The sequence below is a fragment of the Pectobacterium wasabiae CFBP 3304 genome (assembly GCF_001742185.1).
In the GTDB taxonomy this organism is placed as follows: domain Bacteria; phylum Pseudomonadota; class Gammaproteobacteria; order Enterobacterales; family Enterobacteriaceae; genus Pectobacterium; species Pectobacterium wasabiae.
The window spans coordinates 2,880,855-2,996,197 of the sequence record NZ_CP015750.1; the positions used below are offsets into that span (position 1 = coordinate 2,880,855).

Genomic DNA, 115,343 nt, shown 5'->3' on the forward strand with positions numbered 1-115,343 from the left:
AAAGCGTCACTCACGGGAACGCAGAATATTAAGGCTTCTTTAGAGCAAGCGAAAATTGTGCTGGAACAGGCTCGACGCCAGGGAGACTTGGGGAGAATGTCTGAACTGCAATACGGCAAAATCCCTGAGCTGGAAAAACAGTTAGCTGCAGCAACACAACAAGAAGGAAAAACGGTTCATTTGCTGCGTAATCGCGTTACTGATGCTGAAATCGCTGATGTGCTGGCGCGTTGGACTGGAATTCCCGTTTCCCGCATGTTGGAAAGCGAGAAAGAAAAATTATTGCGAATGGAAGATGAACTGCATCGGCGGGTGATTGGGCAGAACGAAGCCGTAGAAGCCGTTGCGAATTCTATCCGTCGTAGTCGGGCGGGGTTATCTGACCCTAACCGTCCGATTGGGTCGTTCCTGTTCCTCGGACCGACAGGCGTTGGGAAAACGGAACTTTGCAAAACGTTGGCGACTTTCCTCTTCGACAGTGATGATGCGATGGTCCGTATCGATATGTCTGAGTTTATGGAGAAACACTCGGTTTCACGTTTGGTCGGTGCGCCTCCTGGATATGTCGGTTACGAAGAAGGTGGATATCTGACAGAAGCGGTACGTCGTCGTCCTTATTCGGTCATCTTGCTGGATGAGATCGAAAAGGCACACCCTGATGTATTCAATATCTTGCTTCAAGTATTGGATGATGGTCGTCTTACTGATGGTCAGGGGCGAACGGTCGATTTTCGTAATACTGTCGTTATCATGACGTCAAACCTGGGATCTGACCTTATTCAGGAACGTTTCGGTGAGCGCAGCTATACCGAAATGAGAGATATGGTTCTTGACGTCGTTAGCCATAGCTTCCGTCCTGAGTTTATTAACCGTATCGATGAAGTCGTCGTATTCCATCCACTGGGAAGGGCGCATATTACGTCGATCGCACAAATTCAGCTCCAGAGACTGTACAAGCGTCTTGAAGAGCGTGGATATAGCGTCACGATCGCGGATTCTGCTTTAGATATGCTCGGAGAGGTCGGGTTTGATCCTGTTTATGGTGCGCGTCCGCTTAAAAGAGCGATACAGCAACTGATAGAGAATCCACTCGCTCAGCAGATACTGGGGGGAAATTGATACCCGGTAAACCGATCACATTAGATGTTGAAGGCGAACAGATAGTCGCACGACAGAAATAATGTGAAATGGTAAGTCATTAACGGGGGGCATTTGCGAATGAATGTCCCCCGTCTTTATATCTCAAGCTCATATTATATTCATATTTTGTATGGGGAATGTTCTAAATGCTCTTTCCTGTCTTGTTTTTGAACGCTTGGGAAATAATTTGCATTTAGCGCTTGTCAGCAGCAGATAAGTCCCTATAATGCGCCTCCATCGACACGGCGCTGTGACTCACAACCGGGTCGATAAAGAAAGAGAAAACGCTTTAAAATAAACGTTGACTCTGAAGGTGATAAGCGTAACATACGCCACCTCGCGAAGCAGATAACACCGCAACGCACTGCTCTTTAACAATATAATCAGACAATCTGTGTGGGCACTCACAAGACCGTATCTTAACGATATAAAAAGTCTTGAAGAGTGAACAACAGTAAATTCATTACGAATGAACAGTAACTAATTCTTTGAGCATCGCTGACGAGTTCAGCAAATCAAACAAATCTTAAATTGAAGAGTTTGATCATGGCTCAGATTGAACGCTGGCGGCAGGCCTAACACATGCAAGTCGAGCGGTAGCACAGGAGAGCTTGCTCTCTGGGTGACGAGCGGCGGACGGGTGAGTAATGTCTGGGAAACTGCCTGATGGAGGGGGATAACTACTGGAAACGGTAGCTAATACCGCATAACGTCTTCGGACCAAAGAGGGGGACCTTCGGGCCTCTTGCCATCGGATGTGCCCAGATGGGATTAGCTAGTAGGTGAGGTAATGGCTCACCTAGGCGACGATCCCTAGCTGGTCTGAGAGGATGACCAGCCACACTGGAACTGAGACACGGTCCAGACTCCTACGGGAGGCAGCAGTGGGGAATATTGCACAATGGGCGCAAGCCTGATGCAGCCATGCCGCGTGTGTGAAGAAGGCCTTCGGGTTGTAAAGCACTTTCAGCGGGGAGGAAGGCAGTAAGGTTAATAACCTTATTGATTGACGTTACCCGCAGAAGAAGCACCGGCTAACTCCGTGCCAGCAGCCGCGGTAATACGGAGGGTGCAAGCGTTAATCGGAATGACTGGGCGTAAAGCGCACGCAGGCGGTCTGTTAAGTTGGATGTGAAATCCCCGGGCTTAACCTGGGAACTGCATTCAAAACTGACAGGCTAGAGTCTTGTAGAGGGGGGTAGAATTCCAGGTGTAGCGGTGAAATGCGTAGAGATCTGGAGGAATACCGGTGGCGAAGGCGGCCCCCTGGACAAAGACTGACGCTCAGGTGCGAAAGCGTGGGGAGCAAACAGGATTAGATACCCTGGTAGTCCACGCTGTAAACGATGTCGACTTGGAGGTTGTGCCCTTGAGGCGTGGCTTCCGGAGCTAACGCGTTAAGTCGACCGCCTGGGGAGTACGGCCGCAAGGTTAAAACTCAAATGAATTGACGGGGGCCCGCACAAGCGGTGGAGCATGTGGTTTAATTCGATGCAACGCGAAGAACCTTACCTACTCTTGACATCCACAGAATTCGGTAGAGATACCTTAGTGCCTTCGGGAACTGTGAGACAGGTGCTGCATGGCTGTCGTCAGCTCGTGTTGTGAAATGTTGGGTTAAGTCCCGCAACGAGCGCAACCCTTATCCTTTGTTGCCAGCGAGTAATGTCGGGAACTCAAAGGAGACTGCCGGTGATAAACCGGAGGAAGGTGGGGATGACGTCAAGTCATCATGGCCCTTACGAGTAGGGCTACACACGTGCTACAATGGCGTATACAAAGAGAAGCGACCTCGCGAGAGCAAGCGGACCTCATAAAGTACGTCGTAGTCCGGATTGGAGTCTGCAACTCGACTCCATGAAGTCGGAATCGCTAGTAATCGTAGATCAGAATGCTACGGTGAATACGTTCCCGGGCCTTGTACACACCGCCCGTCACACCATGGGAGTGGGTTGCAAAAGAAGTAGGTAGCTTAACCTTCGGGAGGGCGCTTACCACTTTGTGATTCATGACTGGGGTGAAGTCGTAACAAGGTAACCGTAGGGGAACCTGCGGTTGGATCACCTCCTTACCAAAAAGATGTGTGTTGAGTGAAGTGCTCACACAGATTGTCTGATGAAAATACTGAGCAAGCGCACCTGTTGATGTCATGAGTGTAGACTCATGCTGACGCGATAGTACCGGATTTCTGATTCGGTACGGATTTATCGTGTCCCCATCGTCTAGAGGCCTAGGACACTGCCCTTTCACGGCTGTAACAGGGGTTCGAATCCCCTTGGGGACGCCAATCCGATAATGAGTGAAAGACATTATCACCGAATATCTTAAAGATGATTCTTCGGAGTCATGTTTACGATATTGCTCTTTAACAATCTGGAACAAGCTGAAAATTGAAACATGACAGCTGAACATACAGGACTGCCTTCGGGTAGGTCGTGATGCATCAGTCTGTCAATGAGTCTCTCAAATAATCGCAGCGCGATGGTGAATCGAAAGAAACATCTTCGGGTTGTGAGGTTAAGCGACTAAGCGTACACGGTGGATGCCTAGGCAGTCAGAGGCGATGAAGGGCGTGCTAATCTGCGATAAGCGTCGGTAAGCTGATATGAAGCGTTATACCCGACGATACCCGAATGGGGAAACCCAATGTGTTTCGACACATTATCATGACATGAATACATAGTGTCATGAGGCGAACCGGGGGAACTGAAACATCTCAGTACCCCGAGGAAAAGAAATCAACCGAGATTCCCCTAGTAGCGGCGAGCGAACGGGGAGGAGCCCAGAACCTGAATCAGTTTGTGTGTTAGTGGAAGCGTCTGGAAAGTCGCACAGTAAAGGGTGATAGTCCCGTACACAAAAATGCACAAGTTGTGAGTTCGATGAGTAGGGCGGGACACGTGACATCCTGTCTGAATATGGGGGGACCATCCTCCAAGGCTAAATACTCCTGACTGACCGATAGTGAACCAGTACCGTGAGGGAAAGGCGAAAAGAACCCCGGCGAGGGGAGTGAAATAGAACCTGAAACCGTGTACGTACAAGCAGTGGGAGCCTACTTGTTAGGTGACTGCGTACCTTTTGTATAATGGGTCAGCGACTTATATTCTGTAGCAAGGTTAACCGTATAGGGGAGCCGCAGGGAAACCGAGTCTTAACTGGGCGTTAAGTTGCAGGGTATAGACCCGAAACCCGGTGATCTAGCCATGGGCAGGTTGAAGGTTGGGTAACACTAACTGGAGGACCGAACCGACTAATGTTGAAAAATTAGCGGATGACTTGTGGCTGGGGGTGAAAGGCCAATCAAACCGGGAGATAGCTGGTTCTCCCCGAAAGCTATTTAGGTAGCGCCTCGTGAACTCATCTTCGGGGGTAGAGCACTGTTTCGGCTAGGGGGTCATCCCGACTTACCAACCCGATGCAAACTACGAATACCGAAGAATGTTATCACGGGAGACACACGGCGGGTGCTAACGTTCGTCGTGAAGAGGGAAACAACCCAGACCGCCAGCTAAGGTCCCAAAGTCATGGTTAAGTGGGAAACGATGTGGGAAGGCACAGACAGCCAGGATGTTGGCTTAGAAGCAGCCATCATTTAAAGAAAGCGTAATAGCTCACTGGTCGAGTCGGCCTGCGCGGAAGATGTAACGGGGCTAAACCATGCACCGAAGCTGCGGCAGCGACACTTAGGTGTTGTTGGGTAGGGGAGCGTTCTGTAAGCCGTCGAAGGTGGCCTGTGAGGGCTGCTGGAGGTATCAGAAGTGCGAATGCTGACATAAGTAACGATAATGCGGGTGAAAAACCCGCACGCCGGAAGACCAAGGGTTCCTGTCCAACGTTAATCGGGGCAGGGTGAGTCGACCCCTAAGGCGAGGCTGAAAAGCGTAGTCGATGGGAAACAGGTTAATATTCCTGTACTCGGTGTTACTGCGAAGGGGGGACGGAGAAAGCTAGGTTATCCGGGCGACGGTTGTCCCGGTTTAAGCGTGAAGGTGGGTGACTTAGGTAAATCCGGGTCATCGTTAACACTGAGGCGTGATGACGAGTCACTACGGTGATGAAGTAACCAATGCTACGCTTCCAGGAAAAGCCTCTAAGCTCCAGGTAACATCAAATCGTACCCCAAACCGACACAGGTGGTCAGGTAGAGAATACTCAGGCGCTTGAGAGAACTCGGGTGAAGGAACTAGGCAAAATGGTGCCGTAACTTCGGGAGAAGGCACGCTGGCGCGTAGGTGAAGTCCCTTGCGGATGGAGCTGAAGCCAGTCGCAGATACCAGCTGGCTGCAACTGTTTAATAAAAACACAGCACTGTGCAAACACGAAAGTGGACGTATACGGTGTGACGCCTGCCCGGTGCCGGAAGGTTAATTGATGGGGTCAGCCGCAAGGCGAAGCTCTTGATCGAAGCCCCGGTAAACGGCGGCCGTAACTATAACGGTCCTAAGGTAGCGAAATTCCTTGTCGGGTAAGTTCCGACCTGCACGAATGGCGTAATGATGGCCAGGCTGTCTCCACCCGAGACTCAGTGAAATTGAACTCGCTGTGAAGATGCAGTGTACCCGCGGCAAGACGGAAAGACCCCGTGAACCTTTACTATAGCTTGACACTGAACCTTGAGCCTTGATGTGTAGGATAGGTGGGAGGCTTTGAAGTGTGGACGCCAGTCTGCATGGAGCCAACCTTGAAATACCACCCTTTAATGTTTGATGTTCTAACGTAGGCCCGTAATCCGGGTTGCGGACAGTGTCTGGTGGGTAGTTTGACTGGGGCGGTCTCCTCCCAAAGCGTAACGGAGGAGCACGAAGGTTAGCTAATCCTGGTCGGACATCAGGAGGTTAGTGCAAAGGCATAAGCTAGCTTGACTGCGAGAGTGACAGCTCGAGCAGGTGCGAAAGCAGGTCTTAGTGATCCGGTGGTTCTGAATGGAAGGGCCATCGCTCAACGGATAAAAGGTACTCCGGGGATAACAGGCTGATACCGCCCAAGAGTTCATATCGACGGCGGTGTTTGGCACCTCGATGTCGGCTCATCACATCCTGGGGCTGAAGTAGGTCCCAAGGGTATGGCTGTTCGCCATTTAAAGTGGTACGCGAGCTGGGTTTAGAACGTCGTGAGACAGTTCGGTCCCTATCTGCCGTGGGCGTTGGAAGATTGAGAGGGGTTGCTCCTAGTACGAGAGGACCGGAGTGAACGCACCACTGGTGTACGGGTTGTGATGCCAATTGCATTGCCCGGTAGCTAAGTGCGGAAGAGATAACCGCTGAAAGCATCTAAGCGGGAAACTTGCCTCGAGATGAGTCTTCCCTGGGCACTAGATGCCCCTGAAGGGCCGTTGAAGACGACGACGTAGATAGGCTGGGTGTGTAAGCGTAGCGATACGTTGAGCTAACCAGTACTAATGACCCGAGAGGCTTAACCTTACAACACCGAAGGTGTTTTGGTGTGATGAAAGACTCATATAAAACGATATTCAGCTTGTTCAAAGATTGGTTCTGATGGTTGTGCGATACAAAAGAGTAAAGCATAACGGTTGGGATGAAACAGAATCTGCCTGGCGGCGATAGCGCGGTGGTCCCACCTGACCCCATGCCGAACTCAGAAGTGAAACGCCGTAGCGCCGATGGTAGTGTGGGGCTTCCCCATGTGAGAGTAGGGAACTGCCAGGCATCAAATTATACAGGTGCGCTGATATGGCTCAGTTGGTAGAGCGCACCCTTGGTAAGGGTGAGGTCCCCAGTTCGACTCTGGGTATCAGCACCAGTGTTTTGGGTTAATGTTCGGTTTAAAAAGAATTTACCTGGCGGCGATAGCGCGGTGGTCCCACCTGACCCCATGCCGAACTCAGAAGTGAAACGCCGTAGCGCCGATGGTAGTGTGGGGCTTCCCCATGTGAGAGTAGGGAACTGCCAGGTTTCAATTAAGAAAAAGGCCATCCTATTAGGGATGGCCTTTTTTGTTTCTATTTTAGCGTACTAGCTCCTTCTTTATTACCTAAATAAAACCTCTGTTTATCTTCTTCGCTGTCCAATAAATAATTAACGTATTGTTTATTAACGATTCATTTATCCATATTCCAGCTAAATACAATAATGTCGTGGAGTTATGTCGCTGCATTAATAAATTATTACAATCAGGAACTTTTTGCCTCAGGGTTTAAGTACTGCTTTACTATAGCGGGCATCGTTTTATGCCCAGAAAAATAGGAGAATAAAATAAGATGACCGATCTAACAGAAAATGCGAAAGATACGCGCCAGCGTATCCGAGCTATCGTTGGCGCTTCATCGGGTAATTTAGTTGAGTGGTTTGATTTTTATGTTTATTCCTTTTGCTCAATCTATTTCGCCCACATCTTTTTCCCTTCGGGAAATACCACAACTCAATTACTACAAACCGCAGGGGTTTTTGCAGCAGGCTTTTTAATGAGACCGATAGGCGGTTGGCTTTTCGGTTATATTGCTGACAAGCATGGTCGTAAAAATTCAATGCTAATTTCGGTTTGCATGATGTGCTTTGGATCTCTGGTTATTGCCTGTCTACCGGGGTATGAAAGTATTGGCACCTGGGCACCGTTTTTACTGTTATTAGCCCGTTTATTTCAGGGGCTTTCTGTCGGTGGGGAATATGGCACCAGCGCAACGTATATGAGTGAAGTTGCTGTTGAGGGAAGAAAAGGATTCTATGCTTCTTTCCAGTATGTCACGCTGATTGGCGGTCAATTGTTGGCGCTGTTAGTGGTTGTAATATTGCAGCAGATTCTGAGCGATGAAGATTTACGTGCGTGGGGATGGCGTATTCCTTTTGCTCTCGGTGCTGTTTTGGCGATCGTGGCGCTTTATTTACGCCGTTCGCTGAATGAAACATCGGATAAAACGACTCGCGCGCATAAAGATGCGGGTTCGCTGGCAGGTTTGTGGAAACATCGTCGCGCTTTTATTACCGTACTGGGGTTTACGGCCGGTGGTTCTTTAGCTTTTTATACGTTCACCACTTATATGCAAAAGTATCTGGTGAATACGGCAGGGATGCATGCGAAAACGGCTAGCGGCCTAATGACCCTTGCACTATTTATCTTTATGCTGCTGCAACCCTTCTTTGGTGCAATGTCGGATAAAATTGGCCGTCGTAGTTCAATGCTCTGCTTCGGCGGGTTTGCGGCACTACTGACGGTTCCCATTTTAACGGTTCTACAGAGTGTAACGAGTCCTGTCCTTGCTTTCTCGTTAGTGATGTTATCTCTGGTTATTGTCAGCTTCTACACGTCGATTAGCGGTATTTTAAAAGCAGAAATGTTCCCGCCCGAAGTCCGTGCCTTAGGCGTAGGTTTATCTTATGCGGTGGCTAATGCGTTGTTCGGCGGATCTGCTGAGTATGTTGCGCTTTCGCTGAAATCTTTTGGTATGGAAACGGCTTTCTTCTGGTACGTATCAGTGATGGGAGCGGTTGCGTTTATTGTGTCGTTAACGCTGCATCGTAGAGGCAAAGGGATGAAGCTCTAGTTTTCAGATAATTGCCATAACGCATAGCCGGTGGTTGCACCGGCTATATCCCAAACAAGATCTTGCCAGCTCCATCCCGTTCCACCTTCCCGACTGTCATAAAGCTCTTTTGCCATGCCTACGCTGATTGCTAACATAATACCGAATCCTCCGCTACGGTCTGCACTCCAGCGCTGATGAGTGCCATATTCATACCCGGCTGCGCTGATGGCGGCTGAGGCGAGAAAGTGTTGAGCTTTATCCTGCCCTGTCCAGCGATCTTGCGCGATATGGCTACATCCAGAACAGCAAATGATTGCGGCGATACACAGTATGCGCATAGCTTTCCCCATGATAATAAAAAACCTCGGAAGCCGAGGTTTTTCAAAGTATAGCGCGAGTTTTAGAGAATACGACTGATGAGCCGGTCTATCCGAATACGGCGCAGACGCCGTATCAGCTTGCGGACTTTCACGGGATATTGCGCGATGCTCTCCAGCTCCATATAGCTGCTTACAACGTGGGTGTGTGTTCTTATCGTGTCCAGCTCACCCAGACGTTGTTGCAACAGCACTTGCTGAGGATCGTGAATCAGAATGGCATTTTCCAGATCCAAGCGCCATGCGCGGGGGTTAAGGTTGTTCCCTGTCAGTAGCTGCCACTTATCATCCACCCACATGCCTTTCAGGTGGAAGCTGTTATCACCGTCTTTCCATAGCCGTACAACAAGCTGCTGATTCTCAATGTAACGTTCCAGACGACTCAGGAAACGGCGCAGGTTTATCTCGTAGAGATATGGCAATGCACCGATGATTTTGAAAGGCTGGTCTGCTGGAATATAGAAATCGTTAGCGGTTTTATCGCCGATAATAATTTCTACTTTTTTGCCGTCCCGCAATAGTCGGATGATATTTCTGACCAGCAGCGCGGGCAGGTTGAAATACGGGGTACAGATAACCAAATTTTCATCGGCGCAGTACATCAGGTGATGTATGGTCTTATTCAGTGGGCTTTGCTTTCCTAGCCCGACCAATGGTGTGACGGTTAACTCGCTTGCATCTGCGCGATGTTCCGGTGCCAGATAATTGGCGGTACGTAACGCCTGACGGAATTGCTTGATATCATTTTTGATCTCCAGACTCTTCGGGCGATCGGTATGATCTAATCGCTGTACTGCCGGGGCCGACAGCATGGTCTGGATATATTGCACCATCGTCTCAGCCAATACTGAGTTATGAATTAGCTGATAGCGGTCATAACGGTATTTTTGATGCTGATGCAGGTAAACATCATTCAAGCTGGCACCGCTGTAGATGACAGTATCATCGACAATAAACCCTTTCAGGTGCAGCACGCCCAGTGCTTCGCGTGTGTTGACAGGAATGCCATAGATAGGGAAATGCGTATCTGGGTGTTTTTTCGCCATATCGCAATACCAATCGGCATTGGTATTTTCCGCCACCGCGCCGATCCTGCCACGCTGAGCACGATGCCAGTCTACCAGAACGCGGACGTCCAGTTCTGGGCACTGCCGTTTGGCTTCATAAATTGCGGATAGAATGCCGATACCGCCATCATCACGCTCAAGATATAACGCCACGATATAGACGCGCTTTTTCGCACTTAAAATGGCGTTGATTAGCGTCGTGCGGAAAAGTTCAGGCGAATGCAACGTCTGAACATCATCTGCGTTCTGAGGAATTCTGGGCAGTTGTGCAAGGTGCTGTTGGTATTTATTGCGTTTAAAATTTGACAGCATCACAGTGCGTTTCTTCTCTCATCAGTTTATACCCATCATACTTAGAGCTGCGCTAGGGTATATGACCTTCTGGTCATTATCAAAAGTTAAGGAGTAGCCGAATGGGCGATAATACCATTACTTTTCGGCTGTAGTGAGTCTGTTTTGCCGTTGGCTGGGATCACCGTTCGCCATACTACCTCTTGAGATCAGTCTTTCAGCGGCAATTCCAGTGTCACAATACCCTCTTCTAATTGTACGTCGATGTGAAAACCGAGCTTTTTGGAAAGCTGAACCATGCCTTGATTATGCGGCATGGTAATGCCGGTCAAGCGGGAGAGTCCATGCGCTCGGGCGTAATCAATCAGCTTTTCCAACAACCGTCTGCCGAGGCCGAGTCCTTTCAGATCGGAACGCACCAGCACGGCAAATTCCGCATCCGTATTATCCGGATCGGAAATCGCACGCGTCACGCCAATAATCTCAGTCTCCTCTCCGAACTGGCGCACGGCTACGAATGCCATCTCACGATCGTAGTCAATTTGTGTCATATTGGCTAAGTCTTCGTGAGTAAATTCATTAATTTCGCTGAAATAACGGTAATACAGATCTTCCTTTGTCACTCTGGCAATGAATGCGCTGAGCAGCGGTTCGTCTTCCGGCAAGATGGGTCGGAACAGGCAAATATCACTGTTTTTGAGGATGACCGTTTCTTCCAACTCGTGTGGATAGGGGCGGATTGCCAGCCTCGACTGTGGATCGCCACTGAACGACGTCAGATGCAGCGTGACATCCAGCAGCGTAAAGGTATCCCCTGACGCCAGTAGAGGATGGATGTCTAGTCGGGAAATTTCAGGGCAGTTGAGGATAAGGTTGGAAACCTGAACCAGCAAGCGGCTGAGTGCGGGAATATCGAGCGGGCGTAACGCGCTGTATTCCCGAATCTTGCCTCCTTTCACTGCCTGTAGCACCAAATAGCGGGCCAGCGTCATATTCAGCGGGGGCAGCGCGACGGCGGCCTGCTTTTCTCGCCACTCAACGCCGCCTTCTCCTAACATAATCAACGGGCCGAAAACGGGATCCTGTTCGACGGCAACCCTGAGTTCCTGTGCGCCTGCTCGGTTTGCCATGCTTTGTACCAGCAGGCCGTAAATGCGCGCCTGCGGATAGGTGCGCTTCACCCGGTCAAGAATTGCATCTGCTGCCTGTTGGACTTCTCTGGCGGTTTGCAGGTATAGCATGACGCCCTGTACTTCCGATTTATGCGGAATATCTGGCGATCTCAGCTTAATCGCGACCGGGTAGCCAATTTGCTCGGCGATATGGACGGCTTCTACACTATCCCCAGCAATCCAGGTGGGTAACGTATTCAAACCATAGGCTTGCAGGATCGGTTGAACTTCATGTGTATCTAACTGAGTGACGCCATCTGATAGCGCCTGCTGAATCAGCGCGTGTGCCTGGCTAGCGTTGATACCCAAATTTAGCGGCAGCGCAGGGGTTTCCTTTAGCTGTTTCTGATTACGCCGATACTCGACGATATGCATAAATGCCGTTACCGCACCTTCTGGTGTGCGATAAGTAGGAATACCCGCGTCGTTAAACAGGCGTCGTGCTTCCTGCGAGGAGAATTCACCACACCAGTTGGTCAACAGCGTGATTCTTTTCCCACGCGGATGTTGTTGGAAGAGTGTAATCAACTGTGCGGCGCTATCGGTGCCGGGAGCGGCGGCGCTAGGTGCATGAATAATTAAGAGTGCGTCGACGTCATTGCTGTCCAGTAACACAGCGACGGCTGCCAGATAGCGAGCCGCTGTCGCGTCATCGCGTAGATCGAGCGGATTGCTGATAGCGATGGGTTGCTGCAAGGCTTCCTCTAGAGCTTGTCGCGTCTCCTCGCTGAGCTGTGCGAGCTTACCTTGCCGGCTGAGGAGTTGATCCAGCGCTTGTGCGGCTGGTGACGCGCCGTTGCTAACTAACATTAAACGTTCACCGCGTAGCGGTCGCAGGTGACTTAACGTTTCCACCGCGGAAAAAAGCTCATGGGTGTCCCGTACCCGCAGTAAACCAGCACGTTGAATGGCGGCGTCATAGGCGGCATCCAATCCGTGGCGTTGGTCATTCAGCAACTGCTGCGCCTGCTGGCTACGACCGCTTTTTATCACCAGTATCGGTTTATTTCGGGAAGCACTGCGGGAAGCGGAAAGAAAGCGACGTGCATCGCTGATGTGTTCCAGATGCAGCAAAATTGCGCTGGTTTTGCCATCGCGAGCCAAAAAATCTAACAGATCGTCGACATCGATATCCAGGCTGTCGCCCAAAGCGATGAAATAGGAAAAGCCGATGCCGCGCTGCTGCGCCCAGTCCAGTATCGTGTTGGAAACGGCGGCCGACTGAGAAATAAATGCCAGCTTGCCTTTCATGATAGGAACGGGAGAAAAGCTGGCATTCAGACCTTGCCAGGGGGCGAGCAGCCCAAGGCTGTTTGGGCCAAGCAGACGCATGTGGTAGCGCGCGGCACAGGCCTTTAATTCGCTGAACTGGGTCGGCGGTGCGGAGAGGATGATGACGGTTTTACAGCCCTTCTGCCCCAGCTCTTCTAACAGCGTTAGGTTACGGCTGGCGTTGGTACAAATTACGGCAAGGTCGGGCGTCATGGGCAGGCTGGCGACAGTCGGATAGGCCAGCACGCCGCAAACGGCACGATATTTTGGCGTAACTGGCAGCACAGGTCCGCTGAAATGGCCGTCCAGCAGGTTTTTCATCATCAGAAAACCGGCCCGTCCCGGTTTTTCTGACGCGCCGAGAACGGCGATAGACTTAGGGCGTAACAGTGCTTCCAATCCGCGCTGGCTCATACGTCACTCCTTCACATCAATCCCCTTTGATACTAAACGCTTTCTGCCGGTTGTGCTGTGACGATGGGTAAACTTTCCCGCAAACTGTGGTGTGATTTCCCTGCCAGATAGTGTCGGCGGAAACGATCAAAATGCTGTGATAGCGCGTCGGCCGCGACGATATCCCCCGCCTGTGCGAGCAGGGCGATGGCAATCTCGGCGGTGCAGTGCTGCCCGGCGCTGCTGGCCTCGCGCAGTTGATAGCGGGACAGCGCCTCTACATTCAGCGATAAGATCGGCAAGTTATCCAGATAGGGGCTTTTGCGGAACATTTTACGCGCTTCCGGCCAGGTGCCGTCGAGCAAGACAAACAGGGCGGGTTTTTCCGTTGGGGGAAGCTGTTGAAACACCTGACGTCCTTCCTCCGCCGCATCGGCAAGGAAGACCAGATAGGGCTGAACGTTCGGGTCTTTCAGCGTGGCAAGTAACTGGGGATCTGGCTCGGTGCGTGACCAGCGAAACGCCTGCGTATCGGGCAGAATGTCGGCGATGAGACGTCCGGTATTGCTTGGTTTTAACGGTTCGGTATCAAACATCACCAGGCAGACGCGGCTGCGGGATTGCTGCGCCTGAATGGTGTGGCACAGGCAGTTGGCCGCGGGTAATAAACACTGCTGGCAGCGTACTACGCGGCAGCCGCGGGCGCGAAATGGTTTGGTTGACTGCTCAAGACGTTGCTGACGCAGGCGGAGTACGGCATTGTTGTTCACAAAAGGGCGGTTGAGCATGAAATAGATGACGCCATGAGATTCTGCAACGAACCGGCTTCATTTTAATTATTGGGAAGCCGGTTCAGAAAGACGACATTCTAATCGACAGACGGGTTGACCAAAAGAGGTGGGGCAATAATGCCCCAGAGTTTTCTACAGTGATTCATCCAACCACTCCTCAAACTGCGCTTTCGGCAGCGCACCGTTGAGAATGTCAACCATCTGGCCCTGTTTGAAGATCATTAGCGTTGGAATACTGCGGATGCGAAAACGGGCACTGAGTGCCGGTTCGGCTTCGGTATTGACCTTAATGAAGCGGATTTTTCCGCTCCGCTCCTGTGCGACGTTTTCAAACACGGGGGCAAAGTTGACGCAGGGGCCGCACCAGGGAGCCCAGAAATCGACCACGATGGGAAGATCGTCCTGTAACAGCTTGTCGAGCGTTGCTTCTGTGGCATTGATGACGTCACCGCTGAATAAGGTTTCTCCGCAACGGCCACATTTTGCATGGTCATCAATACGCGCTTCAGGCAGGCGATTGGTTGTTTGGCAAGATCCACATACCGTATTCATAACAGGGCCTCAGATAAAAGGACTAAAATAAAGATGTCGCTGATAAAATGCACGTAATACGGCATTGGAACGTCAACGGCATGTTGCATAAGAGTGAATAAATTATGGTGGGGAGAGATTATGGCAACAACGTGGTTTGCCCAATAGCTACAATAGCTTCTGACTGTTAGCGCTCTTTTACCACAAGCGTGTGGCTAAGCGGGTGTACATAAGGTAATCTTCGCGCCCAGCGCGTAGGTGGAGAGAACAATGAGCGATTCATTCAATAGTAAAAGCGGCAAAGTCCGTGTGATGTACGTCCGTAGTGATGATGAGGGCGATAAAGAGAATAAAAACAAGCGCCCTGCTGAAAAAGATCGCCGTGGCGATCGGCGTGATGGCGGTGGCTCTCGCGATCAACGTGAAAAGCCGAAACATCCGCGTGATGTTAACCCGCGTTATGCGCGGGAAAATCCGTCCCGTGACGGCGATAGCAGTGCGAAAACGCCGTGGGGCAATAAAGATCGTAACGAACGCAGCGGCGACAAGCCTCGTCGCCCACGTGGTGAAGACACTGGTGGTTATGAATCACCGTGGAAAACCGTGTCTCGTGCACCAAGCGAAAGTGATACGCCAGACCATGGCGGTATTACGGGCAAGAGCCAGATCGATCCTGAGCAACTGCGTCGCCAGCGTCAGGAAGAAACACGGGTCTACGGTGAAAACGCCTGTCAGGCGCTGTTTAAAAACCGTTCTGAGGTGATAGTTCGGGCCTGGTTCCTGCAAGAAGTGACGCCGCGTTTCCGCGATGCACTGCGCTGGATGGCGGCGAACCGTAAGGCTTACCACGTTGTGGAAGAGGAAGAGCTGATTAAGGCTTCCGGCACTGAACACCACGGTGGCGTCTGCTTCCTGATTAAAAAGCGTCAGGGAATGGATGTACGCGAGTACCTGAAAACGGCTGGCGAGAATGATTGTGTACTGGCGCTGGAAGATGTGGGTAACCCGCACAACCTCGGCGGCATTATGCGTAGCTGTGCGCATTTCGGCGTGAAAGGCGTGCTGGTGCAGGATGCGGCGCTGCTGGAGTCTGGTGCGGCGGTACGCACGGCAGAAGGTGGTGCGGAACACGTTAAAGCGATCAACGCTGACGATTTCCTGTCCGTGCTGGCGGAATTCCGTAACGCAGGCTACACCATCGTGACTACCTCCAGCCATAAAGGTACAGCATTGTCGCAAGCAACGCTTCCGGCGAAAACTGTGATCGTGTTGGGTCAGGAAGGTGATGGCCTGTCGGATAGCGCCTGGCAACAAGGGGACGTAAAAGTCTCTATCGGCGGTACTGGTAAGGTTGAAAGTCTGAACATTTCAGTCGCAACGGGCATTTTGCTGTCCGAGTGGTGGCGACAGAACCAAGCTTGATATCACGCGTCGATTCTCAGAGGGAGAATTCGCCCTCTGAGAAGGCATCGCCACGGATGAGAGAACGATTGATGAAGCAGAAAAAGCAGAAAGTTATTGCGGTATCGTTACTGTTGGGCGCATTGCTGGCAGGCGGTTGCAGTTCGCTGCCGCGCTCATCCACTGCTATTGCCGCTGTACCAACCGCTGATACGTGCCAGATTGGCGACAAGCAGGTACAGACTACGCTGTATTTTGGTTTGAATCGTCCTGCTGGCCCGGCGATTTCTGATGCTGAGTGGAATGCGTTTTTGGACGGTGAGGTTACGCCACGCTTTAAAGAAGGGCTGACGGTGTTTGATGCCAAAGGACAGTGGCTGGGCAACAATGGACGGATTGCCAGAGAGAACAGCAAGGCGCTGATGCTGATTCATGGCGCTGATAAAGAGCGTGATATTGAAGCGTTGCGTACTACCTACAAATCACGTTTCGCGCAGGAATCCGTCATGCGGATTGATGCCCCCGTCTGCGTCGCGTTCTGATGATCTTGTTGAAAATCATGGCTGTGAGATCGAGATACTCGGGGCTACCACGGGGTAAGGCATCCCTGCGGGAACCTTATCCCCGCGTTTCCCCTAATATGTGATTTCGTCATTACCTGGTTATTAACTTTTTGATTTATAATTTAAAATTAAAACACCAGTTCCGCCACTGCCGCAGACAGCAAACTCACTAGCGTAGAACCGTAAACCAGCTTCAGACCAAAGCGTGATACCACGTTGCCCTGTGCTTCATTCAGCCTTTTGATTGCGCCTGCGATAATGCCAATTGACGCGAAGTTGGCAAGAGGATCCCCTTCAGCCAATGGGATGGCCGAGGGGGAGGGCAATTTCGGCAGTTAGTGTGCGCCACCGCCTCCACCGCCGGTGGTAAAGGGCGGTTTAGCAAACCAGACCAGCACCAGCAATACCAGAAATACGGCTGCGGCGGCCCAGAAGATCTCGTTAGCAGAAATAATCAGCCCCTGCGCCGTAATCTGCTCTGCGATATAGGCCGATGCCTGTGTTTGACTCATCCCCATAGCCTGAAGCTGCTGGTACGTTTCCTGCGCTATCGGATTATATGGCGTGATAGATTCCGTCAGGTGTGCATGGTGCAGCGACTCTCGCTGCGTCCAGAGCGTGGTGGTCAGCGATGTCCCGATCGACCCCGCCAACGTTCGGGCAAAGTTCGACAGACTCGATGCCGCCGCCAAACGTTCAGGCGGAAGACCCGACAGCGTGATGGTCGTCAGCGGCATGAAGAAGCAGGCGACGGCAAACCCCTGTACGAACTGCGGCCAGGCCGACGCGCCGAAATCCATGCCCGGCTCGAAGGTGTACGCACGCCAGTAAAAACAAACTGCGTACATAATAAAGCTGAACGTTACCAGCTTGCGCATATCCAGACGCGGCGCGAACCGACCGATGATCGGCGACAGCACCACCGGCATTAGCCCAACGGGGGCGGATGCCAGCCCTGCCCAGGTGGCGGTATAGCCATACACCTCCTGCAATAGTTGCGGCAAGAGCACGATCGCCCCGAAGTAAAACATATAGGCGAGGCTGATACACAGACAGCCGATGGTGAAGTTTCGCGACTTAAATAGGGACAAATCCACCACCGGGTGGTCGTCCGTCAGTTCCCAGACAATCAGGAACGTTATCGCAATTACCGCCACCACGGTGAGGGTGATGATTTCCGTCGAGTTAAACCAGTCCAGCTCTTTGCCCCGGTCTAGCATCATCTGAAGGCTGCCGATGCCAACGACCAACAACGCCAGCCCGATGGTATCGATGGGCTTGATTTCCGTTTTGGTTTCTCGCCCGCGCAGCGTTTGCAACGCAATAAATACCACGGCGATACCGAGTGGGACGTTGATGAAGAATATCCAGCCCCAGTGGTAGTTATCGCTAATCCAGCCGCCCAAAATCGGGCCGCAGATCGGTGCGACGACCACGGTCATTGACCACAGCGCCAGAGCGATGCTGCGTTTCGCGGGAGGATAATTGCTTAACAACAGGCTCTGTGAGAGCGGAATGAGCGGCCCGGCGACGATCCCCTGCAACACGCGGGCGAAAATCAGCATTTCCAGGCTGGTGGACATACCACATAGCCAGGACGTCAGGGCGAAGAGCGCCGTTGACCATAGAAAAAGACGGACTTCACCGAACCGTTTAGCCAGCCAGCCGGTGATAGGAATAGAGATAGCATTAGCGACCCCGAACGAGGTGATGACCCACGTTCCCTGCGAGTTGGACGCACCCAGATTACCGGCGATGGTCGGAATAGCGACGTTGGCGATGGTGGAGTCCAGCACCTGCATGAACGTTGCCAGCGATAGCGCAACGGTCATCCAGGCCAGACTCGCGCCTTTAAGCGGTTTTCTCTGCACGTTTCTCTCCTGGTCGATTAACCGGCATTGGCCTGAATAATGGCGCTAATGTCTTGGTTAACGGGGGCGAGATCCAGCGTCAGTGCATCACTTTGGTAAGCTGGCGTGGTGCGTGATGTTTCTGCTAATGCGCTGCCTTCTGTATTGGCGGTATCGACATTCACTAACGCTGACAGGCCGATGCGCAACGGATGTTCGGCAACCTGCTTCGGATCGATCTCAATACGCACAGGCAGGCGCTGGACGACTTTAATCCAGTTTCCTGTCGCGTTCTGGGCAGGCAGCAGAGAAAACGCGCTACCGGTTCCCATATCGAGGCCGACCACTTTTCCCTGATACACGACATCGTCACCGTAGATATCTGCGATCACGGTAGCGGGCTGGCCGATGCGCATATTGGCTAACTGCGTCTCTTTGAAGTTAGCATCGACCCACAGGTGATTGGCGGGAACCACCGCCATCAGCGCTGAGGTTGAGGAGATGCGAGCGCCAATCTGCACGCTGCGGCGTGAGATGTAGCCGTCAATCGGGCTGACGATTTTAGTGCGTTGTAGCGCCAACCAGGCATCGCGCATTTCTACAGAGGCTTGCTGTATGGCGGGTTGCTTCTCCAGCGGCGTATCCAGAATCATCGCCTGATTCGCTTGATATTGTTGTCTGGCAACTTCCAGCGCCGCTTTGGCGGTCGCGACGGCATCGCGAGCATGCTGTACTTCTTCACGCCCGATAGCATTCGCGCTGCCCAGGGCTTCACGGCGGCTTAAGTCACTTTGCGCCTTGTTCAGTTCAGTCTGACGCAGCTCGATGTTGGCCTGATATTGTTTGCTGTTGATAATCAACTGATGCGTTTGGCGCACGCTGTTAGCCAATGCGGTTTTCGCGCGCTCGAATGCCTGCTGGGCATCGGTAGGATCCAACTCCACCAACACCTGTCCCTGCTTAACAAAGTCGGTATTGTCGACGTTCACATGCGTCACGCTGCCTGTAACCTGTGCCATTATCTGAATCTGGTTGCCTGCGATGTAGGCATCGTCAGTGCTTTGGTGATGTCTGAGCACCAGAAACCAGTAAACTAGCCAAGCACAGCCCAGCGCGACGAAAATAAATGTCAGCAGCGATAACACTCGCTTCCGCTGCTGTTTCTTGTTTCTTTGCGGCGTCTGCGGCACCTGATTTTCCACACTTTCACTCATGCTATTCTCTCTTTTTATTTTCTTTGTATCGGCCAGTGCGCCAGACGGAGCCGCCTGGCGATAGTCGCAATGAATTCATATTGCTGTGCAGCCTGGGGGCGTTTTCAGATTGCCCGCCCAGAGCGTGAGATTGCCGTTGTGCTAAGCCGCAGGTTGCTGCTGCGGAAAGATCATGTGTATTTTTCGCAGCAAAATTCACCTGCCCGATACATCAGCATCGGGTCGTTTCGGGTGAAAGAAAAAGGCGCTGGTTATGATTTTTGTTGTTGTTTTTCTGCTATACGTTGTCGAAATCGTCCATTTCATCCAGCCGAACCAAGAGCTTTCTCATCAGCGTTTCAAGCTGTTTTTTCTCGCCGGATTCAAGTGCTGAACAAAGAACGTGGAGGCTGCTGTGCTGTGGTGGAATCAATTGACCAAGAAAGGCTTTGCCTTCTTCTGTTAGATGCAGATGCAGGCAGCGTCTGTCACTGCTGCTTTCGCGCCGCTCTATCCAGCCTCTTTTCTCCAGATCGTCAGCGATGCGTGTTGCATTGGTACGTGACGACCCCAGTGCGGCACTGAGTTCGGACGGCTGAATACTGTAAGACTCTTGAGATTCCAGCGTCAGCAATGCCATGAAAAGGGTTTCATTGATGCCCTGATCTTTCAGCATTCTGTTTCTATTTTCCAGGATTTTGCCTTGAACATGCATGAATAGACGCAGTAGCAAGACTTCCTGACGTGGGAAACCGGGTTTGCGTGAAGCACGCAGATCGAGCATTTGTTCTATAGGAGTGAATGAACTGTCCATTTTTTATATAAACCTCATTAATCACGGCATGCATAGTAACTAATGTTACTAAATGGGTAAACGGCATTCGGGTGGGAAATTGTGCTTATTTATGTGACAGAAAGTAAGCGGAGAATGACCGAAGGTAAGGATTATTCGCCATTTACTTTATTTAAATCAAAATCTTATTTGATAATTTTCGCTGCGGATTCAGAGCAATTTGAAAGCAATGCCGTAGCAGAGTGCTCCCAGTAACGTCGACAAAACGATACTACGGGTTTTATAAAAGCAGGCTGTCAGCGTAATAAAACCCGCCAGTGTTGGCAGTAGCTTTTCGTGATGCACGAGAATATCCGGCACGCTGGAAACGATCAGCAGCGCACAGATGGAAGCAATGCCGATGCTATCAAGCAACAGGGCTTTTTTGCCGCGTTGCAGCGAACCGGAGGCGCGTGAGGCGCTGAGTCTCAGAGGTAGATAGCGAAAGAGATAGTTCACCAGCCCCACAATCAGCCCAATAAGAACGACTTCTGTACTCATGTGTTCACCTGCGGTGTGGCGGTGTTAACCAGCGACGCCAAACAGCCGCTGAGAATACCGAGCAGTATGGCGGCCGGGATGGAGGAAAGCAGCAGTCCAAGCAGCGCTCCGCCCAGTGCGCAGGCGACAACCAGACTCTGTTTTCGCTTGAAAGAGGCGAGCAAAAAGCTCAGGAAAAGCGCGGGTAGCATGAACGATAGCGCGGCTTCGACGGCAGGGTAGTCATCCAATGGGCCGTTACCAAACACGGCACCGATCACCGTGCCGAGCACCCAGGAGAGCCAGGCTAAAAGCGATACGCCCATCATCCACTCTTCTGACCAACGTCGGTTATCTTTCGCCAATCGAGTAGCTGCTGCCGCAAACACTTCGTCCGTCAAGCCGAACGCCCACAGTGCGGTTTTCCGGGTCGGCAGCCGCTGTGTAATGCGATGCCGCAGTGCGGGCCCATATAGCACATGGCGAACATCCATCGCCATGACGGTCAACGCTGCTACCCAGATGGACATACCTGCGCTGAGCAACGCGGTGATGACGAACTGGCTGGCACCCGCGTAAATGATGCACGAAAGAAAAATGCCTTCCAGCGGAGTAAACCCTAATTTGACGGCATTCATGCCAAATGCGAATGCTACAGGCATATAGCCGATAACAATTGGCACACTATCAAATACGCCTTCGCTAAAAGACGCCGGCTTTTTCGGTGTAGCGGTGGTTAATGTATTCACTGGCCTGATATTTTTTTGCACTTAAAGGAAACTAACCGGTAACACTAGCAAAGCATTACCGGAATTTCACGTTATTGCTGAACGGGCGTGATGGTTTTGGACGCAATTTTCTCAGGAGAAACTATCTCAAATGAGATGATCTCAATCGAGATAGTTTCAAACAAGCGCGGCTACGGCGCCGCCATTGCTTCCTGCGTCTCGTGATGATGGCTGCGCCACCACACCAGCAGGTTCAACAGGCTGATAATGCCGCCAGCGGCACATACGCCCAGCCAGCCCCACTGCTGATAGGCCGATGCGGAGAGAAGCGATCCCAATGCGCCGCCGATGAAATAGCTGGTCATGTAGCCTGCCGTCAGGCGATTACGCGCTTCCGGCATCATACGGTAGATCACACTCTGGTTGGTGACGTGCACGCCCTGAACCGCCAGGTCCAGCACGATGATGCCAATGAGCAGCGCCGCCACGGAATGAATACCGAGCGCAATAAAGCCCCACGACAGCAAAAGCAGGATAATCCCAACGCTGGTGGTCGGCTTGGCTTTGCCCTGATCGACCAGACGCCCCGCGCGCGATGCTGCTAATGCGCCCGCTGCGCCAACCAACCCGAACAGGCCGATAACACCTTCGGAATAACCGTAGGGCGGCGAGGCCAGCAGGAATGCCATCGAGGTCCATAGAATGCTGAAGTTGGCAAAGGACAAACAGCCCAAAATGGCGCGTGTACGCAACATCGGCGTGGTGGAAAACAGACGAAATATGGAAGTAAGCAGTTGCGGGTAGTTCAGCGTGTTTTGCTGAGGAATACGCGGCAACGCCCGCCACAGAATCAGCGCCATGATGACCATCAGCGTGCTGGCAACCCAGTAAACGGTGCGCCAGTCACCGAGTGAAGCCAGCGCACCCGCGACGGTACGCGCCAGCAGAATCCCCAGCAGCAGGCCGCTCATAATCGTGCCGACGACCTTACCGCGCGTTTCTGGCGTTGCCAGCGTGGCGGCAAGAGGAACCAGCAACTGCGCGACAACGGAGAACAAGCCAGTTAACGCGGTGCCAGCAATCATGATCCAAAGTGTGGGCGCGGAAGCGGTGATCAGCATCCCGCCTGCGGCGAGCAGCGTCATGCCGACAATCAGCGTTCGGCGTTCAAACATGTCCCCCAGCGGCACTAAAAACAGCAGGCCAACGGCATAACCCAACTGTGCGGCGGTGACAATGAATCCCGCCTGATTAACGGAAAGCGCAAAGACTCTGGCAATCGTCTCCAGCAGCGGTTGGGCATAATAGTTACTGGCGACGGCAAGGCCAGTCGCAATAGACATAATCAGGGTCAAAGACAGGCTAAGCCCTGGTTGTTGTGTAGAGGATGCAGATTGTTGCTGAAGAGGCATAGTGTTTGAACGTTAATATGATGTTAAAAGCAGAAGCGATAGTATCCGGCAGAGCCTAATGAGATGCCAGAATATCTTTGTGCTTATTAAGTTTGTTTTGTTTTTAATGAGATTGATTTAGCTTATTGCCAGCGTCATAACACTATCGACAGGGGACAGTATGTTTAAGCATTATCAGGTGTTTAAGAAAAACAGCATTGCAATGCTAATGGGATGTGCACTGCTGCCAGCAGCGGCACTGTGGTCGATGGGCGCGCAGGCAGTCACGGCGGTTTACGTCTCTGCTGCCACTGACGGCGCGATCGATGCCTACACACTCAATACGCAAAGCGGCGAATTGACCGCTACCGGGAAAGTTGCTGCTGGTGCAAAAGTGATGCCGATGGTCATTAGCCCAGATAAATCATTCCTCTATGCTGCCACGCGCGGTATCCCCTACTCGGCAGTCAGCTATAAAATCGACGCCAAGAGCGGTGTACTGAGCCCGTTAGGTAAAGCGGAATTACCGGACAGCATGGCTTACATCTCTACGGATCTCACGGGAAAATGGCTGTTCAGTGCGTCGTATGGCGGCAATAAAATCGCGGTTAATGGCATTGATAAAGACGGCAAGGTCAACGCGAGTGCGGTCACTGTGGTGCCGACAGGCGAGAAAGCGCACAGCATTATTGCCGATCGCAAAAATAAGTTCGTCTTTGCCAGCAATCTCGGCAGCGACCAAATTGTACAGTTCCGGTTTGATGCGAAAACGGGCACGCTGACGCCGAATGAGCCAGCCGAAATTAAACTGCCTGAGGGGAACGGGCCGCGCCATTTGGTGTTCTCACCTGATAATAAAACGCTCTACGTGAGCAACGAATTGTCCGGCAAAGTTGCGCGTTTGGCGCTGAATGAAAAGACAGGACAGCTTACGCTGTTGGATTACACCGAGACCGTTCCGGCCGACGCAGGAATGCGAGCGGGAACAATCGCGCCGGATAAAAAGAACGCCGATAGCCGACCGCAGATCTGGAGCGCCGATTTACGCCTGACGCCAAATGGAAAATTCCTGTACGTATCGGAACGTACCAAAAGCACGATTACGCTGCTGCGGGTTGAGCCGAAAACGGGTCAGTTGAAATACATTACGCGCTATCCAACAGAAACGCAGCCACGCGGTATTCAGATCGATCCAAGCGGGAAATTCCTGATCGCCAGCGGCGAAAAATCGACATCGCTGTCGGTGTATCGCATCAATCAGGATAACGGGGATTTAGTGCGAGTCGGACAATACCCGACCGGAAAAGGCGCGAACTGGGTCGAAATCGTCAAACTGCCATAATTGCCCTTTAGCAATAAAAAGCGCCTCTTTCGCGAGAAAGGGGCGCTCATCGACAGGAGATTATTTCGCTGCGTCAGCGGCGGTTTTCACCCAGCCGTCAAACAATTGCTGGTGGGCTTTGATCCAGCCATCAACATGACGTTCGATATCTTTCTGTGAACCCTGACCTTCATGCATACGCAGATTCTGCGCATTCACATCGGCAATCGGCAACTTCATGATGGCGAACAGCTTCGCCGCTGCGGGGTTTTTCTCGGCCCACGCTTTATTCGCGGCAATCTTCATCGTATTAACGGGGAAGCCATAGTCGGCACCGTTTGGCAGCTTGGTGCTGACATCCTTCATTTCACCCGGTTGAGAAGAGAAAGGTACCTGCAACCAGACTACGTCACGTCCCGGCACCAGCACATCACTGACCCAGTACGGCGTCCACGTGTAGTACAGAATCGGCTTGCCTTCTTTGTAACGGGTAATGGTATCGGCGATCATCGCCGCATAGTTACCCTGATTATGCTCGACCGTGTTGGTTAAGCCATAGGCGGGAAGATGGTGGTTGATGGCTGCTTCACATCCCCAGCCTGGCGTACAGCCCGTCAGATCGGCTTTGCCGTCGCCGTTGGTATCAAACAGCTTGGCAATTTTCGGATCTTTTAGCTGCGCGATATTGGTGATTTTGTATTTTTCAGCCGTTTTCTTGTCGATCAGATAGCCCTGAGCGGCACCGGAGACATATTCACCCTGACGGTAGAATTTCGCGTCCCCACCGGCAGCTTTATATTGGTCGGCGTGTAGCGGATCCCAGTTAACCGCGATAAACGTCGCATCGCCAGAGGCGATTGAGGTGTAGGCGACGTTGTAATCTACTTCACGAGGAGATTGCACGTCATAGCCGAGCTTTTCCAACGCGCGGCTGACCAGCAGCGTCTGGAACGTTTCCTCGGAGATGGTACTTTGCACCGGAATAACCGAAATACCTTTACCCGGTTGCGCGGTGTCAGCGGCGTAAACCTGCGTACTCAACAGTGCGGTAGTCAGGGCGGCGGCCCAAAGTTTGGTGTTACGCATCATGATTCCCTCTGTTTTTATACCCGTCATACTTCAAGTTGCATGTGCGTTGGCCGTGCTCAGTCACCCGAATCACTTACCTATGTAAGCTCATCGGGATGCCTTCCCTTGCCGCCTGCCTGAAACTCGAATTATTTAGGGCAAATTGTAAGTGTGGCTAATAAAATTAATGTGTGGATAAACCGAATAGTGAATGTCGCCGCCTGTCTGACGTATGCCAGACAGGCGGGACGAGCGTTACTGCTTGATGAAGGGACGGGTCAGCAGGCCAATCGGGCCGCTGGCGTACCAGCTTTTGTTGCCCTTGCTGCGACGATCGCGCCCCAGAGACTGGGTAAGACGGTCAAGAATAATGGCCAGAATAACAATCCCGACCCCGCCGACGGCAGCCAGACCCATATCCAGACGGCCAATACCGCGCAGTACCATCTGACCCAGACCACCCACGGCGATCATCGAGGCGATCACCACCATCGACAGCGCCAGCATCAGCGTCTGGTTTACACCAGCCATGATGGTTGGCATGGCCAGCGGCAGTTGAACCTTAAACAGCATCTGGCGTGGGCTGGCTCCGAATGACTCAGCGGCCTCAACCAGATCGGCTGGCACCTGGCGAATACCCAGAATCGTTAAGCGAATAATCGGCGGCAGGGCAAAGATAATGGTCACCACCACCCCCGGCACGTTACCGATACCGAACAGCATGACGATAGGCACCAGATAGACGAACGCGGGCGTGGTCTGCATGGCATCGAGCAGTGGACGGATAATCTTGGCCGCTCGTTCGCTACGCGCCAGCCAGATCCCCATGGGGAGCCCGATGAGTACGCAGAAGAACAGCGCGGTCAGTACCAACGCTAACGTGATCATCGCCTGTGACCAGGCACCAATTGCGCCAATCGCAATCAGTGACAGCAGGGTAGCCACGCCCATGCCGAGGCTGGACATCTGCCAGGCAATCAATGAAAACACCAGAATGGCAATCGGCGCAGGCATTCCCAGCAGAAACTGCTGGAAGCCGCCCAGAATAAAATCGACCGGCACGCGAATGCCCTGGAAGATCGGCCTGAAGTGCAGCACAACCCAATCGATACCGTGGGTGACCCAACTGTCCAGCGGGATCAGCGTGTCCTTAAACGGATCGAGCAGATTGAAATGCTCAGGCGTTGCGGGGGCGGTGCTGTTTAGCCAGTCACTGCCGGATTGCGCAGCTTGATGGGCCGCATCGGTAACACCATCGGGAGCCGGAGCGCTGCTCCAGGCATCGCTGCCGTTAGCCGGTGTATCCTGAGCGGAGGCACCAGTAGACCACGGATCGCTCTGCGGCATGCTGTCAGGCGTCGAGCTATCAGCAGGCGCGCTCTGCGTGCTGGTTGCCCACGGATCGCTTTGTGCGGCGCTATTAGCCTGCTCAGGAGCTGCATTTTGATCGGCAGGCTGATTTTGTGCCGTGGTGTCCCACGGATTTGAGGTCGATTTACTCATTGGTCACTCCTTCCTTATCCAGTGCCTGTAGCAGCATTCCTTTGGAAATGATGCCAATGTACTCATGGTTTTCGCCGACAACAGGAACGGCACAGGGAGCCTGTGCGACCTGAGAAATCAGCTCGTTGAGTGACATATCTGCGGGCACGGGAGCAGGTTCGGGCAGTAACGCCTGTTCCAGCGGCTGCTGTTCTTTCAGCGCCTGCTTCAGTGAATCAATAGACACAATGCCAATGAAGCGTTTTCCGCCTTCCAGTACGTAGCCGTAATCACGGTCTTCGTCCTGAAGGATTTTTAGTGCAGAACGTGGCCCCACGCCGGGAGTTTTACGGATTAAGGTGACCGGGCGACGACGGGCGATATCCTTAGCGCTAAACACATGGCTGATATCGACACCGCGGAAAAAGGTGCGCACATAGTCATTGGCTGGGTTATTCAGGATCTCATCGGGCGTACCGACCTGAATCACTTCACCGCCGTGCATGATGGCAATCCGGTCACCGATGCGCATCGCTTCATCCAGATCGTGTGAGATAAAGACGATAGTGCGTTGATGACGGGACTGGAGTTTGACTAGCTCATCCTGCATTTCTGTACGGATCAGCGGATCGAGCGCGGAGAATGCCTCATCCATCAATAGGATATCGGGGTCATTCGCTAACGCACGCGCCAGACCGACGCGTTGCCGCATCCCGCCGGACAGTTCATCCGGGTAAGAAGCCGCGTAGGCTTCGAGCCCAACCTGTTGTAACGCATCCAGCGCTTTTTGCTCACGTTCCGCTTTCGGTACACCAGCCAGTTCCATACCAAATGCGGTATTGTTGAGGATGTTCAGATGTGGCATGAGCGCAAAGGATTGGAACACCATACTGATCTTCTTGCGGCGCACGTCGCGCAGCGCGGCATCAGATATCCTGGAGATATCCTCACCGTCGATCAGCACCTGACCCCGAGTGGGTTCGATCAGACGATTGAGAAGGCGTACCATGGTTGATTTGCCGGAACCGGATAATCCCATGATGACAAATATCTCGCCTTCTTCAATGGCCAGACTGGCATCTTTTACCCCGACAGTAAGCCCTGTTTTTTCAAATACCTGATCTTTACTCAGGCCTTTATCAATCAGTTTAAATGCTCTGTCTGGGTGCTCGCCAAATATCTTATAAAGGTTCTTTACTTCAAGTTTAATTGCCATGAAATTATTGTTTTCCTGTGTCGTTTATAATTCTATAACCTAACCCTGATAATGATTAAACATAATCTACCCTAACATACTCAGATTCTGAGACAACCCTTTATTGCCTCAATGCAACCTCCTGTTAGGCCAATATTAGCGATAGCGGTAACGTGATTATTGCTATGTTATCTTCATGATTTATGTGATCTTTATGATTTTTGGTTTGAAAGATAATTCTTTTTATAACAGTGCGTTACCTGTTGGTTTTTACGTATTGGATTAGCGGCTGATATAACCTTTTCTGATTGTGGATAAACCGCTATTTATAGTGAATTCCACTAATCGAATAATAGGATAAATAAATCAAAATTTTTGGTTCATAGGCACTCAAATAGGCCGACGTAGGTACATTTTTTACTTATGATATCTGCCGGTATTTTATACAGTATAGCAGAGATATAATGGGTAAAATGATTGCGTTAATTCCCACCAATAAATGAGAGTGTTCTGAATAATATATTCTTCATATATACGTGAATAGTGCAGTCTGTCAGTCAGTATGTTGCGTTGTTTTGAAAATTGCGAAGCAGCACCAGAAAGAGGAATAAGAGCATTGTGGGCTGAAAGGTATTTTGGTTATCTGCTCATCTGATTTCTGCTAAGGAAAAGCTAAACGTGGTCACTTGGGAATACCATGATTTCGAAGACTATACAGGGAATGGTGAGCTGCTTATACGTCAGTTTATCGTTGGTGGCATGGTCTATGCCATTGGTTTCCAGAAACTCCAGTCAGCGGACGAATTGCTTAATAAAGGGATTGATGAGAAACATAACATACCTGGTTTTCAAATGCCCCGGTCGGGTCTTTGGACGGTGGCTTTTGATAAAGTTGAGAATCAAGAGCGTTTGGAAGCTTATCGGCATGTTGAGCTCAATTCTGGGCAAATTCTAAAGGTGATTACGTCGGTTGCCAGAGCGATTTTTGACCACTACAATGTTTCCCGATCGGGTGCTTACTATTGGTGCGCCGCCCCCGACCTTTCGGGGAAAAGGAAAATTGATCTCACGGATTTATATGATGGTTTACTGGGGTTAGCAGGGAAAAGCAGATTTAACATTCGTATCCCAGGTATGCAGTCATTTAATCGACTTGGTTCAGATAGGAGAAGCTATGTCATCCTCACTCGATATTACGACGTTAAGTCTTCAGGAACAGGCATTTTTCGCCTTGGGGAAAACGCTGCAAATGGCGGCGCGTGAGGTGATCGAGCGTAAGTTGGCTTCAGGTGAATATGTGCTTATTGATGGCAAATATTATCTGGCTTCAGACGCACCGAAACAAGCAGATAAATCGATGGCTGACGACTGACACAAACGCTGCATGCAGATCGTTTGTGTCTTTTATTGTCACTCGCTCATCACGCTGACGTGGGCAGCGACAATACGCCAGCCTTCGGGCATTTTGACCCAGGTCTGCATTTGACGACCAACCTTCGTGCTGCCAGTGCGGGTAAACTCGGTGCTGGTGACGGCCATATCATGACCGTAGGTGGTGATGACCGTATTACGCAGGGTTCTGTCCAGACCGGAAGAGGGGCGAGCGAGGCGAAAGGCACGAATTTCCTCGATCCCATATAGATTTTCTCCCGCCCCGTAGCGCACCGTTTTTTCATCGTGCCAGAACAGCTCATCCAGCACCGCAATGTCGTTACCGATTAAGGCTTTTTCGTAGCGATAAAACGCGGCGGTCACATCGGCCAGCACATCCGGCTGATTGCTATCGTCAGGCAACATATTTTCTTTCCTCATAAGGTATAAGTGATGCCCTGCTGCTCAAGCGCCCACGCCGTCCGCAGGCAAAGATCCTCGCGCCACGGTGCGGCAATAATCTGAATACCTATCGGCAGGCCGCTGGCGGTTGCTACCGGCACCGTTACGACGGGTAACCCGACGAAAGAGATCGGCTGTGTCAGCATACCCATACTGGCGCGGACGGGCAGATCGGTACCATTAATACGCATGATTTCCTGACCAATAAGCGTGGCGGAGCAGGGCGTTGCGGGGGCAATCAGCAGGTCGGTGTGTTCAAACAATGCCAACGTTTGTTGACGAAAATAATTGCGGAAGCGCTGGGCTTGCACATACCAGGCGGCGGGGATCATCGCGCCAGCCAGCAGCCGCTCGCGTGACAGTGGCTCGAAACGCTCAGGCTGAGTGCGTAAGTCTGGCAAATACTGATTTCCCCCTTCACTGGCCGACAGAATAAAAGCGGCGCTGCGTGCCAGTGCGGCGTCGGTTAACGTCAGGCTGTCCTGTGCGCCCAGCGCTAGTGCGATCTGGCGGACGGCGGCTTTGGCTTCCTCGCTGGACCATGTGGAGAAGTAGCCATCCAGCACCGCGTAGCGCAATCCATCGCTGCCAGTTTCCAACTGTGTGGCGGTATGCTGCGTTTCTCGTTCTGTCTGAAAACGATCGTGCTTGTCGCGACCTTGTAGTGCATCGAACACCAATGCCAGATCGTCTACGCTACGTGCGAATGGGCCGATGTGGTCGAGACTGGCGACAAACGGGTGGCTACCGTGGCGTGATAAACGGCCAAACGTCGGCTTCAGCCCGAAAATGCCGCAGAGCGACGACGGCACGCGGATCGAACCATTGGTGTCGCTGCCCAGCGTGAAGTTAACCAACCCTGCGGCGACGGCGGCAGCCGATCCGCCAGACGAGCCTCCTGCAATACGCTGTGTGTCGAGCGGGTTACGCGTGGGGCCGTAATGGCTGTTCTCGGTGGTAAAGCCATAGGCATAGGCGTCCATATTCAACATGCCGGACAGCAGCGCGCCCTGACTGGCAAGCTGACGGATGGCAAAAGCATCCTGTGCGGCGGGTGGTCGTTGGCTGAAAAGCTCGGCCCCCGCCAGCGTGGTTTCGCCGCTGACATCAAACAGGTTCTTTACGGCATAAGGCACACCAGCCAGCGCCGGTAAGGTTTCCCCGCGCTGACGGCACGCGTCGATGCGCCCAGCTTCTGCCAACATGCGTTCGCCGGTGACGTGGGTATAGGCATTAATCGTCGGATTGCTCTGCCCAATTGCGGCTAGTGCCTGCTGTGCAAGCTCTTTGGCGGAGAACATTCCAGCCTGCAAGCCTTGCTGAATTTGCCGGATGGATAACGATGAGGACGCGCGTTTGGCGTATAAACTCATAGCGTATAAGCTCCTAGCGTATAAACCCCGGCAATATCCTGATGCTCATCGAGGGGGAATTCCATCAACGGTTGTGCCATGGCGTGGATGCGGCTGAATTGCACCAGCAGTTCCTGACGTCGTTCCTGGCTGAGTTGCAGAGATAGCAGCGTTTCCATCTGTTGCAGATACGCCGCCAGTGCGTCTTGTTCGATCATCGTCATTCTATTTTCTCCCGGTTAAGTAGGACTAAAAGCCTGCCGCGCTGCCGTTGCTGCGTGGATCGAAAGCGCCTTCCAGCATGCCGTTGGTGTGGCGGACGATGGCACCTGCGTGACCGACGGTTTCGCTAAAACTGCTCAATAGCTCGACGTCATGCCCTAGCTGACGCAGGGCATCTACGGTGGCAGGTTTAAAGCGATCTTCGATCTTCAGCGTGTCGGAGGATTGTCCCCAGGTGCGACCCAGCAGCCAGCGTGGAGCGGTAATCGCCTGTTGCAGCGGCAGTCCTTGCTGGACGTGACGGATAAAGATAGCCGCCTGCGTCTGCGGTTGTCCGTCTCCGCCCATCGAGCCATAGACCATCGTGCGTCCGTCGGATAAACGTGCGGCGGCGGGGTTTAAGGTATGAAAAGGCTGTTTGCCCGGTTCTAACGCCAACAGGTGCGCCGGATCGAGGCTGAACGAGGCACCGCGGTTCTGCCAGAGCACGCCAGTTCCCGGTAGCACAACACCGCTGCCAAATTCGTGATAAATACTCTGAATGAAAGAGACGCACAGGCCGCTGCTGTCGCATACGCCCATCCAGACGGTGTCACCGGGGCCTTTACCTTCTCCCCACGATGCGGCTTTTCGCGTATCGACCTGTCGCGCCAGTGCACCAAGCACATCGTTTTCCAGCAGCGCCTGAACATTTTGCGTCATCAGTTTGGGATCGGTAATGAAGCGGTCACGCAGGCCAAACGCCAACTTGGTCGATTCGACAATACGATGGATCGTCTGACTATCGTTCAGATCTTCCATTTCTAAATGATCGGTCAGTCCGAGGATTGCGAGGGACACCAGACCCTGCGTCGGCGGCGCGAGGTTATAGATATCGCCTTTACTGTGTTTCAGCACCAGCGGCGTGGTTCGCTTGGCGCGGTAGTTCGCCAGATCGTCAGCCGTCAGCGGCATCCCGAGCAGCGCCATCTGCGCCGACAGCCGGGCGGCGACGGAGCCGCGATAAAAACTGTCCAGCCCTTCGATGCTCAGCGCCGTTAAGGTATCCGCTAAGTCAGGCTGCGTGAAACGGCTACCTGCACGCGGGATATTTCCCTGCGGCATAAAGAGTTGGCTAAAGGCGGGAAAATCGCTCAGTTCGTGATAGCGCTGAGTGAGTGCATCTTCCTGTGATTGTGTGACGGGAATACCGTCGGCCGCATAGCGAATCGCGTCAGACAGCAGACGAGCCAGCGGCATCGGCGTGCTGTCTATTTCTTGTGAATTTTCCAGCTCTTGTGAATAGTCCAGCGCTTCCTGCCAGCCGCCGACGGTGCCTGCGACCGTCAGTGCCGCTTTCGGGCCGCGGTGCGGAATGCGGCTTTCGCCCTGATAGTACTCGCGGCAGGCCAGCGACCCCGCCGCACCGCTGGCATCAATAGCAATGGGGTCACCGTGTGGCGGCACTATCAGCCAGAAACCATCGCCGCCGATCCCGTTCATGTGTGGGTACACCACGGCAATGGTTGCCGCCGCAGCGACCATGGCTTCAATGGCGTTTCCGCCTTCACGCAGAACAGCCAATGCGCTGGCGCTGGCTAAATGATGAGGTGCCACCGCCATGCCCAGCGGGGCGGTATTACTTTGCATCATTTCGAGATTCCTTTTTATGTAGGGTAGTGTGAGTTGCTCTATTAACCCTAGCTATAAGCAAACGGCGTTCCAGTTTTTCGGTACAGCGTAAAGTCGGTATACGGTGCCAAAAGGTGTATCTGTATCATCCTGACAATCCTGTGCTATGTTCTGCGCAATGAAACAAACGTTACAGCGCGCGCAATGGACGAGAGACGATGATGCAAATAGATGAACGATTACGGGATCGCTATAGCGAGCTTTCACCGCAGGAACAGCGCGTCGCGGATTTCATCTTCGATCACTTTGACGATCTGATCAGTTACAACAGCGCTGAGCTGGCGCGGTTGAGCGGCGTCTCGAAAGCGACCGTCAGCCGCTTGTTCAAACGACTGGGCTACCCCAGCTACCGTGACATGCGCGATGAGCTAAGAACGTTGCGCCAGAGCGGGATGCCGCTGGCGGATAACCGTGATGCGGTGCAGGGCAATACGCTGCTGGCGCGGCATTACAAACAGGAAATGGCGAACCTGACGCAGTGGATAAACCAGATTGACCCCGTACAGTTTGGTGCGGTGATTCAGGCGCTGAAGCAGGCGCAGCGCCTGTGTCTGATCGGGCTACGCAACAGCTATCCGGTCGCGCTGCACCTGCGGCAACAACTGCTTCAGATTCGCCAACAGGTCACACTGCTGACGCAGCCGGGGCAGACGCTATCCGAAGAGCTGGTCGATCTCACGGCGCAGGATGTCGTGATTGTGGTGGCCTTTCGCCGTCGTCCACGGCTAATTCAGCCGCTGCTGGTGCAACTGCAAAAACGCGGCGTGCCTGTACTGCTGCTCTGCGAACCGCAGGTGAGTGCGCTGATGCCGTTGGCAACCTGGTCGCTGTGTGTCCCGCTGGACAGCGTATCGGCGTTTGACAGCTATTCATCCGCCATGAGTCTGGTGAACGTGATCAGCAATGCGTTATTGCATGAAATACTGCGTGATGGACGCCAGCGCATCCACCAGATTGCGGATCTTTATGGTGAACTGGATGAGCTTGAACAACGCTGATGGTGCGTTAGCGTGGTGCTTTTGCACTTTAATAGTGCATTCCGAACGGTTGTTATATAGCCATGCAGATCGTTTCGGGCGTGATAGCTCTGGATTATTTTTGTGACGCAACGCCACGCCCGACATAGGGCAGCTCAAACGCCGCTTGCCCTATGAACCCAGGCTTTTTTCGCGGAATCACGCCGCTTCGCGATACCTTCGGCGTTCATGCCCGCAATACGGACCGCCAGCGACGCGCTCCCTGCGCGGCGCTGACTTTCGCGGCGTCCATGCCGCTCATCCGGCGGTCATGCTCACCTCAGCGTAATTCTTTACGCTAATAAGGCATAAAAAACACAAGACTCAGGCGTGGTGCATGAGTTGCATAAATGATCTCTCTTCAACCACGCCCGAAACTGTTCACCAATATTCCATATCCACAGCTATGCCATATTTCAGCACAATTTTCTGACCTTCTACGTTGTTCCTCATCGCCAAGAGTACGAATGGAATCTGGCACACTCCTTGCTTAGTATTTGTAACGATAGTTTCAATATTTGTTTTTAAAGAACCTTTCGTTTCAATTACACTAACCGGGGGCAGAGACGATGTTGATCAATAAACTGGGCATCAAAAAAGGGTTACTGGCGGTGATGGGTGCGGCAATGTTACTGGTTCAGGCCAGTAGCGCGATGGCCGATCAGTTACAGGATATCGAGAAGCGCGGTGTGCTGCGCGTTGCGGTGCCGCAGGATTTCCCACCGTTTGGATCGGTTGGCACCGATCTGCAACCGCAGGGCTATGACATCGATATCGCCCGCTATCTGGCGAAAGAGATGAAACTAAAGTTGCAACTGGTTCCGGTAACCAGCGCCAACCGCGTGCCGTATCTGCAAACCAACAAGGTCGATCTGGTTATCTCCAGCCTGGGTAAAAATGCCGAGCGTGAAAAAGTGATCGATTTCAGCCGCGCTTATGCGCCGTTCTTTCTGGGGGTATTCGGCCCGAAAGACAGCGCGTTAGCCTCGTCAGAAGCGCTGGAAGGGAAGAGTATTGGCGTCACACGCGGTGCAGTAGAAGATATGGTCCTGACGGAAACGGCGCCGAAGGCCGCACAGATTAAGCGCTACGAAGATAACAACACCACGCTGTCGGCGTATCTGTCAGGACAGGTGGAATTCGTCGCCACAGGGAATCTGGTGGTTGCCGCTATCGCCGAGCAGAACCCGACTAAAGCCCCCGTCGCGAAGTTTATGCTGAAAGATTCGCCGTGCTACATCGGGCTGAAGAAAGACGAGCCTGCGCTGAAAGCGAAAGTCGACGCGTTGATCGAACAGGCGTTGAAAGACGATACGCTCAATAGCCTATCGGAAAAGTGGCTGAAAGCACCGTTGCCAGCCAGCATCAAAGCGTAACAGGAGCGCGCCATGACCTATCAGCTTAATTTTTCCGCACTGTTGCCGTTCTGGCCTGAGCTGCTGGCGGGGCTGTGGGTCACCATTGAGCTGACAGTAATGGCAACCCTCGGCGGCATCGCCATCGGTATCTGCGGTGCGGCCTTGCGTAGCGGCAAGCCTACCCTGCTGAGTCGGCTATGGGGGATCTACGTCGAGCTGATCCGCAATACGCCGTTTGTGGTTCAGTTGTTCTTTATCGTCTTTGGCTTGCCGAGTTTGGGTTGGAAGCTGACTGCCGGGCAGGCTGCGCTGTTGGCAATGTTGATTAATCTTGGCGCGTACAGCACCGAGATTATCCGCGCAGGGATTCAGGTGACGCCGAAAGGCCAGTGGGAAGCCGCTCGCGTGCTGGGGCTGACGCGGATGCAGACTTTTCTACGTGTGATCCTACCGCCTGCGCTCCAGCGAATTTATCCGGCGCTGGTCAGCCAGTGCATTATCGTCATGCTGGGATCGTCGGTGGTGTCGCAGGTGTCTTACGAGGAACTGACCTTTGCCGCTAACCTGATTCAGTCCCGTACTTTTCTGAGCTTTGAAGTGTATCTGGCGACCACGCTGTGTTATCTCGTGCTGTCTGTTCTGATGCGGCAACTCTTACTGCTGGCGGGGCGGCGTTTCTTAGGGAGTCAGCAATCATGACATTTACCGATTGGGATATTGTGCGCAACCTGCTGCTGGCGGCGCGTTGGACGCTGCTATTGTCGCTGACGGCCTTCATTGGCGGTGCGCTGGTGACGTTTCCGCTCATGCTGCTGCGGTTGACCAAGCGTAAGTGGCCGACGCGATTTGTTCATCTGTATTCCGAGCTATTTCAGGGCACACCGCTGCTGATGCAGTTGTTTCTCGCATTTTTCGGGCTAGCACTGTTCGGTATTGATGTCAGCCCATGGACGGCGGCGGCACTGGCGCTGACGCTGTTTACCAGCGCCTTTCTGGTAGATATCTGGTGCGGCAGCGTAGAAGCCTTGCCGAAAGGGCAGTGGGAAGCGTCGCGCTGTCTCGGGCTGGATTTCGGCCAGACGCTCTATCGGGTGATTGCGCCGCAGGCGATGCGTATCGCCATCGCGCCTACTGTTGGGTTCTCCGTGCAGGTAATTAAAGGCACCGCGCTGGCATCGATCATCGGGTTTATCGAACTGACCAAAGCGGGAACCATGTTGAATAACGTGACCTATCAACCGTTTAAAGTGTTCGGATTGGTGGCGCTAGGCTATTTCCTGATGTGCTATCCGCTCTCTTACTACAGCCGCTATCTGGAGAAGAAATTCAATGCCGCTCATCACCATTAATCAGGTTCAAAAATATTACGGTCAGAACCATGTCCTGAAAGGCGTGGATCTGGATATCGAAATCGGTGAGGTCATTTCGATCATCGGGCGCAGCGGCTCCGGTAAAAGCACGCTACTGCGCTGCATGAACGGTCTGGAAGGGTATCAGGATGGCAGCATCAAGCTGGGCGGGATGACCGTCACCGACAGGGATTCACAGGCGCGGGAAATTAGCCGCTCGGTCGGGATGGTGTTCCAGAATTTCAATCTGTTTCCGCACATGACGGCGCTGGAAAATGTGATGTTGGCACCGCGCCGCGTGCTGGGTAAAAGTGCGGCGGAGTGTCAGGCGTTAGGTGAACAGATGCTCAACAAGGTCGGGCTGGGCGAACGCCTTCATTATTATCCCGGCAATCTGTCGGGCGGTCAGCAGCAGCGCGTCGCCATTGCCCGTGCATTGGCGATGAATCCAAAAGTCCTACTGTGTGACGAAATTACCTCGGCACTCGATCCTGAATTAGTCGGCGAAGTGCTGAAGGTGCTGGAACAGCTTGCCGCAGAAGGCATGACGTTGATTCTGGTTACGCATGAAATGAATTTTGCCCGTGAAGTGGGCGACCGCGTGGTGTTTATGCATCAGGGTACGGTTTGGGAGCAGGGCGACAGTAAAACACTGTTCGCTAACCCGCAGACCCGCGAACTGAAACAGTTTATCGCCTCGGTTCGAGGATTATCGGAAGCGTAATGACGCTTTTCGAGTGTGTAAGTCGAAAAAAAAGTCTGGAGCAATAACCATGAGCAGCGAACTGTACGCGCAAATTAATCCCCCTCATCGTTTACTGATGGGGCCGGGGCCGATCAATGCCGATCCGCGCGTATTACGGGCAATGGCCAGCCAGTTAGTTGGCCAGTATGACCCCGCGATGACCCATTATATGAATCAGGTCATGGCGCTCTATCGTCAGCTTTTCCACACGGAAAACCGCTGGACGATGCTGGTGGACGGTACCTCACGTGCGGGCATCGAAGCGATCCTGCTGTCGGCGATCCGCCCTGGCGATAAGGTGCTGGTGCCGGTATTTGGTCGTTTTGGTCATTTACTGTGTGAGATTGCCCGCCGCTGTCGTGCCGAGGTTCATATCATTGAAGTGCCATGGGGTGAGGTGTTCTCGCCTGACCAGATCGAAGAGGCGATCAAAGCGGTGCGTCCGCGCCTGTTGCTGACGGTGCAGGGCGATACGTCGACCACGATGTTGCAGCCGCTGGAGGAACTGGGCGAGATTTGCCGCCGCCACGGCGTGCTGTTCTATACCGATGCCACGGCGTCTTTTGGCGGTAATCCGCTGGAAACCGATAAATGGGGTTTGGATGCCGTTTCCGCTGGATTGCAGAAGTGTCTGGGCGGGCCGTCTGGCAGCTCACCGATCACGTTAAGTCCGCAGATGGAAGCCGTGATCCGTCGTCGTAAATGCGTCGAGCAAGGGATCAGAACCGACGCGCATCAGGACGGTGACGACGAGATGATCTATTCCAATTATTTCGATCTGGGCATGGTGATGGATTACTGGGGGCCGGAGCGCCTGAATCACCATACCGAAGCGACAAGCATGTTGTTTGCTGCACGTGAGTGCGCGCGAGTGATCCTCGAAGAAGGGCTGGATCGCAGCATTGTCCGCCATGCGTTACATGGTAATGCGCTGGTAGCAGGGATTCAGGGGATGGGGCTGGAAACCTTTGGCGATCTCAGCCACAAAATGAATAACGTACTGGGCGTGGTGATTCCTGACGGTGTCCACGGCGAGCAGGTACGTAAGCTGCTGTTGGAGGATTTCGCGATTGAGATCGGCACCTCGTTTGGCCCGCTTCAGGGCAAAATCTGGCGCATTGGCACTATGGGTTACAACGCACGCAAAGACTGCGTGATGCAAACATTAACGGCGCTGGAGGCGGTGCTGAATCGTCTTGGCTTCCGCACCGTACAGGGCGAAGCCATGCAGGCCGCCTGGAACAGCTATGCGGCGAACGAGGAGCATGCATGAGTAAAATTTTGATGTCGCCTTTTGCTGTACAGACTGCCGCTGAACTGATTATGTCGCGCTGCGATACGCTGGCTGAAATTAGCGAAACGTCCGGTCAACTGACCCGCGTTTACCTATCGCTGGAGCACCTACGTGCCAATAGGCTGGTGGGGGAGTGGATGCACGAAGCCGGGATGAACGTCTGGCAGGATAGCGTGGGCAATATTTGCGGCCGCTATGACGGACTGACGCCGGATGCACCGGCGCTGCTGTTGGGGTCGCATCTGGATACGGTACGCAATGCCGGACGCTATGACGGCATGCTGGGCGTATTAACCGCGATTGAAGTGGTACGCGCATTTCATCAACAGGGAATTCGGCTGCCCGTGGCGCTGGAAATTGTCGGTTTTGGCGATGAGGAAGGTACGCGTTTTGGCATTACCCTGCTGGGCAGTCGCGGTTTGACGGGCACCTGGCCGGAAAACTGGCTGGCGTGTGAGGATGCCGAAGGCACCAGCGTGGCGCAGGCATTGACGATTGCGGGGCTTGATCCACTTCAGGTGGTGCAGGCCGCGCGCCCGGTCAGTGATATCGTCGCCTATCTGGAATTGCACATTGAGCAGGGGCCGTGTCTGGAACAGCAGGATCTGGCGCTGGGCGTGGTGACGGCGATTAACGGGGCGCGGCGGCTTAACTGCATGTTTCTCGGTCTGGCGGGGCACGCAGGAACGGTGCCGATGACGCAGCGGCAGGATGCGCTGGCGGCGGCCGCTGACTGGATGGCGCAGGCAGAACGGGTGACGCGAGAAAGCGATCCTCATCTGGTCGCAACGTTTGGCACGCTACAATGTTTACCGGGCGCGGCGAACGTCATCCCCGGTGAAGTGAAGCTGACGCTGGATATTCGCGGGCCGGAGGATACGCCGCTGGATGCGTTGCTGCAAAAACTCCTGACGTTGGCACAGGCTATCGCGCACCAGCGCGGCTGCCAGTTCAGCGCCGAAGAGTATTATCGTATTGCAGCAACACGCTGCGATCCCGCGTTGCAGTCGGCATTAAACGAGGCGGTGACGCAGGTACAGGGAAAAACGCTCATGCTGCCGAGCGGCGCAGGGCATGATGCCATCGCCATCGCCGAACGTTGGCCAGTAGCGATGCTCTTTGTCCGCTGTCGTAGCGGCATCAGCCACCATCCCGATGAGTCCGTTATTACGGCAGATGTGGCGCTGGCATTACGTGCGCTGGGAAATATGATATTAGCGTATAACGATAACGGTGATTTAGTTTCATCTTTCTCATCGAAATAAGCCAATCGGTATTTTGAATACAGTTTTCGGTATTCAATGCTTTGTCATTATTTCATTGGGCGATGCGTTCTTCGCTGAGCACCTCGCGGAGAATAGAGAAAAGATCGTCAATATAGGCAGGGGTCGACACCAGTATTGGGGCAACAATTAAGGTGTCGCCAGTAGATTTTAGGTGTAGCCCGCGTTCAAATAATTTTTTCTGTAACAGATAACCGCGCTGCCCTACCTTCTCTGTGGGGCGCAGATCGATACCACCTAACAGCCCAAATCCACGAATATCGCTAATAATCGGTAATTCTCGTAGTTCAAATAATTTATCAAGAAAATAAGGGGTTAGTTTTTCGCCGTTGGCAAAAACGTTCTCTCCCTGATACAAACGCAAAGTGGCGAGTGCTGCCGCGCAGGCTGCCGGGTGAGCACTCCAGGTGTAACCGTGAAAAAATTCAATTTCCTGTTCGCCTGCGGCGTCAATAATTTGATCGTAAATACGACGATCGACGGCGACAGCGGCCATAGGCTGTGTGCCGTTGGTCAGCGCCTTGGCAAGGGTAATAATGTCTGGGCGGATAGAAAATGTTTGGCTGGCGAATGCCTTGCCGGTTCGTCCGAATCCGCAAATCACTTCATCCATAATCAGCAGAATGTCATAGCGATCGCACAGTAGCCGGATACGTTCAAGATAGCCTTTGGGCGGAACCAATACGCCAGTAGAGCCCGCGATAGGTTCGATCACGCAGGCCGCGATATTTTCAGCGCCATGTAATTCAATCAGACGTTGCAGATCGTCTGCCAGATAGTCGCCGTGTTCAGGTTGACCCCGTTGATAACGGTTCTCCTCCAGCCAGGTATGGCGTAGGTGAACAACCTGCGGCCAGCTACCTGCGAACTGTCGACGGTTGTTGGTTAGCCCGCTCAATGCGACGCCACCAAAGTTGACGCCGTGATAAGCGCGTTCACGGGATATAAACAGCTTACGTGAACTCTGTTTACGGGCTCGCTGGTAGGCAAGTGCGACTTTCAGGGCGCTGTCGATCGCTTCTGAACCGGAATTTACAAAAAATAGGCGGTCAAGCTGTGGGGGAAGAATTTTCGCCAACTCGTTCGCGGTTTCAAATGCCAAAGGATGGCTGCGATAAAAGCTGGGACTGTAGTCCAGAGTCATAAATTGCTGATAAACCGCATCGGCAATTTCCTGGCGACGATGACCTAAGGCAGAAGTAAACAAACCAGAGACACCGTCTAGTATGCGATTCCCTATGTTGTCCTGATAATAAAACCCATCAGCTTGAGTAAATAATTTCGGGTCCTGGCGGAAATCTCCGTTTGGTGTAAAAGGAAGCCAGAAGTTGTCATTAATGATATTACGAAGATCTTTCCGTTGTTTAGTCATGGCGAGTTACCTGATAATGTTTGGGTATTTAGCTTTTTCGCAGGACTTACGGTGAGCCATTTTTTCGGATTAATACACGGAGTATTTCCTGAAAATAATATATTTCATAAATTTATTGCTAATGTAAAAGATGATATTTTTCTTTTTTATTGCATATTTTTAATATGATAAATATAAAGTGTTTCAGCATGAGTGATTTAGGAGGAATACTATATATTTTGGTTTTTTATTATATTTAATTTCTTTTGGTTAACTTGTTTTGGTGTTTTTTTTAACGTCTCATTAATAATTATTGCTGCGTGGCGCGTTAGACAAATAATCGATATTTTTATCAATAACTGATATTTCATAACACCGTTAGATAAAGGCTAGGATGCATTATTCCTTCTGACTCTATGGTGTGTTTATGATCGGTTTTTTTCGTTACAGCTTCATTTTCATTGCGTCGCTGGCACTTCCTGCGGTGGCCTATTCTGCCGATGTAGTACGGATCGGATATCAAAAGTCGGCGACAACGTTAGTATTACTAAAAGAAGAAGGTTCTCTGGAAAATAGGTTACGTTCACAAGGCGTTAAAGTGGAGTGGACACAGTTTCCCGGTGGACCTCAACTGCTGGAAGGGCTGAATATTGGTGCGATTGATTTTGGCTTCACGGGAGAAACACCGCCAGTATTCGCTCAGGCGGCAAATGCTAATTTGGTTTATGTCGCCAATGAACCCGCTTCCCCGACGGCGGAAGCGATCCTGGTACTTAAGGATTCGCCGCTGAACTCAGTGGCACAGCTAAAAGGGAAAAAAGTCGCCTTAAATAAAGGCTCTAACGTTCACTACTTATTAGTACGGGCGTTGTATGAAGCTGGCCTGCAATATAGCGATATTACACCCGTTTATTTACCCCCCGCGGACGCGCGTGCTGCATTTGAAAATGGCAGCGTCGATGCCTGGGTTATCTGGGATCCTTTCAGTGCCGCGGCAGAAAAACAGATCCATGCTCGGGTGCTGCGCGATGGGCGTGGGATTGTTGATAATTACCAGTTTTATCTGGCAAGGCGCGATTTTGCTGACAAGCATCCACATATCATCACTGCGCTAATCGAGGAGGTTCGTCTGATTGGCAAGAAAGCCGTCGATTCTCCGGAAGAGGTTGCCCGTCAGATCGCCCCCTTGTTAGGGCTTCCGGCCAATATCGCCCAGCTTGCCGTTGAGAGGCAGGGCTATGATGCACAGTTTATTTCGCCTGAAGCGATTGCCAGCCAGCAGCGTATCGCCGATACCTTTGTTGGCCTGAAATTGATTCCGAAAAAGCTGGATATCAAGCAAGCGGTATGGATTCCACCTCAATGACGCATGGCTCTCTATAGACGTGATTACGGTCGGCTTTGGCACGGATGATCATCTTATGGCAAGGGAAGGCATGACCGGATTATTTTTTAATCGGCACGAGGTGCGTGTTGATCAAGATACTGATCTTGAAATAAATATTATGGGGTGCATGAATGAGCCAGAGCGCAACGGTGTTGAGTCCGCAGGAGTCTCGTCTTCTGCAAAACGGTGATGTACCGCGGAATAAAAAGCTGAGTAGAACCGATACGATATTGGAACAAATTCAGCAGGGAAGACCCAGTATTGACGTAGAGCGTGCTCGCTATTTCACCGAGTCGATGCGTGTGACTGAAGGGCAAATGCTGATCCTACGCTGGGCTAAGGCGATGTATCATATTGCCGAGAACATTACGGTCTATATCGATGATCAACAACTGATCGTCGGGCGAGCAGGGAAGCAGGGACGTTACGGTATTCTGTATCCTGAGTTGGATGGCGATTTTCTTGATGCCGCTATCAGCCAGCTTCCCCTACGCCAGGAGTCCCCGTTTACTATTGATGAAAGGGACTGCGCCGTAATCCACGACGAGATTTCCCCCTATTGGCAGGGGAAAACGTACCATGAACATTTATCGCAGGCATTGCCGGAAGAAACGTTGCGCCTGACCTACGATCCAGCAGATCGCCAGACTTCGCGATTTATCGTCAATGAAACCTCTTCCTTTCGTTCATCTATACAATGGGTGCATGATTATGAAAAGGTCTTACAGCGAGGCTTTAAAGGGATTCGGCAGGACGCAGAGCAACGTCTGGCAGAACTTGATCCGTTTAATCCTGTTGAAAGCATGGAGAAAGCGCCATTTTTACAGGCGATTATTATCGCCGCCGACGCGATCGTACTGTGGGCTAAACGCCATGCACAGCTTGCCAAAGAATTAGCGGAAAAAGAACGTAATCCCCAGCGACAGTTGGAGTTGTTGGATATTGCCGAGCGTTGTGAATGGGTGCCGGAAAATCCAGCGCGGGATTTCCGCGATGCGCTGCAAGCACAGTGGTTTACCCAACTTTTTTCTCGTCTGGAGCAGAAGACCGGTACGATTATTTCCAATGGTCGTATGGATCAATATCTCTTTCCTTACTATCAGCGGGATATTGAACGGGGCGTGCTGGACGACGAACAGGCATTGGAGTGGTTGTCCTGCATGTGGGTTGCGATGGCGCAGTTCGTCGACTTGTATATCTCACCCACAGGCGGTGCTTTTAATGAGGGCTACGCACACTGGGAAGCGGTGACAATCGGTGGGCAGACGCCGGAAGGGATGGATGCCACCAATGCTTTATCCCATCTGTTTCTACGCTCTAAGCGCGAGTTCCCTTTGCATTATCCCGATCTGGCAGCACGTATTCATAATCGGACTCCCGCACATTTCCTCCACGATATTGCGGAGACGATTAAAGAAGGCACAGGCTTTCCAAAATTGATTAATGATGAAGAAGTCGTTCCCTTGTTGTTGTCCAAGGGGGCCGATTTTTCTCAGGCCTATGATTATGCGGTTTCAGGTTGTGCCGAGTGCAGGATGCCAAACCTCGACACTTATACCAGCCCTTGTGCTTACATCAACTTTCCTGCCGCGTTAGAAATGACGCTTTATAACGGTAGGATGCAGCGTCACGGTACAGAGTTGCTTGGTTTGGAAACGGGCGATCCGCGCGATTTCTCCTCATGGGACGATTTCTGGCAGGCATACATCAAACAGCATAATAATTTTCTCCGCCATGCGTTTATCCAGCAAAAGATCATTATCGATTTGCGTGCTAAACATTTCGCCTGGCCGCTGGGATCGGCATTACATGATTTGTCGATGGCTGCCTGTAAAGATATTCACCAGCCAGTGATTGAAGGCGGGATTGATTTAGGCTATTTCGAGTTTATGGGTTATGGAACGGTCATTGATTCGCTGGCGGCCATTAAAAAATTGGTTTACGAAGATCGGCGTATCACTATGTCCCAGTTGTTAGAGGCGCTGGAAGATAATTTTACGCATCATCAGGTGTTGCGCGCGCTGCTGGCTAGTGCGCCAAAATATGGTAACAACGACCCTTATGCCGATGCGATTGGTAAGACCCTGGATAAAGTCTGCCTGGATTTTACCCGCAAATATTCAAAAACGCTTGGTGTACATCTTGACCTCAGATTGGTGCCTTTCACTTCCCATGTGCCGTTTGGCAAAGTGGTACATGCCACACCAAATGGTCGTAAAGCCTGGATGCCGCTGTCTGATGGGTCCTCTGCCTCGCAGGGATGTGATGCAAAAGGGCCGACGGCGGTGCTGCTGTCTAATTACCAGACCAAGAATTATCAGTTTAGCGAACGAGCGGCTCGTTTGCTGAATATCAAGTTCACGCCATCGATTGTTGCTGGCGAGGAAGGAACGCGTAAATTATGCGATCTAATCCGTTCCTGGTGCGACCTAAAATTATGGCATGTGCAGTTTAACGTGATTAACCGAGAAACGCTGCTGGCTGCAAAAGCCGACCCTGAACGTTATCGTGGGTTGATTGTGCGTATCGCGGGTTACAGCGCTTATTTCACCGATCTGTCACCGGATCTACAGGATGATCTGATCGCCCGAACTGGGCATGAAATGTTTTAGGCGGTGAGTGTTGAGGGGAAATAACTGCGGTGCTGTCGAATTAAGTGCGATGAGTGAATCGCTACTTCATTCCGAAATACTGACGGGCTGGGTATTCAATACCCAGCGTTATTCTCTGCATGACGGTGTGGGTATCCGTACTGTGGTGTTTCTGAAAGGCTGCCCGCTACGCTGTGAGTGGTGCAGCAATCCAGAATCCCAGAGCGGCAAGCCAGAAATCGCTGTTGATGTTCGTAAATGTCTGGGCGGTACGATCTGTGGTTTGTGTGAGTCCCAGTGCCAGACGGCGGCGCTTAGCTATACACCAACCGGAGAGATATGCCTCGATCGCCACCGCTGTTCCAACTGTCTGGCGTGCACAACCCACTGTCCAACGCAGGCTTTGCATGGTTTTGGCGAGCAGATGTCGGTGCGCCAGGTTCTGGATATCGTCGAGTCTGATAGCATTTTTTATCGGCGTTCGGGTGGGGGATTAACGCTGAGCGGTGGCGAACCGTTGATGCAAGGGGCATTTACGCTGGCGCTATTGAAGGAGGCGAGAAGAAGGCGGGTCAATACGTTATTGGAAACCTGCGGTGATGGAAATTGGTCTGATTTATGTCAGATAGCCAATTACACTGACGCCATTTATTTCGATGTGAAGAGTTTGAATGACGAGCAGCATCGACGGTTCACACGGCGTGGCAACCGGCGCATCCTGAATAATTTACAACAGTTACGGCAAGCGTTCCCTCACTTACCTATTCATGTTCGTACACCGCTGATCCCAAGGTTTAATGCTAACTGGGATGATATTCAAGCGATCCTTGATTTCGTTTTACCTCTGCCTCAGGTTAGTTACGAAATCTTGCCGTATCACCGTTTAGGTCGCGACAAATACCGTCTGCTGGGGCGAGACTATTTTCCAGCAGAACAACGGCTTTGTGACGAGGTGGGTGCCGATATTATTCAGCAAGCCAAAACTCGCTGCGGTGAGCGTTATGGTGCGCCGATGGCATGATGGTGTCGCCGAATACCGCCGCGTTAGCGGCGATCGTCAGGAAAATGCTTACAGCGTAAACCGATCGGCATCGCGCCACGCAGGGAAGGATTCCCGATAGCTTTGCAGCGCTTCCAGCGATAGCTCAGCATCCAGACGGGCGGGCTGGTTGGGGGCGGCAGAAGCCAGAATTTCCCCTTGAGCGTTAATGATCAGGCTATCGCCACGGTAGCTGTGGCCGTTGCCGTCGGTGCCAACGCGGTTGCAGCCCGCAACATAGGCCTGATTCTCAATAGCGCGTGCCGCCAGCAGCGTCTGCCAGTGTGCTGCACGTGGAGCAGGCCAGTTGGCAACATACAGCGCCAGATCGTAGTCCTGCCGATTGCGCGACCACACGGGAAAACGCAGGTCGTAGCAGATCATTGGGCAGATGCGCCAGCCGCGCCACTCAAGGGTGAGCCGCTCCGTACCCGCCTGATAGTGCTGGTGTTCATCCGCCATGCGGAACAGGTGGCGTTTATCGTAGTGATGCACCTCGCCATGCGGATCGACCAGCAGGAAACGGTTCACCGCGCCTTTTGGCGTATTCACCGCGACGCTGCCGCCGATCAGCGCATTGGTCTTTTTCGCCCATTGGCGTAGCCACGCCTCGACGACTGATTGCTCCAGACTGCCTCTGGCGGCTTCCATCGCAAAGCCGGTGGTGAACATCTCTGGTAACACAATGACATCACGACCGCTCATCTCCTCCAATAAGGTATCGAAGTGGCGCAGGTTGGCTTCTCCATCGCGCCAGACGAGTGGCTGTTGCAGCAAGGTAATCTTTAAAGTCGACATAAACGCTCCGCAGCGGCATCCAACGTTGCTTCCTGTTTAGCAAAGCATAGCCGAATCAACGTATGTGGGAACGGATCGGCGCAAAAGACGGAGAGCGGAATGGCGGCCACGCCAACGTGCTCGGTCAGCCAGCGGCAGAAACTGACATCATCCAGAGCGGAAATCGCCCGATAGTCCGCCAGCAGGAAGTAGGTTCCTTCACAGGGCAAAATCTCAAAACGGCTGCCCGCCAGCGCATTGATGAAGCGATCGCGACGTGCGCGGTAAAAATCGGGTAGTTCGCGCCAGTGTTGCGGTTGCTCACGCAGCATATCGGCAATCGCAAACTGCGCGGGCGTGTTGACGGAGAACGTCAGATATTGGTGAACCTTACGGACTTCCGCGCTTAAGGCGGCTGGTGCGACGCAATAACCGACTTTCCAGCCGGTCATGTGGAACGTTTTACCGAACGAGGAAACGGCAATCGCGCGTTGGCGCAGTGAGGGATGGGCCAGCACGCTGGCGTGCCCGTCGCTGTCGAAACAGATGTGTTCGTAGACTTCATCGCTCAGCACGAAGATGTTACGTGCGGCAATCGCCTGCCACAACTGCTCAAAATCTGCTTTCTGCCAGACGGTGGCAGACGGATTGTGCGGCGTGTTCAGAATCACCAGCCGCGTGCGATCGCTCAGTAGGTCGGCAAAATGTGACCAATCCACGCGAAACGTCGGTGGCTGCAAGGCGATGCGCTTGAGTACGCCGCCAGCCAGCGTAACGGCTGGTGCGTAGCTGTCATAGCTGGGATCGAAACAAATCACTTCGTCGCCGGGGCGAACCAGTGCAGCAATAGCGGCAAACAGCGCTTCAGTTGCCCCTGCGGTGACGGTCACCTCACTATCGGCATCCGGTCGCCAGCCGTACAGTTCTTCCGTTTTTTCGGCAATGGCCTGACGCAACGGTGCAACGCCGGTCATTGGTGCGTATTGGTTTGCGCCCTGACTGACGTGATACGCCAGCCGCTGTTGTAAATAATCCGGGCCGTCAAAATCAGGGAAACCTTGTGATAGATTGATGGCCTGATGCTGTTGGGCCAGCGCACTCATCTGGGTAAAGATGGTGGTGCCTAGTGAAGGCAGTTTACTGTCGGGGATCAGAGCGGCGCTCATAGCGGGTAGGACTCCTGCAAGCCTGTATTGCTGGTAATATAACATGCTGTTAGTATTTGGCAATCAAGACGCTTGGACGTTTAAACGGCTAAATGCCTTTGTGTACTAAGACATAACGAAAGCATCTATGTTTCAAAAAAAGCCCCAAAAATTTCTAGAAAAACGGACCAAAAACGGGAAGCCTCATGACTGAAAATCAACAATTGACGGCGCTGCTTGCGGCCTGCCACTGGATAGGTGAGAAGGGCTGGTGTCCGGCGACGGGCGGTAATATGTCCGTGCGGCTTGATGACGCGCAGTGCCTGATTACTGAATCGGGTAAAGATAAAGGCAGCCTTCAGGCTGAGGATTTCCTGCTGGTGGAGATTGCTACAAACCATGTGCCGAGCGGCCGCACGCCATCGGCAGAAACGGGGCTGCACACGCTGCTGTACCGTCGTGAGCCAACCATTGGTGCGGTGCTGCATACCCACTCGGTGAACGCTACTGTGCTGTCTCGGGTAGAGAAGGGTGCTGAACTGGTGCTGCACGGCTACGAAATGCAAAAATCGCTGGCGGGGCAGACCACTCATTTGGATCGCGTGGCGATCCCGATTTTCGATAACGATCAGGATATTCCGGCGCTGGCGCAGCGAGTAACCGAGTACGCCAGCCACACGCCGCTACGCTACGGTTTTCTGGTGCGTGGCCACGGCCTTTATTGCTGGGGCGCAACGGTGAAAGACGCGCGCCGTCATCTGGAAGGATTAGAGTTCCTGTTTCAGTGCGAATTGCAGCGCCGACTGCTGGAGGCGAAAGCATGATTACCGCAATTGTGACGGATATTGAAGGCACGACCAGCGACATCCGTTTTGTTCACAGCGTGCTGTTTCCTTATGCCCGTGAGCGGTTGGCCGACACGGTGCGACAGTTCGGTAGCGATCCTGAGATTGCGCAGGCGTTGAACGCGCTGCGTCAGGAGTTGGGTCAGCCTGATGCAGATAGCGACACACTGATTACCGCGCTGAACCAGTTTATGGATGAAGATCGTAAATCTACGGCACTGAAGCAGCTACAAGGCATTATCTGGCGCGCGGGCTATCGTAATGGTGATTTTCAGGGGCATCTGTACCCTGAAGTGGCAGAACAGCTCGCCGCGTGGCAGCAGCAAGGTCTTCGCTTGTATGTTTACTCATCAGGCTCGGTAGAAGCGCAGCAACTGCTGTTCGGTTACAGCAACGCGGGTGACCTGCGACCGCTGTTTAGCGACTATTTTGATACTCGCGTCGGTGCGAAGCGAGAGACGGATTCTTATCGCACGATTGCGCAAGCCATTGGGTTGCCTACTGAGCAACTGTTGTTCCTATCGGACATTCGTCAGGAGCTGGATGCCGCGCAGGAAGCCGGTTGGCATACCTGCCAGCTTATTCGTGATGATGCAGATAACGTAAGCCGTCACCGTCAGGTGGCACGTTTTGACCAGATCGACTTACCGGAGTACGCCCAATGAGTGGATTAACCATTTTTAGCGACAGCGATGCAAGCCAGCCGATTTGGCAAAGTCAGGACGCCGAGGCGATTCAGAAACAGTTGAATGATATCGGCGTGCGTTTTGAGCGCTGGGAAGCTAGCCAGAAGCTGAGTGATGCGCCGTCGTCCGAGGAAGTGCTGGCAGTCTATCAGCATGAAATCGATAAGCTGGTGGCAGAAAAAGGCTATCAAAGCTGGGATGTGATCAGTATGCGTTCGGATAACCCGCAGCGTGTGGAGCTGCGCACCAAGTTTTTATCCGAGCATGTCCATCACGAAGATGAAGTGCGCTTTTTTGTCGAAGGCGCGGGGCTGTTCTGCCTGCATTTGAACGGCAAGATTTACCAGATTCTGTGTGAGAAGAACGATCTGCTATCTGTGCCCGCAGGCACGGCGCACTGGTTTGATATGGGACCGAAACCGCACTTCACCGCCATCCGCCTGTTTGATAACCCGGAAGGCTGGGTCGCCCATTTTACTGGCGACAAGATCGCAGATGCGTATCCGAAGTTGGAGCGTTAATACGCAGGTGTTTGACCCCTTGTTAACGCAAAGACAACGAGTATGGCGAGTATCAGTTTGAGGACCGGGGATACCCTGTCCTCAGATGATGACGTTGCTTTTAATTCTCTGGCTAATTTATTTAAATTGAAATTATTTCATTGTTAATCAATGCGTTTGCTTGTTTTTAGGCCTTTTTTTGTGCTATTGCCCTTTTGATCATTTTGCTATCCTTTACCCGTACTTTCTTTCTCAAAAGGAATAGCGTCAAGGATGTCACATGGAACGTTTTCATTATTCTGCCTACTGTCCCAGCCCCGCAACTTTCTTGTTTTCTACCGTGTGAACACGCCGAGTCTTTGCTCAACCTAAATTTTCTGCGCTTCTCTCCTGTGTGGCGTTTTATCAATGTGGTGTATTTATCAACGTGGATTGTGGTGTGGGTAGACGCAGACCACAATCCAACTATTTGATATTAAACATGACTACGGCGTGTCGCTCTGGGGATCCGGGGCGTGTGGTAGCCATGTCGGCGGAGAAGGATGAAGGAGAGGACGGATGGCCAACAGTACAGGATTGCAGTTCACCGTGAAGGTCGGTGCGTTGCCGGAAAGCACCTTTGCGGTGGTGGGTTTTCAGCTCAGCGAGGCGCTTAACCGGCCTTTCAGCCTATCGCTGAGTCTGGCGAGCGCATCGTCGGATGTGGATTTTGGCGCGGTGCTGGACCAGCCGTGCGAGCTGATGATTTGGTATGAGGGCGAGCTAAAACGCCGGGTCAGTGGGATTATCAGTGGTTTCACACAGGGCGACACCGGTTTTCGCCGCACCCGCTATCAGGCGGAGGTGCGCCCGGAGCTGTGGCGGTTGGGATTACGCACCAACGCCCGTATCTTTCAGGCCCAGAAACCGGAGGCGATTATCGGCACCCTGCTGGAAGAAGCCGGCATTACCGACTACGCCTTTTCGTTACGTCACGACCATGCTCCGCGCGAATACTGCGTGCAGTACCGGGAAAGCGATTTGGCGTTTGTCACCCGACTGGCGGCAGAGGAAGGCTTGTACTTCTTCCACGAGTTTGAGGAAGGCAAACACCGTGTCGTCTTTGCCGACGATGCGGGAGCGCTGGCTAAGGGCCCTGAGCTGTTCTTCAATTTGGCGACGCAGGGGCTGAGTGAAGGCGAATACATCCGGCGTTTCCACTATGCAGAGCGGGTGAGCACGGCAGAAGTGGAGTTGAAGGATTACAGCTTCAAGACACCGGCCTACGGGCTGTCACATAAGAAGATGAGTAGCGAATTGGATCACCAACGTGAAAGTTATCAGCATTACGACTATCCAGGACGTTATAAACAAGATCCGAGCGGCAAAGCGTTCAGCAACTACCGGCTGGATGCGCTGCGCTCTGGAGCGGTGACGAGCGAAGGGGAATCTAACTGCGCTGGCCTGATGCCGGGCCGTCGCTTCACGTTAACTGAGCATCCGAATGCGACGCTGAATACGGTGTGGCAAACGGTGAGCGTGATGCATATCGGGCAGCAACCGCAGGCGCTGGAGGAGGAAAGCGGCGGTGAGCCGACGACCATGAGCAACAGCTTTGCGGTTATCAGTGCGAAAAAAAACTGGCGGGCCGTCATGCCGTACAAACCGATGGTGGACGGCCCGCAGATTGCGAGGGTAGTGGGGCCGGCTGGCGAAGAAATCTACTGCGACAAGTACGGGAGAATCAAACTGCAATTCCCGTGGGACCGTTATGGGGCGAATAATGACCAGAGTTCCTGCTGGGTGCGGGTGAGTCAGGGCTGGGCGGGCGGCCAATACGGACTGATCGCTATCCCGCGTATCGGTCATGAAGTGATTGTTAGCTTCCTCGAAGGTGATCCTGATCAGCCGATTGTCACTGGACGTACCTTCCACGCGACAAATCCAGCGCCGTATCCGCTGCCAGCCAATAAAACACGTACCACGCTACGTTCAAAAACACACAAAGGAAAAGGCTTTAACGAACTCAGTTTTGAGGATGCGACCGATAACGAAGAGATCTTCCTTCATGCCCAGAAGAACATGGCAGTACGGGTACTGAATTCTAAAGATGAGCGAGTGGACTATAACCGAACAACCAGTATTGGGCATGATGAGGCGCTGGTGGTCGCCAATGACCGTAAGATTACGGTGGAAGGTAATCAGGATCACAAAATCACAGGCAACAATTTATCGCTGACGGAAGGCGATCGAGGCATACAGGTTAAGGGTGATTTGGCGCAGAAAATCAGCGGCGTGTTCAGCGTGGACAGCAATGGCGATCTGACGCTGCAAAGTGGCAGCAAACTGACACTCCGAGTTGGAGGCAGCTTTGTGGTTATCCACGCCGGAGGCGTTGACATCAAAGGGCCTGCTATCAACCTGAACTCAGGCGGTAGTCCAGGCGACTTGGCACTACCCGCCGATCCGGCGATATTGAAAGCGGCAGCCGCGCAGGGAACGATGTTTGTGGCGCACTGTCCGGCAAAGGAAAAAAAAGGTGAGTGAGATAACACGCTGGGCAATTGTAGATGCGGCAGCAGAACCTGAACTGTTCTCTATGTTGGAACAATTCGATCCACCCCATGCCAGTTTATACGCCGATCCGGTTCCCGAGAACATCGGGCGCTTGGCTCCGCATCTGGTGCGAGTTGACGACGCTATTTTTCAATGGCTTGAACAACGAAAAACCCCTTGGGGGATATTGCTTGAAAGCAGGGCTGATATGAAAACCCTGCGTCAGCATTTACGCAAATATCTGCATGTTCAGATCCCCAATGAAGAAAAACCGGTCTTCTTCCGTTTTTATGACCCGCGCAACATCTGGCCGCTGCTATCCGTACTTTCTGACTGGGAAAAGCATACCTTTCTCGGCCCCATTGAGGAGATAACGACGAACTGGCAAGGAACATCGCAGAGTGAAAGTTTTGCTACCCTGCGCGCAACGTTTCATGCAGGAAGTGCATCCCGGCGGAAAATAATGCGGATCTCGCCAGAGCAGATGGATGAATTAACGCTAATTTTTGAGCAACGCTATATCGAAGGTCTGGTGAGTAAAATTGAAAGTTGGGACGGAGAAAGCAGGCTGATTGATTTATCAAAAATTGGTGAAATATTTCGTTGGCTGAAACTACAGGGAATCACCGATGACAGGAGTATTCGCGGTTTATTCTCGCTGTTTCATTCCCGCGATTATCTGACACTGGAAGATATTCCTGCTGATTTTAAAAATGTCCTCTGTGCCGAAGGTAAAAAGGGCGTCTTTAAAGCAGAAGTGCTGTTACTCAGGGAATTGGGCTGTGTGCCCTTATAAGGAAAGGCTATGGTAAGTTTGACGGCGGGGTCGCCATCGTGTAATTGCGAAAATCCAGATACCTGCATTCATTCATTTTCACTTAAAGTGAAATATTGGACACATGATTACACTCAGGATGATTTTATAACAACGGTAGAAACCATTGATAAAACAGGAGAAGGTGTTCGGGTTTCATTCGGTCTGACAGGAAAGGGCTGTGTTTCACATAACCCACTGTGCCCTCATGGGATCATCTATGATTCTGAGCGCCGCCGTTCGCCCAAAGTTTTTAGTAGTGGCCTGACGAATTATGTGTGTGACTATGGGAAAGAAAAAACGGATATTTTTTCAACACATGATGCGATTGATTTCCTGAGGGAGTATGTGTTTTCAAAAGGTATCAAGGCATTGTTACCTAAGGAAATATACACCTTGCGTGTAGGACAGTGTAACGATGAGCCCTTTGTCAGCGAGTCACTACATTTTCTTAATGATATATCACAGGTATTTAGCCTACCTTCCAGAGACGCGCTTCGCTCAGAAATTGTGATTTATCCAGCGTTTAGCTGGAATATCGATGTTGCTATTGGCACCGATAAGAAGGTTACCGAGTTTACTACGCGGCAGAAAATGAAACAGGCTCGAGAGCAAAATATTGCCAATGGGAATCCGCAGCGTGGCGCTCGAGGATGGACGAGGCGGCCTAACTATGAAATAAGCGACTCTCTTGACATTGGCGGAACGTTTTCATACACGTTAGGCAGCGGTGAGCCAGAGAAGAAATATCAATCTTCAATGAAAAAAGATTTCAAGAAAAAAGGCAATACGCTTTCCTTTTTGAATAAATCGGTAAAAGCCATCGATTTTATTAGCAAGGCGCTGTCTACGGCCGAAGGCGAGAATGACAAGATCAAATTGTTGGAAACAGACATCACCTATCCGGCAGTAGAGATTAGCGCCAAGGGTGAGTTAAAAGAAGATAGTCAATCGGGCGCGGTATATATTGAAAGAGAATTGTCGCTCCGGTTAGCCCCGCTGATCGGGATAACAATGACACTGGATCTGCTTCAGGCATTTGCCGCCTGGTATCGGGCGGATGTGTTATTAGCGGCCGTTCGTGAAAAACTGATGTCTCAGCAACAGGCCTACGAGGAAGGTGGTAACGCTGCGTATTTCGGGACCAAATTTTGGCTCGTTGCGGATGGGGATCTCAACTTCTCGCTGGTATTTAAATCAGACGCCAAAAATGAGTGGGAATGGCAGAAAGACGAATCGGCAGAAGCCACACTAACATTGACTACGGAAGCCAATGTCCGTGCGGGGGTGCGTTTTTATATCGCCGAGGGGGCACTGGAAATTGGCGGAAAAGCTGTTGCAAAAGGATGCCTGGGGCTATATGCGCCGACAAAAGATCAACTGGATTTGGTACTTTACCACGAAGGAATCACGGCGAAGGTTTATGTGAATTATACGGTAGGGATGTCTTCTCGCTCGAAAGGGGGGGGGAATGATGGTACTGATATGTCGGATAGAAATTCAACTAATAAAACCTCTGGCCAAAGTAAGCAGGCTGAAAAGGAGTGGGTAATTCATGACAAATTGGAAAAATATGAATCTAAACATCGGTTTAATCTTATTTAATGTATGTGTTTTCTTTTTTCTATTAGTGACATATCCAGTTAGGGCTGATGAAATGAGTAGTGAAAAATATATTTTTTCTTTTAAAACATATAAAAGCACTTGCCTTCTTCGGGTAAATGATTTGCCTGCGATTGATAATACAGAAATGGATTCTGGAACTATATCGGCAGGATTTAACCTGACTGCATTTTTAGAAAATGGAAACAATGATATTGAACTGCTGATGGGACCACTGGATCATAAAGATCCTAAGACTCTGTATCCAGATTCATCTTGTCAGGTGATTATCACTAAAGATACGGAGACAACCAGTACCGAAATTGCCAATTTTAAACTAACTGTAAATGAAAAAGGTGAAATTACGGCGAATGATTCTGCCATGACAGCGAATAGTTCGACAGTGTTTGAAGGCTATACCAAAAATGAAAAAGACTATGGCTTCTATAAAGTCAGAGGCAGTCTTAAGGCTGCTGGTTTGCCACGCTGGTCGTGGGTCAATGCCACCCCGGTTACAGAAAGTGACCTGCAAAAAATTAAAATAGCTTATACCGATATCTGGATGATGATGAAAGATCGTGATATTGAAGGCCTGAAAAAAGTTACACAGATCTCGAATCAGGAGATGGCCTTCGCGGAAGGATCTAATACGGGGATGATGTTTATTTCTACCGATTTTCCGCAGCACGTCATCGATAAAAAACTTACCCCTCTTCCAATTGATTGGAGTAAATATAAAATAATCAAGTATCGTGATGGGCGATTATTTCGTTTAGGTGTGGGTTTTTTCCAAAACTCGCCATTAAGATTTATAAATGAGGAAGGGAAGATTGTTTTTGCTTACAGGCCTTATTTCTCAATAATAGATGGCAAGGTGACTTTGGTAAGGTGATTTAGGTTAATTATGTTGGAGTAAAAAATATTTACTCCAACGTGTTAATATACCCCGTAAAAGAATTGGCGGCTATTAGATGAAATCATAAAAATAAACACATTTTTATTATGTGCTAATGGATTAATTAACAGGGAGACTTACCGTGATTTTTAGTAGAGCGTTTTATAATCCACCTCTATTCTTATTGAAGATGGCAGCGTTTTTGCTGTTAGTGTTAGTTTTTCCAGCCAAGGCTGATGAGATGAGTAACGAAAAATATCTGTTTTCTTTTAAAACCTATAAAAGCAACTGTATTTTAAGAGTCAACGATCTTCCCGCGGCTGATAATGCCTTGATTCATTCCAAAACAATGTCGGCGGGATTTAATCTGACGGCGTTTTTAGAAAATGGAAAAAATGATATTGAGCTTCTGATGGGACCACAGAATCATAAAGATCCCAAAACGCTGTACCCTGACTCATTCTGTCAGGTGATTATCACTAAAGATACGGAGACAACCAGTACAGAAATCGCCAACTTTAAATTAACTGTGAATGAAAAAGGTGAAATTACAGCGAGTGATTCTGTCACGACAGCCAATAGTTCGACAGTATTTGAAGGCTATACCAAAAATGAAAAAGACTATGGCTTCTATAAAGTCAGAGGCAGTCTGAAGGTTGCTGGCTTGCCCCGTTGGTCGTGGGTCAATGCCACTCCAGTTACAGTAAATGACTTGCAAAAAATTAAAATAGCCTATACCGATATTTGGATGATGATGAAAGATCGTGATATTGAAGGCCTGAAAAAAATCACACAGATCTCGAACGAAGAAATGGCTTTTGCGGAAGGTGCTACCACGGGAATGATGTTTATTTCTACGGATTTCCCACAGCATGTGATTGATAAAAAACTTACTCCCGCTCCGATTGAGTGGAAGGATTATGAGCTAAAAACATATCGTGGAGGCCGCCTTTTCCGTTTGGGAGTTGGGTTCTTTCAACATTCACCACTGCAATTTAATGATTCTCAGGGTGATGCCGTTTTCAATTACAGCCCTTATTTCTCAATAATAGAGGGTAAGATGACGCTGGTGAGGTAATGGTAATATAGGGTAATTATGCTGGAGTAAGCATTCTGTTTACTCCAATCGGTTAATCTATTTATTAAATTAATCATCCTGTTATTAACCGAAGTGCTAACAAATTTGGGGGTATAATTACCTGTTGTGTTGGCACTATTATAATCATTAAGTAACAGACGGGACTGATTTTTATCGTGCATTAATGATTTAATTAACAGGGAGGCTAGCAGTGCGTATTTCTGAAGCGGTTTACAATCCATCACTATTGTTGAGGATACTTGCCTTTTCTTTGGTTGTGTTGGTTTTTCCAGCCAAAGCTGATGAGATGAGTAGTGAAAAATATCTGGTTTCCTTTAAAACCTATAAAAGCACCTGCCTTTTACGGGTTAACGATCTTCCGGCTGGTGACAATACAACTATTCCTTCTAAAACTATGTCGGCGGGATTTAATCTGACGGCATTTTTAGAAAATGGAAACAATGATATCGAACTGCTGATGGGGCCACAGGATTATGAGGATCCCAAAACGCTGTTTCCTGATTCATCTTGTCAGGTGATAGTCACCAAGGATACGGAGACAACCAGTACTGAAATTGCCAATTTTAAATTAACTGTAAATGAAAAAGGTGAAATTACGGCGAATGATTCTGCCATGACAGCGAATAGTTCGACAGTGTTTGAAGGCTATACCAAAAATGAAAAAGACTATGGCTTCTATAAAGTCAGAGGTCGTCTGAAGGCTGCTGGTTTGCCTCGTTGGTCGTGGGTCAATGCCACTCCGGTTACAGAAAATGACCTGCAAAAAATTAAAGTAGCCTATACCGATATCTGGGTGATGATGAAAGATCGTGATATTGAAGGCCTGAAAAAAATCACACAGATCTCGAATCAGGAGATGGCCTTTGCAGAAGGATCTAATACGGGGATGATGTTTATTTCTACCGATTTTCCGCAGCATGTGATTGACAAACAGCTTACACCGGTTCCTATTGAATGGGATAAATACAAAATCATTAAATACCGCGATGGGCGACTTTTTCGCCTTGCTATTGGATTCTTCCAGAATTCACCACTGAAATTCAAAAATGCTAACGGCGATGTTGTTTTTACTTATAACCCTTATTTCTCAATAATAGAGGGTAAGGTGACGCTGGTTAGATAATATAGGTTAGTCATGTTGGAGTAAAAATATTTACTCCAACGTGTTAATACACCTCATAAAATAATGGGGGCTATTAGACGAAATAATAAAAATAAACACATTTTCATTATGTGTTAATGGATTGATTAACAAGGAGGATTACCGTGATTTTTAGTAGAGCGTCTTATAATTCACCTCTATTCTTATTGAAGATGGCAGCGTTTTTGCTGTTAGTGTTAGTTTTTCCTGCCAGGGCTGAGGAAGGGATAAAAGAGAAATATATGTTTTCTTTTAAGTCATACAAGAGCTCTTGCCTTTTAAGAGTAAACGATTTTCCAGCAGTAGATACCGGACGAGCCAGGGAAGGAAACCTGTCCGCAGGGTTCAACCTGACGGCATTTTTAGAAAATGGAAACAATGATATCGAACTGCTGATGGGGCCGCAGGATTATGAAGATCCCAAAACGCTGTTTCCTGATTCGTCTTGTCAGGTGATAGTCACAAAAGATACGGAGACAACCAGTACCGAAATCGCCAACTTTAAATTAAGCGTGAATGAAAAAGGTGAGATTACAGCGAGTGACTCTGCCACGACAGCCAATAGTTCGACTGTGTTTGAAGGTTATACCAAAAATGAAAAAGACTATGGCTTTTATAAAGTCAGAGGCAGTCTGAAGGCTGCCGGTTTACCACGCTGGTCGTGGGTCAATGCGACTCCGGTTACAGAAAATGATCTGCAAAAGATCAAGGTGGCCTATACCGATATCTGGATGATGATGAAAGATCGTGATATTGAAGGCCTGAAAAAAATCACACAGATCTCGAATCAGGAAATGGCCTTCGCGGAAGGATCTAATACGGGGGTGATGTTTATTTCTACCGATTTTCCGCAGCACGTCATCGATAAACAATTCACCCCAATCCCGATTGAGTGGGACAAGTATAAATTAATACCATATCGTGGTGGACGACTTTTCCGATTAGGTGTGGGGTATTACCAACATTCTCCATTGAGATTTAAAAACCCTGATGGGAAGTTTGTTTTTGGTTACAATCCTTACTTTTCGATAATAGATGGAAAGGTGACACTGGTTAGATAGTTTAGGTTGATCATGTTGGAGTGAAAAATATTTACTCCAACGTCTTAATATATCTCATGAACGAATGGTAATGCTATTAGATGAAATGGAAATACAAGCTTATTTTTATTATTTATTAATGAATTAATTAACAAGGAGACTCATCGTGAGTGTTAGTAGAGTGTCTTATAACCCAATTTTATTCTTATTGACAATGATGGTTTTTTCGCTGTTAGTGTTAGTTTTTCCGGCCAAGGCTGAGGAAGGGATAAAAGAGAAATATCTGTTTTCTTTTAAAACCTATAAAAGTACCTGTATTTTACGGGCCAACGATCTGCCTGCGATTGATAATACAGAAATGGATTCTGGAACCATATCAGCGGGATTTAATTTGACGGCGTTTTTAGAAAATGGAAACAATGATATTGAACTGCTGATGGGGCCACTGGATCATAAAAATCCCAAAACGCTGTATCCAGACTCATCCTGCCAGGTGATTGTCACCAAGGATACGGAGACAACCAGTACCGAAATCGCCAACTTTAAATTAACTGTGAATGAAAAAGGTGCAATTACAGCGAGTAACTCTGCCACGACAGCCAATAGTTCGACAGTGTTTGAAGGTTATACCAAAAATGAAAAAGACTATGGCTTCTATAAAGTCAGAGGTAGTCTGAGGGCCGTTGGCTTACCACGCTGGTCGTGGGTCAATGCCACCCCGGTGACAGAAGATGACCTGCAAAAAATCAAAGTGGCTTATACCGATATCTGGATGATGATGAAAGATCGTGATATTGAAGGTCTGAAAAAAATCACACAGATCTCGAATCAGGAAATGGCCTTTGCGGAAGGATCTAATACGGGGATGATGTTTATTTCTACCGATTTTCCGCAGCACGTCATCGATAAAAAACTTACTCCTCTTCCAATTGATTGGAGTAAATATAAAATAATTAAGTATCGTGATGGGCGGTTATTTCGTTTAGGTGTGGGTTTTTTCCAAAACTCGCCATTAAGATTTATAAATGAGGAAGGGAGGATTGTTTTTGCTTACAGGCCTTATTTCTCAATAATAGAGGGTAAGGTGACGCTGGTGAGATAACGTGGGATTAATGTCGAGTAACTAATTTTCTTACTTCGATATAGCCTAAATAATTCGAGTAACGTAGCCAACGCACATGCAGCTTGAAATATGACGGGTATAGTGTAATGGATGGATTAAAAAAGGACTGATAATGGGTAACGCAGTTAAATTAGGCGATAGTGACACTGGGCACGGTAGCCATCCACCGACACCGGTCTCTGCTGGTTCATCAACGGTTAAAGTTGATGGTCTGCCATTGGCCCGACAGGGCGATCCTCTGGCTCCTCATGGCCATAGCCGGAACATCATCGGTGGCTCATCCAGTGTGTTCGTTGATGGCAAACCCGTTGCGCGAACCGGAGATGGGGTGAGTTGCGGCGGTGTGGTGATTGGCGGAGGGACGGTAAACATTGGATGAGGATTTCGCCGCATCCGTGCGGCGTATCCTGATGTTCTTTGAAACACTTGGGTTTGTCGTCATTTCAACGCCGCCTGAAATATCCCTTCTTTGACGTCCTGTGGCGTGATTACGCCAGTGTCGAGTACCCAGCCGCTGATTAAGGCGGCGGGGGTGACGTCGAACGCTGGGTTGTAGATGGCAGCGTTCTGCGGTGCCCACTGACAGTGGCCGAAGCTGCCGGAAACGCCGGTGACTTCGGCGGCGGCGCGTTGTTCAATAGGAATGGCTCGGCCGTCCTGACACACAGGATCGTGCGTGGTGTGCGGTGCCGCGACGTAAAACGGAATTTGGTGATAGTGCGCGAGCACCGCGAGACTGTAGGTGCCAATCTTATTGGCGACATCGCCGTTGGCGGCAATGCGGTCTGCGCCGACCCAAATTGCATCGACCTGACCCTGCGCCATCAGGCTGGCGGCCATCGAATCACAGATTAGCCTATAGGGAATGCCCAGCTCGCCTAGCTCCCAAGCCGTGAGGCGTCCACCCTGCAAGAGCGGGCGGGTTTCATCGACCCACACCTGCGCAACCTTCCCCTGTTGGTGCGCACGCAGCAGTACGCCGATAGCCGTGCCGATGCCTGCGGTTGCCAGCCCGCCGGTGTTGCAGTGGGTTAGCAAGCGGCTATTTGGTTTCACCAGTGCAGCACCACGATCGGCGATGCTTTCGCACAGTGCGCGATCTTCTTCTACCAAGCGAAGCGCTTCCTGCACCAGCGCAGCAACAAACTGTGGCTGTGCCAGCGCTAGCTTCATGCGATCCAGATTGTTCATCAGGTTGACGGCGGTGGGACGCGATGCACGTAGCGTCTCCAGCGCCTGCGCCAGTTCAGTCTGCGATAAGCCTTCCTCCGCCAGCAGCGCGAGCAGCAGACTGGCAGACAGGCCAATCAGCGGCGCGCCGCGTACTCGTAGCGTCTGGATATGTTTAACCAGTGACGTGACATCTGGGCAAGGACACCAGCGTTTCTCTTGCGGCAGTGCCTGCTGGTCGAGGATCCACAGTTGGTTATCAACGATTTTCAGGCTGGTTGTGTTAAGTGTCTGCATAGGTCGTTAAATCCATGTTGCATCGATATTCGTATTCTGCCAAGATGCCTGATAGATGTATAGACGTCCGAACGTTTTTATGTCCGTATCTTGAATTTAAGAATAGCGAGGAGTTGGAATGTCACTTTACCGCACTTTTACGGCGGATGACGCTGTGGAATATGCCCGCCAGTACGGTGGTGTCAGTCAGCCGCAAACGCTGGTCGCCGCAGAAGAGATCGGTGATGGCAATCTGAATCTGGTGTTTAAAATTAAAGATGAAACGGGTATCAGCCGGGTGATTGTCAAACAGGCGCTGCCCTATGTGCGCTGCGTCGGGGAATCCTGGCCGCTGACGCTCGACCGCGCTCGTATTGAAGCAGAAACGCTGCTGACGCACGCACGCTTTTGTCCGCAACACACCGTAACCGTGTTACATCACGATCCTGAGTTGGCGGTGATGGTGCAGGAAGATCTCTCCGATCATCGTATCTGGCGCGGCGAGTTGGTGAACGGTGCGGATTATCCTCAGGCGGCAGCGCAGTTAGGGGAATATCTGGCACAAACGTTATTCCATACGTCTGATTTCTATCAGCACCCGCATGAGAAGAAAGCGGCAGTAAGTCAGTTTACCAACCCTGAACTGTGCCAGATTACCGAAGATCTGTTTTTTACCGACCCCTATATCGATCACGAAAGAAACCAGTTTGACGCAGCGCTGACGCCGGATGTGCAGGCATTGCGTGACGATCGGGCGCTGAAGCTGGCGGTCGCTGGGTTGAAGCACCGTTTCCTGAGCAAAGCTGAGGCGCTACTGCATGGTGACATCCACAGCGGGTCGATCTTTGTGGCGGAAGGACGCCTGAAGGCGATTGATGCTGAGTTCGGTTTCTACGGACCGATGGGGTTTGACGTCGGCACCGCTGTCGGCAACCTGCTGCTGAATTATTGTGGCCTGCCGGGGCTGCTGGCTCCGCGTGAGGCGGCGGCAGGGCGTGAACGGCGTCTGGAAGATATCCGCACGCTGTGGCAGACCTTTTCCACCCGTTTCTTGGCATTAAGCGAAGATGATGGTCGCGATCCGGCACTGGCGGAATCGGGCTATGCCGCGCTGTTTTTGCAGCAGGTTTGGCTGGATGCTATCGGTTACTGTGGAACTGAATTGATTCGCCGCACGATAGGGTTGGCACACGTCGCCGATCTGGACAGCATTCAGGAGACGGAAGCGCGTCTGGCGTGTCAGCGTCATGCTCTTTCGCTGGGCAGGACGTTGGTGCTGGCCGCTCCGCATATTGCTGATGTAGATGCGCTACTGGCGCGAGTACGGCAGAGCGGTGCTTAATTAGCCACGCAATATTGACCACACAATATCAGTTGCACAATTTCAAGATCCGCTCCCGTCAACGAACCGGATGGGAGCGGCAATCCGATAATTTATTACCTCTATTTCTTCCCTTTATTCATCATGGCCTGTAAATCCGCGAAAGGGTTATGCGTGGCAACGCCAACATCCTTCTGCGCATCTTCACCGGCAACGACGGTCGAACCGTACATATCTGCATCGGTATATTTCGAATGCTCATGGTCGTGGCAGTAGAGACACAGCATTTCCCAGTTACTACCGTCTTCCGGGTTATTGCTGTGATCGTGATCGACGTGGTGAACGGTTAATTCACGCAGGTTGGAATAGACGAATTCGCGTGAACAACGACCGCATACCCACGGGAAAAGTTTGAGCGCTTTTTCGCGGTAGCCGCTTTCAAGTCTGGCGTAGTTCTTGGGGATGTAAGCCATGTGTCGGGTTTCATTCAGAAGGAAAGATGATGTGGATTTTACAACTGATGTGCCTTTAAAGGAAAGAACAGGCCGGTATAACCGAGCTGGGTTTACTGACAAAGCTTGTTGAGCGGTGATAATGGATAGATCGTAAAGACGCTGCGAGTACCTCCCTGTAAGCTCGAGCCGCGCCATCTATGACGCGGACGCTTTACTCTTCTATTCCATTATCACCGTTCCTATTTCGCAAATAAGGCTGTTATGCCACTTCGGTTTTTCTTTCAGGTTGCGGTACGGGCGCGGGCTTGTTGGCGGCCAGTGCGTCGAACGCAAAGTCATCCACGTTGATTGAACGTAAGCGGCTGGCTTCGGCTTTGGTCAGAATATTCGCTTCTTCTGCGGTAATCTGACCCTCCACTAGCGCCTGTTCTGCCAACTGATCCAATCGCATGAATGACAGCGGTTTATCGCTGGCTTTTGACAGACGTTGGTAAATTGGCTCGGCGGCGATGATATCCAGCAACGCTTCTTCCATCAGCCCGACGGGGTTGTGTTCGCTGGCAACCAGATATTGGCCGCGGCCCAGACGGCTGCGCGTTTCCGATGGTGTTTGCAAAATCTTGGCGACTTCATGGTCGAGTTGGTCAGACGGTGCAGCGCAACGCCGCCCCAGCGGGAAGATAATGAAGGACAATAACCCTGCGACGACACGATTCGGGAAGTTACGCAGCAGATCGTCCAGCGCCTGTTCTGCCTGATGTAGACTGTCCTGCACGCCCCAGTGCACCAGCGGAAGGTCCGCTTTCTGACGACCTTCATCCTCATAGCGTTTTAGCGTCGCAGAAGCTAAATAGAGCTGGCTGAGAATATCCCCCAGACGGGCCGAGATGCGCTCGCGACGTTTCAGGCTACCGCCCAGTACCGCCATCGACACATCCGCCAGCAGTGCCATATTGGCGCTGAGTCGGTTGAGCTGTTGATAGTAGCGACGCGTTTTGTCGTTTACTGGCGCACGGCTTAGAAGGCCGTTGGTCAGGCCAAGCCAGAAGCTGCGGACCTTGTTACTGCCGACGTGACCAATGTGCCCAACCAGCGCACGGTCAAAGCGTGACACATCGTTGGCCTGCGCGGCTGCCATCTCTTCCAGCACATAAGGATGACAGCGGATTGCGCCTTGCCCGAAGATAATCATGCTACGCGTCAGAATATTGGCCCCTTCCACGGTGATGGCAATCGGTGCGCCCTGATAGCTGCGTGCCAGAAAGTTAGATGGGCCGAGACAGATACCTTTACCGCCAGCGATATCCATCGCATCCAGCACGCTGCGCTGACCACGGTGGGTACAGTGATATTTGACGATAGCGGAAAGCACCGCCGGTTTTTCCCCCAGCATAATGCCGCTGGTAATCAACGTCGCGGCGGCATCCATCACGTAAGCATTGCCCGCGATGCGTGCCAGCGGCTCTTCGATACCTTCCATCTTGCCGATAGAGATTTTGAACTGACGGCGGATGTGGGCGTAAGCACCGATACCGAGGGCAATCGACTTCAGGCCGCCGGTGGAGTTGGACGGCAGCGTAATGCCGCGCCCGACCGACAGGCACTCCATCAGCATACGCCAGCCCTGACCGGCCATCTTCGCCCCACCGATGATGTAATCCAGCGGAACAAAGATGTTCTCACCCTGCGTCGGTCCGTTCTGGAACGGAACGTTCAGTGGGAAATGACGGCGGCCGATTTTAACGCCATCGGTATCCGTCGGAATTAACGCACAGGTAATCCCTACGTCGTCCTTATCACCTAACAGATGATCGGGATCGTACAGCTTAAAAGCTAGCCCGAGCACGGTGGCGACTGGCGCGAGTGTGATATAGCGTTTATTCCAGGTCAGGCGCATGCCCACGACCTGTTCCCCGTGCCAGTTGCCGTAGCAGACAATGCCGGTATCGGGAATTGAGCCTGCATCAGACCCTGCTTCCGGGCTGGTCAGTGCAAAGCAGGGAACTTCCTGGCCGCGTGCCAGACGTGGCAGGTAGTGATCTTTTTGTGCCTCCGTCCCGTAGTGTTGCAGCAGCTCGCCGGGGCCAAGCGAGTTAGGAACGCCGACGGTGATCGCCACAATGCTGGAGACACCCGCCAGTTTTTGCAGCACCTGTGCCTGTGCATAGGCGGAGAATTCCAGCCCGCCGTACTGCTTCTTGATGATCATGGCGAAGAAGCGGTGTTCTTTTAAATATTCCCACAACTCTGGCGGGATATCGGCGCGTTCGTGGGTGATTTCAAAGTCGTTGGCCATTCGGCAGGCTTCTTCAACTGGCCCGTCGATAAACGCCTGCTCTTCGGCGGTCAACTGTGGACGCGGGTAGTGATGCAACTTTTTCCAGTCCGGCGCGCCGCGAAACAAATCGCCTTCCCACCAGGTTGTTCCGGCGTCGATTGCTTCTTTTTCTGTGTTCGACATCGGCGGCATGACCTTCTGGAACATGCGCAGCGCAGAAGCGGAAACCAGCTTTTGGCGCAGGGCAGGAACCGTGATCGGAATCAGCAGAATCACGAGCGGGATCATCAGCCAGACAGGCCACAGTAACATGGCGGACATCGCTGCAAAGTAGGCCAGCAGGATAGCGCTGCCGAATAGCAGGCTGAGCCGATGGTAAAACATCGCCCCGATGATAATCAGTAGGAGGAGGATACTGACAGCAACCATAACGTGTCTCCAGCATAGTGATTGAATTGAGATTTTTACCCCGCCAGCGCGTGTTGACGACAGTGGAAAGCGGGAACTATGTTCATCAGTGAAATAAGGCGTAATAAGACAATGTTGTAAGAGGTCTGACCTGTTGCTTATGTTTGTTGTAGTTTATCTGCTTATTTTTATCAATTCGTTTACATCATAATTACAACTTACTTCACAAACCAAGCGGCCGTTGTGAGTTTTCTGACAGGCATCAGCGATCCTCTCGATCCCGTGATTACACGCTTCTCGCTGTTGGTACGATCCGCTACACTGCAACACAGAATAGAGTGCTGTCACCAGACAAAATGAGAGGGTTCCATGTATCAGGATTTAATCCGTAGTGAGCTGAAAGAAGCGGCAGAAACATTGAATAATTTCTTGAGCGATGATGCGAATATTCAGTCGATTCAAAACGCTGCGGTACTGTTGGCTAACGCGTTTAAAGCGGGTGGGAAAGTGATCTCCTGCGGTAACGGTGGCTCGCACTGTGATGCGATGCACTTTGCTGAAGAATTGACGGGTCGCTACCGTGAAAATCGTCCAGGCTACCCTGCCATTGCGATTTCCGATCCAAGCCACCTGTCTTGTGTCAGCAATGATTTTGGCTACGATTTTGTCTTCTCCCGTTACGTCGAATCACTGGGACGTGAAGGCGATGTGCTGCTGGGGATTTCCACTTCCGGTAATTCTGGCAATATTATTAAAGCGATTGCGGCGGCAAAAGCGAAAGGCATGAAGGTCATTACGCTAACGGGGAAAGACGGCGGTAAAATGGCAGGATCGGCCGATGTGGAAATCCGTGTTCCGCACTTCGGCTATGCTGACCGCATTCAGGAAATCCATATCAAAGCCATTCACATCCTGATTCAATTGATTGAAAAAGAGATGGCAGATCAGTAAGCCACGTTAATAATAAACTCTAAATAGTTCGAGTTTCAGGAAGGCGGCAAGGGAAGGAATCCCGATGAGCTTACTCAGGTAAGTGATTCGGGTGAGTGAGCGTAGCCAACGCACATGCAACTTGAAATATGACGAGAAGGGAAGGGTAGGAAGTCAGATGTGTGAACTGCTGGGGATGAGCGCGAATGTACCGACGGATATCTGCTTTAGCTTTACCGGGCTGATACAACGCGGTGGGAACACCGGGCCGCACCGGGATGGCTGGGGGATTACCTTTTATGAAGGGAACGGTTGTCGCACGTTCAAAGATCCGCTGCCAAGCTATAACTCACCGATTGCTCGGCTGGTGCAGGATTACCCGATAAAATCGTGCGCGGTAATTTCACACATCCGGCAGGCGAATCGTGGCGCGGTTGCGCTGGAAAATACCCACCCCTTCACCCGTGAGCTCTGGGGGCGAAACTGGACGTATGCCCACAACGGGCAACTGAAAGGTTATAGCACCCTGAAGACGGGGATGTTTCGCCCTGTCGGCCAAACGGACAGCGAATTTGCTTTCTGCTGGCTGCTGTCCCAACTGTCCGAGCGCTATCCGCGCACGCCGGGCAACTGGCCTGCGGTATTCCGCTATATCGCCAAACAGGCGGATGTTTTGCGGGAGAAAGGCGTGTTTAACATGCTGCTGTCGGACGGGCGCTTTGTGATGGGGTACTGCTCAACCAAACTCTACTGGATAACCCGCCGCGCGCCATTTGGTAAAGCAACGCTGTTGGATCAGGATGTGGAGATTGATTTTCAGCAGCAGACGACACCCAATGATGTCGTCACCGTGCTGGCGACGCAGCCGCTAACGGGTAACGAAACCTGGCATCAGATCATGCCAGGTGAATTCGTTCTATTTTGTTTCGGCGAGCGCATACTTTAAGGTCGGCTGGCTGGTCATCAGCGGTGGGTTAACGACATATTGTCCGTTAAAAACCGTGATGGCCGGTGGCTGATTGTGCTGATTAAAGTAAGCGTACCCCGGCTGAAGCTGTTTCCAGAAGCTGGCGTAGGTGGAATTGCGGTGGCGCTGCATGTTCTGTTCCGTCATGCGGAACGGATAGATGGCGATATCAATTTTCGCCTGCCCGTTGCGTAGCGCCGCTTCGGCATAGCGATAAATCTCATCCATATAGGTGTTGGTCATGGCATAGCAGCCAACCGACACGCATTCGCCGTGGATCATTAAATAGCGGCCAGAATATCCCTGTGATTTATCATAGTCGTTAGGGAAACCGATATTGATCGCGCGGTAATAGTGGCTGTCAGGCTTGAGCTGGCGTAAGTCGACCTGATAGAAACCCTCTGGGCTTTTTAAATCGCCTTCAACGCGTTTTGGCCCTAATCCGCCCGAATATTTACAAATGGGATATTGTTCCAATAAACGATATTCGTTGCCGACTTTTGCATAAAGTTCGAATATTCGCTCTTCTTTAAAGATCTGAATATAGATCGGAGAGCCTAATAATTGCTGTTTTAATTCTTTTGCTATCGGCGCTAACGGCGGCGAAGTCTCGCTGGCGGCGCTGGTAACAACAAGAGAAGGCAAAAAAAACAACATCGCAAACGACAGCGCGATTTTTTGCATTATGGTTCCTGATAATAAAATTGCTGTGCTATATGCGGTATCCCGCTGCACTACTGGTGTTATCGCGTAAATGTTGGGCGACCGTTATCGTTCTGTATTTCGTCGCTGAATAGATAACGACGAAAACGAAATCACATTATCATTGGTTTCATATTAATCAAGCGTTGAAAAGCGCTAGGAAATAACATTTACAAAAAACGGCCCGAAAGGATGCGGGCCGCTCAGTTTGAGGTCTCCTCATTGCTGAGGAGAAGGCGTCAGGCGCGGGTGACTTCGATCATCATAATGTCGGTGGTAAAGGAACCGTCGGCCTGTACCTCAAAATGCTGCACCACCTCGTCCGCCAGCGTTTTTTGCAGTTCACGGATGGCGATAGCGAAATGTTCTGGCGTGCGCATACGTGCAATCCAACTGCTGAATTCCAGCGTCAACCTGTCGCTGGTGACGTTACGCACGATAAACCCTGCTTCTGTAAACAGGCTCAGCCATTCGCCCGGCGCATAATTACGCACGTGCGAGGTGTCGCGCAGTTTCTCAACCGTCTGCAAATAAATGTCCAATAACGGATGGCCGGGCGATACGACATCCATCATGATCACGCGCCCACCCGGTTTCAGGACGCGCCGCATTTCATGTAATGCCTGCCCGACATCATGCCAGTGGTGTGCGGAATAACGGCTGATGATGATGTCTGCACTGCCATTATCGAACGGTAAAGATTCGGCTACACCTTGTTGGACGCGGATATTATTCAGCCCTTTTTGCTCTGCGGCCTGACTCACCACGTCCAGCATTTGGGAGGACAGATCATAGGCGACAACCTCTGCGACGGTCTGTGCGGCGACGAAGCTGGCATGCCCAGCACCACAGCCGACATCAATCACGCGTGCCTGTGAGAAAGGGGCTAATAAGGCGGCCAGTTGAGTTAAATCCTTGCCCTGCGCATGCACCGCGCTGGTCAGGTAGTTCTGCGCCTGTGAGCCGAACTGGTGTTCTACGCGATGATTATGATTCTGTTGCTCTTTCATTATTGCTCTCACTTTCTCTGCATGGTTAAACGGCGGCGCGCCTGCCAATAAAGAAGACCTTGGTCTGAGAACACTATAATGAGAGAAAAATACGGGTACAATATGAGCATTTATACGGGTATAAAATACTCCCTGTTTATTTAACTCGGTTTTTATTGATGCTGTTGTCACCGTAAGCTGCCTATACGAACGGGATGAAAAGGACGCCTGACTGATGTCTGCAAATACGTTTATGTCTGCCAATTCACTGAGTGGTCCAAAAGCGCTGGGGGCTTTCTTACGGGCGCTGCGTGAGCGTACCACGCCGGAAATGGTCGGTCTGCCTGCCTCTGGGCGGCGGCGCACCAGTGGATTACGTCGCGAAGAATTGGCGCAAATCGCTCGAATCAGCACCACCTGGTATACCTGGATTGAACAGGGGCGCGATGTGTCTGCTTCGGCATCCGCGTTGACTCGTTTATCGCAGGCGTTAAAACTGGAGCCCGCCGAGCGTGACTACCTTTTTAGCCTTGCGGGTGTGAATGATCCTCAGAAGCAGAATAGAGCCACGTCGCTGGATGAACAGGTTGCCGCCAGCCTGCACCACATCGCTTGCCCTGCATATCTTCTGGATGGTTGCTGGAATATGCTGGCGTGGAATGCGCCGTCGGAGCAGCTATTTACTGGATGGCTGGAAAGCGATCCAGAGCCGAATCTGCTGCGCTTCATGTTTCTTAATCCACTGGCACGATCGCTGGTGGTGGACTGGCCGGAACGAGCCAAGCGGGTGGTGGCTGAGTTTCGAGCGGAATCCAGTCATTACGCGCCTACCGAGTCCGTTCGGCAAATCGTGATGGCGCTGTGTGAAGAAAGTCGCGAGTTCAACCTCTGGTGGTTGCAGCAGGCCGTTACCGCCCGTGAAGGCGGCGAGCGACGTTTCCATCATCCTCTACTTGGTGATGTAGCCTACCATCAACAGACTTTTCATCCTGCCGGGCATGGGGAAGTTAAGCTGGTGATGCTCATCATGCAGTAAACGCGGCAAGTATCGCGCAACTTGTCTACACTGACTTTGATCTGTATATTCATACAGTATTGTCAGAGGGCCAGTATGCGCAAAATCATTCATGTTGATATGGACTGCTTCTACGCAGCAATTGAGATGCGTGATAACCCGCGCCTGCGCGATATTCCTCTGGCGATTGGTGGAAGCGCCGATCGACGTGGCGTTATTAGTACCGCTAACTATCCTGCCCGACGCTACGGCGTCCGTAGCGCGATGGCGACGGCAACCGCCCTGCGCCTGTGTCCGCACCTCACATTGTTACCGGGGCGCATGGAGGTGTATAAGTCCACCTCGCGCCAAATCCGCGAAATCTTCGCCCGCTACACCCCGCTGATCGAACCACTTTCTCTGGATGAAGCCTATCTGGATGTCACTGACAGCCCGCACTGCAACGGTTCAGCGACGCGGATTGCCGAAGAAATCCGCCGAACGATTGCGAATGAACTGAATTTGACGGCCTCGGCAGGGATTGCGCCGATTAAGTTTCTGGCGAAGGTCGCGTCTGAGTTAAATAAGCCGAATGGACAATATGTGATTACACCGGATCAGGTGGACGATTTCCTGCTCGTGCTGCCGCTGGAGAAGATCCCCGGCGTCGGGAAAGTGACGGCGAAACGCCTAGAGGAGCGTGGTTTGCATACCTGTGCCGATGTTCGAGGGTATGCGCTGGCGGATCTGCTCAAAGAATTCGGCAAGTTTGGTCGCGTGCTGTGGGAGCGATGTCAGGGGATCGACGATCGGCGGATTTCACCCGATCGGCTGAGGAAGTCGGTCGGGGTGGAGAAGACGCTGGCGCAGGATATCCACGACTGGGATCAGTGTGAAAACCTGATTGAACAGCTTTATCTGGAGCTGGAAGTTCGTTTGAAACGCGTTAAACCCGATCTGCATATTGCGCGTCAGGGCGTCAAACTCAAGTTTGATGATTTTCAGCAAACGACACAGGAACATGTGTGGCCGATGTTGAATAAACAGGATCTGTTGAGGCTGGCGCAACAAACCTGGCAGGAGCGGCGTAAATCCCGAGGTGTTCGTCTGGTAGGGCTACATGTGACGCTGCTTGATCCACAAATTGAACGGCAACTAGTGTTTGATTGGGGATAGTCGGGGCTAGCTGGGAATAAAAAGGCGACGGATATCCGTCGCCTCGGTTTTTATAGCAATACGATTAGGCGCGTGGCGGAATCGCTTTCAGCAATTCTGTCAGCAATTTCCAGTACAGATCCACGCTGCCGATGTGAACTTGTTCGTCCGGCGAGTGCGGTCCGGTGATGGTTGGCCCGATGGAGACCATATCCATGTCTGGATACGGTTTCTTGAACAGACCGCATTCCAGCCCTGCGTGGATCACCATGATGTTCGGCGTCTTGTTGAACAGCTTCTGATACGTTTCGCGCACCAGCGCCATGACCGGTGAATGCGCATCTGGCTGCCAGCCTGGATAGCCGCCTTTTGGTGACGTTTTTGCGCCAGCCAATTCGCCCAGCGCTGTCAGCGTACCGACTACGGCATCTTTACCGCTGTCGATCAGTGAACGAATCAGGCAGATAATTTCTGCATGGTCGTCTTCCATCGTAACAACGCCAAGGTTCAGTGAGGTTTCCACTACGCCTTTGACATCGTCGCTCATGCGGATCACGCCATTCGGCGTCGCGTTGAGCAGCGCCAGTAGACGGTCACAGCTATCCTGCGTCAGCGGGTGTTGATTGCTGTCGCTGGCTTCCACCAGCACCGTCAGGTTTTTCTCAACAGCGGATAGCTCATTCTTCAACACGGTCAGATAGTCTTGGCTCCGTGCTTTCAACTGCTCGACGTTAGCGACAGGCAGTGAGAGCGTGGCGAAGGCTTCGCGCGGAATCGCGTTACGCAGTGTGCCACCGTTCAGATCGAGAATACGGATATCCAGCGCCTTCGCCTGCTCGAACAGGAAACGTGCCAGCAGCTTGTTGGCGTTGCCCAGTCCCAGATGGATGTCGCAGCCGGAGTGGCCGCCTTTCAGCCCTTTAATCGTCAGTTTCAGCGTTTGGTAGCCAGCCGGCAGCACTTCGCGCACCAGCGGCTGGCGGGTAATGAAATCAATACCACCCGCGCAACCCATGTAGATCTCGCCTTCTTCTTCTGAATCGGTATTGATCAGAATTTCGCCCTGAAGCCAGTTAGGTTGCAGGCCAAATGCACCATCCATACCGGCTTCTTCCGTCATGGTCAGCAGTACTTCCAGCGGGCCGTGCTCGACCGCTGGGGCGGCCAGTACCGCCAGCGCGGAGGCCATACCGATGCCATTATCTGCGCCTAGCGTGGTGCCGCGCGCTTTCAGCCATTCGCCATCAACGTAAGGCTGGATCGGATCGGTGGTGAAATCGTGTACGGTGTCGTTGTTTTTCTGCGGCACCATGTCCAGATGCGCCTGCAACACGACAGGTTTGCGATTTTCCATGCCCGCGGTTGCTGCTTTGCGCAGCAGAATATTGCCAACCTGATCGCGCTCGGCATAGATGCCTTTCTCTTTAGCCCATTCCAGAATGTGCGCGGCCAGCGCTTCTTCATGATAAGAAGGGTGCGGGATAGAGCAGATTTTAGCGAAAATATCCCACAGAGGTTGGGGGGAAAGTTGAGACAATTCAGACACTATTTCAGTCTCCTTGTTAGCGGCCAACCCTCGTGTTCTGGCGGGCAGGGCTATAGGTTAAAAGTTAATCGTGGTTAGCCACGTAACATGGCGTGTCGCAACAGAATATCATTTTCCGTCAAAGCAGGGGAAATTGCCGTCGTCCCTGCTTATTTTTCCCGCTGCAATATGCATCCGTAGGCTTGGCAGGGCGCAGGTTATCAGGAAAAACTCGGTTCTCACGTTGAGAAAAACTGGTTTTTATGTTGTTGGCTATCTATAATCTCGCGCAACCTTTTTCCCCCCTCAGACTCAACTTAAGCCGGTTTTTATTCGGCTGGGATATATTTTATGAGCGAAAAGTACGTCGTAACCTGGGATATGTTGCAAATTCATGCCCGCAAACTGGCACAGCGTTTACTGCCAGCCGATCAATGGAAAGGCATTATTGCCGTCAGCCGTGGTGGTCTGGTTCCTGGCGCGCTGCTGGCGCGTGAGCTTGGCATTCGTCACGTTGATACCGTTTGCATCTCCAGTTATGACCATGACAATCAACGCGAAATGAAAGTAATTAAGCGTGCCGAGGGAGATGGCGAAGGATTTATCGTGGTTGACGATCTGGTTGATACCGGCGGTACGGCAAAGGCGATTCGTGATATGTATCCGAAGGCGCATTTTGTGACCATTTTCGCCAAACCTGCTGGCCAACCGCTGGTCGATGACTACGTGATTGATATCCCGCAGGACACCTGGATTGAACAGCCGTGGGATATGGGCGTGGTGTTTGTTCCGCCTTTGTCTGGCCGTTAATCGCCAGGACGAATATCGATTCCCATCAATGCCCGGTTTAGCCGGGCATTGTTGTTTCTGACAACCGTTATTTTTGGCTACCATCGTTTCTGATCTCTCGTGATTTCTGGCGCAGAGCTTGATCTGATCGTGTGTTTCCGTCGTTGGTATTTGTTTTCTCTGGCCTGAGTTCGTTACACTTTAGCAGGTGACGAATAAGTCGTCTGATGTCCGCTAACAGCGGTTTACATTAATGGAGGCTGCTGTGGCACAAGCTAACCTGTCTGAAACGCTATTCAAACCCTCTTTCAAACATCCAGAAACCTCGACGCTGGTCAGACGCACGCGGAATCGTCAGGACGTGCAGGGACTGCATTCTACGCTGGAAGGAGAAAAGACTCACAGTTGGTATCGGATGATTAACCGGCTGATGTGGATTTGGCGTGGTGTCGATCCGTGGGAAATCGAAGATGTGCTGTCACGTATTGCTGCCAGTAAAGCTGACAGAAGCAACGAGCAACTGCTCGATACGGTGATCGGCTACCGAGGCGGTAACTGGATTTATGAGTGGGCGAAGCAGGGGGCAGACTGGCAGCAGCGTGCGACCGAGAGTGAGAGTGACGCACAAACCGGGCAGTTCTGGCTGAATGCCGCGAACCTCTACAGTATTGCAGCCTATCCGCATATTAAAGGCGATGAGCTGGCTGAACAGGCACAAACGCTGGCAAACCGCGCTTATGAAGAAGCGGCAAAATACCTGCCTTATGAACTCAGAGAACTGACTTTCCCGATTGCTGGCGGTGGTACGCTGACCGGCTTCTTGCATATGCCATCGCAAGGAAAAGCCCCTTTCCCGACCGTCCTCATGTGCGGCAGCCTGGAAACGTTGCAAAGCGATTATCACCGCTTGTTTCAGGACTATTTTGCGCCGGCGGGCATGGCGATGCTGACGATTGATGTTCCCTCCGTTGGATTTTCTTCCCGCTGGAAACTGACTCAGGATTCCAGTTTCCTGCATCAGCAGGTCTTGCGTGCGCTGCCGGATGTCCCGTGGGTCGATCACTGCCGCGTCGGTGCGTTTGGCTTCCGCTTTGGTGCCAATATTGCCGTTCGGCTGGCTTATCTGGAATCACAGCGCTTACGTGGCGTGGCCTGTCTCGGCCCGGTGGTGCACCATCTGTTAAGCGATCCGACTCGCCAGCAGCAGGTGCCGGACATGTTTATGGATGTGCTGGCGAGCCGGTTGGGTATGCCGTACTCGACGGATGCGTCGCTGAAAACTGAACTGGGGCGCTACTCGCTGAAAACGCAGGGGCTGCTAGGACGCCGCTGCCCGACGCCGATGCTCGCAGGCTACTGGGATAACGATCTGCTATGCCCGAAAGAAGAAGCCAGCCTGATTGTGAATTCATCCGCGCAAGGAAAATTGCTGCCAGTTAATTTCTCGCCGGTATACCAGAACTTCGATCGTGCATTACGGCAAATCAGCGGATGGTTGCAGGATAAAGTGTGCTGAACATGATTTATCAATGGCAGGCGTAGAACCTGCCAACTTTTTACTCGTTTGGGTGATCGTTGAGGGATGCAATGATGTGGGGAATAGGGTCTCGTCAGCGGCAAAGTCTGCATGACATCTGTTGTTCTGAATTACCGCTGGAAAAGAAAAAGCGACAAATTGACCGCTTTCTGGCACAGGGGGGCAGTATTAATGAAAGACAGCGCAATAGTGCTAATGTACTCGGTTTACTAACGGTAAGTACGGAAGCGCCGGATACGGAGTTGGTTCGTTACCTGCTGGATAAAGGGGCTTTTATTGAACAACCGGGGGATTTAGCTCATTGCATAATGCGATCGAGTTTTTCCATCTGGAACTTGCCGAGCTCTATCTTCAGCATGGTGCTGATGTGCATTACCTCAATTTCTTCAGCAATTCGTGGCTGAATTATCTGTATTGTCCTCAGGAACGCTATATCTACACCGATGAACAGCGTAAGCAAATGCTGGACCTGTTGTTACGCTACGGGTTGGATCTCAATCGTGAAACCATTTTCTGGACATCGCTGGAAATCAGCTTTCCGATTGACGTCATTGTGAGTGAAAAAGATGTGAGTCTGCTGGATCACATTTTTCAGCTCGATATTCCGATTCATTTCGCTGAAACCGGTATTTTTGAACGTATCTTTAACTATAAAAGCGAGTGGCTTCCATTGCCGCTCTTTCAGCAGATCGTGAAACGGGCGGGTGGATCGGCTTATCGTGAGCCCGGCGTGATACTTTCCGAAGACAAAAAAATCCGTACCGATGGATCGCTATTGGAAATGGCTATTTTTTACGGCGCGGACGAGCGGCTCTGTGAATGTTTGCTCGATACCTGTCCTGATATCCGCTGTGATGTGAACAACTATAGCTTTGTTTTAGATGCTTTACTTAATCTGTATTCGCCCGCGCTGGTGGAGCGGATTATGCAAAAAACGGCGGATATCGACCGTCCTTATTCGCTGTTCATTCCTGCTGGTAATAAAAAGAAACCGGGATGGGAGGCTGATGCCTACCCAGATGTCGGCAGCACAACCATGATGCAGTTTGTTTATCATCGGTGTGTTCGCGCGTTGCGGGAGCCGGAATATTACCGCTACTTCTACGACTGCGTGGCTCTGCTGTTAAAATACGGCGCATCGCCAAACGTGGATAAAATGAATGGCGGTCTCCATTATGAGATGCGCAACTGGTCAATGCTGAATTCTGTATGCATCGATATGGTTGTGGAAAATCGTTTTTGTCCCGATTTGCTGGATTTATTCGTCGCTCACGGCGCGGATTTCAACCTTAAAAAAAGCATGGTGGGTGAATCGCTTGGCATTACGCTGCTCCAACGGGGCTATAGTTCGACACATGAAGATGTGCTGCTTCAGGTGATTAACTACCTCTACGGGCATGGTATGGATTTGCAGGAGACGAATGCTTATCTGATCAATATGGTTGCTGCCGCAGGTATCGGTTCTCGACCGCGGATCATGCAATGGCTTATCGACCGTGGTGCGGGTATTCATATCCTGAGTGGGTTCGACAATTCCCCCATTCTGCATAAAACCATCAGCCTTTATAGCGCGGAAGAACTGACGCCGGAACGACGCGCTGAAACCGTTGCGGTACTGCTGGATAATGGCGCGAATATTGATGAGTTCTCGATTGATGAACAATTCACGCCATTGATGTGCGCGGCTTACTATGGCGAAGCGAAGTGTGCAGAAGTGTTACTGGTGCGCGGAGCCAATCCGCTCGCCCGCAGTGCCAACGGCATGACGCCACTGCGCTGTGCGCTACACCGTGCCGATACAGCAGCGGCGCGAATTGTGACCCTGCTTCATCAGTATGGGGTGACGATTGTACGAGTGGACGAAGAGGGGAACGATCTGCTGGTCGGCTGTATCCGCAATAAACATGAAGCGATGTTTAAAGCGCTATTGGAGATACTTTCTCCTAGTTTGGATGACATACATCGGCTGCTGGACTGGCTGGCGCGGGGCAACCGCTACTGCTACTTCTCCGATCAGTTACGCCGACAGATTGCGCGGCTAAGTTCGGGCGAATCCTCACAATTTCCTCATCATCCGTTGCCGCTATAAGGACGTAGTGTATGTTTGGTTCATCTTCCAAAACGGATTCTTTAGATACGATTTGCTTCTCTGATGAATCCACAAGCAAGAAACGGAAACTTATCGATCGCTATCTGGCAGCGAAAGGTGACATCAACGCGCTGAGCGATGGGCAAACCGTTCTGTATCAGTTGAGCCAGGATCGAGACACTGAGATCGACCTTGTCCGTTATTTACTGGCGAAAGGGGCGAGTGTCGAAACGCCTGAAGGCGAAAGTGCACTCTTTGCTGCCATCACGTCTTATTCTCCTGAGCTTGCGGCATTGCTTTTACAGCACGGTGCCCAACTGGATTTTTATGATAATCAGAGGCGCGGTTGGCTAAACTGCTTTTTTGATCTACCAGAAAGCGCGGTCTATACCCATGCTCAACGCGTTACGATGCTGGAGCGGTTGCTGGAAAATGGACTGGATATCAACCAGCCCGTCCTGTTTCACCCTGAAGCTGAGAAACACCATCCGGTCGATATTTTGTTGGAAAAGCAGGATCGCTTCTTGTTAATGCGTCTGTTTCAGGCGGATAGTCGGGTACGCCTGACGGGGACGTCGATACTGGAAACGGTATTTCGGCATGCCGGATCATGGATGACGCTGGAAGTCTTTCAGTTGATTGTTGCACAGGCCGAGCGGGAAGGGATGCGGGAGTCGGGTTTTATACTGTCGTTTGATCAAGCTCCGAAAAATCAAAGCACGATTACCTGGCTGGAGATGGCGCTGCATTGTGGCATGCCTGCACCATTCTGTGCGTTCTTATTGAAAACATTCCCGGATATGCGCTGCGACGTGCCTTCGCACAGCGTCCTGCTGGACGCTCTGGAAAAGTCGTATCCTCCGGCACTGATTCGGCGTATTGCGGAACGGACTGCTGACCTCGATCGCCGCTATCCGCTGCGTTTTGATCAAAACGAACCTGACTATGAGGAGGATGAGTATTACGCAGAGCATGAGCATTATGCCAGTCAGGGCACCGTGCTGGCGCAATATCTCGTGCTGCGTGCAAAGGTAGCGGTGACGGATAGTCGCGTTCATCGCGTGTTTTCTTCCACCCTCCAACATTTGTTGGAATCAGGCGCTTCCCCTAATATCGGCTATACGATTTGGGAGGATTGCGACGACACGCCGACGACGTGGCCTGCACTTTATACGCTCTGCGAGGCGATGATCGCCACCGGACAATATCATGCCGATCTGATCGATCTGTTAATGGCACACGGCGTTGATTTCAATCAGCAACATGTACTGCAAGAACACGGAGCGCTCCCGCTGGGTATGGCGTTGCTCCTGTATTCACAATCAAGTCCGCATGAAAGTGCACTGTTGAATATCTTCCAGCATCTGCATGCCTGTGGGATGAACCTGCATAGTTTGGCACCAGACGGGATGAATATGGTCTATGCCGCCGCTGCTGGATGTCGTCCTCTGGTGCTGAATTGGCTGATTCAACAAGGTGTTAGCCTCAATGCGGAGTCCGCTAGCCACCTTTCTCCGCCGCCGTATCGCATTATTTATAATGTGGGCGTGACGTCCGAAAGACGTAAAGCAACGCTTGAAGTACTGCTGCAACACGGGATAGATAAAGACATCATGTGGGGCGAACACGCGATGACGCCGCTGATGCTGGCGGCGAAACAGGGCGCGCAGCATTGCCTTGAGGTGTTACTGCAATATGGTGCGAACCCGAATGCACGTGCCGCAGGCGGAATGACGCCCGCGCTGTTTGCGATAATGAGCCGACACTCTATTGATTTCCCGCCTCGCCCTGAGTCAGTGTCCGCCCGTATGCTGGCGATACTGCATGCCTATGGTGCGGATCTCTGCCAAGGGAATGACGACGGAATAACGCCGCTGTCGCTCAGCGTGCAGGACGAGCGGAAAGAGATCTTTGAAGCTTTGCTCAGGCTGACATCGTTTACCGAAGAACAACTGAGATGCTTGCTGGACGGTAAACGTCCGGTTCTCGCTTATTTTGCTGAACGACTGCAAACGCTGTTGGCATTACCTGCACCACACGCTGAAGCGGGGCTTTCACACTTTTTCGTACCGTGTAAACCCGCGGCATCGGGGCCCGTTAAGGGAGAGGCTGCAAAGTCAGATACTGGCAGTAACTTCATGCCAGGTGGTTGATAAATTGCCATTCTCTGCTAAAAAGTAAGTTCAACCAAAGGAGATCGCAGATGATGTTACCGAGTGGACACGCCAAAAGCCGACTGATGAAAAATTTTACGGCGTTGGGGCCTTATATACGTGAAGCGCAGTGCGGGGATACCGCCTTCTTCTTTGATTGTCTGGCAGTCTGCGTCAACATCAAACCGGCACCGGAAGATCGTGAATTTTGGGGCTGGTGGCTGAATCTGGAAGATACGGGTAAAGCTTTTGCCTATAAGTATCACTATGGCCTGTTTGATAAGCAGGGCAACTGGCGTGAGGAAAAAATTAAAGACAAAGCCGTGATGGAACAGGTGGAAAATGCCAAACAGGCTTTTCATGTCCGACTGGAAAAACTGCTGCACTCGCTGGAACCCGCCTGTACGCTTACCGCACGACCGTGATGCTCCCTTGACGATCCCCGATTTATTCGCGGGTTTTCGCGTTGTGCCTGTTGGCATAACGCGTCTGTCCTGCTACAACGTTTTCCTTATTCTTATTTTTTGACATCTAACGGCAGAAAAATTATGAGCGGCAGCCAGACTTTGGTTGTGAAACTGGGCACCAGCGTGCTAACTGGCGGTTCGCGCCGTCTTAACCGTGCCCATATTGTTGAACTGGTGCGCCAGTGTGCGCAGCAACATGCGGCAGGGCATCGGATTGTTATTGTTACGTCGGGGGCGATTGCCGCCGGGCGCGAACATTTAGGTTACCCCGAACTCCCAGCCACGATTGCGACCAAACAACTGCTGGCCGCCGTGGGTCAAAGCCGCCTGATTCAACTGTGGGAACAGTTGTTTTCCATCTACGGTATCCACGTCGGACAAATGCTGCTGACGCGTGCGGATATGGAAGATCGTGAACGTTTCCTCAATGCGCGCGATACCATGCGGGCGCTGCTGGATAACAACATCGTTCCAGTGATTAATGAAAACGACGCGGTTGCTACCGCTGAGATCAAGGTTGGTGACAACGACAATCTGTCCGCGCTGGCGGCGATTTTGGCCGATGCGGATAAGCTGCTGTTGCTGACCGATCAGGCTGGGCTGTTTACCGCCGATCCGCGTAATAATCCTGATGCTGAGCTGATCCGTGAAGTGACCGGTATTAACGATGCACTACGCAGCATTGCAGGGGATAGCGTGTCTGGCCTCGGAACGGGTGGGATGTCGACCAAATTGCAGGCTGCCGATGTGGCCTGTCGCGCGGGTATCGATGTAGTGATTGCCGCAGGCAGCAAGCCCGGCGTGATCGGTGATGTGATTGCCGATATTTCCGTTGGAACGCGTTTTCATGCACTCGATGCACCGCTGGAAAGCCGTAAACATTGGATTTTTGGTGCGCCTCCTGCGGGAGAAATCACCGTTGATGACGGCGCACTCTCTGCGATCCTCGAACGCGGCAGCTCACTGTTGCCTAAAGGCATTCGTACCGTGGAAGGCAATTTCTCTCGTGGCGAAGTGATCCGCGTGCGCAGTCTGGCGGGCCGCGATGTGGCACATGCCGTGACGCGCTATAACAGCGATGCGCTGCGTATGATAGCCGGGCATCACTCTCAACAAATTGCCGATATTCTTGGCTACGAATATGGTCCGGTGGCTATCCATCGTGACGACATGATTATCAATTAAGGAGTTCGCGATGCTTGAACAAATGGGTAAAGCGGCAAAAGCGGCCTCTTATCAGCTAGCGGTCTTAAGCTCGGCGCAGAAAGATCGCGCGCTGCTGACGATTGCGGATCTGCTGGAAGCCGAGAGCGCGACGATTCTGGCGGCTAACGCACTGGATTTAGCCGATGCGCGCCAAAATGGCATGAGCGAGGCATTACTGGATCGCCTGCTCTTAACGCAGGAAAGGCTGAGTGCGATTGCCAGCGATGTGCGTCAGGTGTGCCGCCTAACCGATCCCGTGGGGCAGGTGATTGACGGTAACATGCTGGATAACGGGCTTAAGCTGGAGCGTCGCCGTGTGCCGTTGGGCGTGGTCGGTGTGATTTATGAAGCACGCCCGAACGTCACTATTGATGTAGCTTCCCTGTGCCTGAAAACCGGTAACGCGGTGATTCTACGCGGTGGCAAAGAGACGTACCGCACCAATGCGGCTACAGTAAAAGTTATTCAGCAGGCGCTGTCGCAGTGCGGTCTGCCTGCTGCTGCGGTGCAGGCGATTGAAAGCCCGGATCGCGAATTAGTCAATCAGTTGCTGAAATTAGATCGCTACGTGGATATGCTGATTCCGCGCGGTGGTGCTGGTTTGCATAAGCTGTGTCGTGAACAATCGACAATTCCGGTGATCACCGGTGGGATCGGCGTGTGTCACATTTATGCTGATGACAGCATCGATTTCGACAAGGCACTGACGGTCATTGAAAGCGCCAAAGTCCAACGCCCTAGCGCCTGTAACAGCCTGGAAACGCTGTTGGTCAATCGAAGCATTGCCGACCGCTTCCTGCCAGAACTGAGCAAGAAAATGGCAGCGTCGGGCGTCACGTTACATGCCAGCCCTTCAGCGATGCCACACCTGACTCGCGGCCCGGCAAGTGTCGTTGCTGTGGAAGAAGCCAACTATAATGACGAATGGCTCTCTAACGACCTGAACGTTACGCTAGTGGACGACCTGGATGCGGCGGTTGCGCATATTCGTGAGCATGGTACGCAGCACTCCGATGCCATTCTGACGCGCTCCCTGAGCAACGCGGAACGCTTCGTGCGTGAAGTAGATTCCTCGGCGGTGTATGTCAACGCCAGTACACGCTTCACCGACGGCGGCCAGTTTGGTTTGGGCGCGGAAGTGGCGGTCAGTACCCAGAAGCTGCACGCGCGTGGCCCGATGGGCTTGGAAGCGTTGACCACCTATAAATGGATTGGTTATGGCGACGATTTGATTCGTGCGTAATGTTGATTTTTCAGCCGTGAAGCTGGTTTAGTCGAAAGGGGCTCGCGATAAGTCAGGAAGACAAGCCGCGAGCCCTTGTTCGCAGTAGTTTATTGATAGGTTGCTTATCAATGGTGGCCTTGTGCAATCCCTCCTGTACCATCTGGAAGCCCAATTGCTACATTTTGCATCATGCCCTGATCTTCATGATCCAGGATATGACAGTGCAGTACAAACTCGCCGATATAGCGTTCATAGCGTGTACGAATAGAAATTTTGTACGTGCCCTTTGGCGTATCAGTGGATTCCAATGCTCCATCTATATTGCTTTTTATCCATAGTGTGTCCTTCCACACGCCTTTCATACCGGCATATTGCGAGATACTGCCATCTGCTTCCTTTGCACCAGGCAAGCTTACGTCATTACCATCCGGATCGAGGACCTGAATAATTTCGAAGGGATTCACATGGATATGGAAAGGATGGCTGACAAAATAGGATTGTAATTGCCATTCCTGAGCGGTTCCTAGCACTAATGGGCGATCTATCTGGGTCGGGGAATAGGGGGCAGCGCCCTTAGGACTGTAGGAGCCATCGCTATTTTTTACCACAGAAAATGAGTTACCCACCTCAAACGTTGGGGGCTTTTTCGTGACATCAATGTAAAACACCAACTCCTGCGGCGGAACATGGCTGACTTCCTTATCTGTAATAGGCGGGTGGGGAATGAATTTGGTTAGTTTGAGCCCGTCTTCCAAGCTACTGACGATTTCTTTAGCCAGTTTGGCTGGCTGATAAGTTTTTTGTGCTTGTGTGATCAATTGCTGAGTGGTTGATGCGATGGGGTCTGCTATCGACTGCCCACCTTTAACTCTGACAAAACCTAAAACCGATCGTGTTTTGTCTTCGCGTGAGGCGTTATCTGCTGCTTTTACTGGCGGGTTGACAATACAATAGAGGCCGTCTTCGGGGAAATTGACCAGTAGATCGTTACGATAGCCGGGTTGTAGGGTGGTATTTGTTTGTACCTTCCCTTGAGGCATCGTTAGCCCGTCGGCTGCGATGACAGCATAAGGAACCGGTGAACCTGTGCAGATTTCGCGTACAAATCGATCCTGATTTTCTGTATCAAGTGTTTTCTCCCGAGAGCGAAAATCACGGGTATTGAGCTTGCGAAACTCTACTTTTATCGTCTCACGCACCCCGGCATGAACCAAGCGCCAGCGTTCAATCTGACCCGCTTTAGCATTGGCAAAAACAGGCCTTACCCGGCCGTTGACCGTAGTAAAACGCCCTGAGTCATCCCATGATCCTGGTTTGAATTGTTCGTAAGAAACGACCTCACCAACTTCTCCAGGGGCGCATGACCAGTCAATCGAATCATCTGATTTTTTCTTCAGCTTGCCATCTTTGAGACAGGCATAGGGAATTTGTTCAAAGACTAATAGGCGTTCAGGGAAGGGTTTGCCGTCCGCAGTCTTAAGCAACGTATCGATATCACCGTTTGAGGCCTCGGTGGGCATGCGATCGCCCCGAATCACAAGCGCACCGGCCATACCACTGCCAACCTGAATTGCTGTTGAACCATGGTTGTGTGGGTGGTACCAAAATGTTCCGGCTGGATGATCGCTGGGGATATTATATTCATACTCGAACTTCACACCCGGATTAATCGATAACAAAACATTATCGCTATTTCCCGTTGGGCTGATCCAAAGCCCGTGGCCATGTAGATTGGTGCGGTTAAAGCAGTGTGGGACATTAATATCTTCCGATTTTGCGGCACATTCAGGCTCAGCGGGAAGTTGATTATCGAGCCTTATTCTGATGGTATCACCCGGCGTGGCTTCAATGGTTGGGGCTATGAAAGGGTGGTAGGGATCGACATTGGTGCCACTATAACTGCGTAAGCGAACTTTATCTGGATGGCCTTGTGCTGGGTTACGAATGAGCCCCTCGGTATATTGCACTTTCAGATCTAACGTTCGCTCTCGGCCTACATGAGTTGGCGCTGATTCGTTGATTTTTCTTTGGTAAAGCGTACCTGACGGCATTACTGACGACTCTGTCAGTACGGGGGGATTTATGAACGTGTTTGCTTGCTGTTCATTTTCTACCTCTTGCGCCTCGACGTGGGGAAAATAAAAACTGAATAGTAAAGCTGTTGCGCTGAGAAGTAATTTTTTATGCACCATATACTCTCCATGCCTAAATATTTTAGTGTTATGTAATTTAATTGATTTGCTATGATCAGGTAGTCGGTTTTTATCTTGTTGTTTTTATTGTTTAATTAACAACATTCACCCTGGATATACCGGGCGACTCATGGTTTTTTTAAACGATAATACCTCCTGATATTTATTGCGTAATTATTTAAGTAAAGTTAAAGAAATTAAAATAGTAAACATAAAAATAAAGTAAATTTTGAAAAAATAACTTAATGTGATGAATAAATCGGGATGTTTATTTTTTATAATTGTTGGTTTTTTATTTATATTCTCGCTAATTGTTTTCTTTGGTGTACCCAATAATTTCTAATATGTAGATTTACGCACCTGAAAACGATTGCGATCTCGCGATGTTTGATAGGTGACCTTGTGTAACGCGATTCTAATGTGTTAAGCCTGAAAGTTATAAAATGTTTTGTTATTAGTTTGGTTAATTATTAAAAAATCTTTATTTTTCATCGAGCGACGATAAAACCAGCAGACGAACGCCAACCACTTGACTTGAGGTGCTGATTTCACTAGTTTGTCACCCCGTAGTTCACGTCAGGCTCTCGCCACGACGACTCCCAAAGCCGATATAGCTCAGTTGGTAGAGCAGCGCATTCGTAATGCGAAGGTCGTAGGTTCGACTCCTATTATCGGCACCATCTTTCTTCATAAAATCATTAAATTACAGTTTCATTGTTTTGCTTTGTTCAACACTAATGTGCGTTTATGAGCGTTGTAAGTGTGGCAAAATTGTGGCAACAAGAAATGTTTAACTTAGCACTACAAAGTGAAACTAGTATCAGTTTGACTTCGTGTTATTATGAAATGACAACATCAAATAATTGTTTTTTATGGATTTTCTCATCATTACCACTTAATTATATGAATTGAAATTTTGCGAAATAAAGCGTATGATGTAAACGCTCTTTAGCGTATTGTGGATTTACCATGTTTTTGGTCAAATCTAGTTGGGCGTTGCGCCGAACTCTAATTTATTGATTACATTTACAGTTGCGGAACAAACTTTTTGAGCCGCAATCCAGTAGGTTGCGGATCAAAAAGTTTGTTCCGCGGCTACAAGTAAAGAGCCTAGACCAAGGGATGGACAGGGAGGTAAGAACTCCTCGTTCATTCTTTGGTACTAGTTAATGACTGGTAAACGGAACAAGCTGGTAATGAGCATCGATATCGAAACGACACTTAAAAAAGCTTACCCTGATTTTGAAATACTTTTAAAATCAAGACCAGCTACGCATTACAAAGTATACAAAATCCCCAAGCGCACGATCGGTTATCGTATCATAGCTCAGCCTACGCCACGAGTAAAAGCAATACAAAGTGATATAATAAAAATACTGAAAGAATATGTATATATTCACGATGCAGCTACAGCCTATGTTGATGGGAGGAATATATTAGATAACGCCAAAATACATCAGAATTCAGTTTTTTTATTGAAATTAGATTTAGTTAATTTCTTCAATAGAATTACACCTGAAATTTTATTCAAGGCATTATCTAGACAGGGTTTACATATTTCAGATGACAATAAAAACATATTAAGACAATTTTGTTTTTGGAATCGGTCAAAGAGAAAAAATGGTGCCTTGGTTTTAAGTGTAGGAGCACCTAGCTCACCTTTTATTTCGAATGTTGTTATGAAAAGCTTCGATGAAGAGTTAACTTCTTTTTGTGAATCAAATAAAATTAACTACTCAAGATATGCAGATGACTTAACTTTCTCGACAAATGAGAGGGATGTGTTAGGGTTGGCTCATCAAAAGGTAAAAACAACACTGAGTCATTTTTTTGGCACCAGAATTATTATTAATAACAACAAAATTGTATATTCATCCAAAGCACATAATCGTCACGTTACAGGAGTGACTTTAACCAATGATAATAAGCTATCAATAGGAAGGGAAAGGAAAAGATATATATCTTCTTTAGTGTTTAAATTTAAAGAAGGCAAGCTTTCGGGTGATGATATCAACCATCTTAAAGGCTTGATTGGTTTTTCTTTTAATATTGAGCCATTGTTCATTGGAAGACTTGAAAAAAAATATGGAAAATCAACCATTAAGTCTATCAAAAAATATTCAGAAGGAGGGGTAAATGGAACAGATCTTACCGAGTAGGATAATCAAATTAATAAAAAAATCGGAAAGCGGCGATTTTGCTTCCTCTTACCAACTTTTTAAAATATTTGGCTCAGATGAGTACGGAGTTGATCCAGATGAAAAAATGTCTAGCCATTATAAAGAATTATCAGCCAAGCAACTCGAAGGTGGTCAACTAAGGGTTGCGGATATCCATTTGGAAAACTATAAAGGATTTGAGTCCCTGATTATGGATTTTTCCATGAAAAAAGGCTCTACAATTTTAGTAGGAAATAATGGTTGTGGAAAGTCGACGATTCTCGATGCAATCCAAAAGGGACTGACACATCTCTCCTCAAGGCTATCTACTCGCTCACATAATGGCGATGGTATCGAAAAGCATGAGCTAAAAACAGGTAAAAATTATGCATCGATAGCTATCAATTACGACTTTATGGGAGTTCGTTTTCCTATGATCATAGCTATGACTGAACCTGGTTATGAGGATAGTGCTAAAAGCAACTATAGCGGAATTAATGAGTTAGGGAATATTTTCAAAACAGCCCATTCAATCAATCCAAATGCATCTTTTCCTTTAATTGCAATGTATACAGTTGAAAGAGCGAATGACGTTTCTACTAAAGATATTGAGAATTCTGACGAAATCAAAGAAGCTCAAATCTGGGACAAATTCAAAGCATATAATAAAAGTCTTACAGGAAAAGCTGATTTTAAACTATTTTTTAGATGGTTTAAAGAATTAATAGAAATTGAAAACTCTGATAATGCTGAAATTAAAGCATTAAGAGCAGAGATTCGAGCTAAAGAAAAAGACTTAGATAATCCATTACTAAAGGCTCTCCTGGCAGAGAATAAGAATTCTGATACTACTAAAAAATTGTTAGAAGATCATGAAAATTCCCTGAAATTTTTAAGAAGTAAATTAAATAACTATTATTCAATTAATAGTAAAACATTACACACTGTTGAAGATGCAATTTATTCTTTTCTGCCCGGATTCAATAATCTTAAACTTCAAAGGGCACCTCTTGATCTCATAGTGGATAAAGATAATGTGTCTTTAAGCGTTCTGCAATTATCACAGGGTGAGAAAACCATTTTAGCATTAATTGCCGATATTGCTCGTAGATTGACATTATTAAACCCTAACAATGAAAAGCCTTTGGAAGGCACCGGAATTATCTTGGTTGATGAAATAGACCTGCATCTGCATCCGTCATGGCAGCAAAATATTATTCCACGGCTTGAAAAAACTTTTAAGAATATTCAGTTTATAGTTACAACTCATAGCCCACAAGTTTGTCATACTATTGATAGTCAAAATATATGGTTATTAAAGAATGGCCAAAAGTTTAAGGCTCCTAAAGGAGTTAGGGGGGCAATATCTTCTTGGGTATTAGAAAATTTGTTTGAAGTTGCTCAACGACCGCCAGAAGATAAGTATACAAAGCTTTTGCAGGAATATAAGAGTTTAGTGTTTTCAGAAAAATATTCTAGTGAAGAAGCAAAAAAGCTAGGCACTACTTTATCCCGACATTTCGGTCCGGATGATGAAACCTTAGTAGAGTTAAAGCTTGAAATTGAAAAAAGAGATTGGGAGGATGATTTTGAAAAGGATTAATAAAACAGGAGAAGACCAATTCTTTATTGATTTTAAAACGCAGAATCCAAATGGAACTTGGGACGAATTTAGAAATCATGAAAAAAGCGTTTTGTATAAGAGGCTCAAACAACACATTTGCAATGACCAGATGTACCTTTGTGCATATTGTGAGATAGATTTAGATCGTAAAAATGAACATCAAATAAAAATAGAGCATTTCAAATCTAAATCTGGCTCGCTCCCCGGTGGAAGTAACTGGCATTTAGAATGGTCTAATCTCTTAGGTGTATGTCTTGGTGGTACAAATACAGGTGATAATTATGAATTACCAGCTAACTTAAGTTGCGATTCATATAAGTCACACTATGAAGATAAAAATAAAATTACTGACAAAGACTGGACAGGTAAAATTCTCCTTCCTCTCACGCTTCCGAATGCGCACAATTTATTTAACTTTGACAAGGTCACAGGTAAGTTGCTACCTAATGAATCGTACTGTAATAGCATAAGTATAGATGGTAAACCTGCGGTAGAAACACTAGGTATTGTTACAAAAACAATAGAAGTTTTAAATTTAAATTGTAGCAGGCTAAATAACGCCAGAATGAAGTTGCTGTTTCACTTCAACAGTTGCGCACGAGAAAGAGATTTGAGGAAAATTCATAATTTATTGATGCAATGGAGTCAAGGTGAACCAAAATTTTTTCAGACGACACGAGATATAATAATTCGAGAAAGTAGAATTTGCCGAGGATTGCTGGATGGAACAATAAAGTATTAGAATGTGTTAAATATGCGCAGCAGAGCAGAAAGTATTTTTCTATCACACTAAGTGATAGGTTGATAATATTCTGCTCATGGATTTTTTTTTCGTAAATGCATAGTTTGAAAATCACTCCAATTCTTATGATGCTCTTGTAGATTCAGCCAAAAATAAGCATCGGTGTTTAATATATTCGAAAGAGCTAAACTTTCGGATTCTTTTATTATAGATTTATTTTTTAATATATCCATTGTTCTATTATAAGAAATGCCCATTCTGTTGGCTAACTCATATACCGACATTTTCAATGGTTTCAAAAACTCCTCCGACAGCATCTCTCCCACTGTAGTCGGCTCAGCACCTTCTGTCCTCATATCTAATTCCTTTGTCATCTATCCAGAAACAACTTTATCATCAGTAAAGGCTTTATTCAAATAACTGTCTGAATAGTATTTACTGGATGATTCGATTTAGAGTTTTCTTTTGGTATGGAAACTCTACGCCATCTAGAGTATTGCCAGACCTGGCTAGCTGGACTCGAGTGCCCTTACCTAAAGCAAATCGTCAGTTGTTGCTATATCCATGCGATCTGCGTAACTAAGAGTATTCATTCTTCAATCACATTTTCAGTTGTGGTTATTATTCGCTTTTCATCTAAAAATTATCGCATTTTGCTGCTTATATAGGGTGGGGATATATCAGAAAATTAATTTGTTTAGCTAAACAAATTTTTTATTTAGGGCCTAAAAGTAGTAAAATTTCGATATATCCATTGCTAATAGCGGCACATGTATTGCTATTTGAATTTAGCTGGGTTTATAAAATACTCACTCTTATTTTAGTTGCTTACATTTTGTTTCATTTTATTTATTGCTATTTTGTTTAGCTAAACAACTTCTATTTCAAGTGTATATCTTGTGGATTTATCCACAAATTCTGTTAATAAGAATGTGAGTAACTTGTGATCTATTTACTGCGTTTATGACATATGAGGTGCGCTTTCATGACATATGAGGGGCACTTTCATGACATATGAGGTACGCTGTTTTTTTTAAACTCATTATATAACAATGAATTAACTATTATTTTTTTGTTCTCTAACCAGATCTTTAACCATATATAACCATAAAAACAAAAAGAATTATTAAAATCTTATTGGCGCTCAAAAAACGACCAAAAAACAAATAAATTTCAGTGAGATTTATTTCTAAGGATTTGATGTATGTTGACAGATGTATTTCAGGTGTTAATTTTGCGGTATTCTCAATTCATAACGTTTGTTTGCAAATTTTAGCATCTAAGATTTTAGCCGCTAAAATATCATAATATCTGCTGAGAGAAGAGTTCTTCGATGAAATCAGTTATGCCCGAACTTATAACCGTTGAAGAGTTGGCTTTTGCGTTAAAGAAAACTGTAAAAAGTATCCGCAGTGATGCAACGCGAAATCCTAAATGTCTTCCACCCAGATGTCGTCTTCCTGGGAATAAACGCCTTTTATGGCGTAGAGAAGATGTTAAAGACTGGATAGATAACTCCGTTGAGTTAAGGGGAGAAAATTGCGATATAGCGAAAGACGTAAATAGTCTTCAAAAAAAACGAGGCAGGCCACCAAAGAAGAAACCTAAGTAATAATAATTTTCTCGTGGTGATATTTAAACAAGTTTCCTTTCAGAAAACACATGCTCTGCACATAAATACTCGAGTAAGTCTGTATAAATACATTAAGAAAACACATCGTGTACACAGGAATACACATTTCGTGCACAGATATACAACGGCAACTGTAGGGCAGGACATGTGAAGTAGGCCCACCGCTTACGCGATGGACCTCTTCACTTCCCTTATTCGCAGCCGGGGGCTGCTCAACGGGATTCCTGCTCTGCGAGGTTGATCGGCTGCCGCCTTCTGGAGAGTTCGGATGACTGATATCCCAAACAGAAAAAACTCAACACCAATCAAAGTGTATTGCCTTCCCGAAGAGAAGGCGCAAATCCAGGCTAATGCAGAAGCATCAGGGTTAAGTACTGCTAGTTTTATTCGAAATATTGCAATGGGTTATCAGGTTGAATCCATAGTGGATATAAAGCAGGTTTTGGAGCTTAGTCGAGTAAATGGAGATCTTGGCCGACTTGGCGGATTGCTAAAATTGTGGCTGGCAAATGATCCGAGGACCGCAAATTTTTCACCATCATTGATAAAAACATTGTTGAGAAAAATAGAATCAACTCAGCAAGAGCTGAGGAATATTATGGAGAAAATACTGGATAGATAAATTATGAGATCAACATTACTCAGAGCGCTAACTAAAAAGTTAATTTTGAGGTGACGAAATGAAGAAATCACTGCGGGCTGTCAAACTACTAAGAACAATTTTAGCCGCTAAAAAGGCGTTGCTGGCTTCCCTCGTAGCGTCAATCATGACTTTACCGGCGCTAGCCGGTATTCCCGTCATTGATGGTACTAACGTGGTCCAAACCACCATCAGCGCGGTCAACAACGTTCAGGCCGTTGCCAAACAAATTCAGCAGTACCAGACGCAGCTGCAGCAATATGAAAATATGCTGCAGAACACCGTAGCGCCTGCGGCCTATATCTGGGACCAGGCGAACTCCACAATTAATAGGATCCTGCAGGCGCAGGACACGCTGAACTACTACAAGAATCAGGCTGGTAGTCTGGATTCTTATCTTAAGCGCTATCAGGACATCAGTTATTACCGTTCTTCTCCCTGCTTTAACAGTAATATTGAATGCACTGCTGACGAGATCAATGCAATACGCAGTGCTCAACAGGACAGCTCAGAAGCACGTAAGAAGGCGAATGATGCTGTCTTTAAAGTCATTGACCAGCAGCAAGATACTTTACAAGCTGATGCAGATAACCTCGCAGATCTCCAGACTCAGGCAAGCGGCGCAACGGGCCAAATGAAGGCTATTCAGGCAGCAAATCAACTTGCCAGTGCTCAGGCTAACCAGCTTCTGCAGATTCGTTCAATTTTGGTGGCTCAGCAAAATGCAGCGGCTACAGTAGCTCAGGTACAAGCAGACAGAGAAGCGCAGCAAACAGTAGCTGATGAAAAAACTTTATCTGGTGTAAATACGCCTAGCCCTAAAAGAATCTGGTGAAGGAAGGTTTTATGCTAAATAAAATTGCGATCTATTTTATTGTGGTCAGTACATTAATTTTATGTTCTTGTGAGCAAAATGATAATAATTGTTCATCACTAGACAATAAGGGTGGTAGTTATAAATATGATAATTGTGCTTTACATAATAACAATACTCCAAGCCCAAAAAAAGAGTGGTAAATATGAAATCAATCAATAAATTATCGTTTTTATTCGTGATGCTTATTTTTTCTATGAATGCTAATGCAAATCAGTTAAATAGCAGCGGATTACTTGATAACTTGTTGGATAAATATCAGCAGGTTGCTAGTACTTGGACTACGGTACTTAGTGATTATGCCAATTGGTTATTTTGGGGACTAGTCCTAATAAGCATGGCATGGACTTTTGGCATGATCGCTATGAAAGGGGGAGGGGTTCAGGATTTACTCGCAGAAGTCGTAAGGTTCTTCGCTATCAATGGTTTCTTTTATTTTATTTTAAAAAATGGTCCGGCCATATCAAAATCCATAATTGATTCATTGAGGGAACTTGCTGGTAATGCTTTAGGTACAGGGAATGGAATCTCTCCATCAAGTATAGTAGACATGGCTTTCGTTATATTAACAAAGGTTAGTTCGGCTGCTTCTATCTGGTCTCCTATGATTTCCACTATTATGATCACTGTTGCAATAATAGTTTTAGTGGTAATGTCCCTTATAGCAGTCAATATGCTGATAATGTTAGTGTCTGCATGGGTGATGTGTTACGCAGGAATAATATTGCTGGGGTTCGGTGGTTCAAAATGGACTTCTGATATAACTATAAATTATCTGCGAACGGTACTGTCCGTTGGAATTCAATTATTTACAATGACATTAATTATTGGAATTGGGCAATCATTTATAGATCAGTACTTTTATGTTATTAAAGACGATGTGCCGGATCTTAATAGCCTTATAGTTCTGCTCTTGGCATCAATTATTCTCTTAGTGTTAACTAACAAATTGCCACAGTTACTATCAGGTATAGTCGGTGGCGCATCCTTACAAGGAATGGGCGGTTTCGGAGCTGGGATGATTGCTGGAGCTGCCACCACTGCAATCAGCAGCGCTGGAGCAATGGCAATGAGCGCTACAACTCAAGTCAGTGGTGGGGCTTCTGCATTAAAAGCAGCATTTGAATCTGCACAAGCTGCCATGGCCGATGAATCTAATTCTGGCGGTAGTTCTGGTGGTGGTGAAGATACCGGTTCTGTAGATGCCTCAGGAGGACAGCCATTAGGATCAGATGGTTCCGGCGGGGGAAGCAAGGGTTTTGCGGCCTCGTTCTCTCATGCTGGCCGTATGGCTAGTTACATGGGAAGCAGGCTGGCTAAAGGGGCTATGGATTATCAGACTATGAAGCGAAGTGCTAATTCTACCCGGGTACAACAGACCGTTGGCGGGGAGCTGGCGAACCAGATCCGTAAACAAACAGCTGCTCGTCGTGAAAGCAGCGAACATGATGAATTTGACGGTGATAGTTTAACTGGCAGTAAAAAATCTTGAATTAGGTGCGTCAGTTAGCGCGGTAACGTTAACTGACGCTTCCACTGAACACCTGTAAGGAGGTGAATAATGGTCGATTATAGTAGCTTTGTTTTGGAAGGAATAAAAATTATTTTTGCCGATAATAAAAAGGGGTTTTTTAATGACATTTATGATCCGTTGATAAATATCCTATGTATAGAAAACTATTACTATGCTACTGGTATTTATAAATCTGACGACGCCAATGAACAAATGGAATTGCTAAAAAAAGCAATAATTGACTATAGAATGGCTCACTAAAGCGGAAAGGCTAACTAAATGTTAGCCTTTTTATTTTGTTTTTCCGATTGTTCAATGTGATGCTTTAATACTTCTCTCTTTGCCTCTTCATAGGTTAGCTCTCCATTGATTACTTTATTTTTTATTTCATTATAAAATGGTGAGCTTTTGGGGTCCTTACCGGATAAAAAAAGACTGGCTTCAGCTTTCCGAAAAGCTTCTTTCCTTGCCTCTGTAGAATATGAATTAGAAGAGTTATTTTTGCTCATAAATGGAAGTCCCCTTGTTGTTTATATTCGAGCTGTTTTTATCTACAAGAGTTAGTCTTAACTCCGAGAATTTTTTGCCTGAAACTTTATAACACTGACTTTCATTTTTTTGAATATAAAGAACTTGGTTTTCTGAGTTACCACATGTCGTAGATATTCTTGTATCGAGAAATAAGAACTTTTCTTGGAATCTTTCAATATATTTCATTGCTGTTATGCTAATAATAAAAAGAGCAACTGACACAGCAAAAAGGGATAAGCCTGAGATTAATCGATTAAAATTAAATTTCTTTCTAAAAAATAACGAACTGGCTAGATTGACAATGTTATAGGGGACCATAATGATGAGTCCTATTACTATTGTTTTTTCAGCTAGATTATTCATCTGTATATAAAGTTGAGCCAAGGTTCCAATATATACTGAAAGTATAGATGATATTACTATCTTTGCTGGGGATACATCTCGCAAGAATATGTATATATAGACTACAATTGCACAAATCATTGCTCCTATTGGAAATGAGAGCATAAAAGCATAAGCTAATGTCGAGTAATTAAGGTTTTCTGGGTCTATTCCATAAGCAATGTTAAGCTTAAAATTCGCGATCCATAAGCATACTGAATATGTAAATCCAGTCACCCCCCATTTAACCACTGTATTATTGAAGACTTTATTTAATAAATCACGATATCCTATGTATACACTGGTTAATAAAGCTATTGATGATAGAAAAACAGGGGCTGCAATGTATATGTTTTCTAGCCATAATGGGTTTTCTACAATCAAGTATCCAAAAGGTATTAAGTATATTATAGCCAAAGTTTGAGGATTATTTAATTTAAGCAAGACATCGGCTAACTTATCTTTATAATTCATACAACATCCTTATTTCAATTTTAACGCCAAATTTTCAGCTTTGGGGTGATAGTATCGCATTAGCATTCTTGGATCTTTATGTCCTGTAATTTTGGTTAGCTCATGCATAGGGAAAATTTCAGCAAGTCGAGAAGTTGCTTCATGTCGAAGGTCATGAAACCTTAAATTTTTAAGGAAAGATTCATTGCATAATGAGTTTGCTTTCTCGTACCTTTCTCTGGCACGTTTTACAGCTCGGTCAAAAGCTCTGGTAATCGCGTCTGCACGCATATTGAAAACCTTATCAGCAGTTTGCTCAGAATGTTCCTTAAGACTGGACAGTATCGTAATAGCTTTGGTTGATAAAGGGACATCGCGGGCATTGCCATTCTTAGTATCTGGCAGATGTGCAACTCGCCTATCAAGATCGATAAAGCGCCATCGGAGTTCTGCAATTTCGCTACGGCGCATGGCTGTTTCTAACGCCAGAAGAACGATTGCTGGCAATACTGATGAATGTGTTGCCGCAATGATATGGTCTATCTCCGTGGTTATTTCTTTCTTTGGCGTCACAACGGTTTTATCTGGTGACACCGGCAGCGTTTCCAGGCGTCTGGTTCTTGCATTCTTCGGCTGGGGTTTACGGATGACTTCTACAGGGTTCAGCAGGCTCTCCATGCCCCATTCTTTACGCGAAACATTGAAAACATGAGACAGTAACGCCAACCGCCTTAAAACGGTTGCAGGAGCATAGATTTTCAACCATTCATCCCTCAGCTTGGCGACATCAGCACTCCTGATGCTGGCCATATAGTTTTTCGCCAACTGAGTGCCTTTTAGTATCCGCACCAAAGATCGGTCTTGCACTGCCCCTTTTTTGTCGGGAACAATCTCTTTTTCATAGCGCGTTAGGGCTTCATACAATGTTGTAGATTCCGCTTCGCTGCGGCTAAGCCAAACACCTCTCGCCATTTCTGACTCGATCATTTTGGCCCAAGCTTCTGCTTCCACTTTGGTGTTAAAGGTTTTGGTTTGAGAGGGAAAACCACGTTTGCGGATTTGAGCTTCCCATTGGTAATTACCACGTTTGCGTATAGTCGCCATTTCTGTCTGATTCCTAACGAACTGTGGCAATATTGTGGCAAAAAATTCATTTAAATTCGATAAGTATTGATTTTACTATATCAATTTACGCATTCGTAATGCGAAGGTCGTAGGTTCGACTCCTATTATCGGCACCATCCTATCTATTTTAATGTCTCCCTAAGTCTACTAAAACACCCTTATAAACCCTTCAAACCCTTATAATACGCGGTTTCACGGCCCTTATTGTCTCTGCTCGTCTACTCGCGTTCACAGAAATCTACGGTGAGTTGGGGGCATCGCTGGGGGCATATCGTGTTCGGTCTAGAGGATATGCCCCCAAATGAAGCTCAATGCCAGACAGGTAGAGACTGCCAAGCCCAAAGATAAACCCTACAAGTTAGCGGATGGTGGGGGCATGTATCTGGAGGTGTTCCCTAACGGCACCAAAAGCTGGCGCATGAAATACCGGATCGCAGGTAAAGAAAAACGTGTGGTGTTTGGCGTCTACCCGACCATTACCTTAGCCGATGCCAGAAGCAAAAGAGATGATGCTAAAAAGCTGTTGGTTAATGGGGTTGATCCGAGTGCGTTTAAGCAAGAAAGCAAACAAGCCCACATCGAAGAAGTGAAAAACACCTTTCAAGAAATTGCGCTCGAATGGCACTGCATGAAAGTGAAGAAATGGTCTGCGGGGTATGCCTCAGACATTCTTGAAGCGTTCAACAAAGACGTCTTCCCGTTCATTGGTCAACGTCCTGTTGCAGACATCAAGCCGTTGGAACTGCTAAACGTGCTTAAAAAGATGGAAGACAGGGGTGCTACCGAGAAAGCCAAAAAAGTGCGCCAACGCTGCGGCGAAGTGTTTCGCTACGCCATCGTGACAGGCAGAGCCGAGTATAACCCCGCACCAGATCTCACCAGTGTCATGCAAGGGCATGAGTCTACACATTATCCATTCCTGACCACTGAAGAGCTTCCTGCCTTTTTTAAAGCCCTTGCTGGCTACTCTGGTAGTGAATTGGTGGTGTTGGCCGCCCGACTAATGATCATTACTGGTGTTCGAACGGGTGAATTACGCGGTGCGTTATGGTCTGAAATCGATACTGATAAAGCGCTATGGGAAATTTCTGCTGAACGCATGAAAATGCGGCGTCCTCATATCGTTCCTCTATCCGTGCAGGCATTGGAAATTATTGAAAAAATCAGGGCAATGGCGGGTAATTTCCCTCTATTATTCCCTGGTCGTAATGATCCAAGTAAAACTATGAGCGAAGCCAGTATCAATCAGGTATTTAAGCGAATTGGTTATACCGGCCGCGTTACGGGGCATGGATTCCGTCATACCATGAGCACTGTTCTTCATGAACAGGGCTATAACTCCGCATGGATTGAAACCCAGCTTGCTCACGTTGATAAGAATGCTATCCGTGGCACCTACAACCATGCGCAATATCTCGATGGCAGACGTGAGATGCTGCAATGGTATGCCGACTATATGGCAAACCTTGAGAAAGGCGGCAATGTGGTGCATGGGACGTTTAATCGGCGTGGGTAAGCCAGTGATCTTGGTGCGTAAGAAACGGTTGGCAGAATGCCCGAATGGTTTTACGACATACGACAACGCTCCTGACGGGTTTTCTATCACATAGAAAGTCCGTCAGGAGCCAACAAGCGCAGCGCGTTAGCCAGCCGTATAACTTCGCGCATAAATATACGGTGCGACATATCCTTCACGGTTGACGTCCAGATAATCCGACCACCATTGCATCATTTCGATTCTGGCTTCCAGATGCTCCGCTTTATGCACATAAGCCGCCCGCACGCCGTTGCGTTCTTTGTGGCTCATCTGTCGCTCAATGGCATCCTTTGACCAGCGCCCGGACTCGTTCAGGGCGCTACAAGCCATAGTTCTGAAACCATGCCCACAGATTTCGGTTTTGGTGTCATAGCCAATTACGCGCAATGCTTTGTTGATGGTGTTTTCACTCATCGGCTTGTTCAGAGTATGTGCGCCCGGAAAAACGAAGACCGATTCGCCGGAAAGCGCCTGAATCTGTTTCAGCAGGGCGACTGCCTGCCGTGACAGCGGCACCAGATGTTCATCCTTCATCTTGGCTCCGCGTTCTGAGAACCTCACGCCGTTTACCGCTTCTCGCTGGGCGGGTACGCTCCAGATATGTGCTTTCAGATTGAATTCATTCCAGCGGGCAAAACGCAGCTCACTGGAGCGCAGAAAAACATGCAGATTCAGCTCCAGCGCCAGACGGGTGAGCATCCGGCCTTTGTAGTTTTCCATCTTCGCCAGCAGTTCAGGCAGGCGTTTTAGCGGCAGGGCGGGGTGATGTTGGGTCACCACCGGGGTCACGACACCGTCCAGATCGTAAGCCGGATTGTATTTGATGACGCCCTGTTGTACGGCGTGGCGCATGATTTTGGTTAGATGCTGGCGTACCCGTCCGGCGACGTCATGCACGCCTTTGTCGTCAATCGCCTTAACCAACTGCGCCAGATGGCGGGTTTCAACCTGCGCGATATCCATCGCACCAATGGTGGGGAAAACGTAGCGTTTCAGGCAGATGAGAATTTTATCGGCGTGGGCGTCCGACCAGAGCTTAAGGCAACTGCTGTGCCATGCAGTGGCGACATACTGAAAGGTGCGGGATTCATCAACGGCGGGGTTGTTCGTTTTGCGAAGTTGGGAAGGGCTGATGCCGGATGCCAATAGCTTACGCGCCGCATCGCGTTTTTCACGGGCTTCCGCCAGCGTAGTCTGAGGATAGGGACCAAAGGCCAGACGGTTTTCTTTACCGCCGAGGCGATAGCGGAAATACCATAACTTAGCGCCGCTGGTAGATACCGTGAGGTACAGGCCTTGCGAATCAGTGAGCTTATAAGATTTTGCGAGAGGTTTCGCAGATCGGACTTTGCTGTCAGTTAACATATGAGGGTCACTCCCGTTCATCGAACTGAATGACCCACAATCTGACCCACAAATTCCCCGATACGAAGGGATAAATCAAAACGCATCGGAAAAGATTTTCACGCCAACTTATTGAATCGCAACAACATAGGGATTGATAAGGAGGCATAAAAAAGGAAAGGTGGTGCCGGACTCGGAATCGAACATCACCATACCTCATTGATTTTTATAGACAAGAATTGTATATGATATTTTTTACCAGCTTATTTTTACCAACAAATCATAACGTATGTCAATTTAAATCAATGATTTACTTAGCACCTCTGCAGTAGACACGGTTAGACGGTAAGTGCGAAAAGCAGTAGAGATCTACTCGCTTGTATACCATTTTTATACACTAGAATATAAAAGCACTTTTTGCTAAAAATAATAACTATATGTTTTTTAATAATATTTTATGTGTGTTTGTGGATTGTATCTTAACTTTTATATTAAGGCTATATTTTTTTAAATTTACTTATTGATTATTACTCTCAAAATATAAGATAATAGCATCTCCAAAATAATAGAGAGGAATTATATGAAAGAAACAAAAAGACTTATTAGGTTAAAAGAGGTGATCGATAAAACTGGCTATTGCAGGGCATGGATCTACAGACTAATTAAAAATAACAGTTTCCCCGCTCCGGTAAAAATTGGTGAGAGATCTATTGCTTTCGTCGAAAGCGAAGTTGATCAATGGATCGATAGCAAAATCTTAAATTCACGTAAAGCCGCCTAAAATCATTATTAGCTATTTTATTTATACTTAATAAATTTGTTTTTGAAGTATAAAAATTCAAAAATAGAGCGAAAGCTAAATATGAAAAACACAAGCAATTAAAATAATACAAACCACCACTGTGGCTTGTATTATTACTGTTGTTTATGTAATAAATACCTCCTGTAATATGCGATAGCACTGTTTTGAGTTGTATTCATTATTTCTGCAATTTTTTTCCATTTTAATCCCGACTCTCTTAAGCTAAAAGCGAGATTTCGTTTCTCTTCGGCCTCTTTTTCGTATTCTTCACGAGGTAAAGAAATGTATCTTTTTACTGTCGAAACCGATACGAAAAATTTTTTTGCCATCTCTTTTTGTGTTATTGGCCTTTTAATCCTCTTCTTTACTATCATAACTCCTCCAAAAATTTAATTAGTTCTTTTGTTTTTCTTGGTGCTGTGTTTTCCTTGCCCGAGCAGACTGTATTTCAGAAAATCGACCTTGGGAAAAATTTTGCCATGTCCATTTGCAAATACTTTTGCAAATTTGGCTCACTTCACTATGCGATAACAGATCGTTAACATTACAATGGTTATTCAACATTATCGCGCGAGAAAGCATATGCTCATAAAAATCAAGGTATTTTTTGTTCGCTTTATATTTTAAAACATCTTTGTAAGATATAACCCTTAAATCTTCAAATAAATTAACATTACGGCCTAAGCCATATACTGGACTTGTTTTGGTATTTTTAGTGATTATAGTATCAGGCACAAAATCTGCTAAATAATCTAAATTATATGCTGGTATATTTGTCCAGGTAGTTCGCCATTCATTTATATTGGTAGGGTTTTTTATTAAAATATCTGCATAGGCTCTGTCCGCATCCAGTCTTTCCGTGAAACCTCGCTGAACAATTGAGGCTAATCGCAACGGCTTCATTCTTGCTGAGTCAGCCTTCAGGACAGGGTTTTTTAAGGCATAGAGTAGGTGTGCGTGACCGTTTTTTGTATTTTGAATTATTATATTAGGTTTAGGTAAATTTGCTAAATCCCAAGCAATGGCTCCATTTTTATGGTCTACATCGAAAACCAGACCATTTATAAAGGACTTATTATTAAAAGCAATGTATTTTTTTAATAGTGCTTTATCTTTGAGTGCTTTGTAAACACCATTATTAAAATTATCGCAGCACAAGGCGTATTTTTGGATTTTATTTTCAAATTTTTCTTTATTATATATATCTTGTTTTAATAGCATTTTAAATTTCCTTTTGGTAATTACTCCTTTGATAGTTAGTAAAATTTTTCAAATATGAGTCTTGTTGTTTTTTTATTTTTAATAATGCATTTAAAAATATTGTCAAGTGGCCCATAAGCCATTTCAGATATTAATGTTTTATTTGGTCTTATTTTTATAAAGCAAAGCAATATATTTATTTTAATTATGTTGTTTGTTGGTTTGTTAATTAATTTTATATTTATAAATTTAAATTAAAAAACAATATGGAAATAGAGATAACTGATAGGTTTTATATGGTTTTTTATAATTGTTTTATAAGTTAGTAAGGTATGATTTTGGAAGTGATCTGAAAATCATTAATGGAAATAATACCTAATGTTTTTTGAGAATTTTTTTTAAATTTAATTTTTATTAAACGGGATCTGATTTTTCTAATGTAAAAATTATTTTAATCTTCTTAACAGGTGGAAAGCTCACTTTTTTTCCTTCCACCTTTCCTAGTGTGTGGGCGTTCCAGCCGTCAAGTGGAGCATCGCTTCGCTCCAACTTCAAAACCAAAACAAAAAAACCGGAACAAGTTCCCCCTTTACCCTTACGGGCGCTACCGCCCATTTGACAATTTTAAAAAATGACTTATTTGGTGGGTATACCCAATAAAAAAAGGAGAATTACTATGTTTAGTTTTGCGATAGCGGCGGGAATATTATGTTTTATTGTTTATTTGTTAGAAATGGCATTTAAAAGCGTAGCAAGTGGAATAAGTAGCAGTATTAAAAAATACGGCCAAGACGGGGATGAAAACCAATAAACCAAAACCCCAACCCCCAACCCCCAACCCCGCTTAACAGGTGGAAGGCTCGCTATGCGAACCTTCCACCTTTGTTTAGTGTGTTAGGTCGTTTCGCGCCGTAAAGTGTTCGCTACGCCCCAGCAAGCTGGGCACTTGACTGCACTACTCTCCCAAAAAAAAGCCAATTTAAGGCCAATTTAATAAAATAGATGGGTAAAATTTTGAAATAAGCATTATTAATATTAAAACCACACTTACAGCATTAATTAATAAAAAATAATCGCTTTTAAATATTGCCGCTAATGCAACACCGCCGCCAATAACAAGTAAAAAAAAACCGAACCATCCAGATTCAAGAAATATACTAATCATTTTTTTCTCTTGCATTAACTTTTGCTATTTTTTTTACTTTTCGTTCGCTAATTTCTTTATCACCCCACTTCAAAATATCACTTCTGAATTTATCATTTTTGTAATTAAAAATTGATAATAAGCTAATTACCTTATGCAAATTATCTATGCCTGGAATGTCATATTTTAATATTTCTGCGGTTATTAGACGCATGTCTTTTAATTTTTTTTCTTTCTCTATCTTTTTTTGCTCACTTTCTATTTTCGCCAATTCTATTTTTAACCTTTCTTTCTTTTGCTGCAAACTTAACTTTGCCATAATAATCATTCTCCAATATTTTATAATTTTCAACTTCTTCTATTTCTTTTTCTTTTTTAAATAAAAAACGAATAAACTTAATTATTTTCATCCTTTTTTTAATCTCACTTTGTTTTCTATGTTTACAAAAAAAACATTTTGAACCTGCATTAAATATTCATTGCCAAATTCTTCATACTTCTTTTTATCCACACAAAAATAAGCTGTATAAGGTTCGTTGTAAAAATCTTTTAATTCAAGCCTCAATCGTTCATTTAATATATATTTTGTTTTTCTATACTGAGTTTTTGTTTTAAAAAACACTTAAAATAACCTTTAAATATATTTAACTCTACATCAGATGGTTCTGTTTTTATTTTTCCATCGTCGTTTGAAAATATACAATAATTATTTTCTTTCAGGTATGAGGTGTAAAAATTAAATATACTATTAGCAGTAACATCCAATGCATCGAAATCTTGCGCGAGAGCGTTTGTTTTTATATTCATTTTATTTTCCTTTTTTTATTGGGTATACACGTTAATTAGGTTATTTATTTATATTGTCAATGCTGGTATTTACTTTTATTTTTTTTTGGTTATTTGCTTTTATATAAATGTTTTATTTTTTTGCTGTGCGTTAGTAAAACTACAAATGCCCACTTATACATTGCCCTTCGGTCAATGTGTGGTCTCCTGCCGAGGGCTAGGCTACCGCCCTATCGCCGCTTAAGCGGCAATATGTAAGCCTGGCTCCGCGAATCTGGCGCAACGCTGGAGAGGCTTACAGCAAACAAAACACCGAGCACACTAACGCCGAGAGGGGAGGGCACACGATGGCCATTTTTCATTTAAGTTTTAAAATATTAAAAAGAAGCGAAGGAAAAAGTTCTTTATATCTTGCAGCTTATAACTCCAGAACGAGATTAAAAGACGAAAGAACAGGTTTGATTTTTAATTACGAAAAGAAAAAAGAAGACTTAATGCATAGTGATATTTTATTACCACCCAATGCACCCGAAAGCTTTAAAAATAGATCCGTTTTATTTAATGCCATTGAGTCCATTGAGGCGCGAAGGGATTCGCAGCTCGTCAGATATTTTATCGTAGCCTTGCCCAGAGAATTAACATTAACCCAAAATAAAGAATTAATTACAAACTACATAAATAAAAACTTTATTAAAAAAGGCATGTGCGCCGATTTAGCCATACATAACGATAAAGATAATAACAACCCACACGCACACGTTATGTTAACAATGCGTGAAGTAAACGAAGCTGGTTTTTTACCTACAAAAAATAGAGACTGGAACGACAAAAAAAACGTAGAAATATGGCGCAGAAGCTGGTCTGTTTTAGTTAACAAAAAACTTAGGGAAAATAACAAAAATGAATATGTTAGCAATTTGTCTTTTTTGAGACAAAAAGAGTTACTAATTAATAAAGAAAAAGAGAATTTGGAAAATGGAGAAATTGATAAAGCAGAAAAATACATTAATACATACATACACAATAAAAACAAAACAGCAAAAAAAAGGATTTCCCGTAAAAAATTTATCGGCAATAAAAAATTAAAAACCTACGCTGATTCAGCGGATGGTAAATATATTATGACTAAATACAAAAGGGAGGTAAAAAACAAACCAGCAAAGAGAGTAAATTAAAGTTGCTTTTTAATAGCTTATTAATTAAGTTTAATAACGCAGTAAAAACAAAAAAACAAGAAACACCAAAAAAAATATCTGAGGACGATTTTTTAAAGAAAATGAAACCAGATGAGTATATTGAAAACGTAAAAAAAGAGGATTTAAATTATGCAAAAAATATTATTTGGAACGACGAGAGAAGGGTTAGAAATAACAACATACCAAACAACAAATTTAGAATTTGATTATTTAAATAAAAAATATAGAATTGAGATATATATAAAACAAAGAAATGATGCAGAAAAAATAAAAGAGGCATTGAAAGAGGGTAAGGTTTTTACGCCAGAAAAAAAAGAAGTGATATACAAAATAAAAAATATAGAGTTAGTAGTTAAATCACCATTTTCTAAAATTAAAACTTCCGCCGACAGAGAAAGTGTTTTTAATTTCGACGGTGTAAATTATAGTGCCATTATTTGCGCTTTTAGCGTCGAAGAAGAATTAAAAAGGCTAAAAGAAATAGAAAAAGAAAATGAAGATTGGTAATAAAAAAGGTGGTGTACGTAAAATATACACCACCGTTAAAAATTAACGATGAAAATTTTATCGGTACCAAACTACTTTATTTATTTTAAATAACGCCCTTATTATTGCAGGGAGAAACATTACGAAAAAGAAAACAACAAAACCTACAATAAAACCAACAAGCGCAAATGTTTGTATACCTATGTACATTCCACAAGCAAAGCCCACAATAAGGCCGAACATACCAGTAAGACCTAAGGTTGGTTTTATTTTTTCTAGGGCCCTTTTAAAATGGCCTTGAAATGTAGTTTCTTTTTCGGCATTACAGTTGGGGCACACGGTAGCATCATCATTGACAACGCTTTTGCAAAATGGGCAGATTGTCATAATATCCTCTTTCTTAAAATCACATAAAATCAATTTGGGATAAAGTTATAATTATATCTTCTACTTGCTTACAATCTGAGCTGGCGATAATGATATTTGGTTACTCGCTAAACCAACATTATCAATTCCTATGATCCCTTTAACTGTAATCATATTACCAACATTGTATTTTTTTAGAGCATCATGTTTAACAAATACACCTGCCTTACATTCGCTATATCCACTGGAGATAATTCCAGAGTCAAAAATAAAAACAGCTTCTGTGCCTTTAAAATTTGGATCTCCACCAAATAGTGGTCCGGATTCAGCTACGTTAATTATTTTTTCTGTAAGTTCAACATATTTACCATTCCATTTTTCTTCGGCCATATATTGGTTCTTTTTAAAATCCAAACAAATTATTTTTAAGGATGTTTTGGTAAGGGATTTTTCATCTAATTCATTTTTCTTTGAATTAGCAATGTTTGATATTGAAAGTTTATTTAGTTCGCCTGATAACGAATTATATGAGCTTTGCAGTTGTTGGCAACCCGATAAAATAAAAGAAGAGAGTAGAAAAAGTCTGGTAATAATTTTCATATTAAATACTCCGTAATAACAACGCTAGTCCCCATCATGCAAACCTCCTTTAAGTGAGTCTTACTTTCCGCGCGAAAGGATAGCATCAAATAGCAACTTCTCAACAAAAATGATCGATAAAAGAGATCAATAAATAATTATTGATAGTTTTTAACGATTAAATTGTGGTTCATCGATCGGTGTTTTGATTGGTTATCTCGATCGATAAAAAAATAACGATAGTTTCTGGCTATTGTTTTTCCTGTTTTGATCGTTTTAAGCGATATTGGCATGGCGTTATTTAATTGTTTTGTGTCAGATGATTACGGAGATTGTTTGCTGTATAGATTGGTTTTACACAGTATGCAGGCTTCTCTGGGTAGGAGAATTTCTGGTCAGAGGATGGCCAACAGCGAATAGTTGAATGATACAGAACGGCAGCGCACGCTGTTTTTTGGGTGGGGAGATAATGCCTTTGTATTGGTGGGGGCGCGGAGGAGCCATCCCACCTGCAGTAATTTTAGTATTTTAAAACTGTGATGCAGGTAATGTTGAAAAATGTGTATTGCCATTAATTACAGGATAAAAAGTTAACGAATTATCACTATATTCTATTCCTGTTGTGGTTTTTCTTTCAATCATAGTTATTGGTTCAGATATTTGAACGCATCCAGTTTTTATATTTTGAGTTTTAACTCTATATATTCCTACTGGGATTTTTTCGAGGACGGCATAATTTCCGGCAGGAATAAAAACATCTCGTAAGAATTTTGAAGTGTTTTTATCTTGTTCAAATGTGAATCTAACATATATGTCTTCATTGTTTCTGGTGTTGTCTAATGTTAGAGATGATAATCCATTGCGTCTATCTTTTTGATTGAAAATAGTTGGGGTAATAGGCCACTTTCTATTTTTTACAGACGCATTGCATATATTACTGCTGTTAACAAAAGTTTTTTGTTTTGATGGTTCGATAATCTGTGAGTTATCGTTTTTATTATTTGTTAAGCTAACAGATGTTTTGAATATACCACTTATTATCGCGTATGCGACAAACCCTATCACACATAAACCAAATCCTAACCTTAATAATGAAAATATAGAAAATATAAGATCAATTGTTTTGGTTATGAATGAATTCTTATCATTTTTCACTTTTTGTGTCGGTGTCGATATTTTTGTCTGTGCATTTTGTTTTAATGTTGCTTCAGCCCTTTCTCTCCATGTTTCTTTTATAATCCAAGAGTCATGTTCCTTTCTTTTTTGTGGATCACTTAAAATTTCATATGACGAGTTAATAATCTGCATTATTCTGGCGGCATCGGGATTATCTTTATTTATATCTGGATGATATTTTTTTGCCAATGAACGATAAGCTGCTTGTATTACCTCTATTGGAGCATCTTTTGAAACCTTTAGGTTATCGTAATGTGTTCTCATTTTTTTTCATCTATTTTTATAAAATGACATGACTTTTTATATCATAAGTTATGTGGTCTTTTCTATCATGACCACATAACATCATGAATTTAAGGTTATTTATGAGATTCACTCATTGAAAATTCAAAAGGCATGATATGTTTATCCTTATTAGCATCCAAATAATCAGCCCACCATTGAAGCATAAGCCTACGTTGCGTAATATGCTTTGCTTTGTGCGTATAAGCTGCACGAACGTTATTTTGTTCTTTATGACTCATTTGCCTTTCTATGGCGTCTTCTGTCCAGATACCGGACTCAACAAGGCTACTACAAGCCATCGTGCGGAAACCGTGGCCGCATATATCTTTTTGAGTGTCATAACCCATAAGCCGCAATGCTTTATTAACGGTATTCTCGCTCATAGGTTTACGATAATCATGACAACCGATAAATATCAAACCCTCACCATCGCTAATATCATAACTAATCTCTTTTAGCTCTTTCAATATATCAATGGCTTGATGACTCAACGGCACATAATGAGGTATGCGCATTTTAGATCCTCGCTCAGAAAATCTAACGTTTTCGATCTCGTCTCTTTCTGGCGGGATAATCCATAAAGCATTTTTAAAATCTATTTCAGGCCAACGAGCGAAGCGTAGTTCACTCGACCGAATAAAAACTAATAAAGTGAGTTTTAAAGCTAATACAGTGAGCCTACGGCCTTTATACGCATCTATACGACTTAAAAGATCAGGTATCTGCTCAAGTTCAAGCGCTGGGTAATGCGTTCTTTTAGGTGTGATTAACGTGCCGCCAAGTTCATTAGCGGGATTATGGGTAATCATATCTTCCTGAACGGCATAACGCATAATAGCGGTAATACGTTGTTTTAAACGTGAAGCGGTTTCGTGTTGGCCTTTAGCTTCAATTTTACGCAAGGGGAGAAGCAGATCGCGAGTGGTTAGTTTCGTAATATCTTTTGAACCAAGAGCCGGGAAAAGATGATTGATAAGACTGTTTAGAATCCGTTCGCTATGTTGAGGTATCCACCGCTCACTGACAGACATTTTTTTGTGCCAGGCCCGCGCAACAGCTTCAAACGTGAAATCTCCGCACTCCTCAGCTTTTACAGCTTTTTTTTGCTGTAGTGGGTCAACACCGCAACCTAACAGTGTTTTCATTTCTATGAGCTTTGTACGAGCTTCTGAGAGCGATATAGAAGGGTAAGTGCCAATTGAGAAGACTTTTTGCTTACCATCATAGCGATAGGCAACCTGCCAATACTTCGACCCGTTAGGATGCACCAGCAGATATAGCCCCTTTCCATCAGATAGCTTGATCTGCTTGTTGGAAGGCTTGGCGTTTTTTACAGCAATATCAGTTAAGCGCATAGCAAGCCCCCTTGTGCAAATGTTGGTAAAAATCTCATCGAACTGAGTTTACCAACTTTTTTACCAACAAAATGGGAGCGCTGCCAGTAGATTTTAACGGACAGTAGTAGACAAGCGGAAGGGGGTAACTTGTTGACTTTACAAAGCAAAACGGACGTCAGTAGACGTCCGTTCCTAAATGATTGGTGCCCGGACTCGGAATCGAACCAAGGACACGAGGATTTTCAATCCTCTGCTCTACCGACTGAGCTATCCGGGCAACGGGGCGCATTAAACCGTATTGGCCGCGTGGCGTCAACGGGTTTCTGTCACAAAGCGGAGCGTCTGCGCTATTTTCAGGCAATTGTATTATTTGCTAGCCGATTCCTGGCGATCCTTTCAGCACGCTTATACCCGTCATACTTCAAGTTGCATGTGCGTTGGCTTCGCTCAGTCACCCGAATCACTTACCTGAGTAAGCTCATCGGGACTCCTTTCCTTGCCGCGTTATTCGGCCTTAGGCCTCATCCCTTCGGGATCAGCGCAAGCGCTGTTCAAAAACGCCTCGTCGTTTTTGTCCTGAAACTCGAATTATTTAGGGTATAGCGCGGTAACGTTTCTTCCTGATACGCACGGCATGTTTCGTTGCACTTTTACCGCGCTGAGTGCAGGCGGCATTGTTGAATTTGATGAAGAATAATGCCACTATTGCGCGGTTTTTAACGTCTCGTTCACCTGAACGCCCCTTTAAGCGTAGTTAGCGTATAGCTAAAGAGGATCACCGATATGTCAGATTCATTGCTCATGGCGCAAAATGTTCGTGCCAGCTCGTTGATGACGTTGTTGCGTGTTTCTTCTTACCATCACTGCGCGGTTTACTTTTCTTCCTGTCGATTATCCCTCTTCACCATGCGGTGAGGCGTTCGTTCGCTCGCTGTTAGGCATGAGTAAAAATAGAGTGCTGCTCTGCTTTTACTGATGTCTATCGGATGGTGCTGGCTCCAGTTTTTCCATTCTTAGCCTACAGTTTACCTGTAGGGATCATACGCTTGTCGTTATTGATTGGCATTGTGATTGGTCGGGATTGTTATCCCTGAACGGTGTCTTCTAGGCACGTACACTTACCCTTAACCGTTTGGGTTTGGTTACATGAAACAGTTAAAAATTGCGGCGAATGCAGCGGTTGCCACCCGTTTAATCACAACGCGTGAGATTGTCGCGTTGAGTCAGACTGACTTCACTGATGTGGCGGCGGTCGTGGTTTCTATTGAGGAAGCCCGTAGCGGTATTCTGTCGATATTGCAGCACACCGGTTTTAGCATTCCGGCGTTTGTCGAAGAGCCTGATGAAGATAAAGAGTTAGATGTTCTGCCTGTGGGTGGTGAATGGCTGATCATCGATGATGAAGGCGAGCACGCAAGCGTGCTGGAGCGTGCGGCGAAAGCCTATCAAGATGCGCTGCTGCCGCCGTTTTTCGATACGCTGACCAAGTACGTCAAAATGAAAAATACGACGTTTGCCTGTCCAGGGCATCAGGGAGGCCAGTTCTTTCGTAAGCATCCGGCGGGGCGTCAGTTTTTTGAGTTTTACGGCGAGAACGTTTTTCGTTCGGACATCTGTAACGCTGACGTCAAACTGGGTGATTTACTGATCCATGAAGGAGCGGCGAAGAAGGCGCAGAAGCACGCTGCGCGCGTGTTTAATGCTGACAAGACCTATTTCGTGTTGAACGGTACTTCCTCTGCGAACAAAGTGGTGACGAACGCGCTGCTGGCGCGTGGCGATCTGGTACTGTTTGACCGTAACAATCATAAATCTAACCACCATGGTGCGCTGATTCAGGCAGGGGCGACGCCGGTCTATCTGGAAACCGTGCGCAATCCGTTCGGCTTTATCGGCGGCGTAGATGCGCACTGTTTTGATGAGACCTATCTGCGCAAGCTGATTGCGGAAGTCGCGCCGGAACGCGCCAACGAGCCGCGCCCGTTCCGTCTGGCCGTGATCCAGCTCGGCACCTATGACGGCACGATTTATAACGCACGTCAGGTCGTCGATAGTATCGGGCACCTGTGTGACTACATTCTGTTTGACTCTGCCTGGGTCGGTTACGAGCAGTTTATCCCGATGATGGAACAGTGCTCGCCGCTGTTGCTGGATCTGAATGAAAACGATCCGGGTATCTTCGTCACCCAATCGGTGCATAAGCAGCAGGCGGGCTTCTCCCAGACTTCGCAGATCCACAAAAAAGATACGCATATCAAAGGGCAGCGTCGTTTTTGCAACCATAAGCAACTGAATAACGCCTTTATGCTGCACGCGTCGACTAGCCCGTTTTACCCGCTGTTCGCCGCGTTGGATGTCAATGCCAAAATGCACGAAGGAGCGAGCGGACGTCGTATGTGGATGGACTGCGTGAAGTTGGGCATTGAGGCGCGTAAACAACTACTGACGCGCTGTTCTCTCATCAAACCGTTCGTGCCTGTCACGGTCGGCGGCGCGCTCTGGCAGGATCACGATACAGAGACGATCGCGCAGGATGTGCGTTTCTTCAATTTTGAGCCGGGCGAGAAATGGCACGCGTTTGAAGGGTACGCAGAGGATCAGTATTTTATCGATCCCTGCAAATTGTTGCTGACGACGCCGGGTATTGATGCGGTTAGCGGCGATTACACCGAGTTTGGTATTCCGGCGACGATCCTTGCCAACTATCTGCGTGAGCATGGCATTATCCCTGAAAAATGCGATATGAACTCGATCCTGTTCCTGCTAACGCCAGCGGAAGATGCTGCAAAAATGCAGGAACTGGTGAATGCGCTGGTGCATTTCGAAACACTGATTGCCCGCGATGCGCCGCTGAGTGAAGTGTTGCCCAGCCTGTATCAGAAATACAAAGAGCGTTACCGTGGTTACCGACTGCGTCGGTTGTGCCAGGAAATGCATGATTTTTACGCCCAGCACAACGTGAAAGATCTGCAAAAAGCAATGTTCCGCAAAAGCGAATTTCCGTCTGTGGTGATGCTGCCACAGGATGCCAACAGAGAATTTGTACGCGGGAATATCGAGTTGATTCCTATCGATGAAGCGGAAGGACGTATCGCGGCGGAAGGGGCATTGCCGTATCCACCAGGCGTACTGTGTGTTGTGCCGGGTGAAACTTGGGGCGGGGCGGTACAGCGCTATTTTCTGGCGCTGGAAGATGGGATTAACCTGCTGCCCGGCTTTTCGCCGGAATTGCAGGGTGTTTACAGCGTTGCGGAAGAAGATGGCAGCAAACGGCTGTACGGTTACGTGGTAGAAGAGTAATTACATTTATCTTCAGACCGTTGACAAGCCTATTTACCGAATGAAAACGGGAGTAACGGAATAGAAGAGTAAAGCGTTTGTGCCAGGAATGGCGCAAGCCGAGCTTACAGGGACGTACTTGCAGCGTCTTTACGATCTATCCGTTACTCCTGCTCTACGGACTTTGTCAGTAACCTCAAACTCAGGCTCGGAAACGGGCCTGAGTTTTTTATTTCTTAAAGCAAGATGATTTCTTATCGCAGGACCGCTAACGCAGGCTGGATCCCTATTGGTTGGCGAGTTTCACCGCTTCATGCTGCTTTTTCAGACCGCGCCAGCCGATGATCAACATGATTGTCAGCACTGGAATCGTTGCAATCGTCCAGGTGCCGTTCGGGTAATCAAACGCCATCAGTCCCAACACACTGACTAAAAAAGCCAGTGTCAGCCATGATGTCACAGGTGCACCGGGCATTTTGAACGCAACTGGTTTGGCTTTCCCCTGACGAATTGCTTTACGCAACTGCATCTGGCACAGAATGATGAACGCCCAGGAGCAGATAATGCCGAGCGAGGCGATATTCAGGACGATCTCGAACACTTGCGACGGCACCACGTAGTTCAGCACCACACCGATAATGTGGATGCAGACCGTCACCAAAATACCGGTATAGGGTACGGACTGTTTGCTCATTTTCGACAGGAAAGCGGGCGCGGAACCACCCAGCGACAGCGAGCGCAGAATGCGACCGGTCGAATAGAGACCGGAGTTCAGGCTGGACAGCGCAGCGGACAGTACTACGATGTTCATAATCGTTCCGATATAGGGAACACCCAGCTTGCTGAAGAAGGTCACAAACGGGCTTTGCCCTGCCTGATACGCGTTCCACGGCAGCAGGCAGACCAACAGTGCGACGGAACCGACGTAGAACAGACCGATACGCCAGATAACGCTGTTGACGGCTTTCGGCAGTACCTGCTCCGGATTTTTACATTCGCCCGCCGTTGTCCCGATGATTTCGATACCGGCAAAGGCAAATATCACGCCCTGAACCAGCACCAGCGCGGGCAGAATGCCGTGCGGGAACAGGCCACCGTTATCGGTAATCAGATGCAGGCCGGGCGTGTTGCCATCCAGCAGGCTGCCGGTGCCGAGATAGACCGTGCCGACCACCAGAAAAATGGCGATGGCCGCGACCTTAATCAGTGCGAACCAGAATTCCATTTCAGCAAACCACTTCACGCCAATCAGATTCATCAAAGTGACAATAGATAGCGCACCCAACGCGAATAGCCACTGTGGCACATCGGCAAACGTGCCCCAGTAATGCATGTAGAGGGCGACGGCGGTGATGTCGACAATCCCGGTCATCGCCCAGTTGAGGAAGTACATCCAGCCCGCCACGTAGGAGGCTTTTTCACCCAAAAACTCACGCGAATACGAAACGAAACTGCCGCTGGTGGGGCGATGAACGATCAGCTCGCCCAGCGCGCGCAGGATGAAAAAAGAGAAAATGCCGCAAACCAGATAGACCAGCGCCAGTGCTGGGCCCGCCATTTGCAAACGTGCACCCGCACCAAGAAACAGCCCGGTGCCGATGGAGCCGCCAATCGCGATCATCTGCACGTGGCGGTTGCCGAGACTTTGGTGATAACCCTTTTCGTGGAGGTTCTGCTGAGCGGTATGATGCTCGCTATGAGGGGAGGAATGTTGTGTCATTGATGTCGATGTTTTCCTGTCTGTCACGCATCCTATGGTGATGCGTTCGCTATGATTATTTAAAATTCAAATGGTTACATTTTTACCTGCGGCGTTTTTTTATTGTGCATCGAGCGTGGTAAGCCGCATGGCTGAGAACAACGGCAGCGATGCTACCTTTTCCTATGTTCTGTGGCAAAAAAATGGAGAGAAGGAAAGTGTGTCAGGGGATGATAGCGTATGGGATGTGCGGTGCGTTAGACGGGGAGAATTTCGCCGCCCCGGTAATGCGATGGATATCCAGGGCGGGATGAACAGCAAAAAGATGACGGGTTACAAACTGATATCCGCGCGCGTTGGCCCTTGAAAATGGATGGCGTTGATATGACAGCTACGCGGCTGGGTGAGGGCAAAACGCATCGCTTCCCATATTGAGCGGGCATTCAGCAAGTGCTCACCCATTTTTTCTCCGCTAGCGGGATACTCATCAAAGCCGGTAACTTCAAAATCTGGCGGATAAAACCCTGTCACGCGAATATTTTCCTGTGCGACATGATGTGCCAGATTCTGGCTAAAACCGCTCATGCCGTGCTTGGCGGCGAAGAAGGCGGGGTGGGCGATAGAGTCGTTGAACTGCGGGATGCCGCAGACGGAAACCATAGCCAGAATATCGGCACTCTGTGAACGGCGTAAGCTCGGCAATAGCGCTTTGGTGAGCAGGATAGAGCCGGTCAGGCCGGCGTTGATGGTGCTGACGATATCTGTATCGGCATCTTCTTCTCCCAATGCGCCTTCCAGCCATTGCGCTGCGCTTAGCACGAGAATATCGACGGGCGTGCTGTCGTCCAGCAATCGTGCGGAAAAATCTCTGACTGAATCGGGGTTGGCAATATCGCATTGATAGGCGCAA

General features: G+C 48.6%; 101 protein-coding genes, 5 tRNA genes, 4 rRNA genes and 2 pseudogenes (2 of these 112 cut by a window edge). 66 read left to right on the forward strand and 46 right to left on the reverse strand.

The window, feature by feature from the left end; translation table 11 throughout:
- From clpB to A7983_RS13125, 8 genes and pseudogenes are all read left to right on the forward strand, one after another.
- Window positions 1–1,181 (forward strand): annotated as a pseudogene (gene clpB, locus A7983_RS13090) (ATP-dependent chaperone ClpB) (it extends 1,395 nt beyond the left edge of the window).
- Window positions 1,182–1,668: 487 nt separating this feature from the next.
- Window positions 1,669–3,211, forward strand: a 16S ribosomal RNA gene (locus A7983_RS13095).
- A gap of 140 nt (window positions 3,212–3,351) precedes the next feature.
- A tRNA-Glu gene (locus A7983_RS13100) sits at window positions 3,352–3,427 on the forward strand.
- 228 nt (window positions 3,428–3,655) lie between these two features.
- Window positions 3,656–6,563, forward strand: a 23S ribosomal RNA gene (locus tag A7983_RS13105).
- Between the two features lie 130 nt (window positions 6,564–6,693).
- Window positions 6,694–6,809, forward strand: a 5S ribosomal RNA gene (gene rrf / locus A7983_RS13110).
- A gap of 18 nt (window positions 6,810–6,827) precedes the next feature.
- Window positions 6,828–6,903 (forward strand) — tRNA-Thr (locus A7983_RS13115).
- A 36-nt stretch (window positions 6,904–6,939) separates the two neighbouring features.
- Window positions 6,940–7,055, forward strand: a 5S ribosomal RNA gene (rrf, locus tag A7983_RS13120).
- The 16S, 23S and 5S rRNA genes sit together here with 2 tRNA genes alongside, the layout of an rRNA operon.
- 305 nt (window positions 7,056–7,360) lie before the next feature.
- A complete protein-coding gene (locus tag A7983_RS13125) occupies window positions 7,361–8,641 on the forward strand; it encodes an MFS transporter (RefSeq protein ID WP_005975620.1) in 1,281 nt (426 codons plus the stop codon).
- On the opposite strand, the gene A7983_RS13130 is transcribed toward A7983_RS13125, so the two are convergent.
- The 5 genes from A7983_RS13130 to trxC all read right to left on the reverse strand — a co-directional run bounded on the left by A7983_RS13130 (window position 8,638) and on the right by trxC (window position 14,538).
- Entirely contained in the window at window positions 8,638–8,961 is a 324-nt protein-coding gene (locus A7983_RS13130) for a YfiM family lipoprotein (RefSeq protein WP_039477759.1), read from the reverse strand. The two genes, A7983_RS13125 and A7983_RS13130, sit on opposite strands and share 4 nt — an antisense overlap.
- Window positions 8,962–9,023: 62 nt before the next feature.
- A complete protein-coding gene (gene pssA / locus A7983_RS13135; protein WP_005975624.1) occupies window positions 9,024–10,379 on the reverse strand; it encodes a CDP-diacylglycerol--serine O-phosphatidyltransferase in 1,356 nt (451 codons plus the stop codon).
- A gap of 188 nt (window positions 10,380–10,567) precedes the next feature.
- Window positions 10,568–13,216 (reverse strand): bifunctional acetate--CoA ligase family protein/GNAT family N-acetyltransferase, encoded by a 2,649-nt coding sequence (locus A7983_RS13140; RefSeq protein ID WP_005975627.1) that lies wholly within the window; start codon window positions 13,214–13,216, stop codon window positions 10,568–10,570.
- 32 nt (window positions 13,217–13,248) lie between these two features.
- A complete protein-coding gene (locus tag A7983_RS13145) occupies window positions 13,249–13,983 on the reverse strand; it encodes a tRNA-uridine aminocarboxypropyltransferase (RefSeq protein WP_005975629.1) in 735 nt (244 codons plus the stop codon).
- A gap of 135 nt (window positions 13,984–14,118) precedes the next feature.
- Window positions 14,119–14,538: a thioredoxin TrxC gene (trxC, locus tag A7983_RS13150; protein WP_005975631.1), complete on the reverse strand. Its 420-nt coding sequence runs from the start codon at window positions 14,536–14,538 to the stop codon at window positions 14,119–14,121.
- 249 nt (window positions 14,539–14,787) lie between these two features.
- Here trxC and A7983_RS13155 point away from each other — a divergent pair, with 249 nt between their 5' ends.
- Window positions 14,788–15,939 carry a tRNA/rRNA methyltransferase gene (locus A7983_RS13155; RefSeq protein WP_005975633.1) on the forward strand — a complete coding sequence of 384 codons (1,152 nt, stop codon included), beginning with the start codon at window positions 14,788–14,790 and terminating at the stop codon, window positions 15,937–15,939.
- Between the two features lie 71 nt (window positions 15,940–16,010).
- Entirely contained in the window at window positions 16,011–16,460 is a 450-nt protein-coding gene (locus A7983_RS13160) for a DUF3574 domain-containing protein (protein ID WP_005975635.1), read from the forward strand.
- 149 nt (window positions 16,461–16,609) lie between these two features.
- Here A7983_RS13160 and A7983_RS23480 read toward each other — a convergent pair.
- From A7983_RS23480 to A7983_RS13190, 7 genes and pseudogenes are all read right to left on the reverse strand, one after another.
- Window positions 16,610–16,762, reverse strand: a pseudogene (locus A7983_RS23480) (nucleoside transporter C-terminal domain-containing protein); the annotation flags it as partial.
- Window positions 16,763–16,816: 54 nt separating this feature from the next.
- The gene (emrB, locus tag A7983_RS13165; RefSeq protein ID WP_005975637.1) at window positions 16,817–18,352 is read right to left on the reverse strand and encodes a multidrug efflux MFS transporter permease subunit EmrB; all 1,536 of its coding nucleotides are present in this window, start codon (window positions 18,350–18,352) and stop codon (window positions 16,817–16,819) included.
- Window positions 18,353–18,369: 17 nt separating this feature from the next.
- Window positions 18,370–19,545, reverse strand: coding sequence for a multidrug efflux MFS transporter periplasmic adaptor subunit EmrA (gene emrA, locus A7983_RS13170; protein ID WP_005975639.1), 1,176 nt, complete (start codon window positions 19,543–19,545; stop codon window positions 18,370–18,372).
- 277 nt (window positions 19,546–19,822) lie between these two features.
- Complete coding sequence (mprA, locus tag A7983_RS13175; RefSeq protein WP_005975641.1) at window positions 19,823–20,338, reverse strand: transcriptional repressor MprA; 516 nt, start codon at window positions 20,336–20,338, stop codon at window positions 19,823–19,825.
- A 189-nt stretch (window positions 20,339–20,527) separates the two neighbouring features.
- Window positions 20,528–20,857, reverse strand: coding sequence for an L-valine transporter subunit YgaH (ygaH, locus tag A7983_RS13180; RefSeq protein ID WP_005975643.1), 330 nt, complete (start codon window positions 20,855–20,857; stop codon window positions 20,528–20,530).
- Complete coding sequence (locus tag A7983_RS13185) at window positions 20,854–21,585, reverse strand: AzlC family ABC transporter permease (protein WP_005975645.1); 732 nt, start codon at window positions 21,583–21,585, stop codon at window positions 20,854–20,856. The genes ygaH and A7983_RS13185 overlap by 4 nt, the downstream gene beginning before the upstream one ends.
- A gap of 170 nt (window positions 21,586–21,755) precedes the next feature.
- Window positions 21,756–22,976: an MFS transporter gene (locus A7983_RS13190; protein WP_005975647.1), complete on the reverse strand. Its 1,221-nt coding sequence runs from the start codon at window positions 22,974–22,976 to the stop codon at window positions 21,756–21,758.
- A 160-nt stretch (window positions 22,977–23,136) separates the two neighbouring features.
- Between A7983_RS13190 and A7983_RS13195 the strand changes: the two genes are divergently transcribed.
- Window positions 23,137–24,297, forward strand: coding sequence for a lactonase family protein (locus tag A7983_RS13195; protein WP_005975649.1), 1,161 nt, complete (start codon window positions 23,137–23,139; stop codon window positions 24,295–24,297).
- Between the two features lie 60 nt (window positions 24,298–24,357).
- Here the strand turns inward: A7983_RS13195 and proX are convergent, their stop codons facing one another.
- The 3 genes from proX to proV all read right to left on the reverse strand — a co-directional run bounded on the left by proX (window position 24,358) and on the right by proV (window position 28,042).
- The gene (gene proX, locus A7983_RS13200) at window positions 24,358–25,362 is read right to left on the reverse strand and encodes a glycine betaine/L-proline ABC transporter substrate-binding protein ProX (protein WP_039477747.1); all 1,005 of its coding nucleotides are present in this window, start codon (window positions 25,360–25,362) and stop codon (window positions 24,358–24,360) included.
- A gap of 237 nt (window positions 25,363–25,599) precedes the next feature.
- Window positions 25,600–26,847 (reverse strand): glycine betaine/L-proline ABC transporter permease ProW, encoded by a 1,248-nt coding sequence (proW, locus tag A7983_RS13205; RefSeq protein WP_005975653.1) that lies wholly within the window; start codon window positions 26,845–26,847, stop codon window positions 25,600–25,602.
- Entirely contained in the window at window positions 26,840–28,042 is a 1,203-nt protein-coding gene (gene proV, locus A7983_RS13210) for a glycine betaine/L-proline ABC transporter ATP-binding protein ProV (protein WP_005975655.1), read from the reverse strand. The genes proW and proV overlap by 8 nt, the downstream gene beginning before the upstream one ends.
- Before the next feature lie 657 nt (window positions 28,043–28,699).
- Between proV and A7983_RS13215 the strand changes: the two genes are divergently transcribed.
- Entirely contained in the window at window positions 28,700–29,284 is a 585-nt protein-coding gene (locus A7983_RS13215) for a hypothetical protein (protein WP_005975657.1), read from the forward strand.
- The gene (locus A7983_RS24655) at window positions 29,271–29,393 is read left to right on the forward strand and encodes a hypothetical protein (protein WP_257785294.1); all 123 of its coding nucleotides are present in this window, start codon (window positions 29,271–29,273) and stop codon (window positions 29,391–29,393) included. The genes A7983_RS13215 and A7983_RS24655 overlap by 14 nt, the downstream gene beginning before the upstream one ends.
- A gap of 38 nt (window positions 29,394–29,431) precedes the next feature.
- On the opposite strand, the gene hpxZ is transcribed toward A7983_RS24655, so the two are convergent.
- Genes hpxZ through A7983_RS13235 form a run of 4 tightly spaced genes read right to left on the reverse strand, consistent with a single transcriptional unit; the run spans window position 29,432 to window position 33,060 of the window.
- Window positions 29,432–29,818: an oxalurate catabolism protein HpxZ gene (gene hpxZ / locus A7983_RS13220; protein ID WP_005975659.1), complete on the reverse strand. Its 387-nt coding sequence runs from the start codon at window positions 29,816–29,818 to the stop codon at window positions 29,432–29,434.
- A gap of 11 nt (window positions 29,819–29,829) precedes the next feature.
- Entirely contained in the window at window positions 29,830–31,227 is a 1,398-nt protein-coding gene (locus tag A7983_RS13225; protein ID WP_005975661.1) for an AtzE family amidohydrolase, read from the reverse strand.
- Window positions 31,224–31,430, reverse strand: coding sequence for an oxalurate catabolism protein HpxX (hpxX, locus tag A7983_RS13230; protein ID WP_005975663.1), 207 nt, complete (start codon window positions 31,428–31,430; stop codon window positions 31,224–31,226). The genes A7983_RS13225 and hpxX overlap by 4 nt, the downstream gene beginning before the upstream one ends.
- 25 nt (window positions 31,431–31,455) lie before the next feature.
- Entirely contained in the window at window positions 31,456–33,060 is a 1,605-nt protein-coding gene (locus tag A7983_RS13235; RefSeq protein ID WP_005975665.1) for a gamma-glutamyltransferase family protein, read from the reverse strand.
- Between the two features lie 197 nt (window positions 33,061–33,257).
- On the opposite strand from A7983_RS13235, the gene A7983_RS13240 reads away from it, so the two are divergent.
- From A7983_RS13240 to hpxK, 7 genes are all read left to right on the forward strand, one after another.
- A complete protein-coding gene (locus A7983_RS13240; RefSeq protein ID WP_039477745.1) occupies window positions 33,258–34,097 on the forward strand; it encodes a MurR/RpiR family transcriptional regulator in 840 nt (279 codons plus the stop codon).
- 608 nt (window positions 34,098–34,705) lie between these two features.
- Window positions 34,706–35,491 (forward strand): transporter substrate-binding domain-containing protein, encoded by a 786-nt coding sequence (locus A7983_RS13245; RefSeq protein ID WP_039477803.1) that lies wholly within the window; start codon window positions 34,706–34,708, stop codon window positions 35,489–35,491.
- A gap of 12 nt (window positions 35,492–35,503) precedes the next feature.
- On the forward strand, window positions 35,504–36,172 hold the full coding sequence (locus A7983_RS13250; RefSeq protein WP_005975673.1) for an amino acid ABC transporter permease: 669 nt from the start codon (window positions 35,504–35,506) through the stop codon (window positions 36,170–36,172).
- On the forward strand, window positions 36,169–36,822 hold the full coding sequence (locus tag A7983_RS13255) for an amino acid ABC transporter permease (RefSeq protein ID WP_005975675.1): 654 nt from the start codon (window positions 36,169–36,171) through the stop codon (window positions 36,820–36,822). Before A7983_RS13250 ends, A7983_RS13255 begins: the two co-directional genes overlap by 4 nt.
- Window positions 36,803–37,546, forward strand: a complete 744-nt coding sequence (locus tag A7983_RS13260; protein WP_005975677.1) for an amino acid ABC transporter ATP-binding protein — start codon at window positions 36,803–36,805, stop codon at window positions 37,544–37,546. The genes A7983_RS13255 and A7983_RS13260 overlap by 20 nt, the downstream gene beginning before the upstream one ends.
- 49 nt (window positions 37,547–37,595) lie before the next feature.
- The gene (locus tag A7983_RS13265; protein ID WP_005975679.1) at window positions 37,596–38,840 is read left to right on the forward strand and encodes a pyridoxal-phosphate-dependent aminotransferase family protein; all 1,245 of its coding nucleotides are present in this window, start codon (window positions 37,596–37,598) and stop codon (window positions 38,838–38,840) included.
- Window positions 38,837–40,126, forward strand: a complete 1,290-nt coding sequence (hpxK, locus tag A7983_RS13270; protein WP_005975681.1) for an allantoate amidohydrolase — start codon at window positions 38,837–38,839, stop codon at window positions 40,124–40,126. The genes A7983_RS13265 and hpxK overlap by 4 nt, the downstream gene beginning before the upstream one ends.
- A gap of 52 nt (window positions 40,127–40,178) precedes the next feature.
- Here hpxK and A7983_RS13275 read toward each other — a convergent pair whose 3' ends face one another.
- Window positions 40,179–41,516 (reverse strand): aminotransferase class III-fold pyridoxal phosphate-dependent enzyme, encoded by a 1,338-nt coding sequence (locus tag A7983_RS13275; protein ID WP_005975683.1) that lies wholly within the window; start codon window positions 41,514–41,516, stop codon window positions 40,179–40,181.
- 406 nt (window positions 41,517–41,922) lie between these two features.
- Here A7983_RS13275 and A7983_RS13280 point away from each other — a divergent pair, with 406 nt between their 5' ends.
- From A7983_RS13280 to A7983_RS13290, 3 genes are all read left to right on the forward strand, one after another.
- Entirely contained in the window at window positions 41,923–42,861 is a 939-nt protein-coding gene (locus tag A7983_RS13280) for a sulfonate ABC transporter substrate-binding protein (protein WP_005975685.1), read from the forward strand.
- Window positions 42,862–43,013: 152 nt separating this feature from the next.
- On the forward strand, window positions 43,014–45,494 hold the full coding sequence (gene hpsG / locus A7983_RS13285; protein WP_005975687.1) for a (2S)-3-sulfopropanediol dehydratase: 2,481 nt from the start codon (window positions 43,014–43,016) through the stop codon (window positions 45,492–45,494).
- A 49-nt stretch (window positions 45,495–45,543) separates the two neighbouring features.
- Complete coding sequence (locus A7983_RS13290; protein ID WP_039477742.1) at window positions 45,544–46,494, forward strand: glycyl-radical enzyme activating protein; 951 nt, start codon at window positions 45,544–45,546, stop codon at window positions 46,492–46,494.
- A gap of 48 nt (window positions 46,495–46,542) precedes the next feature.
- Here A7983_RS13290 and A7983_RS13295 read toward each other — a convergent pair whose 3' ends face one another.
- Both A7983_RS13295 and A7983_RS13300 read right to left on the reverse strand, forming a co-directional pair.
- The gene (locus A7983_RS13295) at window positions 46,543–47,310 is read right to left on the reverse strand and encodes an amidohydrolase (protein ID WP_005975691.1); all 768 of its coding nucleotides are present in this window, start codon (window positions 47,308–47,310) and stop codon (window positions 46,543–46,545) included.
- On the reverse strand, window positions 47,298–48,455 hold the full coding sequence (locus tag A7983_RS13300; protein WP_005975693.1) for a pyridoxal phosphate-dependent aminotransferase: 1,158 nt from the start codon (window positions 48,453–48,455) through the stop codon (window positions 47,298–47,300). Before A7983_RS13300 ends, A7983_RS13295 begins: the two co-directional genes overlap by 13 nt.
- A gap of 185 nt (window positions 48,456–48,640) precedes the next feature.
- On the opposite strand from A7983_RS13300, the gene A7983_RS13305 reads away from it, so the two are divergent.
- The 12 genes from A7983_RS13305 to A7983_RS13360 all read left to right on the forward strand — a co-directional run bounded on the left by A7983_RS13305 (window position 48,641) and on the right by A7983_RS13360 (window position 61,093).
- Window positions 48,641–49,258, forward strand: a complete 618-nt coding sequence (locus A7983_RS13305; RefSeq protein ID WP_005975695.1) for a methylthioribulose 1-phosphate dehydratase — start codon at window positions 48,641–48,643, stop codon at window positions 49,256–49,258.
- Window positions 49,255–49,944, forward strand: a complete 690-nt coding sequence (mtnC, locus tag A7983_RS13310; RefSeq protein WP_005975697.1) for an acireductone synthase — start codon at window positions 49,255–49,257, stop codon at window positions 49,942–49,944. The genes A7983_RS13305 and mtnC overlap by 4 nt, the downstream gene beginning before the upstream one ends.
- Window positions 49,941–50,486: a 1,2-dihydroxy-3-keto-5-methylthiopentene dioxygenase gene (locus tag A7983_RS13315; protein ID WP_005975699.1), complete on the forward strand. Its 546-nt coding sequence runs from the start codon at window positions 49,941–49,943 to the stop codon at window positions 50,484–50,486. Before mtnC ends, A7983_RS13315 begins: the two co-directional genes overlap by 4 nt.
- Before the next feature lie 537 nt (window positions 50,487–51,023).
- Window positions 51,024–52,991 (forward strand): type VI secretion system Vgr family protein, encoded by a 1,968-nt coding sequence (tssI, locus tag A7983_RS13320; protein ID WP_005975701.1) that lies wholly within the window; start codon window positions 51,024–51,026, stop codon window positions 52,989–52,991.
- On the forward strand, window positions 52,984–53,796 hold the full coding sequence (locus tag A7983_RS13325; RefSeq protein WP_005975703.1) for a DUF4123 domain-containing protein: 813 nt from the start codon (window positions 52,984–52,986) through the stop codon (window positions 53,794–53,796). Before tssI ends, A7983_RS13325 begins: the two co-directional genes overlap by 8 nt.
- A 9-nt stretch (window positions 53,797–53,805) precedes the next feature.
- Entirely contained in the window at window positions 53,806–55,419 is a 1,614-nt protein-coding gene (locus A7983_RS13330; RefSeq protein WP_005975705.1) for a hypothetical protein, read from the forward strand.
- Window positions 55,370–56,308 carry a hypothetical protein gene (locus tag A7983_RS13335; RefSeq protein WP_005975707.1) on the forward strand — a complete coding sequence of 313 codons (939 nt, stop codon included), beginning with the start codon at window positions 55,370–55,372 and terminating at the stop codon, window positions 56,306–56,308. Before A7983_RS13330 ends, A7983_RS13335 begins: the two co-directional genes overlap by 50 nt.
- Window positions 56,309–56,453: 145 nt before the next feature.
- Complete coding sequence (locus tag A7983_RS13340) at window positions 56,454–57,389, forward strand: hypothetical protein (RefSeq protein ID WP_005975708.1); 936 nt, start codon at window positions 56,454–56,456, stop codon at window positions 57,387–57,389.
- A gap of 211 nt (window positions 57,390–57,600) precedes the next feature.
- Window positions 57,601–58,533: a hypothetical protein gene (locus A7983_RS13345; protein WP_005975710.1), complete on the forward strand. Its 933-nt coding sequence runs from the start codon at window positions 57,601–57,603 to the stop codon at window positions 58,531–58,533.
- A gap of 143 nt (window positions 58,534–58,676) precedes the next feature.
- Window positions 58,677–59,612 (forward strand): hypothetical protein, encoded by a 936-nt coding sequence (locus A7983_RS13350; RefSeq protein ID WP_005975712.1) that lies wholly within the window; start codon window positions 58,677–58,679, stop codon window positions 59,610–59,612.
- 145 nt (window positions 59,613–59,757) lie between these two features.
- Window positions 59,758–60,693: a hypothetical protein gene (locus tag A7983_RS13355; protein WP_005975714.1), complete on the forward strand. Its 936-nt coding sequence runs from the start codon at window positions 59,758–59,760 to the stop codon at window positions 60,691–60,693.
- Window positions 60,694–60,826: 133 nt separating this feature from the next.
- Entirely contained in the window at window positions 60,827–61,093 is a 267-nt protein-coding gene (locus tag A7983_RS13360) for a type VI secretion system PAAR protein (RefSeq protein ID WP_005975716.1), read from the forward strand.
- Window positions 61,094–61,152: 59 nt separating this feature from the next.
- Here the strand turns inward: A7983_RS13360 and mtnA are convergent, their stop codons facing one another.
- Window positions 61,153–62,181: an S-methyl-5-thioribose-1-phosphate isomerase gene (gene mtnA, locus A7983_RS13365; protein WP_005975718.1), complete on the reverse strand. Its 1,029-nt coding sequence runs from the start codon at window positions 62,179–62,181 to the stop codon at window positions 61,153–61,155.
- Between the two features lie 118 nt (window positions 62,182–62,299).
- On the opposite strand from mtnA, the gene mtnK reads away from it, so the two are divergent.
- Window positions 62,300–63,502: an S-methyl-5-thioribose kinase gene (mtnK, locus tag A7983_RS13370; protein ID WP_005975720.1), complete on the forward strand. Its 1,203-nt coding sequence runs from the start codon at window positions 62,300–62,302 to the stop codon at window positions 63,500–63,502.
- Window positions 63,503–63,603: 101 nt separating this feature from the next.
- Here mtnK and yajD read toward each other — a convergent pair whose 3' ends face one another.
- Window positions 63,604–63,954 carry an HNH nuclease YajD gene (gene yajD, locus A7983_RS13375; protein WP_005975722.1) on the reverse strand — a complete coding sequence of 117 codons (351 nt, stop codon included), beginning with the start codon at window positions 63,952–63,954 and terminating at the stop codon, window positions 63,604–63,606.
- A 241-nt stretch (window positions 63,955–64,195) separates the two neighbouring features.
- Window positions 64,196–66,643 carry an acyl-CoA dehydrogenase FadE gene (gene fadE / locus A7983_RS13380; protein WP_005975724.1) on the reverse strand — a complete coding sequence of 816 codons (2,448 nt, stop codon included), beginning with the start codon at window positions 66,641–66,643 and terminating at the stop codon, window positions 64,196–64,198.
- A gap of 348 nt (window positions 66,644–66,991) precedes the next feature.
- Here fadE and lpcA point away from each other — a divergent pair, with 348 nt between their 5' ends.
- Both lpcA and A7983_RS13390 read left to right on the forward strand, forming a co-directional pair.
- Entirely contained in the window at window positions 66,992–67,573 is a 582-nt protein-coding gene (gene lpcA / locus A7983_RS13385; protein ID WP_005975726.1) for a D-sedoheptulose 7-phosphate isomerase, read from the forward strand.
- Window positions 67,574–67,730: 157 nt separating this feature from the next.
- The gene (locus A7983_RS13390) at window positions 67,731–68,498 is read left to right on the forward strand and encodes a class II glutamine amidotransferase (RefSeq protein WP_005975728.1); all 768 of its coding nucleotides are present in this window, start codon (window positions 67,731–67,733) and stop codon (window positions 68,496–68,498) included.
- Here the strand turns inward: A7983_RS13390 and dpaA are convergent.
- Window positions 68,469–69,203 (reverse strand): peptidoglycan meso-diaminopimelic acid protein amidase, encoded by a 735-nt coding sequence (gene dpaA, locus A7983_RS13395; protein ID WP_005975731.1) that lies wholly within the window; start codon window positions 69,201–69,203, stop codon window positions 68,469–68,471. The two genes, A7983_RS13390 and dpaA, sit on opposite strands and share 30 nt — an antisense overlap.
- Window positions 69,204–69,460: 257 nt before the next feature.
- Window positions 69,461–70,231, reverse strand: a complete 771-nt coding sequence (locus A7983_RS13400) for a class I SAM-dependent methyltransferase (RefSeq protein WP_005975733.1) — start codon at window positions 70,229–70,231, stop codon at window positions 69,461–69,463.
- A gap of 214 nt (window positions 70,232–70,445) precedes the next feature.
- On the opposite strand from A7983_RS13400, the gene A7983_RS13405 reads away from it, so the two are divergent.
- Together A7983_RS13405 and dinB are read left to right on the forward strand one after the other, a co-directional pair.
- Window positions 70,446–71,246 (forward strand): helix-turn-helix transcriptional regulator, encoded by an 801-nt coding sequence (locus A7983_RS13405; protein WP_005975735.1) that lies wholly within the window; start codon window positions 70,446–70,448, stop codon window positions 71,244–71,246.
- A 75-nt stretch (window positions 71,247–71,321) separates the two neighbouring features.
- A complete protein-coding gene (gene dinB / locus A7983_RS13410) occupies window positions 71,322–72,380 on the forward strand; it encodes a DNA polymerase IV (protein WP_005975737.1) in 1,059 nt (352 codons plus the stop codon).
- Window positions 72,381–72,444: 64 nt separating this feature from the next.
- Here the strand turns inward: dinB and pepD are convergent, their stop codons facing one another.
- On the reverse strand, window positions 72,445–73,905 hold the full coding sequence (gene pepD / locus A7983_RS13415) for a beta-Ala-His dipeptidase (protein WP_005975739.1): 1,461 nt from the start codon (window positions 73,903–73,905) through the stop codon (window positions 72,445–72,447).
- Window positions 73,906–74,235: 330 nt separating this feature from the next.
- Here pepD and gpt point away from each other — a divergent pair, with 330 nt between their 5' ends.
- The 8 genes from gpt to proA all read left to right on the forward strand — a co-directional run bounded on the left by gpt (window position 74,236) and on the right by proA (window position 83,368).
- Complete coding sequence (gene gpt, locus A7983_RS13420) at window positions 74,236–74,694, forward strand: xanthine phosphoribosyltransferase (RefSeq protein ID WP_005975741.1); 459 nt, start codon at window positions 74,236–74,238, stop codon at window positions 74,692–74,694.
- A gap of 244 nt (window positions 74,695–74,938) precedes the next feature.
- A complete protein-coding gene (frsA, locus tag A7983_RS13425) occupies window positions 74,939–76,189 on the forward strand; it encodes an esterase FrsA (protein ID WP_005975743.1) in 1,251 nt (416 codons plus the stop codon).
- Window positions 76,190–76,260: 71 nt separating this feature from the next.
- Entirely contained in the window at window positions 76,261–76,614 is a 354-nt protein-coding gene (locus A7983_RS24505; protein ID WP_237028188.1) for a hypothetical protein, read from the forward strand.
- Complete coding sequence (locus A7983_RS13430; protein ID WP_237028189.1) at window positions 76,578–78,299, forward strand: ankyrin repeat domain-containing protein; 1,722 nt, start codon at window positions 76,578–76,580, stop codon at window positions 78,297–78,299. The genes A7983_RS24505 and A7983_RS13430 overlap by 37 nt, the downstream gene beginning before the upstream one ends.
- An 11-nt stretch (window positions 78,300–78,310) precedes the next feature.
- Window positions 78,311–80,452: an ankyrin repeat domain-containing protein gene (locus tag A7983_RS13435; protein ID WP_005975747.1), complete on the forward strand. Its 2,142-nt coding sequence runs from the start codon at window positions 78,311–78,313 to the stop codon at window positions 80,450–80,452.
- Between the two features lie 50 nt (window positions 80,453–80,502).
- Window positions 80,503–80,877, forward strand: coding sequence for a sigma factor-binding protein Crl (crl, locus tag A7983_RS13440; protein WP_039477739.1), 375 nt, complete (start codon window positions 80,503–80,505; stop codon window positions 80,875–80,877).
- 123 nt (window positions 80,878–81,000) lie between these two features.
- Window positions 81,001–82,104, forward strand: a complete 1,104-nt coding sequence (gene proB / locus A7983_RS13445) for a glutamate 5-kinase (RefSeq protein WP_005975751.1) — start codon at window positions 81,001–81,003, stop codon at window positions 82,102–82,104.
- 10 nt (window positions 82,105–82,114) lie between these two features.
- Window positions 82,115–83,368, forward strand: coding sequence for a glutamate-5-semialdehyde dehydrogenase (gene proA, locus A7983_RS13450; RefSeq protein WP_005975753.1), 1,254 nt, complete (start codon window positions 82,115–82,117; stop codon window positions 83,366–83,368).
- A 107-nt stretch (window positions 83,369–83,475) separates the two neighbouring features.
- On the opposite strand, the gene A7983_RS13455 is transcribed toward proA, so the two are convergent.
- Entirely contained in the window at window positions 83,476–85,542 is a 2,067-nt protein-coding gene (locus tag A7983_RS13455) for a multicopper oxidase family protein (protein WP_005975755.1), read from the reverse strand.
- 604 nt (window positions 85,543–86,146) lie between these two features.
- Here A7983_RS13455 and A7983_RS13460 point away from each other — a divergent pair.
- The 4 genes from A7983_RS13460 (at window position 86,147) to A7983_RS13475 (ending at window position 90,067) form a co-directional block, all read left to right on the forward strand.
- Window positions 86,147–86,222, forward strand: a tRNA-Thr gene (locus tag A7983_RS13460).
- Between the two features lie 516 nt (window positions 86,223–86,738).
- Entirely contained in the window at window positions 86,739–87,701 is a 963-nt protein-coding gene (locus A7983_RS13465) for a retron St85 family RNA-directed DNA polymerase (RefSeq protein WP_005975757.1), read from the forward strand.
- The gene (gene ptuA, locus A7983_RS13470) at window positions 87,679–89,304 is read left to right on the forward strand and encodes a retron Ec78 anti-phage system effector ATPase PtuA (RefSeq protein WP_005975759.1); all 1,626 of its coding nucleotides are present in this window, start codon (window positions 87,679–87,681) and stop codon (window positions 89,302–89,304) included. Before A7983_RS13465 ends, ptuA begins: the two co-directional genes overlap by 23 nt.
- A complete protein-coding gene (locus A7983_RS13475; protein ID WP_235778028.1) occupies window positions 89,258–90,067 on the forward strand; it encodes a retron system putative HNH endonuclease in 810 nt (269 codons plus the stop codon). Before ptuA ends, A7983_RS13475 begins: the two co-directional genes overlap by 47 nt.
- Before the next feature lie 74 nt (window positions 90,068–90,141).
- Here A7983_RS13475 and A7983_RS13480 read toward each other — a convergent pair whose 3' ends face one another.
- Window positions 90,142–90,423 (reverse strand): HigA family addiction module antitoxin, encoded by a 282-nt coding sequence (locus tag A7983_RS13480; RefSeq protein ID WP_005975763.1) that lies wholly within the window; start codon window positions 90,421–90,423, stop codon window positions 90,142–90,144.
- Window positions 90,424–91,400: 977 nt separating this feature from the next.
- On the opposite strand from A7983_RS13480, the gene A7983_RS23485 reads away from it, so the two are divergent.
- The 5 genes from A7983_RS23485 (at window position 91,401) to A7983_RS13500 (ending at window position 94,988) form a co-directional block, all read left to right on the forward strand.
- Complete coding sequence (locus tag A7983_RS23485; RefSeq protein WP_081503828.1) at window positions 91,401–91,679, forward strand: helix-turn-helix transcriptional regulator; 279 nt, start codon at window positions 91,401–91,403, stop codon at window positions 91,677–91,679.
- 289 nt (window positions 91,680–91,968) lie between these two features.
- The gene (traJ, locus tag A7983_RS13485) at window positions 91,969–92,322 is read left to right on the forward strand and encodes a conjugal transfer transcriptional regulator TraJ (RefSeq protein ID WP_005975765.1); all 354 of its coding nucleotides are present in this window, start codon (window positions 91,969–91,971) and stop codon (window positions 92,320–92,322) included.
- A 58-nt stretch (window positions 92,323–92,380) separates the two neighbouring features.
- The gene (gene trbJ / locus A7983_RS13490; RefSeq protein ID WP_005975767.1) at window positions 92,381–93,175 is read left to right on the forward strand and encodes a P-type conjugative transfer protein TrbJ; all 795 of its coding nucleotides are present in this window, start codon (window positions 92,381–92,383) and stop codon (window positions 93,173–93,175) included.
- 184 nt (window positions 93,176–93,359) lie between these two features.
- Window positions 93,360–94,706, forward strand: a complete 1,347-nt coding sequence (gene trbL, locus A7983_RS13495) for a P-type conjugative transfer protein TrbL (protein ID WP_005975771.1) — start codon at window positions 93,360–93,362, stop codon at window positions 94,704–94,706.
- A 69-nt stretch (window positions 94,707–94,775) separates the two neighbouring features.
- Entirely contained in the window at window positions 94,776–94,988 is a 213-nt protein-coding gene (locus tag A7983_RS13500; RefSeq protein WP_005975773.1) for a hypothetical protein, read from the forward strand.
- A 14-nt stretch (window positions 94,989–95,002) separates the two neighbouring features.
- Here the strand turns inward: A7983_RS13500 and A7983_RS13505 are convergent, their stop codons facing one another.
- From A7983_RS13505 to A7983_RS13515, 3 genes are read right to left on the reverse strand one after another with little or no spacing between them, the layout of a single operon-like run.
- A complete protein-coding gene (locus tag A7983_RS13505) occupies window positions 95,003–95,236 on the reverse strand; it encodes an antitoxin VbhA family protein (RefSeq protein ID WP_005975775.1) in 234 nt (77 codons plus the stop codon).
- Entirely contained in the window at window positions 95,223–96,113 is an 891-nt protein-coding gene (locus tag A7983_RS13510; protein WP_005975777.1) for a hypothetical protein, read from the reverse strand. Before A7983_RS13510 ends, A7983_RS13505 begins: the two co-directional genes overlap by 14 nt.
- 9 nt (window positions 96,114–96,122) lie before the next feature.
- On the reverse strand, window positions 96,123–97,196 hold the full coding sequence (locus A7983_RS13515; RefSeq protein ID WP_005975779.1) for a site-specific integrase: 1,074 nt from the start codon (window positions 97,194–97,196) through the stop codon (window positions 96,123–96,125).
- Between the two features lie 25 nt (window positions 97,197–97,221).
- On the opposite strand from A7983_RS13515, the gene A7983_RS23935 reads away from it, so the two are divergent.
- Window positions 97,222–97,333 (forward strand) — tRNA-Thr (locus A7983_RS23935).
- 185 nt (window positions 97,334–97,518) lie between these two features.
- Window positions 97,519–98,733 carry a tyrosine-type recombinase/integrase gene (locus A7983_RS13520; protein WP_005975781.1) on the forward strand — a complete coding sequence of 405 codons (1,215 nt, stop codon included), beginning with the start codon at window positions 97,519–97,521 and terminating at the stop codon, window positions 98,731–98,733.
- Between the two features lie 126 nt (window positions 98,734–98,859).
- On the opposite strand, the gene A7983_RS13525 is transcribed toward A7983_RS13520, so the two are convergent.
- Window positions 98,860–100,119: a tyrosine-type recombinase/integrase gene (locus tag A7983_RS13525; protein ID WP_005975783.1), complete on the reverse strand. Its 1,260-nt coding sequence runs from the start codon at window positions 100,117–100,119 to the stop codon at window positions 98,860–98,862.
- A 559-nt stretch (window positions 100,120–100,678) separates the two neighbouring features.
- Here A7983_RS13525 and A7983_RS13530 point away from each other — a divergent pair.
- Window positions 100,679–100,879 carry a helix-turn-helix transcriptional regulator gene (locus tag A7983_RS13530; RefSeq protein WP_005975785.1) on the forward strand — a complete coding sequence of 67 codons (201 nt, stop codon included), beginning with the start codon at window positions 100,679–100,681 and terminating at the stop codon, window positions 100,877–100,879.
- Window positions 100,880–101,013: 134 nt separating this feature from the next.
- Here the strand turns inward: A7983_RS13530 and A7983_RS13535 are convergent, their stop codons facing one another.
- Both A7983_RS13535 and A7983_RS13540 read right to left on the reverse strand, forming a co-directional pair.
- Window positions 101,014–101,274: a hypothetical protein gene (locus A7983_RS13535; RefSeq protein ID WP_005975787.1), complete on the reverse strand. Its 261-nt coding sequence runs from the start codon at window positions 101,272–101,274 to the stop codon at window positions 101,014–101,016.
- A gap of 19 nt (window positions 101,275–101,293) precedes the next feature.
- Window positions 101,294–102,121 (reverse strand): replication initiation protein, encoded by an 828-nt coding sequence (locus A7983_RS13540; RefSeq protein ID WP_005975789.1) that lies wholly within the window; start codon window positions 102,119–102,121, stop codon window positions 101,294–101,296.
- 655 nt (window positions 102,122–102,776) lie between these two features.
- Here A7983_RS13540 and A7983_RS24660 point away from each other — a divergent pair.
- The gene (locus tag A7983_RS24660) at window positions 102,777–102,911 is read left to right on the forward strand and encodes a hypothetical protein (RefSeq protein ID WP_005975791.1); all 135 of its coding nucleotides are present in this window, start codon (window positions 102,777–102,779) and stop codon (window positions 102,909–102,911) included.
- Window positions 102,912–103,079: 168 nt separating this feature from the next.
- Here the strand turns inward: A7983_RS24660 and A7983_RS23940 are convergent, their stop codons facing one another.
- The 3 genes from A7983_RS23940 to A7983_RS13550 form a co-directional block, all read right to left on the reverse strand.
- On the reverse strand, window positions 103,080–103,265 hold the full coding sequence (locus A7983_RS23940; RefSeq protein ID WP_039477734.1) for a hypothetical protein: 186 nt from the start codon (window positions 103,263–103,265) through the stop codon (window positions 103,080–103,082).
- Window positions 103,258–103,563, reverse strand: coding sequence for a hypothetical protein (locus A7983_RS13545; protein ID WP_005975801.1), 306 nt, complete (start codon window positions 103,561–103,563; stop codon window positions 103,258–103,260). Before A7983_RS13545 ends, A7983_RS23940 begins: the two co-directional genes overlap by 8 nt.
- 254 nt (window positions 103,564–103,817) lie before the next feature.
- Complete coding sequence (locus A7983_RS13550; RefSeq protein WP_005975805.1) at window positions 103,818–104,051, reverse strand: hypothetical protein; 234 nt, start codon at window positions 104,049–104,051, stop codon at window positions 103,818–103,820.
- A 326-nt stretch (window positions 104,052–104,377) separates the two neighbouring features.
- Here A7983_RS13550 and mobQ point away from each other — a divergent pair, with 326 nt between their 5' ends.
- Both mobQ and A7983_RS13560 read left to right on the forward strand, forming a co-directional pair.
- Window positions 104,378–105,205: a MobQ family relaxase gene (mobQ, locus tag A7983_RS13555; protein WP_005975807.1), complete on the forward strand. Its 828-nt coding sequence runs from the start codon at window positions 104,378–104,380 to the stop codon at window positions 105,203–105,205.
- A gap of 150 nt (window positions 105,206–105,355) precedes the next feature.
- Window positions 105,356–105,733 carry a hypothetical protein gene (locus A7983_RS13560; protein ID WP_005975809.1) on the forward strand — a complete coding sequence of 126 codons (378 nt, stop codon included), beginning with the start codon at window positions 105,356–105,358 and terminating at the stop codon, window positions 105,731–105,733.
- Window positions 105,734–105,790: 57 nt separating this feature from the next.
- On the opposite strand, the gene A7983_RS13565 is transcribed toward A7983_RS13560, so the two are convergent.
- The 5 genes from A7983_RS13565 to A7983_RS13585 all read right to left on the reverse strand — a co-directional run bounded on the left by A7983_RS13565 (window position 105,791) and on the right by A7983_RS13585 (window position 109,732).
- The gene (locus tag A7983_RS13565) at window positions 105,791–106,099 is read right to left on the reverse strand and encodes a hypothetical protein (RefSeq protein WP_005975811.1); all 309 of its coding nucleotides are present in this window, start codon (window positions 106,097–106,099) and stop codon (window positions 105,791–105,793) included.
- Between the two features lie 60 nt (window positions 106,100–106,159).
- Window positions 106,160–106,678, reverse strand: coding sequence for a hypothetical protein (locus tag A7983_RS13570; protein ID WP_005975813.1), 519 nt, complete (start codon window positions 106,676–106,678; stop codon window positions 106,160–106,162).
- A 507-nt stretch (window positions 106,679–107,185) separates the two neighbouring features.
- Window positions 107,186–108,097, reverse strand: coding sequence for a J domain-containing protein (locus A7983_RS13575; RefSeq protein WP_005975815.1), 912 nt, complete (start codon window positions 108,095–108,097; stop codon window positions 107,186–107,188).
- 95 nt (window positions 108,098–108,192) lie between these two features.
- Complete coding sequence (locus A7983_RS13580; RefSeq protein ID WP_005975816.1) at window positions 108,193–109,473, reverse strand: tyrosine-type recombinase/integrase; 1,281 nt, start codon at window positions 109,471–109,473, stop codon at window positions 108,193–108,195.
- A 183-nt stretch (window positions 109,474–109,656) separates the two neighbouring features.
- Window positions 109,657–109,732, reverse strand: a tRNA-Phe gene (locus A7983_RS13585).
- A gap of 506 nt (window positions 109,733–110,238) precedes the next feature.
- Here A7983_RS13585 and A7983_RS24665 point away from each other — a divergent pair.
- Both A7983_RS24665 and A7983_RS13590 read left to right on the forward strand, forming a co-directional pair.
- The gene (locus A7983_RS24665; RefSeq protein ID WP_257785295.1) at window positions 110,239–110,370 is read left to right on the forward strand and encodes a hypothetical protein; all 132 of its coding nucleotides are present in this window, start codon (window positions 110,239–110,241) and stop codon (window positions 110,368–110,370) included.
- 231 nt (window positions 110,371–110,601) lie between these two features.
- A complete protein-coding gene (locus tag A7983_RS13590; protein ID WP_005975818.1) occupies window positions 110,602–112,755 on the forward strand; it encodes an ornithine decarboxylase in 2,154 nt (717 codons plus the stop codon).
- A 265-nt stretch (window positions 112,756–113,020) separates the two neighbouring features.
- Here the strand turns inward: A7983_RS13590 and ansP are convergent, their stop codons facing one another.
- Window positions 113,021–114,454, reverse strand: coding sequence for an L-asparagine permease (gene ansP / locus A7983_RS13595; protein ID WP_005975820.1), 1,434 nt, complete (start codon window positions 114,452–114,454; stop codon window positions 113,021–113,023).
- A gap of 127 nt (window positions 114,455–114,581) precedes the next feature.
- Between ansP and A7983_RS13600 the strand changes: the two genes are divergently transcribed.
- The gene (locus A7983_RS13600) at window positions 114,582–114,800 is read left to right on the forward strand and encodes a hypothetical protein (RefSeq protein WP_005975822.1); all 219 of its coding nucleotides are present in this window, start codon (window positions 114,582–114,584) and stop codon (window positions 114,798–114,800) included.
- Here A7983_RS13600 and A7983_RS13605 read toward each other — a convergent pair.
- A protein-coding gene (locus A7983_RS13605; protein WP_039477723.1) for an SDR family oxidoreductase crosses the window boundary here: on the reverse strand, window positions 114,767–115,343 show its 3' portion. Its footprint extends 164 nt past the window's final position; 577 of the gene's 741 nt are visible here — the last part of the coding sequence; its start codon lies off the right edge, out of view; its stop codon occupies window positions 114,767–114,769. The two genes, A7983_RS13600 and A7983_RS13605, sit on opposite strands and share 34 nt — an antisense overlap.

Bases quoted from the DNA above. Each gene is read 5' to 3' on its own strand.
- A7983_RS13125 (WP_005975620.1), top strand. From the start codon at position 7,361: ATGACCGATCTAACAGAAAATGCGAAAGATACGCGCCAGCGTATCCGA.
- A7983_RS13130 (WP_039477759.1), bottom strand. From the start codon at position 8,961: ATGCGCATACTGTGTATCGCCGCAATCATTTGCTGTTCTGGATGTAGC.
- pssA (WP_005975624.1), bottom strand. From the start codon at position 10,379: ATGCTGTCAAATTTTAAACGCAATAAATACCAACAGCACCTTGCACAA.
- A7983_RS13140 (WP_005975627.1), bottom strand. From the start codon at position 13,216: ATGAGCCAGCGCGGATTGGAAGCACTGTTACGCCCTAAGTCTATCGCC.
- A7983_RS13145 (WP_005975629.1), bottom strand. From the start codon at position 13,983: ATGCTCAACCGCCCTTTTGTGAACAACAATGCCGTACTCCGCCTGCGT.
- trxC (WP_005975631.1), bottom strand. From the start codon at position 14,538: ATGAATACGGTATGTGGATCTTGCCAAACAACCAATCGCCTGCCTGAA.
- A7983_RS13155 (WP_005975633.1), top strand. From the start codon at position 14,788: ATGAGCGATTCATTCAATAGTAAAAGCGGCAAAGTCCGTGTGATGTAC.
- A7983_RS13160 (WP_005975635.1), top strand. From the start codon at position 16,011: ATGAAGCAGAAAAAGCAGAAAGTTATTGCGGTATCGTTACTGTTGGGC.
- emrA (WP_005975639.1), bottom strand. From the start codon at position 19,545: ATGAGTGAAAGTGTGGAAAATCAGGTGCCGCAGACGCCGCAAAGAAAC.
- mprA (WP_005975641.1), bottom strand. From the start codon at position 20,338: ATGGACAGTTCATTCACTCCTATAGAACAAATGCTCGATCTGCGTGCT.
- ygaH (WP_005975643.1), bottom strand. From the start codon at position 20,857: ATGAGTACAGAAGTCGTTCTTATTGGGCTGATTGTGGGGCTGGTGAAC.
- A7983_RS13190 (WP_005975647.1), bottom strand. From the start codon at position 22,976: ATGCCTCTTCAGCAACAATCTGCATCCTCTACACAACAACCAGGGCTT.
- A7983_RS13195 (WP_005975649.1), top strand. From the start codon at position 23,137: ATGTTTAAGCATTATCAGGTGTTTAAGAAAAACAGCATTGCAATGCTA.
- proX (WP_039477747.1), bottom strand. From the start codon at position 25,362: ATGCGTAACACCAAACTTTGGGCCGCCGCCCTGACTACCGCACTGTTG.
- proW (WP_005975653.1), bottom strand. From the start codon at position 26,847: ATGAGTAAATCGACCTCAAATCCGTGGGACACCACGGCACAAAATCAG.
- proV (WP_005975655.1), bottom strand. From the start codon at position 28,042: ATGGCAATTAAACTTGAAGTAAAGAACCTTTATAAGATATTTGGCGAG.
- A7983_RS24655 (WP_257785294.1), top strand. From the start codon at position 29,271: ATGGCGGCGCGTGAGGTGATCGAGCGTAAGTTGGCTTCAGGTGAATAT.
- hpxZ (WP_005975659.1), bottom strand. From the start codon at position 29,818: ATGTTGCCTGACGATAGCAATCAGCCGGATGTGCTGGCCGATGTGACC.
- A7983_RS13225 (WP_005975661.1), bottom strand. From the start codon at position 31,227: ATGAGTTTATACGCCAAACGCGCGTCCTCATCGTTATCCATCCGGCAA.
- hpxX (WP_005975663.1), bottom strand. From the start codon at position 31,430: ATGACGATGATCGAACAAGACGCACTGGCGGCGTATCTGCAACAGATG.
- A7983_RS13235 (WP_005975665.1), bottom strand. From the start codon at position 33,060: ATGATGCAAAGTAATACCGCCCCGCTGGGCATGGCGGTGGCACCTCAT.
- A7983_RS13240 (WP_039477745.1), top strand. From the start codon at position 33,258: ATGATGCAAATAGATGAACGATTACGGGATCGCTATAGCGAGCTTTCA.
- A7983_RS13250 (WP_005975673.1), top strand. From the start codon at position 35,504: ATGACCTATCAGCTTAATTTTTCCGCACTGTTGCCGTTCTGGCCTGAG.
- A7983_RS13255 (WP_005975675.1), top strand. From the start codon at position 36,169: ATGACATTTACCGATTGGGATATTGTGCGCAACCTGCTGCTGGCGGCG.
- A7983_RS13260 (WP_005975677.1), top strand. From the start codon at position 36,803: ATGCCGCTCATCACCATTAATCAGGTTCAAAAATATTACGGTCAGAAC.
- A7983_RS13265 (WP_005975679.1), top strand. From the start codon at position 37,596: ATGAGCAGCGAACTGTACGCGCAAATTAATCCCCCTCATCGTTTACTG.
- hpxK (WP_005975681.1), top strand. From the start codon at position 38,837: ATGAGTAAAATTTTGATGTCGCCTTTTGCTGTACAGACTGCCGCTGAA.
- A7983_RS13275 (WP_005975683.1), bottom strand. From the start codon at position 41,516: ATGACTAAACAACGGAAAGATCTTCGTAATATCATTAATGACAACTTC.
- A7983_RS13280 (WP_005975685.1), top strand. From the start codon at position 41,923: ATGATCGGTTTTTTTCGTTACAGCTTCATTTTCATTGCGTCGCTGGCA.
- hpsG (WP_005975687.1), top strand. From the start codon at position 43,014: ATGAGCCAGAGCGCAACGGTGTTGAGTCCGCAGGAGTCTCGTCTTCTG.
- A7983_RS13290 (WP_039477742.1), top strand. From the start codon at position 45,544: ATGAGTGAATCGCTACTTCATTCCGAAATACTGACGGGCTGGGTATTC.
- A7983_RS13295 (WP_005975691.1), bottom strand. From the start codon at position 47,310: ATGTCGACTTTAAAGATTACCTTGCTGCAACAGCCACTCGTCTGGCGC.
- A7983_RS13300 (WP_005975693.1), bottom strand. From the start codon at position 48,455: ATGAGCGCCGCTCTGATCCCCGACAGTAAACTGCCTTCACTAGGCACC.
- A7983_RS13305 (WP_005975695.1), top strand. From the start codon at position 48,641: ATGACTGAAAATCAACAATTGACGGCGCTGCTTGCGGCCTGCCACTGG.
- mtnC (WP_005975697.1), top strand. From the start codon at position 49,255: ATGATTACCGCAATTGTGACGGATATTGAAGGCACGACCAGCGACATC.
- A7983_RS13315 (WP_005975699.1), top strand. From the start codon at position 49,941: ATGAGTGGATTAACCATTTTTAGCGACAGCGATGCAAGCCAGCCGATT.
- tssI (WP_005975701.1), top strand. From the start codon at position 51,024: ATGGCCAACAGTACAGGATTGCAGTTCACCGTGAAGGTCGGTGCGTTG.
- A7983_RS13330 (WP_005975705.1), top strand. From the start codon at position 53,806: ATGGTAAGTTTGACGGCGGGGTCGCCATCGTGTAATTGCGAAAATCCA.
- A7983_RS13335 (WP_005975707.1), top strand. From the start codon at position 55,370: ATGACAAATTGGAAAAATATGAATCTAAACATCGGTTTAATCTTATTT.
- A7983_RS13360 (WP_005975716.1), top strand. From the start codon at position 60,827: ATGGGTAACGCAGTTAAATTAGGCGATAGTGACACTGGGCACGGTAGC.
- mtnA (WP_005975718.1), bottom strand. From the start codon at position 62,181: ATGCAGACACTTAACACAACCAGCCTGAAAATCGTTGATAACCAACTG.
- mtnK (WP_005975720.1), top strand. From the start codon at position 62,300: ATGTCACTTTACCGCACTTTTACGGCGGATGACGCTGTGGAATATGCC.
- yajD (WP_005975722.1), bottom strand. From the start codon at position 63,954: ATGGCTTACATCCCCAAGAACTACGCCAGACTTGAAAGCGGCTACCGC.
- fadE (WP_005975724.1), bottom strand. From the start codon at position 66,643: ATGGTTGCTGTCAGTATCCTCCTCCTACTGATTATCATCGGGGCGATG.
- lpcA (WP_005975726.1), top strand. From the start codon at position 66,992: ATGTATCAGGATTTAATCCGTAGTGAGCTGAAAGAAGCGGCAGAAACA.
- A7983_RS13390 (WP_005975728.1), top strand. From the start codon at position 67,731: ATGTGTGAACTGCTGGGGATGAGCGCGAATGTACCGACGGATATCTGC.
- dpaA (WP_005975731.1), bottom strand. From the start codon at position 69,203: ATGCAAAAAATCGCGCTGTCGTTTGCGATGTTGTTTTTTTTGCCTTCT.
- A7983_RS13400 (WP_005975733.1), bottom strand. From the start codon at position 70,231: ATGAAAGAGCAACAGAATCATAATCATCGCGTAGAACACCAGTTCGGC.
- A7983_RS13405 (WP_005975735.1), top strand. From the start codon at position 70,446: ATGTCTGCAAATACGTTTATGTCTGCCAATTCACTGAGTGGTCCAAAA.
- dinB (WP_005975737.1), top strand. From the start codon at position 71,322: ATGCGCAAAATCATTCATGTTGATATGGACTGCTTCTACGCAGCAATT.
- gpt (WP_005975741.1), top strand. From the start codon at position 74,236: ATGAGCGAAAAGTACGTCGTAACCTGGGATATGTTGCAAATTCATGCC.
- A7983_RS24505 (WP_237028188.1), top strand. From the start codon at position 76,261: ATGATGTGGGGAATAGGGTCTCGTCAGCGGCAAAGTCTGCATGACATC.
- A7983_RS13435 (WP_005975747.1), top strand. From the start codon at position 78,311: ATGTTTGGTTCATCTTCCAAAACGGATTCTTTAGATACGATTTGCTTC.
- crl (WP_039477739.1), top strand. From the start codon at position 80,503: ATGATGTTACCGAGTGGACACGCCAAAAGCCGACTGATGAAAAATTTT.
- proB (WP_005975751.1), top strand. From the start codon at position 81,001: ATGAGCGGCAGCCAGACTTTGGTTGTGAAACTGGGCACCAGCGTGCTA.
- proA (WP_005975753.1), top strand. From the start codon at position 82,115: ATGCTTGAACAAATGGGTAAAGCGGCAAAAGCGGCCTCTTATCAGCTA.
- A7983_RS13455 (WP_005975755.1), bottom strand. From the start codon at position 85,542: ATGGTGCATAAAAAATTACTTCTCAGCGCAACAGCTTTACTATTCAGT.
- A7983_RS13465 (WP_005975757.1), top strand. From the start codon at position 86,739: ATGAGCATCGATATCGAAACGACACTTAAAAAAGCTTACCCTGATTTT.
- ptuA (WP_005975759.1), top strand. From the start codon at position 87,679: ATGGAACAGATCTTACCGAGTAGGATAATCAAATTAATAAAAAAATCG.
- A7983_RS13480 (WP_005975763.1), bottom strand. From the start codon at position 90,423: ATGAGGACAGAAGGTGCTGAGCCGACTACAGTGGGAGAGATGCTGTCG.
- A7983_RS23485 (WP_081503828.1), top strand. From the start codon at position 91,401: ATGAAATCAGTTATGCCCGAACTTATAACCGTTGAAGAGTTGGCTTTT.
- traJ (WP_005975765.1), top strand. From the start codon at position 91,969: ATGACTGATATCCCAAACAGAAAAAACTCAACACCAATCAAAGTGTAT.
- trbJ (WP_005975767.1), top strand. From the start codon at position 92,381: ATGAAGAAATCACTGCGGGCTGTCAAACTACTAAGAACAATTTTAGCC.
- trbL (WP_005975771.1), top strand. From the start codon at position 93,360: ATGAAATCAATCAATAAATTATCGTTTTTATTCGTGATGCTTATTTTT.
- A7983_RS13500 (WP_005975773.1), top strand. From the start codon at position 94,776: ATGGTCGATTATAGTAGCTTTGTTTTGGAAGGAATAAAAATTATTTTT.
- A7983_RS13505 (WP_005975775.1), bottom strand. From the start codon at position 95,236: ATGAGCAAAAATAACTCTTCTAATTCATATTCTACAGAGGCAAGGAAA.
- A7983_RS13510 (WP_005975777.1), bottom strand. From the start codon at position 96,113: ATGAATTATAAAGATAAGTTAGCCGATGTCTTGCTTAAATTAAATAAT.
- A7983_RS13515 (WP_005975779.1), bottom strand. From the start codon at position 97,196: ATGGCGACTATACGCAAACGTGGTAATTACCAATGGGAAGCTCAAATC.
- A7983_RS13520 (WP_005975781.1), top strand. From the start codon at position 97,519: ATGAAGCTCAATGCCAGACAGGTAGAGACTGCCAAGCCCAAAGATAAA.
- A7983_RS13525 (WP_005975783.1), bottom strand. From the start codon at position 100,119: ATGTTAACTGACAGCAAAGTCCGATCTGCGAAACCTCTCGCAAAATCT.
- A7983_RS13530 (WP_005975785.1), top strand. From the start codon at position 100,679: ATGAAAGAAACAAAAAGACTTATTAGGTTAAAAGAGGTGATCGATAAA.
- A7983_RS13535 (WP_005975787.1), bottom strand. From the start codon at position 101,274: ATGATAGTAAAGAAGAGGATTAAAAGGCCAATAACACAAAAAGAGATG.
- A7983_RS13540 (WP_005975789.1), bottom strand. From the start codon at position 102,121: ATGCTATTAAAACAAGATATATATAATAAAGAAAAATTTGAAAATAAA.
- A7983_RS24660 (WP_005975791.1), top strand. From the start codon at position 102,777: ATGTTTAGTTTTGCGATAGCGGCGGGAATATTATGTTTTATTGTTTAT.
- A7983_RS23940 (WP_039477734.1), bottom strand. From the start codon at position 103,265: ATGATTAGTATATTTCTTGAATCTGGATGGTTCGGTTTTTTTTTACTT.
- A7983_RS13545 (WP_005975801.1), bottom strand. From the start codon at position 103,563: ATGGCAAAGTTAAGTTTGCAGCAAAAGAAAGAAAGGTTAAAAATAGAA.
- A7983_RS13550 (WP_005975805.1), bottom strand. From the start codon at position 104,051: ATGAATATAAAAACAAACGCTCTCGCGCAAGATTTCGATGCATTGGAT.
- mobQ (WP_005975807.1), top strand. From the start codon at position 104,378: ATGGCCATTTTTCATTTAAGTTTTAAAATATTAAAAAGAAGCGAAGGA.
- A7983_RS13560 (WP_005975809.1), top strand. From the start codon at position 105,356: ATGCAAAAAATATTATTTGGAACGACGAGAGAAGGGTTAGAAATAACA.
- A7983_RS13565 (WP_005975811.1), bottom strand. From the start codon at position 106,099: ATGACAATCTGCCCATTTTGCAAAAGCGTTGTCAATGATGATGCTACC.
- A7983_RS13570 (WP_005975813.1), bottom strand. From the start codon at position 106,678: ATGAAAATTATTACCAGACTTTTTCTACTCTCTTCTTTTATTTTATCG.
- A7983_RS13575 (WP_005975815.1), bottom strand. From the start codon at position 108,097: ATGAGAACACATTACGATAACCTAAAGGTTTCAAAAGATGCTCCAATA.
- A7983_RS13580 (WP_005975816.1), bottom strand. From the start codon at position 109,473: ATGCGCTTAACTGATATTGCTGTAAAAAACGCCAAGCCTTCCAACAAG.
- A7983_RS24665 (WP_257785295.1), top strand. From the start codon at position 110,239: ATGTCAGATTCATTGCTCATGGCGCAAAATGTTCGTGCCAGCTCGTTG.
- A7983_RS13590 (WP_005975818.1), top strand. From the start codon at position 110,602: ATGAAACAGTTAAAAATTGCGGCGAATGCAGCGGTTGCCACCCGTTTA.
- ansP (WP_005975820.1), bottom strand. From the start codon at position 114,454: ATGACACAACATTCCTCCCCTCATAGCGAGCATCATACCGCTCAGCAG.
- A7983_RS13600 (WP_005975822.1), top strand. From the start codon at position 114,582: ATGGCTGAGAACAACGGCAGCGATGCTACCTTTTCCTATGTTCTGTGG.